Source organism: Nocardioides cavernae (assembly GCF_016907475.1).
Lineage (GTDB): Bacteria > Actinomycetota > Actinomycetes > Propionibacteriales > Nocardioidaceae > Nocardioides > Nocardioides cavernae.
This window is the reverse complement of the sequence record NZ_JAFBCA010000001.1, coordinates 4,429,281-4,541,432: the sequence shown is the minus strand read 5'-3', so window position 1 is coordinate 4,541,432 and position 112,152 is coordinate 4,429,281. Positions and strand designations below refer to the sequence as shown.

The 112,152-nt window shown below is 71.7% G+C and carries 115 protein-coding genes (2 of these 115 running past the window's edge); 75 read left to right on the top strand and 40 right to left on the bottom strand.

Translation table 11 applies throughout. From position 1 onward, the window contains the following. The 5 genes from JOD65_RS21420 to JOD65_RS21400 all read right to left on the bottom strand — a co-directional run. On the bottom strand, positions 1-374 hold the 5' portion of the coding sequence (locus JOD65_RS21420) for an ABC transporter permease (RefSeq protein WP_191194616.1). It extends 523 nt beyond the left edge of the window; only the first 374 of its 897 coding nucleotides appear in the window; its start codon is at positions 372-374; its stop codon lies beyond the left edge, outside the window. A 1-nt stretch (position 375) separates the two neighbouring features. Beyond that, on the bottom strand, positions 376-1,293 hold the full coding sequence (locus JOD65_RS21415; protein ID WP_191194617.1) for an ABC transporter permease: 918 nt from the start codon (positions 1,291-1,293) through the stop codon (positions 376-378). A gap of 67 nt (positions 1,294-1,360) precedes the next feature. Continuing rightward, entirely contained in the window at positions 1,361-2,464 is a 1,104-nt protein-coding gene (locus tag JOD65_RS21410) for an ABC transporter ATP-binding protein (RefSeq protein WP_191194618.1), read from the bottom strand. 1 nt (position 2,465) lies between these two features. Further along, complete coding sequence (locus JOD65_RS21405) at positions 2,466-3,719, bottom strand: ABC transporter substrate-binding protein (RefSeq protein ID WP_191194619.1); 1,254 nt, start codon at positions 3,717-3,719, stop codon at positions 2,466-2,468. A 70-nt stretch (positions 3,720-3,789) separates the two neighbouring features. Next, on the bottom strand, positions 3,790-5,235 hold the full coding sequence (locus JOD65_RS21400; protein WP_191194620.1) for a gamma-aminobutyraldehyde dehydrogenase: 1,446 nt from the start codon (positions 5,233-5,235) through the stop codon (positions 3,790-3,792). 193 nt (positions 5,236-5,428) lie between these two features. On the opposite strand from JOD65_RS21400, the gene JOD65_RS21395 reads away from it, so the two are divergent. The 3 genes from JOD65_RS21395 to trmB are packed head-to-tail and all read left to right on the top strand — an operon-like array spanning position 5,429 to position 8,058. After that, on the top strand, positions 5,429-5,887 hold the full coding sequence (locus tag JOD65_RS21395; protein WP_191194621.1) for an Lrp/AsnC family transcriptional regulator: 459 nt from the start codon (positions 5,429-5,431) through the stop codon (positions 5,885-5,887). Next, positions 5,884-7,275: an aspartate aminotransferase family protein gene (locus JOD65_RS21390; protein WP_191194622.1), complete on the top strand. Its 1,392-nt coding sequence runs from the start codon at positions 5,884-5,886 to the stop codon at positions 7,273-7,275. The genes JOD65_RS21395 and JOD65_RS21390 overlap by 4 nt, the downstream gene beginning before the upstream one ends. A gap of 51 nt (positions 7,276-7,326) precedes the next feature. Continuing rightward, on the top strand, positions 7,327-8,058 hold the full coding sequence (gene trmB / locus JOD65_RS21385; protein ID WP_307821318.1) for a tRNA (guanine(46)-N(7))-methyltransferase TrmB: 732 nt from the start codon (positions 7,327-7,329) through the stop codon (positions 8,056-8,058). Here the strand turns inward: trmB and JOD65_RS21380 are convergent. Then, complete coding sequence (locus JOD65_RS21380; protein ID WP_191194623.1) at positions 8,034-8,438, bottom strand: hypothetical protein; 405 nt, start codon at positions 8,436-8,438, stop codon at positions 8,034-8,036. The genes trmB and JOD65_RS21380 overlap by 25 nt on opposite strands. A gap of 501 nt (positions 8,439-8,939) precedes the next feature. Between JOD65_RS21380 and rpsJ the strand changes: the two genes are divergently transcribed. From rpsJ to JOD65_RS21255, 25 genes are all read left to right on the top strand, one after another. After that, on the top strand, positions 8,940-9,248 hold the full coding sequence (gene rpsJ, locus JOD65_RS21375) for a 30S ribosomal protein S10 (RefSeq protein ID WP_008360994.1): 309 nt from the start codon (positions 8,940-8,942) through the stop codon (positions 9,246-9,248). Positions 9,249-9,256: 8 nt separating this feature from the next. Continuing rightward, the gene (rplC, locus tag JOD65_RS21370; RefSeq protein WP_191194624.1) at positions 9,257-9,922 is read left to right on the top strand and encodes a 50S ribosomal protein L3; all 666 of its coding nucleotides are present in this window, start codon (positions 9,257-9,259) and stop codon (positions 9,920-9,922) included. A 2-nt stretch (positions 9,923-9,924) separates the two neighbouring features. Beyond that, a complete protein-coding gene (rplD, locus tag JOD65_RS21365) occupies positions 9,925-10,791 on the top strand; it encodes a 50S ribosomal protein L4, sunset domain variant (protein WP_191194625.1) in 867 nt (288 codons plus the stop codon). Then, positions 10,788-11,093, top strand: coding sequence for a 50S ribosomal protein L23 (gene rplW, locus JOD65_RS21360; RefSeq protein ID WP_091198294.1), 306 nt, complete (start codon positions 10,788-10,790; stop codon positions 11,091-11,093). The genes rplD and rplW overlap by 4 nt, the downstream gene beginning before the upstream one ends. Before the next feature lie 24 nt (positions 11,094-11,117). Continuing rightward, positions 11,118-11,954, top strand: a complete 837-nt coding sequence (gene rplB, locus JOD65_RS21355; protein ID WP_129453376.1) for a 50S ribosomal protein L2 — start codon at positions 11,118-11,120, stop codon at positions 11,952-11,954. Positions 11,955-11,959: 5 nt separating this feature from the next. Continuing rightward, a complete protein-coding gene (gene rpsS, locus JOD65_RS21350) occupies positions 11,960-12,241 on the top strand; it encodes a 30S ribosomal protein S19 (protein WP_056906592.1) in 282 nt (93 codons plus the stop codon). After that, positions 12,238-12,687 carry a 50S ribosomal protein L22 gene (rplV, locus tag JOD65_RS21345; protein WP_191194626.1) on the top strand — a complete coding sequence of 150 codons (450 nt, stop codon included), beginning with the start codon at positions 12,238-12,240 and terminating at the stop codon, positions 12,685-12,687. Before rpsS ends, rplV begins: the two co-directional genes overlap by 4 nt. After that, positions 12,687-13,505, top strand: coding sequence for a 30S ribosomal protein S3 (gene rpsC, locus JOD65_RS21340; protein ID WP_191194627.1), 819 nt, complete (start codon positions 12,687-12,689; stop codon positions 13,503-13,505). Before rplV ends, rpsC begins: the two co-directional genes overlap by 1 nt. A gap of 4 nt (positions 13,506-13,509) precedes the next feature. Continuing rightward, the gene (gene rplP, locus JOD65_RS21335; RefSeq protein WP_129426329.1) at positions 13,510-13,929 is read left to right on the top strand and encodes a 50S ribosomal protein L16; all 420 of its coding nucleotides are present in this window, start codon (positions 13,510-13,512) and stop codon (positions 13,927-13,929) included. Beyond that, complete coding sequence (gene rpmC, locus JOD65_RS21330; protein WP_204811325.1) at positions 13,929-14,171, top strand: 50S ribosomal protein L29; 243 nt, start codon at positions 13,929-13,931, stop codon at positions 14,169-14,171. Before rplP ends, rpmC begins: the two co-directional genes overlap by 1 nt. Then, positions 14,168-14,452, top strand: coding sequence for a 30S ribosomal protein S17 (gene rpsQ / locus JOD65_RS21325; RefSeq protein ID WP_191194628.1), 285 nt, complete (start codon positions 14,168-14,170; stop codon positions 14,450-14,452). The genes rpmC and rpsQ overlap by 4 nt, the downstream gene beginning before the upstream one ends. Positions 14,453-14,555: 103 nt before the next feature. Further along, complete coding sequence (gene rplN / locus JOD65_RS21320; protein WP_056887123.1) at positions 14,556-14,924, top strand: 50S ribosomal protein L14; 369 nt, start codon at positions 14,556-14,558, stop codon at positions 14,922-14,924. Between the two features lie 15 nt (positions 14,925-14,939). Beyond that, entirely contained in the window at positions 14,940-15,281 is a 342-nt protein-coding gene (rplX, locus tag JOD65_RS21315; protein WP_191194629.1) for a 50S ribosomal protein L24, read from the top strand. A 1-nt stretch (position 15,282) separates the two neighbouring features. Then, the gene (gene rplE / locus JOD65_RS21310) at positions 15,283-15,849 is read left to right on the top strand and encodes a 50S ribosomal protein L5 (protein ID WP_191194630.1); all 567 of its coding nucleotides are present in this window, start codon (positions 15,283-15,285) and stop codon (positions 15,847-15,849) included. Between the two features lies 1 nt (position 15,850). Then, positions 15,851-16,036 (top strand): type Z 30S ribosomal protein S14, encoded by a 186-nt coding sequence (locus JOD65_RS21305; RefSeq protein ID WP_011757321.1) that lies wholly within the window; start codon positions 15,851-15,853, stop codon positions 16,034-16,036. A 70-nt stretch (positions 16,037-16,106) separates the two neighbouring features. Continuing rightward, a complete protein-coding gene (rpsH, locus tag JOD65_RS21300) occupies positions 16,107-16,526 on the top strand; it encodes a 30S ribosomal protein S8 (RefSeq protein ID WP_191194631.1) in 420 nt (139 codons plus the stop codon). Positions 16,527-16,560: 34 nt separating this feature from the next. After that, entirely contained in the window at positions 16,561-17,103 is a 543-nt protein-coding gene (rplF, locus tag JOD65_RS21295; protein ID WP_191194632.1) for a 50S ribosomal protein L6, read from the top strand. Between the two features lies 1 nt (position 17,104). Next, positions 17,105-17,488 carry a 50S ribosomal protein L18 gene (gene rplR / locus JOD65_RS21290; protein WP_191194633.1) on the top strand — a complete coding sequence of 128 codons (384 nt, stop codon included), beginning with the start codon at positions 17,105-17,107 and terminating at the stop codon, positions 17,486-17,488. A 46-nt stretch (positions 17,489-17,534) separates the two neighbouring features. After that, positions 17,535-18,155 carry a 30S ribosomal protein S5 gene (gene rpsE / locus JOD65_RS21285; protein ID WP_191194634.1) on the top strand — a complete coding sequence of 207 codons (621 nt, stop codon included), beginning with the start codon at positions 17,535-17,537 and terminating at the stop codon, positions 18,153-18,155. Further along, complete coding sequence (gene rpmD, locus JOD65_RS21280) at positions 18,155-18,337, top strand: 50S ribosomal protein L30 (RefSeq protein ID WP_056599717.1); 183 nt, start codon at positions 18,155-18,157, stop codon at positions 18,335-18,337. The genes rpsE and rpmD overlap by 1 nt, the downstream gene beginning before the upstream one ends. Position 18,338: 1 nt before the next feature. Beyond that, the gene (rplO, locus tag JOD65_RS21275) at positions 18,339-18,779 is read left to right on the top strand and encodes a 50S ribosomal protein L15 (protein WP_204811323.1); all 441 of its coding nucleotides are present in this window, start codon (positions 18,339-18,341) and stop codon (positions 18,777-18,779) included. A 190-nt stretch (positions 18,780-18,969) separates the two neighbouring features. Beyond that, on the top strand, positions 18,970-20,265 hold the full coding sequence (secY, locus tag JOD65_RS21270; RefSeq protein WP_191194635.1) for a preprotein translocase subunit SecY: 1,296 nt from the start codon (positions 18,970-18,972) through the stop codon (positions 20,263-20,265). Further along, complete coding sequence (locus JOD65_RS21265) at positions 20,266-20,841, top strand: adenylate kinase (protein WP_191194636.1); 576 nt, start codon at positions 20,266-20,268, stop codon at positions 20,839-20,841. Between the two features lie 15 nt (positions 20,842-20,856). Further along, the gene (gene map, locus JOD65_RS21260; protein ID WP_191194637.1) at positions 20,857-21,681 is read left to right on the top strand and encodes a type I methionyl aminopeptidase; all 825 of its coding nucleotides are present in this window, start codon (positions 20,857-20,859) and stop codon (positions 21,679-21,681) included. Positions 21,682-21,885: 204 nt separating this feature from the next. After that, on the top strand, positions 21,886-22,917 hold the full coding sequence (locus tag JOD65_RS21255) for a TerC family protein (RefSeq protein ID WP_191194638.1): 1,032 nt from the start codon (positions 21,886-21,888) through the stop codon (positions 22,915-22,917). 27 nt (positions 22,918-22,944) lie between these two features. On the opposite strand, the gene JOD65_RS21250 is transcribed toward JOD65_RS21255, so the two are convergent. Continuing rightward, positions 22,945-24,408 (bottom strand): serine/threonine-protein kinase, encoded by a 1,464-nt coding sequence (locus JOD65_RS21250; RefSeq protein WP_191194639.1) that lies wholly within the window; start codon positions 24,406-24,408, stop codon positions 22,945-22,947. Further along, the gene (locus JOD65_RS24150; RefSeq protein ID WP_191194640.1) at positions 24,405-25,574 is read right to left on the bottom strand and encodes an FHA domain-containing protein; all 1,170 of its coding nucleotides are present in this window, start codon (positions 25,572-25,574) and stop codon (positions 24,405-24,407) included. Before JOD65_RS24150 ends, JOD65_RS21250 begins: the two co-directional genes overlap by 4 nt. Before the next feature lie 176 nt (positions 25,575-25,750). On the opposite strand from JOD65_RS24150, the gene JOD65_RS21240 reads away from it, so the two are divergent. The 11 genes from JOD65_RS21240 (at position 25,751) to rplQ (ending at position 40,754) form a co-directional block, all read left to right on the top strand. Beyond that, positions 25,751-32,026, top strand: coding sequence for an Ig-like domain-containing protein (locus tag JOD65_RS21240; RefSeq protein ID WP_191194641.1), 6,276 nt, complete (start codon positions 25,751-25,753; stop codon positions 32,024-32,026). Positions 32,027-32,078: 52 nt separating this feature from the next. Further along, complete coding sequence (locus tag JOD65_RS21235) at positions 32,079-33,050, top strand: AAA family ATPase (protein ID WP_191194642.1); 972 nt, start codon at positions 32,079-32,081, stop codon at positions 33,048-33,050. 5 nt (positions 33,051-33,055) lie between these two features. Then, a complete protein-coding gene (locus tag JOD65_RS21230; RefSeq protein ID WP_191194643.1) occupies positions 33,056-34,240 on the top strand; it encodes a DUF58 domain-containing protein in 1,185 nt (394 codons plus the stop codon). Next, on the top strand, positions 34,237-36,711 hold the full coding sequence (locus JOD65_RS21225; protein WP_191194644.1) for a transglutaminase-like domain-containing protein: 2,475 nt from the start codon (positions 34,237-34,239) through the stop codon (positions 36,709-36,711). The genes JOD65_RS21230 and JOD65_RS21225 overlap by 4 nt, the downstream gene beginning before the upstream one ends. Before the next feature lie 202 nt (positions 36,712-36,913). Next, positions 36,914-37,135 (top strand): translation initiation factor IF-1, encoded by a 222-nt coding sequence (gene infA / locus JOD65_RS21220; protein WP_056599768.1) that lies wholly within the window; start codon positions 36,914-36,916, stop codon positions 37,133-37,135. A 32-nt stretch (positions 37,136-37,167) separates the two neighbouring features. Further along, positions 37,168-37,281, top strand: coding sequence for a 50S ribosomal protein L36 (gene rpmJ, locus JOD65_RS21215; protein WP_004008316.1), 114 nt, complete (start codon positions 37,168-37,170; stop codon positions 37,279-37,281). A 145-nt stretch (positions 37,282-37,426) separates the two neighbouring features. Beyond that, a complete protein-coding gene (rpsM, locus tag JOD65_RS21210) occupies positions 37,427-37,801 on the top strand; it encodes a 30S ribosomal protein S13 (RefSeq protein WP_036490072.1) in 375 nt (124 codons plus the stop codon). Between the two features lie 64 nt (positions 37,802-37,865). After that, complete coding sequence (gene rpsK / locus JOD65_RS21205) at positions 37,866-38,261, top strand: 30S ribosomal protein S11 (RefSeq protein ID WP_010831742.1); 396 nt, start codon at positions 37,866-37,868, stop codon at positions 38,259-38,261. Positions 38,262-38,289: 28 nt separating this feature from the next. Continuing rightward, positions 38,290-38,898, top strand: a complete 609-nt coding sequence (gene rpsD / locus JOD65_RS21200) for a 30S ribosomal protein S4 (protein WP_191194645.1) — start codon at positions 38,290-38,292, stop codon at positions 38,896-38,898. 125 nt (positions 38,899-39,023) lie between these two features. Then, positions 39,024-40,040 carry a DNA-directed RNA polymerase subunit alpha gene (locus JOD65_RS21195; protein WP_129474471.1) on the top strand — a complete coding sequence of 339 codons (1,017 nt, stop codon included), beginning with the start codon at positions 39,024-39,026 and terminating at the stop codon, positions 40,038-40,040. A gap of 114 nt (positions 40,041-40,154) precedes the next feature. Then, a complete protein-coding gene (gene rplQ, locus JOD65_RS21190; RefSeq protein WP_191194646.1) occupies positions 40,155-40,754 on the top strand; it encodes a 50S ribosomal protein L17 in 600 nt (199 codons plus the stop codon). Positions 40,755-40,847: 93 nt separating this feature from the next. Here rplQ and JOD65_RS21185 read toward each other — a convergent pair whose 3' ends face one another. From JOD65_RS21185 to JOD65_RS21165, 5 genes are read right to left on the bottom strand one after another with little or no spacing between them, the layout of a single operon-like run. Beyond that, complete coding sequence (locus tag JOD65_RS21185) at positions 40,848-41,804, bottom strand: ketopantoate reductase family protein (protein WP_191194647.1); 957 nt, start codon at positions 41,802-41,804, stop codon at positions 40,848-40,850. Positions 41,805-41,835: 31 nt separating this feature from the next. Further along, positions 41,836-42,444 (bottom strand): dihydrofolate reductase family protein, encoded by a 609-nt coding sequence (locus JOD65_RS21180; protein WP_191194648.1) that lies wholly within the window; start codon positions 42,442-42,444, stop codon positions 41,836-41,838. Continuing rightward, positions 42,441-43,019 carry a TIGR03086 family metal-binding protein gene (locus JOD65_RS21175; protein ID WP_191194649.1) on the bottom strand — a complete coding sequence of 193 codons (579 nt, stop codon included), beginning with the start codon at positions 43,017-43,019 and terminating at the stop codon, positions 42,441-42,443. The genes JOD65_RS21180 and JOD65_RS21175 overlap by 4 nt, the downstream gene beginning before the upstream one ends. Beyond that, the gene (locus JOD65_RS21170) at positions 43,019-43,534 is read right to left on the bottom strand and encodes an SRPBCC family protein (protein WP_191194650.1); all 516 of its coding nucleotides are present in this window, start codon (positions 43,532-43,534) and stop codon (positions 43,019-43,021) included. Before JOD65_RS21170 ends, JOD65_RS21175 begins: the two co-directional genes overlap by 1 nt. Then, complete coding sequence (locus JOD65_RS21165; RefSeq protein ID WP_191194651.1) at positions 43,531-43,896, bottom strand: ArsR/SmtB family transcription factor; 366 nt, start codon at positions 43,894-43,896, stop codon at positions 43,531-43,533. The genes JOD65_RS21170 and JOD65_RS21165 overlap by 4 nt, the downstream gene beginning before the upstream one ends. Before the next feature lie 124 nt (positions 43,897-44,020). Here JOD65_RS21165 and truA point away from each other — a divergent pair, with 124 nt between their 5' ends. Both truA and JOD65_RS21155 read left to right on the top strand, forming a co-directional pair. Then, positions 44,021-44,857 (top strand): tRNA pseudouridine(38-40) synthase TruA, encoded by an 837-nt coding sequence (gene truA, locus JOD65_RS21160; RefSeq protein WP_191194652.1) that lies wholly within the window; start codon positions 44,021-44,023, stop codon positions 44,855-44,857. Beyond that, the gene (locus JOD65_RS21155; RefSeq protein ID WP_191194653.1) at positions 44,850-45,458 is read left to right on the top strand and encodes a class I SAM-dependent methyltransferase; all 609 of its coding nucleotides are present in this window, start codon (positions 44,850-44,852) and stop codon (positions 45,456-45,458) included. Before truA ends, JOD65_RS21155 begins: the two co-directional genes overlap by 8 nt. Here the strand turns inward: JOD65_RS21155 and JOD65_RS21150 are convergent. The 3 genes from JOD65_RS21150 to JOD65_RS21140 are packed head-to-tail and all read right to left on the bottom strand — an operon-like array spanning position 45,455 to position 48,508. Then, positions 45,455-46,396 carry a phosphotransferase gene (locus tag JOD65_RS21150; RefSeq protein WP_191194654.1) on the bottom strand — a complete coding sequence of 314 codons (942 nt, stop codon included), beginning with the start codon at positions 46,394-46,396 and terminating at the stop codon, positions 45,455-45,457. The genes JOD65_RS21155 and JOD65_RS21150 overlap by 4 nt on opposite strands. A 47-nt stretch (positions 46,397-46,443) precedes the next feature. Continuing rightward, entirely contained in the window at positions 46,444-47,205 is a 762-nt protein-coding gene (locus JOD65_RS24145) for a class E sortase (protein WP_191194655.1), read from the bottom strand. Positions 47,206-47,245: 40 nt separating this feature from the next. Beyond that, the gene (locus JOD65_RS21140) at positions 47,246-48,508 is read right to left on the bottom strand and encodes a cytochrome P450 (RefSeq protein ID WP_191194656.1); all 1,263 of its coding nucleotides are present in this window, start codon (positions 48,506-48,508) and stop codon (positions 47,246-47,248) included. Positions 48,509-48,606: 98 nt separating this feature from the next. On the opposite strand from JOD65_RS21140, the gene mgrA reads away from it, so the two are divergent. The 3 genes from mgrA to JOD65_RS21125 are packed head-to-tail and all read left to right on the top strand — an operon-like array spanning position 48,607 to position 51,788. Beyond that, positions 48,607-49,641 (top strand): L-glyceraldehyde 3-phosphate reductase, encoded by a 1,035-nt coding sequence (gene mgrA, locus JOD65_RS21135; protein WP_191194657.1) that lies wholly within the window; start codon positions 48,607-48,609, stop codon positions 49,639-49,641. Then, positions 49,638-51,011, top strand: a complete 1,374-nt coding sequence (locus JOD65_RS21130) for an FAD-dependent oxidoreductase (RefSeq protein WP_191194658.1) — start codon at positions 49,638-49,640, stop codon at positions 51,009-51,011. The genes mgrA and JOD65_RS21130 overlap by 4 nt, the downstream gene beginning before the upstream one ends. Positions 51,012-51,053: 42 nt before the next feature. Then, positions 51,054-51,788, top strand: coding sequence for an N-acetyltransferase (locus tag JOD65_RS21125; RefSeq protein WP_191194659.1), 735 nt, complete (start codon positions 51,054-51,056; stop codon positions 51,786-51,788). A gap of 6 nt (positions 51,789-51,794) precedes the next feature. Here JOD65_RS21125 and JOD65_RS21120 read toward each other — a convergent pair whose 3' ends face one another. From JOD65_RS21120 to JOD65_RS21105, 4 genes are all read right to left on the bottom strand, one after another. Beyond that, a complete protein-coding gene (locus tag JOD65_RS21120; RefSeq protein WP_191194660.1) occupies positions 51,795-53,060 on the bottom strand; it encodes an Nramp family divalent metal transporter in 1,266 nt (421 codons plus the stop codon). Positions 53,061-53,133: 73 nt separating this feature from the next. Next, positions 53,134-54,972, bottom strand: a complete 1,839-nt coding sequence (locus tag JOD65_RS21115) for a CheR family methyltransferase (protein WP_191194661.1) — start codon at positions 54,970-54,972, stop codon at positions 53,134-53,136. A 13-nt stretch (positions 54,973-54,985) separates the two neighbouring features. Beyond that, positions 54,986-56,041 (bottom strand): chemotaxis protein CheB, encoded by a 1,056-nt coding sequence (locus tag JOD65_RS21110; RefSeq protein WP_191194662.1) that lies wholly within the window; start codon positions 56,039-56,041, stop codon positions 54,986-54,988. Between the two features lie 28 nt (positions 56,042-56,069). Next, positions 56,070-56,528 (bottom strand): hypothetical protein, encoded by a 459-nt coding sequence (locus JOD65_RS21105; RefSeq protein WP_191194663.1) that lies wholly within the window; start codon positions 56,526-56,528, stop codon positions 56,070-56,072. Between the two features lie 87 nt (positions 56,529-56,615). Between JOD65_RS21105 and JOD65_RS21100 the strand changes: the two genes are divergently transcribed. The 7 genes from JOD65_RS21100 to JOD65_RS21070 all read left to right on the top strand — a co-directional run bounded on the left by JOD65_RS21100 (position 56,616) and on the right by JOD65_RS21070 (position 63,654). Further along, positions 56,616-56,978 carry a hypothetical protein gene (locus JOD65_RS21100; protein WP_191194664.1) on the top strand — a complete coding sequence of 121 codons (363 nt, stop codon included), beginning with the start codon at positions 56,616-56,618 and terminating at the stop codon, positions 56,976-56,978. Next, positions 56,978-57,718: a GAF and ANTAR domain-containing protein gene (locus JOD65_RS21095; protein WP_191194665.1), complete on the top strand. Its 741-nt coding sequence runs from the start codon at positions 56,978-56,980 to the stop codon at positions 57,716-57,718. Before JOD65_RS21100 ends, JOD65_RS21095 begins: the two co-directional genes overlap by 1 nt. Before the next feature lie 68 nt (positions 57,719-57,786). After that, positions 57,787-59,466, top strand: a complete 1,680-nt coding sequence (locus tag JOD65_RS21090; RefSeq protein ID WP_191194666.1) for an ABC-F family ATP-binding cassette domain-containing protein — start codon at positions 57,787-57,789, stop codon at positions 59,464-59,466. Further along, positions 59,463-60,491: a GNAT family N-acetyltransferase gene (locus JOD65_RS21085; protein ID WP_191194667.1), complete on the top strand. Its 1,029-nt coding sequence runs from the start codon at positions 59,463-59,465 to the stop codon at positions 60,489-60,491. Before JOD65_RS21090 ends, JOD65_RS21085 begins: the two co-directional genes overlap by 4 nt. 78 nt (positions 60,492-60,569) lie before the next feature. Continuing rightward, complete coding sequence (locus JOD65_RS21080; protein WP_191194668.1) at positions 60,570-61,604, top strand: glycosyltransferase family protein; 1,035 nt, start codon at positions 60,570-60,572, stop codon at positions 61,602-61,604. Further along, positions 61,601-62,869: a glycosyltransferase gene (locus JOD65_RS21075; protein ID WP_191194669.1), complete on the top strand. Its 1,269-nt coding sequence runs from the start codon at positions 61,601-61,603 to the stop codon at positions 62,867-62,869. The genes JOD65_RS21080 and JOD65_RS21075 overlap by 4 nt, the downstream gene beginning before the upstream one ends. Further along, the gene (locus JOD65_RS21070; protein ID WP_204811321.1) at positions 62,848-63,654 is read left to right on the top strand and encodes an LLM class flavin-dependent oxidoreductase; all 807 of its coding nucleotides are present in this window, start codon (positions 62,848-62,850) and stop codon (positions 63,652-63,654) included. The genes JOD65_RS21075 and JOD65_RS21070 overlap by 22 nt, the downstream gene beginning before the upstream one ends. 33 nt (positions 63,655-63,687) lie before the next feature. Here JOD65_RS21070 and JOD65_RS21065 read toward each other — a convergent pair whose 3' ends face one another. From JOD65_RS21065 to JOD65_RS21015, 11 genes are all read right to left on the bottom strand, one after another. After that, complete coding sequence (locus JOD65_RS21065; RefSeq protein WP_191194670.1) at positions 63,688-64,923, bottom strand: hypothetical protein; 1,236 nt, start codon at positions 64,921-64,923, stop codon at positions 63,688-63,690. Positions 64,924-64,948: 25 nt separating this feature from the next. Then, complete coding sequence (locus tag JOD65_RS21060; RefSeq protein WP_191194671.1) at positions 64,949-66,100, bottom strand: acyl-CoA dehydrogenase family protein; 1,152 nt, start codon at positions 66,098-66,100, stop codon at positions 64,949-64,951. Then, positions 66,100-67,236 carry an acyl-CoA dehydrogenase family protein gene (locus JOD65_RS21055; protein WP_191194672.1) on the bottom strand — a complete coding sequence of 379 codons (1,137 nt, stop codon included), beginning with the start codon at positions 67,234-67,236 and terminating at the stop codon, positions 66,100-66,102. The genes JOD65_RS21060 and JOD65_RS21055 overlap by 1 nt, the downstream gene beginning before the upstream one ends. A 13-nt stretch (positions 67,237-67,249) precedes the next feature. After that, entirely contained in the window at positions 67,250-68,401 is a 1,152-nt protein-coding gene (locus tag JOD65_RS21050; RefSeq protein WP_191194673.1) for an acyl-CoA dehydrogenase family protein, read from the bottom strand. 87 nt (positions 68,402-68,488) lie between these two features. Then, entirely contained in the window at positions 68,489-69,799 is a 1,311-nt protein-coding gene (locus JOD65_RS21045) for a S1C family serine protease (RefSeq protein WP_191194674.1), read from the bottom strand. A gap of 69 nt (positions 69,800-69,868) precedes the next feature. Further along, positions 69,869-70,396, bottom strand: coding sequence for a GNAT family N-acetyltransferase (locus tag JOD65_RS21040; RefSeq protein ID WP_191194675.1), 528 nt, complete (start codon positions 70,394-70,396; stop codon positions 69,869-69,871). 42 nt (positions 70,397-70,438) lie between these two features. Further along, entirely contained in the window at positions 70,439-70,957 is a 519-nt protein-coding gene (locus tag JOD65_RS21035; RefSeq protein WP_191194676.1) for a SigE family RNA polymerase sigma factor, read from the bottom strand. A gap of 1 nt (position 70,958) precedes the next feature. Next, entirely contained in the window at positions 70,959-71,660 is a 702-nt protein-coding gene (locus JOD65_RS21030; protein ID WP_204811319.1) for a hypothetical protein, read from the bottom strand. 120 nt (positions 71,661-71,780) lie between these two features. After that, positions 71,781-74,108: an ATP-binding protein gene (locus JOD65_RS21025; protein ID WP_191194677.1), complete on the bottom strand. Its 2,328-nt coding sequence runs from the start codon at positions 74,106-74,108 to the stop codon at positions 71,781-71,783. Between the two features lie 214 nt (positions 74,109-74,322). Continuing rightward, positions 74,323-75,627 carry a citrate synthase gene (locus JOD65_RS21020; RefSeq protein ID WP_191194678.1) on the bottom strand — a complete coding sequence of 435 codons (1,305 nt, stop codon included), beginning with the start codon at positions 75,625-75,627 and terminating at the stop codon, positions 74,323-74,325. 118 nt (positions 75,628-75,745) lie between these two features. After that, positions 75,746-77,080: an NAD(P)/FAD-dependent oxidoreductase gene (locus tag JOD65_RS21015; RefSeq protein ID WP_191194679.1), complete on the bottom strand. Its 1,335-nt coding sequence runs from the start codon at positions 77,078-77,080 to the stop codon at positions 75,746-75,748. A 228-nt stretch (positions 77,081-77,308) separates the two neighbouring features. Here JOD65_RS21015 and rplM point away from each other — a divergent pair, with 228 nt between their 5' ends. The 4 genes from rplM (at position 77,309) to JOD65_RS20995 (ending at position 80,263) form a co-directional block, all read left to right on the top strand. Beyond that, positions 77,309-77,752 (top strand): 50S ribosomal protein L13, encoded by a 444-nt coding sequence (gene rplM / locus JOD65_RS21010; protein WP_191194680.1) that lies wholly within the window; start codon positions 77,309-77,311, stop codon positions 77,750-77,752. Positions 77,753-77,766: 14 nt separating this feature from the next. Next, complete coding sequence (gene rpsI, locus JOD65_RS21005) at positions 77,767-78,279, top strand: 30S ribosomal protein S9 (protein WP_191194681.1); 513 nt, start codon at positions 77,767-77,769, stop codon at positions 78,277-78,279. Positions 78,280-78,386: 107 nt separating this feature from the next. Further along, positions 78,387-79,736: a phosphoglucosamine mutase gene (glmM, locus tag JOD65_RS21000; RefSeq protein ID WP_191194682.1), complete on the top strand. Its 1,350-nt coding sequence runs from the start codon at positions 78,387-78,389 to the stop codon at positions 79,734-79,736. Next, positions 79,733-80,263 carry a hypothetical protein gene (locus JOD65_RS20995; RefSeq protein ID WP_191194683.1) on the top strand — a complete coding sequence of 177 codons (531 nt, stop codon included), beginning with the start codon at positions 79,733-79,735 and terminating at the stop codon, positions 80,261-80,263. Before glmM ends, JOD65_RS20995 begins: the two co-directional genes overlap by 4 nt. On the opposite strand, the gene JOD65_RS20990 is transcribed toward JOD65_RS20995, so the two are convergent. Continuing rightward, entirely contained in the window at positions 80,260-80,610 is a 351-nt protein-coding gene (locus JOD65_RS20990; protein WP_191194684.1) for a GatB/YqeY domain-containing protein, read from the bottom strand. The two genes, JOD65_RS20995 and JOD65_RS20990, sit on opposite strands and share 4 nt — an antisense overlap. 84 nt (positions 80,611-80,694) lie before the next feature. Here JOD65_RS20990 and JOD65_RS20985 point away from each other — a divergent pair, with 84 nt between their 5' ends. Both JOD65_RS20985 and JOD65_RS20980 read left to right on the top strand, forming a co-directional pair. Then, positions 80,695-81,693, top strand: coding sequence for a GNAT family N-acetyltransferase (locus JOD65_RS20985; RefSeq protein WP_191194685.1), 999 nt, complete (start codon positions 80,695-80,697; stop codon positions 81,691-81,693). Between the two features lie 282 nt (positions 81,694-81,975). Next, positions 81,976-82,926: a hypothetical protein gene (locus JOD65_RS20980; protein WP_191194686.1), complete on the top strand. Its 951-nt coding sequence runs from the start codon at positions 81,976-81,978 to the stop codon at positions 82,924-82,926. An 84-nt stretch (positions 82,927-83,010) separates the two neighbouring features. Here JOD65_RS20980 and coaA read toward each other — a convergent pair whose 3' ends face one another. Further along, positions 83,011-83,979: a type I pantothenate kinase gene (coaA, locus tag JOD65_RS20975; RefSeq protein ID WP_191194687.1), complete on the bottom strand. Its 969-nt coding sequence runs from the start codon at positions 83,977-83,979 to the stop codon at positions 83,011-83,013. A 65-nt stretch (positions 83,980-84,044) separates the two neighbouring features. Between coaA and glmS the strand changes: the two genes are divergently transcribed. Genes glmS through tsaD form a run of 9 tightly spaced genes read left to right on the top strand, consistent with a single transcriptional unit; the run spans position 84,045 to position 92,963 of the window. Then, positions 84,045-85,889: a glutamine--fructose-6-phosphate transaminase (isomerizing) gene (glmS, locus tag JOD65_RS20970; protein WP_191194688.1), complete on the top strand. Its 1,845-nt coding sequence runs from the start codon at positions 84,045-84,047 to the stop codon at positions 85,887-85,889. 16 nt (positions 85,890-85,905) lie between these two features. Beyond that, positions 85,906-86,259: a holo-ACP synthase gene (locus JOD65_RS20965; protein WP_191194689.1), complete on the top strand. Its 354-nt coding sequence runs from the start codon at positions 85,906-85,908 to the stop codon at positions 86,257-86,259. Positions 86,260-86,263: 4 nt separating this feature from the next. Next, positions 86,264-87,679 (top strand): NAD(P)H-hydrate dehydratase, encoded by a 1,416-nt coding sequence (locus tag JOD65_RS20960; protein ID WP_191194690.1) that lies wholly within the window; start codon positions 86,264-86,266, stop codon positions 87,677-87,679. 8 nt (positions 87,680-87,687) lie between these two features. Beyond that, on the top strand, positions 87,688-88,875 hold the full coding sequence (gene alr, locus JOD65_RS20955) for an alanine racemase (RefSeq protein WP_191194691.1): 1,188 nt from the start codon (positions 87,688-87,690) through the stop codon (positions 88,873-88,875). Beyond that, the gene (locus tag JOD65_RS20950) at positions 88,872-89,936 is read left to right on the top strand and encodes an alpha/beta fold hydrolase (protein WP_191194692.1); all 1,065 of its coding nucleotides are present in this window, start codon (positions 88,872-88,874) and stop codon (positions 89,934-89,936) included. The genes alr and JOD65_RS20950 overlap by 4 nt, the downstream gene beginning before the upstream one ends. Further along, the gene (tsaE, locus tag JOD65_RS20945) at positions 89,933-90,823 is read left to right on the top strand and encodes a tRNA (adenosine(37)-N6)-threonylcarbamoyltransferase complex ATPase subunit type 1 TsaE (protein ID WP_191194693.1); all 891 of its coding nucleotides are present in this window, start codon (positions 89,933-89,935) and stop codon (positions 90,821-90,823) included. The genes JOD65_RS20950 and tsaE overlap by 4 nt, the downstream gene beginning before the upstream one ends. A gap of 10 nt (positions 90,824-90,833) precedes the next feature. Further along, positions 90,834-91,472: a tRNA (adenosine(37)-N6)-threonylcarbamoyltransferase complex dimerization subunit type 1 TsaB gene (tsaB, locus tag JOD65_RS20940; RefSeq protein WP_191194694.1), complete on the top strand. Its 639-nt coding sequence runs from the start codon at positions 90,834-90,836 to the stop codon at positions 91,470-91,472. Next, on the top strand, positions 91,469-91,924 hold the full coding sequence (locus JOD65_RS20935) for a GNAT family N-acetyltransferase (protein ID WP_191194695.1): 456 nt from the start codon (positions 91,469-91,471) through the stop codon (positions 91,922-91,924). The genes tsaB and JOD65_RS20935 overlap by 4 nt, the downstream gene beginning before the upstream one ends. Continuing rightward, positions 91,917-92,963 carry a tRNA (adenosine(37)-N6)-threonylcarbamoyltransferase complex transferase subunit TsaD gene (gene tsaD / locus JOD65_RS20930; protein ID WP_191194696.1) on the top strand — a complete coding sequence of 349 codons (1,047 nt, stop codon included), beginning with the start codon at positions 91,917-91,919 and terminating at the stop codon, positions 92,961-92,963. Before JOD65_RS20935 ends, tsaD begins: the two co-directional genes overlap by 8 nt. 115 nt (positions 92,964-93,078) lie before the next feature. On the opposite strand, the gene JOD65_RS20925 is transcribed toward tsaD, so the two are convergent. Next, on the bottom strand, positions 93,079-94,587 hold the full coding sequence (locus JOD65_RS20925) for a hypothetical protein (protein ID WP_191194697.1): 1,509 nt from the start codon (positions 94,585-94,587) through the stop codon (positions 93,079-93,081). Continuing rightward, positions 94,587-95,033 (bottom strand): hypothetical protein, encoded by a 447-nt coding sequence (locus JOD65_RS20920; RefSeq protein WP_191194698.1) that lies wholly within the window; start codon positions 95,031-95,033, stop codon positions 94,587-94,589. The genes JOD65_RS20925 and JOD65_RS20920 overlap by 1 nt, the downstream gene beginning before the upstream one ends. Before the next feature lie 118 nt (positions 95,034-95,151). On the opposite strand from JOD65_RS20920, the gene JOD65_RS20915 reads away from it, so the two are divergent. Continuing rightward, complete coding sequence (locus tag JOD65_RS20915; protein ID WP_191194699.1) at positions 95,152-95,820, top strand: hypothetical protein; 669 nt, start codon at positions 95,152-95,154, stop codon at positions 95,818-95,820. A gap of 6 nt (positions 95,821-95,826) precedes the next feature. Here the strand turns inward: JOD65_RS20915 and JOD65_RS20910 are convergent, their stop codons facing one another. Both JOD65_RS20910 and JOD65_RS20905 read right to left on the bottom strand, forming a co-directional pair. Then, entirely contained in the window at positions 95,827-97,065 is a 1,239-nt protein-coding gene (locus tag JOD65_RS20910; RefSeq protein WP_191194700.1) for a TolB-like translocation protein, read from the bottom strand. After that, entirely contained in the window at positions 97,062-97,619 is a 558-nt protein-coding gene (locus JOD65_RS20905) for a SigE family RNA polymerase sigma factor (RefSeq protein ID WP_224747164.1), read from the bottom strand. Before JOD65_RS20905 ends, JOD65_RS20910 begins: the two co-directional genes overlap by 4 nt. 134 nt (positions 97,620-97,753) lie before the next feature. On the opposite strand from JOD65_RS20905, the gene JOD65_RS20900 reads away from it, so the two are divergent. Genes JOD65_RS20900 through JOD65_RS20885 form a run of 4 tightly spaced genes read left to right on the top strand, consistent with a single transcriptional unit; the run spans position 97,754 to position 101,812 of the window. Then, on the top strand, positions 97,754-98,872 hold the full coding sequence (locus JOD65_RS20900) for an S-(hydroxymethyl)mycothiol dehydrogenase (protein ID WP_191194701.1): 1,119 nt from the start codon (positions 97,754-97,756) through the stop codon (positions 98,870-98,872). Continuing rightward, entirely contained in the window at positions 98,872-99,519 is a 648-nt protein-coding gene (locus JOD65_RS20895; RefSeq protein ID WP_191194702.1) for an MBL fold metallo-hydrolase, read from the top strand. Before JOD65_RS20900 ends, JOD65_RS20895 begins: the two co-directional genes overlap by 1 nt. A gap of 6 nt (positions 99,520-99,525) precedes the next feature. Continuing rightward, positions 99,526-99,978 carry a GNAT family N-acetyltransferase gene (locus tag JOD65_RS20890; protein WP_191194703.1) on the top strand — a complete coding sequence of 151 codons (453 nt, stop codon included), beginning with the start codon at positions 99,526-99,528 and terminating at the stop codon, positions 99,976-99,978. Between the two features lie 31 nt (positions 99,979-100,009). Beyond that, entirely contained in the window at positions 100,010-101,812 is a 1,803-nt protein-coding gene (locus JOD65_RS20885) for a glycoside hydrolase family 3 N-terminal domain-containing protein (protein ID WP_191194704.1), read from the top strand. A gap of 12 nt (positions 101,813-101,824) precedes the next feature. Here JOD65_RS20885 and JOD65_RS20880 read toward each other — a convergent pair whose 3' ends face one another. Beyond that, on the bottom strand, positions 101,825-103,015 hold the full coding sequence (locus JOD65_RS20880) for a class I SAM-dependent methyltransferase (protein WP_191194705.1): 1,191 nt from the start codon (positions 103,013-103,015) through the stop codon (positions 101,825-101,827). A 188-nt stretch (positions 103,016-103,203) separates the two neighbouring features. Between JOD65_RS20880 and groES the strand changes: the two genes are divergently transcribed. Together groES and groL are read left to right on the top strand one after the other, a co-directional pair. Further along, on the top strand, positions 103,204-103,497 hold the full coding sequence (gene groES / locus JOD65_RS20875) for a co-chaperone GroES (protein WP_129455534.1): 294 nt from the start codon (positions 103,204-103,206) through the stop codon (positions 103,495-103,497). Between the two features lie 107 nt (positions 103,498-103,604). Further along, the gene (groL, locus tag JOD65_RS20870) at positions 103,605-105,224 is read left to right on the top strand and encodes a chaperonin GroEL (protein WP_191194706.1); all 1,620 of its coding nucleotides are present in this window, start codon (positions 103,605-103,607) and stop codon (positions 105,222-105,224) included. 73 nt (positions 105,225-105,297) lie between these two features. On the opposite strand, the gene JOD65_RS20865 is transcribed toward groL, so the two are convergent. Beyond that, the gene (locus tag JOD65_RS20865; RefSeq protein ID WP_191194707.1) at positions 105,298-106,854 is read right to left on the bottom strand and encodes a hypothetical protein; all 1,557 of its coding nucleotides are present in this window, start codon (positions 106,852-106,854) and stop codon (positions 105,298-105,300) included. A gap of 46 nt (positions 106,855-106,900) precedes the next feature. Here JOD65_RS20865 and guaB point away from each other — a divergent pair, with 46 nt between their 5' ends. Together guaB and JOD65_RS20855 are read left to right on the top strand one after the other, a co-directional pair. Continuing rightward, positions 106,901-108,403, top strand: a complete 1,503-nt coding sequence (gene guaB, locus JOD65_RS20860; protein ID WP_191194708.1) for an IMP dehydrogenase — start codon at positions 106,901-106,903, stop codon at positions 108,401-108,403. 132 nt (positions 108,404-108,535) lie between these two features. Beyond that, positions 108,536-110,530, top strand: coding sequence for a pre-peptidase C-terminal domain-containing protein (locus tag JOD65_RS20855; protein ID WP_191194709.1), 1,995 nt, complete (start codon positions 108,536-108,538; stop codon positions 110,528-110,530). Between the two features lie 73 nt (positions 110,531-110,603). On the opposite strand, the gene JOD65_RS20850 is transcribed toward JOD65_RS20855, so the two are convergent. Beyond that, a protein-coding gene (locus JOD65_RS20850) for a CHAP domain-containing protein (RefSeq protein ID WP_191194710.1) crosses the window boundary here: on the bottom strand, positions 110,604-112,152 show its 3' portion. 119 nt of this gene lie beyond the right edge of the window; 1,549 of the gene's 1,668 nt are visible here — the last part of the coding sequence; the start codon falls outside the window, past its right edge; its stop codon occupies positions 110,604-110,606.

Here is a 112,152-nt window from a genome sequence, read left to right as displayed (position 1 = left end):
CGGAACCGGTAGCGGACCATCGCCAGCGCCATCAGCGTGCCGAGGACCGTGGCCACGACCGTGGAGATCACGCCGACCTCCAGCGAGGTGACCAGCGACTCGCACACGCCCTGCACGCCGCAGGGGTCCTGCCAGTGCTCCCACGTGAAGCCCTGCCACACGATGTTGGTCTTGCCGTGGTCGTTGAACGAGAAGGCGAACGTGTAGGCGACCGGGAGGAAGAGGTAGAGGAGCACCAGGATCGCGCTGATCATCGCGAAGTGGTTGGCCAGCCAGACCTGGGCGCGCTTGCCGGCGGACGGCCGGTAGGCCGTGGGCGAGCTCGTGGGCGCAGGCGGGGTCGCTGGTGGGGTCGGACGCGTCGTCGTGGTCATCTCACACCAGCTCCTCGGTGCCGAAGCGGCGGACGTAGAGGAAGACCAGGACGAGGATCGCGGCCATCAGGGTGAAGGACAGCGCCGCCGCCACCGGGTAGCCGCCCGGGACGGCGAGGAACTGGTCGTTGATGACGTTGCCGATCATCTTGCCGCGCTGGGGGCCGAGGAGCTCCATGTTGACGAAGTCGCCCGCTGCCGGGATGAAGGTGAGAAGCGTCCCGGCCAGGACCCCCGGCATCGAGATCGGGAGCGTGACGGTCCGGAAGGTCGTGAACCCGTTGGCGTAGAGGTCGCCGCCGGCCTCGATGACGCGCGGGTCGGCGCGTTCGAGCGAGGCGTAGATGGGCAGCACCATGAACGGCAGGAAGTTGTAGGTGAGGCCCGCGACCACCGCGATGGGGGTGTTGATGATGTGCCCGTTGGGGAGCACGTGCAGGAAGTTGAGGACGCTCGCCACCCACCCCTCGTCGGCGAGGATCTGCGACCACGCGAACGTGCGCAGGATGAAGGAGGTGAAGAACGGCGCGATGACGCAGATCATCATCAGGTTGCGCCACCTCCCGGCCTTGAACGCCATGGCGTACGCCAGCGGGTAGGCCACCGCGAACGCCAGCAAGGTGGCCAGGCCGGCGTAGAGGAACGACCGGGCGAAGTGCGGGGCGTAGTCGGTGAGGGCGCTGGCGTAGTTGGAGAAGTTGAGGTCGCGGTAGTAGTAGCCCGGGAAGCCGGGGTAGCGGCTCTGCAGGCTCACCGACGCGAGCTGCACCAGCGGCAGGAGGAAGAAGACGCCGAGCCACAGCACGCCCGGCAGCATCAGCAGGTAGGCCGTCCAGGACCGCTGCTTGGCCACGGGTGCCGCGGGTGCGGGCGCGGGATCCAGGTCCGGGTCGCCGGTCACCTGGGCGAGCGCGCTCATGCGGGGTCCCCGGGGCGTTGTGCGTCGGAGGAGCGCAGCGGGGGAGCCGCAGAACGGCTTGGGGTGTTCATGCGGGGGCCTCCGCGGGCACACCGAACGCGTGCCCGGGGTTCCAGGTCAGCCAGACCTCGTCACCGGGTCGCAGGTCGAGCGGCTCGACGTCGAGGTTCTGCTCGTAGCAGCTCCACGTGGTGCCGCTCGGCATGTCGACGAGGTAGCTGGTGGCGACGCCGAGGAAGGACACGTCGCGCACCACGCCCTTGACGTCGTTGCCGGCGCCCTCGGGCCGGGTGCGCGAGACCGTCACCTTCTCGGGACGTACGCCGAACAGCACCTCACCCTCGTGCACCTGCGAGCGGGTCTTGAGGATCTTCACCGGGGTGCCGAGCACGTCGCACACGAGGTGGTCGCCGTCGACGTCCTTGATGCTGCCGGCGCCGGTGTTGGCCTGGCCGAGGAAGTTGGCGACGAACCGCGTGCGCGGCAGGTCGTAGAGCTCCTCCGGTGCGCCGAGCTGCTCGATCTGTCCCTTGTGCATCACCGCGACGGTGTCGGCCATGGTCATGGCCTCCTCCTGGTCGTGGGTGACGTGGATGAACGTGAGCCCGACCTCGCTCTGGATGCGCTTGAGCTCGACCTGCATCTCGCGGCGCAACTTGAGGTCGAGCGCGCCGAGGGGCTCGTCGAGGAGCAGCACCTCGGGGTGGTTGACCAACGCCCGGGCCAGGGCGACGCGCTGCTGCTGGCCGCCCGAGAGCTGCGCCGGCTTGCGATCGGCGAACTGGCTCATCTGCACCAGCTCCATCGCGTCGTCGGCGCGCTCGGCGGCGTCGGCCGCCTTGCGCCGCTTGGGACCGAAGGCCACGTTGTCGCGGATCGTCAGGTGCGGGAACAGCGCGTAGGACTGGAACACCGTGTTGACCGGCCGCTCGTAGGGCCGCGAGCCGGTGAGGTCGGTGTCACCGATCGTCACCCGCCCCGCAGTGGGCTGCTCCAGCCCGGCGATCATCCGCAGGGTGGTGGTCTTGCCGCAGCCCGACGGGCCGAGCAGGGCGAAGAAGGAGCCCCGGGGGACGTGCAGGTCGATGTCGTCGACCGCGGTGAAGTCGCCGAAGGACTTGGTGACGCCCTCGAGCCGGAGGTCGCCGCGCGCCTCGCGGAATCCAGCCATGTCAGTTCCCCATCACCTTCGTGGACCAGAGGTCGGCGTACAGGATGTCCTCGTCCGCGTCGAGCACCCGGAAGGACTGGATGTTGTGCTCCTCGATGTAGTCCGCGGTCGGGAAGATGAACGGGCTCTCGGCCAGGTCGGGATCGACCTTCTCCATCTCCGCCTGGGCGCCGTCGACGGGACAGACGTAGTTGACCCACGCGGCGACCTGGGCCGCCACAGCCGGGTCGTAGTAGTAGTCCATCAGCTTCTGGGCGTTGCTGCGGTGGGTGGAGGTGATCGGGACCATCAGGTTGTCCGACCACAGGGTTCCGCCGGACTCGGGGATGGTGAAGGTCCAGTTGGGGTCCTCGGTGTCGGCGGCGAGGACGAAGATGTCGCCGCTCCACGTGATGCCGGCGACCGCGTTGCCGCTGGTGAGGTCCTCCATGTAGGAGTTGCCCTTCACCTTGCGGATGTAGCCCTCGTCGATCTTCTGCTCGATGAAGTCGAGGGCGGCCTCGAACTCCGCCTGGCCCCAGTCGCTGCTGATGTCGACGCCCTGCGACTGCATGACCAGCCCGGCGGTGTCGCGATACTCGGAGAGCACCACGATGCGGCCCTTGAGGTCGTCGGTCCACAGGTCGTCGAGCGACTTGAGCTCGCGACCGACCTTCTCCTTGTTGTAGCCGATGCCCGCGAAGCCGCTCTGCCAGGTGATCGAGTGGAGCCGGCCGGGATCGAAGGACACGTCCTTGAGGGGCTGGAGGAGGTTGTTGACCACGTTGGGCATCTGGATCAGCTCCAGCGGCTGACAGAGCTGGTCGCGGATCACGCGCGCCGCCATCCAGTCGGTGAAGGTGAAGATGTCACGGTCGATGCTCTGGCCGGCGCGCAGCTGGGGCCCGACCTTGGCGTAGTAGGAGTCGTTGTCGTCGATCTCCTCGAAGTAGTCGACCTCGATGCCGGTCTGCTCCATGAAGGCCTCGAGCGTCGGCGAGCTCGTCTCCTTGCCGTTCATGTCGAGGTACGCCGTCCAGTTGGCCCACTTGAGGATCTTCTCCTTGTCGGAGACGTCGGTGGGCAGGTCGAGGGCGGCGATGCCTCCGGCCGCCGGTGGCTCGGGCGGGGCGCACCCGGTGAGCGCCAGACCGGCGCCCGCCGCGACACCGGTGCCGAGCAGCGCTCGGCGACTGAGCCCGCCTGAGGCAGCCGCGGTCAGCGCCGCGGCCGGCGGGGACAGGGGGCGCCGTCCCCGGCGCGGGAAGGGTGTCATCGGTGCATCTCCTCCGGTTCGCCCCCGAGCCGTGCTGGTGTGGTGGTACTGGTCATCCTGCGCTAGCCGTTCAACCCTCGATGTTGGCCATGACGTGCTTGATGCGCGTGTAGTCCTCGAAGCCGTACATCGAGAGGTCCTTGCCGTAGCCGGACTTCTTGTAGCCGCCGTGCGGCATCTCCGCGACGAGCGGGATGTGCGTGTTGATCCACACGCAGCCGAAGTCGAGCGCCTTCGACATCCGCATCGCCCGGCCGAAGTCCTTGGTCCACACCGACGACGCGAGGCCGTAGTCGACGCCGTTGGCCCAGCGGAGCGCCTCCTCCTCCTCGGTGAAGCGCTGGACCGTGATGACGGGGCCGAAGATCTCGTTCTGGATCGCCTCGTCGTCCTGACGCAGGCCGGACAGGACGGTGGGCTCGAGGAAGTAGCCGTCGCCGAGGTCCGTACGACGGTTGCCGCCCGCTGACACGGTCGCGTGGGACGGCAGGTCCTCGATGAACCGGCTCACCCGGGCCAGCTGCGTGGCGTTGTTGACGGGGCCGAAGAGGGCGTCCTCGTCGTCGGGCAGGCCCACCGGCGCCGAGCCCCTCGCGTAGTCCGCGAGCGCGGCCACGAAGTCGTCGTGGATGCCGGGGGCGACCAGGACGCGGGTGGCGGCCGTGCAGTCCTGGCCGGCGTTGAAGTAGCCGGCGATCGCGATGCCCTCGACCGCGGCCTCGATGTCTGCGTCGTCGAAGACCACGACCGGCGCCTTGCCGCCCAGCTCGAGGTGCACCCGCTTGACCTGCGGGGCGGCACTGGCCGCGACCTCGGCGCCGGCGCGGACCGAGCCGGTGATCGCGACGAGCCCGGGCGTCGGGTGCTCGACGAGGAGGCGGCCGGTCTCGCGGTCGCCGGTGACGACGTTGAGGGTCCCGGCCGGGAGGAACTCCGAGGCGAGCTCGGCAAGCCGCAGCGTGCTCTCGGGGGTGGTGTCGCTGGGCTTGAGGACGACGGTGTTGCCGGCGGCGAGGGCCGGGCCGATCTTCCACACCGCCATCAGCAGCGGGTAGTTCCACGGCGTCACCTGGCCGACGACGCCGATCGGCTCGCGGCGGATCCACGACGTGTGGCCCGCCAGGTACTCGCCCGCCGCCTTGCCCTCCAGCACGCGAGCCGCCCCGGCGAAGAACCGGAGCTGGTCCACCATCGGCGGGATCTCCTCGCTCGCGGTGAGCGCCTTGATCTTGCCGGTGTTGGCCGACTCGAGGGAGATCAGCTCCTCGGCGTTGGCCTCGATCGCGTCGGCGATCTTCAGCAGCGCCTGCTGGCGCTCGCTGGGCGTCGTACGTCCCCACTCGCCGAAGGCCCGGTCGGCCGCCTCGTAGGCCGCGTCCACCTCCTCCGCCCCGCTGACGGGCGCCTGGGCGACCACCTGGCCGGTCGTCGGGTCGACGACGTCGCTCGTCGCGCCGGCGCTGCCGTCGACGTACGTGCCACCGATGAAGTTGCGCAGCGTGCGTGGGCTGGTCACGGAGGTCCTCCCGGTCGGGTGCGGTGAGGGGAGACTAGGACGGGTCGGCCCGCAATCGCCATACTTGTTGCCGAAGATTGTGCGGGAATCGCGGAATTAACAGTCCTGAAATGCGGATTCCACGCTCGGTGACTTGCGAACGGCCGGTGTCCCGTCCACGATGGCGCCATGAGCGAGCGCAGGGGGCACGAGCATGGGTGACGGTCAGGTCCGCCTGGACGCGACCGCCAAGCGCATCATCGAGCTGCTCCAGGAGGACGGCCGGATCTCCTACGCCGCGATCGCCAAGGCGGTCGGCCTCTCGGAGGCGGCCGCCCGGGCGAGGGTCCAGAAGCTGCTCGACTCCGAGGTGATGCAGGTCGTCGCGGTCACCGATCCCACCCAGGTCGGCTTCACCCGCCAGGCCATGATCGGCGTCCGCACCGAGGGCGACCCGATGAAGGTGGGCGACCGACTGGCCGAGGTGCCGGAGGTCGACTACGTGGTCACCACCGCCGGCAGCTTCGACCTCCTCGTCGAGGTGGTGTGCGAGGACGATCCGCACCTGCTCGACGTCATCCGTCAGGTCCGCGAGCTCGAGGGCGTGGTCTCCTCGGAGACCTTCGTCTACCTCAAGCTCAACAAGCAGCACTACAACTGGGGAACGAGATGAGCCTCCACCCGTCCTACGACGAGTCCTTCGACTACCAGGCCGCCGGGCGCGACCACCTCTGGTTGCACTTCACGCGGCACTCGACCTACGAGAACGGCGGCGAGATGCCGCTGATCGTCAAGGGCGAGGGCCACCGGATCTGGGACAGCCACGGCCGCGAGTACATCGACGGGCTGGCCGGCCTGTTCGTCGTCCAGGTCGGCCACGGTCGCGAGGAGCTGGCCGAGGCGGCCGCGAGGCAGGCCAAGGAGCTGGCCTTCTTCCCGCTCTGGTCCTTCGCGCACCCGCGCGCCGTCGAGCTCGCCGACCGCATCGCCGCGATGGCGCCGGGCGACCTGAACCGCGTCTTCTTCACCACCGGCGGCGGCGAGGCCGTCGAGTCCGCGTGGAAGCTGGCCAAGCAGTACTTCAAGCTCACCGGCAAGCCCAACAAGCACAAGGTCATCTCCCGCGCCGTGGCCTACCACGGCACCCCGCAGGGTGCGCTGTCCATCACCGGCATCCCGCCGCTGAAGGAGATGTTCGAGCCGCTCGTGCCGGGAGCCCACAAGGTCCCCAACACCAACTTCTACCGCCGTCCGGAGTTCATCGGCGACGACGAGAAGGCCTTCGGCCGGTGGGCCGCGGACCGCATCGCCGAGGCGATCGAGTTCGAGGGCCCCGACACCGTCGCCGCCGTCTTCCTCGAGCCGGTGCAGAACGCCGGCGGCTGCTTCCCGCCGCCGCCCGGCTACTTCGAGCGGGTCCGCGAGATCTGCGACGAGTACGACGTCCTGCTCGTCTCCGACGAGGTCATCTGTGCCTTCGGGCGCGTGGGGGAGATGTTCGGCGCGGCCGAGTTCGGCTACCAGCCCGACATCATCACCTGCGCCAAGGGCATGACCTCCGGCTACTCGCCGATCGGCGCGATGATCGCCAGCGACCGGCTGTTCGAGCCGTTCAGGTCGGGCACGACGGCCTACGCCCACGGCTACACCTTCGGCGGACACCCGGTCTCCTCGGCGGTGGCGCTGGCCAACCTCGACATCTTCGAGCGCGAGGGCCTCATCGACCACGTCCAGCAGAACGCCCCGGCGTTCCGGGCGACCCTTGAGAAGCTCCTCGACATCCCGATCGTCGGCGACGTTCGCGGCCACGGCTACTTCTACGGCATCGAGCTGGTCAAGGACCGCGAGACCAAGGAGACGTTCGACGACGCCGAGTCGGAGCGGCTCCTGCGCGGCTACCTCTCCGGCGCGCTCTGGGAGGCCGGTCTCTACTGCCGCGCCGACGACCGCGGCGACCCCGTCATCCAGCTCGCCCCGCCCCTCATCATCGGCCAGCCGGAGTTCGACGACATCGAGCAGCGGTTGCGCTCGGTGCTGACCGGGGCGCTCGAGCACCTCTGACCCGCACGCGCTGATGTGCGTCCGACCCGGGGGAGCGGGGAGGATGGGCCCGTGAACGACGTCGTACGCCCCGCCCGCCCGCACCACAAGCTGACCGCGGACGGACGCCGGATGCGAGAGGTGCTCACCTACTCGCGGCGGGGCAACCGGTTCACGCCGCGACAGGCGGAGTCGTGGGCCGCCCACCACGCCGACTGGGTGATCCCCGAGGAGGCCGTCGACCGGCCCGGCTTCGCCCTCGCGGAGTGGTTCGGCCGCGAGGCGCCGCTGATCGTCGAGATCGGCCCGGGCATCGGCGAGGCGACCGCGGTGCTGGCTGCCGCGCGCCCCGACCACAACGTGCTCGCCCTGGAGGTGTGGCTCCCCGGCATCGCCGACTCGCTGTGGCGCGTGGCCGAGGCGGGGGCCGACAACGTGCGGTTCTGCTCCGTCGACGCCGTCTGGACCCTGGAGAACCTGCTCGGCCCGGCCAGCGTCGCCGAGCTGTGGACCTTCTTCCCCGACCCGTGGCGCAAGACCAAGCACCGCAAGCGGCGGCTGGTCAACCCGGCCAACGCCGCGCTCGCCTCGTCGCGGCTGGTGCCGGGCGGCGCCTGGCGGCTGGCCACCGACTGGGCTGACTACGCCGACCAGATGCGCGAGGTCCTCGACGCCGAGCCGACCCTGGAGGGCGGCCCCGTGGAGCGGTGGGACGAGCGACCGGTGACCCGGTTCGAGCGCAAGGGCCGCGACGTCGACCGCGACATCGTCGACTTCTGCTACCGCCGGTCCGACCAGGGCTGATCGAGCACCAGGCCCGCCTCGCGCAGAAGGTGCTCGAGCCGCAGCCGCTCGGCCTCGCGGTCGGTGCCCTCGCGCAGGTCGGTGAGCAGGTCCGGAACCCCGAGCGCGCGTGCCGCCTGGCCGAGCAGGTCGTCGTACGCCGCCGCGGTCCCGCGTCGGCGCGCCATCGGCGTCCCGGGAGCCGGCGCCAGCACCTGCCGCCGCACGCGTCGCAGGGCGGCCGCGAGCTCCTCGATCGCCGGGGTCGACGGCTCGGGCGGGGGAGGGGAGAGGTGCGTCCGCACCCGGCGGAACGCCCGGCCGATCTCGGCCTGGAACACGGCGAGGGCCGCTGCGGCACCCAGCACCAGCGTGAGGACGAGCGCGACCGGGCCGGTCATCTTCCGACGGTAGGTCGGCTCGGGGGGCGAGGCAAGGGTCCCGCCCGAGCGACTCCGATGCTCCGTCCACGCGGCCCGGAGCGTAGGGTGGTGGCTCCCCCCGGGACATCGGGAGCGGGCCACCGGCACCACCGCCATTGCGATTTGGCGTGGGCGTGCGGAGTCTGTCAAGATGTTCCGGTTGCTCCGGCGGGTCGCCGGGGTGCGGCACACCTTGACTTCTGAATCGCGTCTCCTTTGATCGAGCCAGTCGTCTGCGTGCACCGCACCGGATCACATGGTGATCGGAGACTCGACCAGATCCGACAACCGTCGGGTGCCACCCAGAGCTACACCGACCCTCCCGGGGTCGTGTCACGAGGCCAACTTTTTTCCAGTTGGGAGCGCGACACGCCCGACCGCGGGGGTCGGAGGGTGGAGGAGAGACAGGCGGCGCTCGCCCACCAGGGGCCGGGAGCCGAAACCAGACCAGGCGTACGAGATCGAAGAGGACAGGGACCTATGGCGGGACAGAAGATCCGCATCAGGCTCAAGGCCTATGACCACGAGGTGATCGACACCTCGGCGCGGAAGATCGTGGACACCGTCACCCGTACGGGTGCGAAGGTCGCCGGCCCTGTGCCGCTGCCGACCGAGAAGAACGTGTACTGCGTCATCCGTTCGCCCCACAAGTACAAGGACTCCCGCGAGCACTTCGAGATGCGGACGCACAAGCGTCTGATCGACATCATCGACCCGACGCCGAAGACCGTCGACTCGCTGATGCGTCTCGACCTGCCTGCCGGTGTCGACATCGAGATCAAGCTCTGAGGCGCGACATGGCTAAGACTTTCGAACGCAACGTGAAGGGCCTGCTGGGCACCAAGCTCGGCATGACCCAGCTCTGGGACGAGAACAACAAGGTCGTCCCCGTGACCGTGATCGCCGCGAGCACCAACGTGGTCACCCAGATCCGCCAGCCCGAGGTGGACGGCTACAACGCCATCCAGGTCGGCTTCGGCGAGATCGAGGCCCGCAAGGTCAACTCGCCCGACGCCGGTCACTTCGCCAAGGCCGGGGTCACCCCCCGCCGCCACGTGGTGGAGATCCGCACCGCTGACGCTGCCGCCTACACCGTGGGCCAGGAGCTGACCGTCGAGACCTTCGCCGCAGGCGAGGAGATCGACGTCACCGGCACCAGCAAGGGCAAGGGCTTCGCCGGTGTCATGAAGCGTCACGGCTTCCACGGTGTCTCCGCCTCGCACGGCGCGCACCGCAACCACCGCAAGCCGGGCTCCATCGGCGCCTGCGCCACCCCGGGTCGCGTGTTCAAGGGCACCCGCATGGCGGGCCGCATGGGCAACGACACGGTGACCACCCAGAACCTGACGGTGCACGCCGTCGACGCCGACAAGGGCCTGATCCTGATCAAGGGCGCCATTCCCGGCCCCAAGAACGGTCTCGTCGTCCTTCGTTCGGCCGCCAAGAAGACGCAGGAGGCCTGAGCATGGCTGTCGAGACCGTCAAGGTCGACCTCCCCGCCGAGATCTTCGACGTCGAGGTCAACATTCCCCTGATCCACCAGGTCGTCGTGGCCCAGCAGGCCGCTGCGCGTCAGGGCACGCACTCCACCAAGCGTCGCGGCGAGGTCCGCGGTGGTGGACGCAAGCCCTACAAGCAGAAGGGCACCGGACGCGCCCGCCAGGGCTCGACCCGCGCGCCGCAGTTCGCCGGCGGTGGCATCGTCCACGGCCCGCAGCCGCGCAGCTACGACCAGCGCACCCCCAAGAAGATGAAGGCCGCCGCCCTGCGCGGTGCCCTCTCCGACCGGGCCCGCAACGACCGCGTCCACGTGGTCGACGCCCTGGTGTCGGGCGACAAGCCCTCCACCAAGGCCGCGCTGGCCGCGCTGGTCTCGCTGACCGACCGCGTGGGCTACCTCGTGGTGCTCGAGCGTTCCGACGCGATCACCTGGCTCTCGCTGCGCAACGCGCCCGAGGTCCACATCGTCGCCGTCGACCAGCTCAACACCTACGACGTGCTCAACGCTGACGACGTGGTCTTCACCAAGGGTGCCTACGACGTCTTCGTGGGTGGCGCCTCCGCTGCTCCGGCCGCGAAGACCGAGTCGGCTGCTGCGCCCGCCTCCGAGCAGGCCACCGACGAGCCGGCCCTGCCGGCCGGTGCGAAGGCCCCGCTCAAGAGCGGCAAGAACCCCAAGGGCTACGACGTCCAGGGCCTGGAGTCCGGCACCTACCTCGTCGAGGGCGACGCCGCCTACGACGTCTCCGGTGGCGACTTCTGGTTCAAGTCCACCGAGGACGCCGAGGCCGCTGGCCTGACCCGCGCCGACGAGAAGGAGAGCGACAAGTGAGCACCCTGCACAAGGACCACCGCGACGTCCTGATCGCCCCGGTCGTGTCGGAGAAGAGCTACGGCCTGCTCGACGCCAACAAGTACACCTTCATCGTCCACCCGGACGCGAACAAGACCGAGATCAAGATCGCCGTCGAGAAGGTCTTCGACGTCAAGGTCACCTCGGTCAACACGATCAACCGCCAGGGCAAGACGCGCCGCACCAAGTACGGCCTGGGCAAGCGTCCCAACACCAAGCGCGCGATCGTCAGCCTCGCCGAGGGTCACCGCATCGACATCTTCGGAGGTCCGGTCTCCTGACCGGGCTCCTGACTAGGAACTGATATGGCTATCCGCAAGTACAAGCCGACCACCCCGGGCCGTCGTGGCTCGTCGGTGGCCGACTTCGTCGAGATCACCCGGTCGACGCCCGAGAAGTCGCTGACGCGCCCGCTGCCGAAGAACGGTGGCCGCAACAACCAGGGCCGCATCACCACCCGGCACAAGGGTGGCGGTCACAAGCGCGCCTACCGCATCATCGACTTCCGTCGCTACGACAAGGACGGCGTCCCGGCGAAGGTCGCTCACATCGAGTACGACCCCAACCGCACCGCGCGCATCGCGCTGCTGCACTACGCCGACGGCGAGAAGCGCTACATCGTCGCCCCCAAGGGTCTGACCCAGGGCACCGCGGTGGAGTCCGGCCCCAACGCCGACATCAAGCCCGGCAACAACCTGCCGCTGCGCAACATCCCGGTCGGTACGACCATCCACTGCGTGGAGCTGCGTCCGGGCGGCGGCGCGAAGATCGCCCGCTCGGCCGGCAACTCGGCCCAGTTGGTCGCCCGCGAGGGCAGCCGCGCCACGCTGCGCATGCCCTCGGGCGAGATGCGCTTCGTGGACGTGCGCTGCCGCGCCACGATCGGCGAGGTCGGCAACGCCGAGCAGTCGAACATCAACTGGGGCAAGGCCGGCCGCATGCGGTGGAAGGGCGTCCGCCCGACCGTCCGCGGTGTCGTCATGAACCCGGTCGACCACCCGCACGGTGGTGGTGAGGGCAAGACGTCCGGTGGTCGCCACCCCGTCTCCCCCTGGGGCAAGCCCGAGGGCCGCACGCGCAAGCGCAAGGCCAGCGACTCCCAGATCATCCGTCGTCGCAAGTCCGGCAAGGGTAGGAAGTAACCGACATGCCTCGCAGCCTCAAGAAGGGCCCCTTCGTCGACGGCCACCTTCAGAAGAAGGTGGACGCCGAGAACGAGAAGGGCAGCCACAACGTCATCAAGACCTGGTCGCGCCGGTCGATGATCGTGCCCGACATGATCGGCCACACCATCGCCGTGCACGACGGTCGCAAGCACGTCCCGGTCTTCGTGACCGACTCCATGGTCGGCCACAAGCTCGGGGAGTTCGCCCCCACCCGCACCTACCGCGGGCACGTCAAGGAAGACCGGAAGGGACGCCGTCGATGAGCACCACCGAGCGCAGCCGCACCAGTGCGCGCCGCACCACGCTGCTCGGCGACCAGCCGGGCGCGTACGCGAGCGCACGCTACGTGCGGATCACCCCGATGAAGGCCCGCCGTGTCGTCGACATGGTCCGCGGCCTCCAGGTTGACGAGGCCCTGACCCTGCTGCAGTTCGCGCCGCAGGCCGCCTCCGAGACCGTCTACAAGGTGCTGGAGAGCGCCGTCGCCAACGCCGAGACGACCGAGGGCCTCAACCGGGCCGACCTGGTCCTCTCCGTCGCGATGGTCGACGAGGGCCCGACGATGAAGCGTTGGCGTCCGCGTGCCCAGGGTCGGGCGACCCGCATCAACAAGCGCACGAGCCACATCACCCTCGCGGTGCAGCCGGCTGACGTGCTCACCGCGCCGGGCAAGAAGGCCCGCGCCTCGAAGAACGGAAAGGGTGCCTGATGGGCCAGAAGATCAACCCGAACGGGTTCCGGCTGGGCATCTCCACCGACCACAAGAGCCGTTGGTACGCCGACAAGCTCTACAAGTCGTACGTCGGTGAGGACGTCGCCATCCGCAAGCTGCTCTCCAAGGGCATGGAGCGGGCCGGCATCTCCAAGGTCGAGATCGAGCGCACGCGTGACCGCGTCCGTGTGGACATCCACACCGCGCGTCCCGGCATCGTCATCGGCCGCCGCGGCGCCGAGGCGGACCGCATCCGCGGCGAGCTCGAGAAGCTCACCGGCAAGCAGGTCCAGCTCAACATCCTCGAGGTCAAGCAGCCCGAGATCGACGCACAGCTGGTCGCCCAGGGTGTCGCCGAGCAGCTCGCCGGCCGCGTGCAGTTCCGCCGTGCCATGCGCAAGGCCATGCAGACCTCGATGCGCTCCGGTGCCAAGGGCATCCGGATCCAGTGCTCGGGTCGCCTCAACGGTGCCGAGATGTCGCGCACGGAGTTCTACCGCGAGGGCCGCGTGCCCCTGCACACCCTCCGGGCCGACATCGACTACGGCTTCTACGAGGCCAAGACCACCTTCGGCCGCATCGGCGTGAAGGTCTGGATCTACAAGGGCGAGGTCGCCGGCACCCGTGCCGAGCGCCAGGCCCAGCAGGCCGCCCGCGCCGGTGCCCCCGGTCGCGGCGGTCGTCCCAACACCCGTGGCGGCGAGCGCCCGAGCCGTGGCTCGCGCGGCGACCGCGCTCCTCGCGCCGAGGGCACCGCTGAGACCTCTGCGGCCCCGGCTGCCGAGGCTGCACCGAGCACCGGACAGGAGGCCTGACCTCATGTTGATGCCCCGTCGCGTCAAGCACCGCAAGCAGCACCACCCCAAGCGTCGTGGCGCTGCCAAGGGTGGCACCACGCTGGCCTTCGGTGACTTCGGCATCCAGGCGATCGAGGGTCACTACGTGACCAACCGTCAGATCGAGTCGGCCCGTATCGCCATGACCCGCCACATCAAGCGTGGCGGCAAGGTCTGGATCAACATCTACCCGGACCGTCCGCTGACCAAGAAGCCGGCCGAGACCCGCATGGGTTCCGGCAAGGGCTCCCCCGAGTGGTGGGTTGCCAACGTCAAGCCCGGCCGCGTCATGTTCGAACTCTCCGGTGTGGACGAGGTGACTGCTCGCGAGGCCATGCGCCGCGCGATGCACAAGCTCCCCATGAAGTGCCGGTTCATCTCCCGTGAGGCCGGTGAATTCTGATGGCTACCAAGCTGAACGCCCACGAGCTCGACGAGCTCGACGCACCCGCCCTCGAGGCCAAGCTGCGCGAGGCCAAGGAGGAGCTGTTCAACCTCCGGTTCCAGGCCGCGACCGGCCAGCTGGAGAGCAACGGCCGCCTGCGCGTGGTCAAGAAGGACATCGCCCGCATCTACACCGTGGTCCGCGAGCGCGAGCTCGGTATCCGCACCACCCCGGGCACCAACGAAGAGGCGAAGGCATGAGCGAGAACACTGCGACCCAGTCGACCGACGAGCGCAACCAGCGCAAGGTCCGCGAGGGCCTCGTCGTCAGCGACAAGATGGACAAGACCATCGTCGTCGCCGTCGAGGACCGCGTGAAGCACGCCCTCTACGGCAAGGTCCTGCGCAAGACGTCGCGCCTGAAGGCGCACGACGAGACCAACCAGTGCGGCATCGGCGACCGGGTCCTCATCATGGAGACCCGCCCGTTGTCGGCAACCAAGCGCTGGCGCCTCGTCGAGGTGCTGGAGAAGGCCAAGTGACCTGAGGCCCACCGGCCTCGAGCACAAGTTTCCACATATCAGTTCGGCCAGGCTCGCTCCCCGCTGAGGGGGCGAGAACCAGCTCGACAACCAGGAGAAATCAATGATCCAGCAGGAGTCGCGACTCAAGGTCGCCGACAACACCGGTGCGAAGGAGATCCTCTGCATCCGTGTTCTCGGTGGCTCTGGGCGTCGCTACGCCGGCATCGGTGACGTCATCGTCGCCACCGTCAAGGACGCGATCCCCGGTGGCAACGTCAAGAAGGGCGACGTCGTCAAGGCCGTGATCGTACGCACCGTCAAGGAGCGTCGCCGCGCCGACGGTTCCTACATCCGCTTCGACGAGAACGCCGCCGTCATCCTCAAGAACGACGGTGAGCCCCGTGGCACGCGCATCTTCGGCCCCGTCGGCCGCGAGCTGCGCGAGAAGCGCTTCATGAAGATCATCTCGCTCGCCCCCGAGGTGCTGTGAGAGATGGGTAAGGACATGAACATCAAGAAGGGCGACACCGTCAAGGTGATCGCTGGCAAGGACAAGGGTGCCCAGGGCAAGGTCATCTCGGTGCTCCGCGAGGAGGACCGCGTGATCGTCGAGGGTGTCAACCTCGTCAAGCGCCACACCAAGTCCGTTCAGCAGACCAACACCACCGGCGGCATCATCACCCGCGAGGCGCCCATCCACGTCTCCAACGTGATGCTCGTCGAGGGTGACGGCGTCACGCGTGTCGGCTTCCGCCGCGACGAGGTCAGCAAGCGCCGTCCCGACGGCTCGACCTACTCCGCGACCCGGTCCGTCCGCGTGTCCCGCAAGTCCGGCAAGGAGATCTGAGATGGCCGAGACCCAGACCACTGAGATTCCCCGTCTCAAGGCGCGCTACCGCGAGGAGATCGTCCCCGCCCTGCGCACCGAGTTCGACATCGCCAACATCATGCAGGTGCCCGGCCTGACCAAGATCGTGGTCAACATGGGCGTCGGCGAGGCTGCGCGCGACTCGAAGCTGATCGAGGGCGCGATCCGCGACCTCACCGCGATCACCGGCCAGAAGCCGGCCGTGACCAAGGCCCGCAAGTCGATCGCGCAGTTCAAGCTGCGCGAGGGCATGCCGATCGGCGCGCACGTCACCCTGCGCGGCGACCGCATGTGGGAGTTCCTGGACCGCCTGCTGTCCCTGGCCCTTCCCCGCATCCGCGACTTCCGCGGCCTGTCGCCCAAGCAGTTCGACGGTCGTGGCAACTACACCTTCGGTCTCACCGAGCAGGTCATGTTCCACGAGATCAACCAGGACAGGATCGACCGGTCGCGCGGGATGGACATCACCATCGTGACCACCGCCACCAACGACGACGAGGGCCGGGCGCTGCTCAAGCAGCTCGGCTTCCCGTTCAAGGAGAACTGACATGGCGAAGACTGCTCTCAAGGTCAAGGCCGCCCGCAAGCCGAAGTTCGCTGTCCGCGGCTACACCCGCTGCCAGCGCTGCGGTCGCCCGAAGGCCGTCTACCGCAAGTTCGGCCTGTGCCGGATCTGCCTGCGGGAGATGGCCCACCGCGGCGAGCTCCCCGGCGTCACCAAGTCCTCCTGGTAATCACCTCACACCCGTTGAAGGTCCCTGGCTGCGATGCCTGAGGGAAACCACGACGAGAAAGAACCACATCATGACGATGACTGACCCGATCGCAGACATGCTCACGCGTCTGCGCAACGCCAACCAGGCGTACCACGACGCGGTGTCGATGCCCTACAGCAAGATGAAGGCCGGCCTCGCGGAGATCCTCAAGCAGGAGGGTTACATCACCTCCTACGACGTCGCCGACAACGTCACCGCCGAGGGCGAGCCCTCGGTCGGCAAGACGCTGACCGTGACGCTCAAGTACGGCCGCAACCGGGAGCGCTCGATCGCGGGCGTGCGCCGCATCAGCAAGCCGGGCCTGCGCGTCTACGCCAAGAGCACGAGCCTGCCCAAGGTCCTCGGTGGCCTCGGCGTCGCGATCATCTCGACGTCGCAGGGACTGCTGACCGACCGCCAGGCGAACCAGAAGGGCGTGGGCGGCGAAGTCCTCGCCTACGTCTGGTGACCCGGACCAACTGAGACCAGGAAGAGAGAGAAGCATGTCGCGCATTGGCAAGCTCCCCATCGCGGTCCCGTCCGGTGTCGACGTCGCGATCGACCAGTCGCTGGTGACCGTCAAGGGCCCCAAGGGCACCCTGTCGCACACCATCGCCGCACCGATCACGGTCGCCAAGGGCGAGGACGGCGTCCTCGAGGTTCAGCGTCCCGACGACGAGCGCAACAGCCGCTCGCTCCACGGCCTGACCCGCACGCTCATCAACAACATGGTGGTGGGCGTCACCGAGGGCTACGAGAAGAAGCTCGAGATCGTGGGCGTGGGCTACCGCGTCCTCCCCAAGGGTCCGACCCAGCTCGAGTTCCAGCTCGGCTACTCGCACCCGATCATCTTCGACGCCCCTGAGGGCATCACCTTCACCGTCGAGGGCCCGACCAAGCTCGGTGTCGTCGGCATCGACAAGCAGCTTGTCGGCGAGGTTGCGGCCAAGATCCGCAAGCTGCGCAAGCCCGAGCCCTACAAGGGCAAGGGCGTGCGTTACTCCGGCGAGCACATCCGCCGCAAGGTCGGAAAGGCCGGTAAGTGACATGGCTATCTCGCTGAGCAACAACAAGCACACCGCCACGCGCGTGCGTGCACGCCTGCGTCGTCAGGCGCGAGGCCGCAAGCGGATCAACGGCACCACCGAGCGTCCGCGCCTGGTCGTGACCCGATCGGCTCGCCACATCACCGTGCAGGTCGTCGACGACCTGGCTGGCACCACCCTGGCGTACGCCTCCTCCATGGAGTCCGACGTCCGCACCGCGGGTGGCGACAAGACCACGCAGGCCAAGAAGGTCGGCGAGCTGGTTGCTTCGCGTGCCAAGGCCGCGGGGATCGAGGGCGTCGTCTTCGACCGCGCCGGCAACAAGTACCACGGCCGCATCGCGGCCCTCGCCGATGCCGCCCGGGAGGGCGGATTGTCCTTCTGATCGCTCAACGCGACCAGAGAGAGAACTTAGATATGGAGCACATCTCATGAGCGGAGCCCAGCGCGGACAGCGCAGCGGTGGCTCGGGCGACCGACGTCAGCGTGACGACCGTCGCGGCGGCGGCGCCGAAAAGTCTGTCTACATCGAGCGAGTAGTGGCGATCAACCGTGTTGCCAAGGTCGTGAAGGGTGGTCGTCGCTTCAGCTTCACCGCCCTCGTGATCGTCGGTGACGGCGACGGCATGGTCGGCGTCGGCTACGGCAAGGCGAAGGAAGTTCCCGCGGCGATCGCCAAGGGTGTCGAGGAGGCCAAGAAGCACTTCTTCAAGGTCCCCCGCATCCAGGGCACCATCCCGCACCCGGTCCAGGGCGAGAAGGCCGCAGGCGTCGTCCTGCTGCGTCCCGCCGCTCCCGGTACCGGCGTCATCGCCGGTGGCCCGGTGCGTGCGGTCCTCGAGTGCGCCGGCATCCACGACGTGCTGAGCAAGTCGCTCGGCTCGTCCAACCAGATCAACATCGTCCACGCGACCGTCGAGGCGCTGCGGATGCTCGAGGAGCCCGAGGCCGTGGCCGCCCGCCGCGGCATGCGCGTCGAGGACGTCACCCCGGCCGCGCTGCTCAAGGCGCGCGCCGAGGGTCAGGCCGAGACCTCGGGGGTGCAGTCCTGATGGCACAGCTCAAGGTCCAGCAGAAGCGCGGGCTGGTCGGTCTCAAGGCCAACCAGCGCGAGACCCTGCGTTCGCTCGGTCTCAAGCGGATCGGCGACGTCGTCGTGAAGGAAGACCGCCCGGAGATCCGGGGCATGATCAACACTGTCCGTCACCTGGTGACGTTCGAGGAGGTGGAGTGACATGACGCTGAAGCTGCACCACTTGCGTCCCGCTCCGGGTGCCAAGACCGCCAAGACCCGTGTGGGTCGCGGTGAGGGCTCCAAGGGCAAGACCGCCGGCCGCGGTACCAAGGGCACCAAGGCGCGCTACCAGGTTCCGGTTGCCTTCGAAGGTGGCCAGATGCCGATCCACATGCGCCTGCCCAAGCTGAAGGGCTTCAAGAACCCCTTCCGCGTGGAGTTCCAGGTCGTCAACCTCGACCGGCTCGGCGAGCTGTTCCCCGACGGTGGCACCGTGACCGTCGACGACCTCGTGGCCAAGGGCGCCGTTCGCAAGAACCAGCCCGTCAAGGTCCTGGGTCAGGGTGACATCTCCGTCGCCGTCCAGATCAGCGCCAACGCGTTCTCGACCTCCGCCAAGGAGAAGATCGAGGCTGCCGGTGGCACCGCGACCGTGGCCTGAGGCCACGATCTCGCTCATCCGGTGAAGGCCTGGCCGCACAGTGGGAACTGTCGGCCGGGCCTTTGTCGTTGAGCGGGGAAGCGGGTCGAACCCCGACTGTTAGGCTTCCCCGGGCTCTCAGCCGTACGACGGCGAGGGTCTCTCGTCCGCCCGCCGATCCTGGTCGGGCGCCCATACGAAAGAGGAACCAGTGCTAGGCGCGTTCGCCAACGCTTTCCGGACTCCGGACCTGCGGCGCAAGCTGCTCTTCGTCCTGCTGATCGTCACGATCTTCCGACTCGGCTCGCAGGTGCCCACCCCAGGTGTGCACGTCGCCAACGTCCAGGCGTGCATCAATCAGCTCGAAGAGGGTGGCCTCTACAGCCTGATCAACCTCTTCTCGGGTGGTGCGCTGCTCCAGCTCACCATCTTCGCGCTGGGGATCATGCCGTACATCACGGCCTCCATCATCCTGCAGCTGCTCGTCGTGGTGATCCCACGGCTCGAGGCGCTGAAGAAGGAGGGGCAGGCCGGTCAGACGAAGATCACCCAGTACACGCGCTACCTGACCCTGGGCCTGGCCGTGCTGCAGGCGACCGGCATCGTCGCCCTCGCGCGCAGCGGCGCCCTGCTGCAGGGCTGCACGCGCGACCTGCTGCACGACGACGGCACCGCGACGTTCCTGGTCATGGTCATCACGATGACGGCGGGCACCGCGGTCATCATGTGGCTCGGTGAGCTCATCACCGACCGCGGCATCGGCAACGGCATGTCGATCCTCATCTTCACCCAGGTCGTCGCGACCTTCCCGGCGGCCCTGTGGAGCGTGCAGACCTCCCAGGGCTGGGTCACCTTCGGCATCGTGATGGTGATCGGCCTCCTCCTCGTGGCCGGCGTCATCTTCATCGAGCAGGCCCAGCGCCGCATCCCGGTGCAGTACGCCCGTCGCATGGTCGGCCGTAAGATGTTCGGGGGCAACTCGACCTACATCCCGCTCAAGGTCAACCAGGCCGGCATCATCCCGGTCATCTTCGCCTCGTCGCTGCTCTACCTCCCGGCGATGGCGGTGCAGTTCAACCCCGAGAGCCAGAACCCCGTGCTCGACTTCATCGGGACCTACCTCGTCGGCGGCGACCACCCGCTCTACATGGCGACGTACTTCCTGCTGATCATCTTCTTCACGTACTTCTACGTCTCGATCACCTTCAATCCTGTCGAGGTGGCGGACAACATGAAGAAGTACGGCGGCTTCATCCCCGGGATCCGGGCGGGCAAGCCGACCGAGGACTACCTGTCCTACGTCCTGTCCCGCATCACGTTCCCTGGAGCGCTCTACCTCGGTGCGATCTCGTTGGTCCCGCTCGTCGCCTTCGCGATGATCAATGCCAGCCAGAACTTCCCGTTCGGCGGCACCTCGATCCTCATCATGGTCGGCGTGGCACTCGACACGGTGAAGCAGATCGAGAGCCAGCTCCAGCAGCGCAACTACGAAGGATTCCTGAAGTAGATGAGACTGATCCTCATGGGCCCGCCGGGTGCGGGCAAGGGCACGCAGGCCCGCTTCGTGGCCGAGCACTTCGGCATCCCGGCGATCTCGACCGGTGACATCTTCCGCGCCAACGTCTCCCAGGGCACACCCCTGGGCGTCGAGGCGAAGCGCTTCATGGACGCCGGGGAGTACGTCCCCGACGAGGTCACCAACCTGATGGTGCGCAACCGCATCGACGAGCCGGACGCCGAGCCGGGCTTCCTGCTCGACGGCTACCCCCGCACCCTGGCCCAGGTCACCGAGCTCGACGGGATGATCGCCTTCACCGGCCACCGCCTCGACGCGGTCGTCGTGCTGACGGTCGACCCGGAGGAGCTCGTCCAGCGCCTGCTGCAGCGCGCCCAGACCGACGGCCGCGCCGACGACACCGAGGACGTCATCCGGCGCCGCCAGGAGGTCTACTCCGAGCAGACCGAGCCGCTGATCGGGGTCTACCGCGAGCGCGGGATCCTGGTCGAGGTCGACGGGATGGGCGAGGTCGACGAGGTCACGACCCGCATCTTCGACGCCCTCGACGTCGTCCCGCAGAGCTGACGGCCGGCACAGCCCATGGGGTTCCGGGACCGCGGGATCGAGATCAAGACCCCCGACCAGATCGACCTGATGCGTGTCGCGGGGCTGCTCGTGGGGGAGACCCTCGAGCTGCTTCGCGCCGCCGTCCGGCCGGGGGTGAGCACCCTGGAGCTCGACACCATCGCGGAGGCCAACATCCGCGACCACGGGGGCGTGCCGTCGTTCAAGGGCTACAGCCACCCGCCGTTCCCGGCGACGATCTGCGCCTCGGTCAACGACGAGGTGGTGCACGGCATCCCGGGCGAGCGCACGCTCCTCGAGGGTGACGTCATCTCGATCGACTGCGGTGCCATCGTCGAGGGCTGGCACGGCGACGCCGCGATCACCGTCCCCGTCGGCGAGGTGGCCGACGACGTCGTCGAGCTGCTGCGGGTGACCGAGGAGTCGCTGTGGCGCGGCATGGCAGCCGCCCGCCTCGGCGGTCGGGTGAGCGACATCAGCCACGCCGTGGAGACCCACGTCCGCTCACAGGGCCGCTACGGCATCCTGGAGGACTACACGGGGCACGGCATCGGCACCGAGATGCACATGCCGCCCAACGTGCCCAACGTCGGCCGGCGCGGCCGCGGACCCGCGATCGTCGAAGGGCTCGCGCTCGCCGTCGAGCCGATGGTCACGCTGGGCAGCAAGCACACCGACCTGCTCGAGGACGAGTGGACCGTCGCGACCGTCGACGGGTCCTACGCCGCGCACTTCGAGCACACCTTCACGGTGACCCCGCAGGGTGCCTGGGTGCTCACGGCCGTCGACGGCGGCCGGGCCCGCCTCGACGCCCTCGGCGTCCCATTCGGCGGACGCTGACCTCGATTTCACGCCCGCCCCGCGACGCGTGACAGACTGACGCGGTTGGAGGGGAGTATTCCCTGACAGTGGTGTCGTCAGTACGGCGTCCGCGAGAGCGGGGCCCGGTGCCACTGGTTCGCCGAATCAGCGCGAGCGGAAGAGACCTCTGGCGTCCGTGCGCTGCGCGGACACCGATCTCGCCTCATCACTAGGAGCATCAGCGTGGACGTACCCACCTGGGTCTGGATCGCGACCTTCGCCGTCACGATCGTGATCTTCACCTTCGACCTGGTCATCGTCGGCCGGCGGCCGCACGAGCCGAGCATGAAGGAGTGTGCGACCTACCTCTCGATCTACGTCGGGATGGCCATCCTCTTCGGCATCGGCGTGTGGGTCACCTGGGACCACCAGCACGGTCTGGAGTTCTTCTCCGGCTGGTTGGTGGAGTACTCGCTCTCCATCGACAACCTCTTCATCTTCATCATCATCATGGCGAAGTTCGCCGTGCCCAAGGAGCTGCAGCAGTACGCCCTGATGATCGGCATCGTGATGGCGCTGGTCATGCGCGCGATCTTCATCGGTGTCGGCGCCGCGGCGATCGAGCAGTTCAGCTGGGTCTTCTACCTGTTCGGCATCTTCCTGATCTACACCGCCTTCAAGCTCGCCAGGGAGGGCGCCGAGGACGAGGACGACGAGTTCGAGGAGAACAAGCTCGTCGCGTTCGTCGAGCGGCGCTTCCCGGCCACCTCGGAGTGGCACGGCAAGAAGCTGCTGATCAGTGGTGACAACGCCAAGAAGATGATCACGCCGATGTTCATCGTGATCCTCACGCTCGGCACGACCGACCTGCTGTTCGCCCTCGACTCGATCCCGGCGATCTTCGGCATCACCAAGGAGCCCTACCTGGTGCTCACGGCCAACATCTTCGCGCTGATGGGCCTGCGCCAGCTCTACTTCCTCATCGGTGGCCTGCTCCAGCGCCTGATCTACCTGTCCTACGGCCTCGCGTTCCTGCTGGCCTTCATCGGCGTCAAGCTGTTCTTCCACGCGCTGCACGAGAACGAGCTGCCGTTCATCAACGGTGGCGAGCCCCTCGACTACGCGTGGCTGGAGATCCCGATCTGGCTCTCGCTCGTGGTCATCGTCGCGACGCTGGCGATCACCGCGGCGCTGTCGCTGTGGGCCTCGAGCCGGATGTCCGCGGAGGAGCAGGACGCGTCCACCGGCCCGCGCCGCGACTGGGAAGACGGCTGACCGCCGCCTGACGTCGGGACCCGCGGGTCAGGACACGCACTGGCTCGCGCTGGGCGAGTTGTCCGATCCGCGGGTCATCCGCACGTCGAGGCACACCGGCTCGTCGGTGCGCACCAGCAGTCGCCTGCGGGACGTGCTGCCGTACTCGTCGGTGTCGTCGCGGTGCCAGCTGAACGAGTCGCCGGCCTCGACGGTCACGGGCGGGCGCCACTCGAACAGGACGCCCCGTGGCGTACGACTCCCGGTGAGCGTCACCGCCTCGACGAGGACGTCGGGGATCACGTCGGCCGGCGTCTGCGACTCGGTCGGCACGACGACGCCGGGATCCTCCTCGCGGTCGTTGCCGCCGAGGACGAGGAAGCCGATCACCAGCGTGAGCACCGCGACGCCGACGCCGGCCCACACCAGGCCCGGCACGCCGGCCCGCTCCTCCTCGCCGTCCTGCAGCGCAGGCGCGGGGTCCTGGGCCGCGATGCGCCGCGGACCGCTCGCCGAGATCACCGTGACGGGCTTCATCGCCGTCGCGTCCTCGGCCGGACCCACCGGGCCGGACGAGGCGGACGAGCCCGACGACCCAGGCGTCCCGGACGAGCCGGACGCCTCGGAGGCGCTGACCGACGCGTCGGGCCGGTCGCCCTCCACGGCCACCGACGTCCGTGCCCAGCCGGCTGCGGACTCGATGCGCTGGAGCGCGCGAGCGAGCTCGAGGGCGCTGGCGGGCCGGTGCTCCGGGCGCTTGGCCAGGCACTGCTGGAGGAGCCGGTCGAGCGCGGGCGGGACGTCGGGGCGCTGGGTGGCCGGGGGAGTGGCGTGCAGGATGCGCGCGCTGAGGGCCCGGGTGGAGTTGTCGCCCGACGGGATGGAGAACGGCGACCTGCCCACGAGCAGGTGCCAGATGGTCGCGCCGAGGGAGTAGACGTCGGAGGCGATCGAGCCGTTGGACCGTCCGTCGAGCAGCTCGGGCGGTGACCAGGGATAGGAGATGCGGACGTCGTTGTCGCCCTCGACGTCGGCCATGTGGCCGGCGATGCCGAAGTCGGTCAGCGCCGGCTCGTGGTAGGTCGTGACGAGGACGTTGCTCGGCTTGATGTCGCGGTGCAGGATGCCGGAGCGGTGCGCGGTCTCGATCGCGCTCGCCAGCTTGATGCCGGTCGAGACCGCGTCGACCGGAGCCATCGGGTTGGCGCGCACCCGCACGCCCAGGTCCGGCGGGGGGCAGTAGCGCATCACGAGGAACGGGCGGCCGCCCTCGGCCGTGACCCCGGCGGTGATGACCGAGACGATGTAGGGGTGGTCGGCCAGCCGCGCCATGGCGTTGGCCTCGGCGGTGAACAGGTACTTCTCACGGTCGGTCAGCGGCACGTCGGGGCGTACGACCTTGACCGCGACGCGCTGGCGTGGCCACTGCTGCTCGTAGAGGAAGACGTCGGCGAAGCCCCCGCTGCCGAGGTGCTCGATGAACGCGAACCCCGGGATGACTGGTGCGCTCACCGGGCGACCGCCCCCGACTCGTAGCGGACGCTGTAGACGTGGGCCATGTCGAGGACCGTGCCCGGCTCGAGCACGTAGGCGTCGCCGGGTCGCATGCGCTCCGGGTCACGGCCCGGGGGCGCGAACGTGGTGCCGCCGCGGCTGTCGAGGTCGCGGGCGACCACGTCCCACCCGTCGAGCTCGATCTGCAGGTGGCGCCGCGAGACGAACGAGTGGTCGGCGGGCAGGTGCACGAGGTGGGGCCAGTCGGTGCTGCCCTCGGCCGGGACCGGTTTGCGCCCCAGGATCACGCCCCGGTCGAGCGGCACGACCTCACCGGTGGGGAGGCGGAGACCGCCGAGGGGCGGCCGGTCCACGCGCCGCGGCTCCTGCGGGGCCACCCGCTGGTGGCACACGCGGCACTGCGGGGAGATCGGGGGAGTCAGGTGCCCGAGGGGGCAGCTCACGGCGAGCACCGTCGGCGCGGTGGCGTGGGCCAGGTGGGCGGGACGCAGGGACGTGGCGCCGTCGTGGTCGTCGGGCTCCGCCGCGCCGGCCGGCGTCGTCGGGGGCCGGATCGTGGTGCGGGCCCCCTCCTCGATGCGCTGCATCATCAGCGGGTCGGGCTCGGAGGTGTCGACGAGCGAGCCGGTGTCCTCGACCCGAGGGCGTACGCGGGTGCGCGGGGGAGGGCCGTCGGGACCCTTGGCCGCGAGGATGGCGTCGGGGATGCCGTCGATCAGCGCGGCCGTGGCGGGCGCCGGGCTCTCGTCGGCGCGGTGCACGGGGGCGGTGCGGGCAGACACGGGTGTCAGCTCGACGCGGCCGGCGGCGACCACCCCACCCACGAGGCGTCGGGTCGTGACGAGGCCGTCGGGATCCGCCCCGCCGTCGAGGCTCAGCACGCGCGCCGGCCCGGCGAGGCGCACGTGACCGGCGCCGCGGGACAGCGTCGTCGACGCACCTGAGGTGAAGTCGACGAGGGCCAGCCCGGGAGGGTCGCCCTCGAACGCCTTCTCGGCGATGGCCAGCACGCGCTCGGCGACGCCGGCCCCGGACGGCGCCGTCAGCGACAGCGCCTCCCAGATCTCCTGGACCACCCGCTCGTCATCGGGGTCGGTGAGCAGCACCCAGTGCGCGCCACTGCCGACGAGCACCCCAGCACCGCTGGCGTACCGCGCTTCCACGATCAACGTCGGCTCCCCTCGTACACGCCCACCCCGCCATCATCACCCATCACGCCTGTCCCGCGCACATGGTCACGATTTGTCGGAAACTTGTCCGAACCTCCGCGACGTACATACGCTCCTCTCTGGGTGTGTGCGGCGGGCGTACCTCATCCGTGGGGCCAAGGGGGACTGGCGTGGCACGTGTGACTGCTCTGCGTCGACACCGGGCGGGCATCGCCTCCGGCGTCGCGCTGGCGGTCGCGTCGACCGTCCTCGCCGTCTACGCCGTGTCCGCCGACGGCTACAAGAAGCACGAGGCCGAGCTCAACGACGGCGGCGTCTGGGTGGTCAACGGCAAGAAGGGCTGGTCGGGCCGGCTCAACAAGCCGATCAACCAGCTCGACGGCGTGGTGCCCGGCGACAACGGCAAGGCCCGCCTCGACGTGGTCCAGGACGGCGCTGCCGTGGTGACCCTCGACGCCGGCACCAGCCGGGGGCAGGTGATCGAGACGAGCCGTCTCGAGGCCCAGGACGGCGGCTCCGCCGCGATCCCGGTCACCGGCGACGTCGCCATGGCCGGCGGCTCGCTCGCCACCTCGGACGCCGAGACCGGCGAGGTGTGGGCCGTGCGTTACGACGACGAGCTCGGCAAGCCGGTCGTCAGCGCCGTCGACCGGCAGGCCAAGCCGCTCGCCGAGGCCGGCGAGGGCGCGGCGCTCACGGTCAGCCAGTCGGGCACGGTCGTGGTGACCTCCACCGAGGAGGGCACCGTCACGACCCTCGCACCGACCGACGCGGGCTTCCGCAAGCCGCGCACCCGCGACCTGTCCGGCGACGCTGGCCAGGTGTCCGACGTCACGACGGTCGGCGACCGCATCGTGACCCTCGACGCCGACGCCGGCGTGCTCAGCGTCGTCGACGGTGCGACCGCGTCCGTCACGCCGGGCAGCAGGCTCCAGCAGCCCGGACCCGGCTACGACGCGGTGCTCGTCGGCGCGCCCGACGGGCTCCTGAGCGTCGACCTCGAGTCCGGCGACGTCGCCACCGTGTCCGACCGCTCCGGCACCTCCGCCGTCGAGCCGGTCCGCCTCGGAGCGTGCGTCTACGGTGCCTGGTCCGGCGGCCTGGGCGCCGTCGCCGTGCAGTGCGGCTCGCAGGAGGTCATGGAGGACGACCTCGCCGGCAACGCCACCAGCCTCGCCTTCCGGGTCAACCGCGGCGAGATCGTCCTGAACGACGCGAACAGCGGCACCGTCTGGGACGTGCAGCAGGACGCGCCGGTCCGCATCGACAACTGGGAAGCCTTCACGTCGAAGAAGAAGAACAAGGACGACGACGAGGAGAACGAGAACCAGACCGAGGCCGACCGCCGACCGCCGCGTGCCAAGCCCGACTCCTACGGCGTCCGCGCCGGGCGCACGACCGTGCTCCACCCGCTCGACAACGACTCGGCCCCTGACGGCCGCCTGCTGAGCATCGTCGACGTGGACCAGCCGTCCGGCGGGGCGCGCGTCGAGATCAGCCCCGACGGCCAGACGCTCGTCCTGCAGATGCCCGAGGACGCCCGGCCCGCCCGGTTCGACTACTTCATCGACGACGGGCGCAACGGCCTGTCGGCCAACGCGGCCGTCGACGTCACGGTGCGTGGCGCCGAGCAGAACGAGGCACCCGCCCCGCGGGAGGGGTGGAAGAAGCCGACCTACAAGGTGCCGCACGGCGGTGAGCTCGCCGTCCCCGTGCTGGGGGACTGGCGCGACGACCGCGACGGCGACACCTTGCTCCTCGAGTCCGCGAAGGCCGTGGGCGGGGAGGAGACCGGAGCCGCCGCCCGCACCACGGCCGACGGCCGGGTCCGCTTCACCGCCCCGTCCGGTCCCGCCGACGGCGCCCAGGTGGTGCGCGTGGAGTTCGCCGTCACCGACGGCCGCTCCGCCCCGGTCACGAAGTCGATGAGCTTCCAGGTGCAGGCGCCCAAGGACCAGAAGGCCTACGCGCCACAGGCCGAGCCCGACGTCGTACGCGGTGAGGTCGGCAAGCCGATCAAGATCCGACCGCTGCTCAACGACCTGCCCGGGTCCGACCCCAACGCCACCGACGCCGAGCTGTCGCTGGGCGGCAAGGTGCCCGAGCAGCCCAACGCCAAGGTGGTCACCGACCTCGACGCCGGGCAGCTGACCTTCACCGGCGAGCGGGCCGGGACCTACTTCCTCAGCTACGACGCCGCCTTCGGCAACGCCCCGCTCGACCAGGGCACGATCCGCGTCGACGTCAAGGCGAGCCCCAAGCGCGCCGCGGAACCGATCGCCATGCCCGACACCCTCACCGTCTACGGGCAGGCGCCCGGCATCGTCGACGTGCTGGCCAACGACCTCGACCCGGCGGGCGGCCTCCTCGTCGTCCAGCGTGCTGAGGGCGATCGGGCCGACCAGCTCGACGTGGCGATCGTGGACGGCCGCTGGCTGCGGATCTCCGCTGCGCGGCCCGACCTGGCACCCCGGACCCAGACGGTCTCCTACACGATCAGCAACGGCGCAAGCTCCGGTGTGCGCGGGGAGGTGGTGGTCACCCAGCGCCCGGCGCCGGCCGACAACACCCCCATCACGGCTGGAGACAAGGTCGTGGTGCGGGCCGGGGGATCCGTCGCCGCGCCCGTGCTCGACAACGACGTGTCCCCGGCCGGTGACCGACTGACCCTGCTCAACGACCTGTCGAGCAGCGACACCCCCGGCCAGCTCGCCGTGGTGGCGCCGATCGACGTCAAGGGCGACGTCGGCAAGGCCTTCGTGTCCGGGCGCGTGGTGCGCTACGTCGCCCCCGAGGCGGTCGAGGAACGCGACACCTACACCGTCACCTACGTCGCCCAGAACCTCGAGGGCAAGCGCGCGGACGGCACGCTCAAGGTCACCGTGGTGCCCGCCGAGGACCCCAACGACGCGCCCGAGCCGCCGACCCTCGAGGGCCGGGTGGTCTCCGGGGACACCGTCAAGGTCCGGGTGCCCGGTGTGGGGGTGGACCGCAACGGCGACCCGGTCACGGTCACGGGCATCACGTCCGCGCCCAGGCTGGGCCGGATCTCGTCCGTCGGCGGCAACTTCCTGGAGTACGAGGCATACCCACGCACCGCCGGCACGGACGAGTTCACCTACTCCGTCGTCGACTCGCAGGGCGCCTTCGCGACCGGCACCGTCCGGATCGCCGTCGTCGAGCTCGGGCAGCCGCAGCCGCCGCTCGCGGTCGAGGACAGGCTCACGGTCGAGCCGGGACGCACCGCGACCTTCGACCCGCTCGCCAACGACTTCATCGCCCCCGGCGACTCGGTGGAGGTCGAGATCCTCGACGGCCCCGACGGTGCCCGCCTCGACCCTGACACCAACCTGGTCACCGTGCCCGCGCCCGACTCCGCGAAGGCGCCGCCGACGGTGCTGGTCTACCGGGTCACCAACGGCATCGACGAGTCCCGGGCGACGATGACGCTCACCACTGCGGACGGCTACGAGAACCCGCCGATCGTCTACGACGCCTTCGGTCGGGCCGACGACAGCGGGAGCGTCGTCGTCGACGTCCTCGACGGCGCCTACGACCCCGACGGCACCGCCGAGGACCTCGAGGTCGTCGACGTCTCCGGTGACCCGTCGGCCCGGGTGATCGATGGAGTCCAGGTGCGCGCGGACCGCGGCCCGGCCCCGAAGGTGCTGCCCTTCGAGGTGCGCGACGCCGCCGGGGCGACCGCCGTCGCCTCGGTCTACATCCCGCCCACGGGCGACGGCCTCCCCTACGTCCTGCCCGGGTCGCTCATCGAGCTCGACTCCGGCGACAGCATGACGGGCAAGGTCTCCGACTACATCGCAGCGCCCGACGGCGGCCAGGTGCGGCTCGCCTCCGGCCGTCGGTCCTACGCCGCCTCTCCTGAGGCGCTCACCGTCGGGCCGGATGGCGACAACCGCTTCAGCCTGTCCGCCCCGGCCGGCTTCCGGGGGCCGGGCTCAGTCCTCGTCGAGGTCACGACCGCGACCGACGCCAGCGGCAACGAGGACGCCACGACCACCGACGACGGCGTCACCGCGATCCTCTCCATCCCGGTGGTCGTCGGGGACGACACCCCCTCGCTCGAGTGCCCCACCAGCGTCATCCCGATGTCGGCCGGCCAGCGCTACGACCTCGACATCGCCTCCTACTGCACGGTCTTCACCGTCGACCCCCGCGACGCCGACGGACTCGACTTCGCCGCGGAGTGGAGCCAGGCGGTCGACGGCGTGGACGTCAGCAGCCCCCAGGGCGCGGTCGTCGCGGTCACGGCGTCCGACACCGCGACCGAGGGCGGTGAGGCCGTCCTCGTCGTGCGCGCGGGTGAGAGCAACACGCAGGAGATCCGCTTCCGGTTGGCCGAGGCCCCGCCGCCGCGGCTCTCGCCGATCAGTGTCGAGACCATGGAGGCCGGGCAGAGCCGGACCTACGACATGCGCGCCTACCTCGAGGCGGGCGTCGCCAACCCCGAGCCCACCATCGTGACCGTGCAGAACACCGGGTCGCCCGGGGTGAAGGCGAGCGTCGACGGCAGCCGTCTCACGCTGACGGCGGACCGCGACACGCGCGGTGCGGAGGCAGTGTTCCGGCTGGTCGTCAGCGACGTCTCCGACAGCAACCCGCCGTCCTCGCGCACCGCCGACGGACGGATCGCGTTCAAGGTCATCGGCACGCCCTCCCCGCCCGGCGAGCCGCGGCCCTACCCGCTGTCCGACGAGGTCGGCACCATCAAGATGGGGTGGGCGCCGCCCGACGACGACGGAGGGGCCCCGGTCACCTCCTACATGGTGCGCGAGGAGAAGACCGGCGCCAAGCAGCGGTGCGACACCAACGAGTGTGTCTTCCGCAAGCTGAAGAGCGGCGGCAACTACAGCTTCCGCGTGCAGGCGTTCAACCGCGTGGGCGGCAGCGACTGGAGCAACCTGTCGCGTTCGGCGCGCGCCGACACGCAGCCCGGCCGGGTGCAGGACATCCGGATGATCGGTCGTGACGACGGGCAGATCACCATCGCGTGGGACAAGCCGCCGACCAACACGTCGCGGATCCTCGACTACACCATCACGTGGCCGGGAGGCGGCCCAGTGGTCGTCGCCGGCAGCTCGACGTCGTTCCCCGTCACCGGGCTGGACAACAACCTGCGGTACACGTTCACCATCAAGGCGCAGAACCAGGTGGGCTACTCGCTGCCTCGCACGTCAGGGGAGATGCAGCCCCTCGGCACGCCGCCGGCGCCCGCCGCGCCGGCCGTGACCGACCTCGAGTCCGGCGCGCAGCAGACCAGCATCCGGGTGGCCTGGCAGGCGGTGCCGCCCGAGGGCCCCGGCCCGACCGTCTACACGGTCAGCTACAACAACGGAGTGACCTCGGGGACCGTGCCAGGCTGCCAGCGGCTCGCGTCGCTGACCTGCACCCACGCCGGCGTGCCCTACGAGGGCCTCACCTACACCTACACGGTGGTCGCGGCGAACCAGCCAGGTGACGAGCCGGGCAAGCGTTCCCAGCCGAGTCCCGGCACTCCGATCGAGGCGGTCGGTCGTCCCGCGCCGTGGGGTTCGTTCGAGCTGATCGGGACGGGCGCCAGCCAGGAGGCGCAGGTGCGCTACACGGTCCCGGACTCGCGCGGCACCACGAGCAAGGTGGAGATCCTGGTCGCCGGGTCGGTGGTCAAGACCTTCGGCCGGCAGACCGGCACCAACGTCACTCGCTTCCAGTCGCCGGGCAACGAGCAGCCCTATCAGGTGCAGCTGCGCGTGTGCAACGAAGACGCACCCGCCGGGTGCACCTTGAGTGGGGTGCAGAACGTCCAGACCTACGGCCGACTGGACGGGATGCTCAACGACCTCGGGGCCCCCGCGGTCAGTGGGAAGACGGTCACCTGGACGGTCACGGGCTCCAGCAACGGCGACCCTGCCCAGCTCGTCTACCGGATCAACGGCGGGGGTGACCAGGTCCGCGACCTGGCGGGCGTCGGGAGCTTCAGCGAGGCGATCTCGATCACCACCGACGACTTCGCCCAGGACGTCAACCTGCAGGTCTGGCTGCGCGACCCGTCGCCCGGCGGACGCGGTGAGGCGTACAAGAGCCAGTCGGCACGCAGTGGTGTGCCCGAGCCCGGGGTGAGCGCCGGAAAGGGCTTGGTATGCAACGACGGTGACGCGGACCCGGGCAACAACTGCGCCAAGGGCAACGACCCGCCGTGCGACGTCGCCACCTGCGGCTTCGTGGAGGTCACCGTGTCGGGCTTCTACGAGTCGGTCAGGTGCGGGGTGAACAACGACCAGTTCCCGAACAGGTTCGGCAGCGAGATCGACTTCGGCCCCACCTTCAGCGGATCCGCCACGCAGCTGTCCCCGTGGTACTACCCCTCGGGCAACGTGACCGTGCGGTGCGTCGGACGGGGTCCCTTCGGCAAGGTCTCCACCACCACGTTCTCCTGGCCGCCGTGACGGTCGCGCGCCCGGCACCCATCGACCCCTCCCACACCACCAGGAGCACCTCTTGACGATCAGCCACGAACAGGCCGAGTGGTTCAGGTCGACCTTCGACCAGCTCACCGACAACATGGAGAAGGCAGTCCTCGGCAAGCGTCACGTCGTCCGGCTCGCACTGACCTGCCTGCTGTCGGAGGGGCACATCCTCCTCGAGGACTTCCCCGGCACCGGCAAGACGATGCTCGCCCGGGCGCTGGCCAACACCGTGCAGGGCAGCCACGCCCGCATCCAGTTCACCCCCGACCTGCTGCCCTCCGACGTCACCGGCGTCACCGTCTACGACCAGCACAAGGGCACCTTCGAGTTCCACCCCGGCCCGATCTTCCACACGATCGTGCTGGCCGACGAGATCAACCGCGCCTCGCCCAAGACGCAGTCGGCGCTGCTCGAGGTGATGGAGGAGAGCCAGGTCACCGTCGACGGCGTGGCCCACCCGGTCGGCAAGCCGTTCCTGGTGATCGCCACCCAGAACCCCATCGAGCAGGCCGGCACCTATCGGCTGCCGGAAGCCCAGCTCGACCGCTTCCTGATGAAGACCTCGGTCGGCTACCCGGACCGCCAGGCGACCGTCGAGCTGCTCAACAACGCGGCGGTCCGTGACCGGGCAGCCCTGGTCACCCCGGTGATCACCGCCGCCACGATCGCGCAGATGAGTGGCCTCGCGGACGAGGTCTACGTCGACCCGGCCGTCGTCGGCTACGTCGCCGAGCTCGCCGAGGAGTCGCGCCGGCAGCCGCACGTCAAGCTCGGACTCTCGCCCCGCGGCTGCCTGGCGTTCGTCCGGGTGGCGAAGACGTGGGCCGCCGCCGACGGTCGCGACCACGTGGTGCCCGACGACATCAAGGACCTCGCCGAGCCGGTGCTCTCGCACCGGCTGCTGCTCGACGCCGAGGCGCAGTTCAGCGGCGTCGACGTGCAGACGGTGATCTCGCGCCTGCTCGACGGCGTCGCGCCGCCGACCGACCGCGTGGGGGCCTGACCGCCTTGATCCGGCAGCGGTTGAACGGCGCGCTCGAGGTCATCAAGCCGATCGGCTGGCTGGTCCTCGGTCTCGGCCTGGGTGCGCTCCTGGTCGCGGTCTTCGCGCAGTGGCGCGAGCTGGCGGTGCTGGGCACGGGCTGCCTGGTGCTGATGGTGCTCGCGCTGCCGTTCCTCCTCGGCCGCACGTCCGTGTCGGTCGACCTGCGGCTCCAGCCCGAGCGGGTGGCGGCGGGGGAGTCGGTGGCTGCGGGCGTCCTGGTGGTCAACCGCGCGTCCTCGCGCCTGGTCCCGACGACGCTCGAGGTCCCCGTCGGGTCGGCCGTGCACCGCTATGGCATCAGCTCGCTCGCGCCCGGGGCCACCCACGAGGAGTCGTTCACCATCCGCACCGAGCGGCGCGGCGTCATCGCCGTCGGTCCGGCGATGACCCGTCGCGGCGACCCGGTGGGCATCTTCTCCCGTGACGTGGTCTGGACGCCGGTGCGCGAGGTGCTCGTGCGTCCGCACCTGGTGCCCCTGGAGTCGCTCGGCGCCGGACTGCTCCGCGACCTCGAAGGGGTCTCGACCGACGCCGTCAGCCAGAGCGACCTGGCGTTCCATGCCCTGCGGGAGTACGTCCCCGGTGACGACCTGCGCCACATCCACTGGCGGTCGTCGGCGAAGGTGATGGCCGCGAGCGGCGAGTCGGCCCTGCTCGTGCGCCAGTACCTCGACACCCGCCGCAGCCACGCCACGATCGTCGTCGACGACCGGCTCGACTCGTGGTCCGACCCGGAGGACTTCGAGACGGCGATGGCCGTCGCGGCGTCGATCGCGGTGCGGGCGGTGCTCGACGAGTTCGACGTGTCCTTCGTGTGCGGCACCCACGCCTCGTCGGGCTCCGACGGCCACCTCGCGCTCGACGCCGTCTGCCGCGCCGACTTCGGCGACCGCGGCCTCGTCGAGTCCGGGCGGCAGGCCAGCATGCTGGCTCCCGACACGAGCCTCGCGTTCTTCGTCGCCGGCAGCGAGTCGCCGTTCACCGACCTGCTCCGCTCCTCGGCAGCCTTCCCGCCCGAGGTGCGCCGCTTCGGCATCGTCGTCGACCCCGAGGGCAACAGCCGCGTCACCGAGACCGGTGGCCTGCCCGTCCTCCACCTCGCGGCCAAGGAGGACCTCGGCGGTCTCCTGCGCTGGAGCGTTCGATGAGTGCGCGCGGCTCCTCCACGACGGGCACCCGCACCCGCGTACGACCGCACGCGCTGCTGCCCGACCGCCACTCGTGGGTCGACCTGGGCTTCACCCTCGCGCTGGCAGCGGTGGCGCTGACGGCGTTCGGCTCGTCGTTCACCGGGTCGGCCTACCTCGTGGTCGGACTGCTCGGCACGGTGATCGCGATCCTGGTGACCCACCTGACCCGCGCCGCCGGCTGGCCAGTGATCTCCGCGGTCGTCATCTGCCTCGTCCTCTTCTTCCTGCTCGGCGGACCGCTCTGCCTGCGCTCCCTGGGCGACACCTACACGCTGCCCGGTGCCGGCACCCTCGCCCGGGTCGCGGACCAGGCGATCTTCGGCTGGAAGGACCTGCTGACCACGCTGCCGCCCGTCGACGGTGACGGGCCGCTGCTGGTGCTGCCGTGGCTGGCAGGGATGGTCGCCGGACTCGTCGGCAGCACGCTGGCCCACCTCCCGGTCCGCCGCGCCTGGCTGGCCGCCCTGCTGCCCGTCGCCGGGATGACCGTGGTCCTCTCCGGAGCGATCCTGCTGGGGGTCCGCCACCCCGAGTCGCTGGTCGTGCAGGGCGCCGTCTTCACCGCGCTCGCCCTGGCCTGGCTGGCGATCCGGGCCCGCCGGGCGAGTGCCGCGGTGCACGGTGGCAGCACGTCGTACGTCCGCGTGGTGGGGGCCGTCGTCATGCTCGGCCTCGCGGCGCTCCTCGCCCATCCGGCGAGCGCCCTCCTCGTCGGCGACGACTCGGAGCGCGCGGTGGCCCGCAACTGGGTCGAGCCGCCCTTCGACATCGGCCGCTACCCCTCGCCGCTCGCCGGCTTCCGCAAGTACGTCGACCTCAAGGGCGAGCCCAACCCGGCCAACGTCTACGACAAGACGCTGCTCGACATCGACGGGGTGCCCGCCGGGGCGCGGGTGCGGTTCGCGGCCATGGACCGCTACGACGGGATGGTGTGGGGCGCCACCGACGACGCGCTGCCCGGCCAGGCCGACGACTCCTTCCAGCGCGTGTCGTCCACCATCGACAACCCGGTCGAGGGGGAGGAGGTCGACGCGACCGTCACCCTCGGCGAGGGGTGGAGCGGGGTGTGGCTGCCCACCGTCGGCGCCCTCCGGTCCTTGGACTTCCAGACCGGTGACGCACGCGCCAAGGCCGAGGTGTTCCGCTACAACCTCGCCACCTCCACCGCTGTCGTGCCCACCGGGATGCAGCGCGGCGACAGCTACTCCTTCACGGCGGTCCAGCCCGACGACGAGCTCAGCGAGGAGACCGTCGGGTCCGCCGACCTGACGCCCCTGCCGGCAGGTGCGGCGTTCATCCAGGGCCCGACCGAGAAGTGGACCGAGGACGCCGGCACCGACCCGATGGACCGTGTGCTGGCCGCCGCCGAGCACCTGCGCTCGGAGGGCAAGTACTCCGACGGCATCGGCCGCACCGAGCGCATCTACGTCGCCGGCCACAGCGCGTGGCGGCTGTCGGACGAGTTCGTCAACGCGCCGCAGATCGTGGGCAACGACGAGCAGTACGCCGCGACCATGGCGCTGATCGCCAACGACATCGGTGTGCCCGCCCGCGTCGTGCTCGGCGCGGTCGTCCCCGAGGGCGGGCGGGTCGCCGGCAAGGACGTGTCGGCCTGGGTGGAGCTCCGCGCCGCCGACGGGTCGTGGAAGACGCTGCCGACCGAGGCCTTCATGTCGGACACGCCTCCGGCCGACCAGGTGCCCGAGACCAACACCCCGATGTCGGGGACGGTCATCCCGCCGCCCAACCCGATCCCGCCGCCGTCCGACGCGGGGGAGCAGAGCGACGCCGACCTGAAGGAACGCAAGGCCACTCGCAAGAAGAAGGCCGACGAGGACGAGGACGGCATCATCCCGGGCCTCCCGTCGTGGGTCGGGACGGTGGTGACCTACGTCGGTCTCCCGCTGCTGGCCGCCGCCCTGCTGCTGGCCGCCGTGGTCGGCCTCAAGGCGTGGCGTCGGCACCGACGTCGCAGCGCCGCCTCGGCCTCGGCTCGTTTCGTCGGCGCCTGGCGCGAGCTCGTCGACCACGCCCGCGACCTGGGCCAGCCCGTGCCGCTGGGACCGACGGTCACCCGGCGCGAGCAGTCGGCGGGCATCGTGTCCGGCGAGGCCGGCACGCTGGCCCGCCGCGCCGACGGCTTCGTCTTCGGCCCGAGCACGCCCGAGGTGGCCGCGGCCACGACCTACTGGGAGTCGGTCGACGCCGAGCGGCGGGCGATGTCGCAGGAGGTCGGCCGCTGGCAGCGCTTCCGGGCCGCGACCAGCCTCCGCTCGCTGCGGCGTACGACGTCCAGGTCGGCGCGCGACGCGGATCGGCGGCCGACCACCGACGTCGCGGAGCCGACCCCCGCGCCCGGGCGTGTCCCGGCGGCGGCCCGACGGCTGCGCGGGCTCGCTGATTGGCGTTCTCGACGTACGCCTGACTAAACTGGTGCGTCGGCCCAACGTGGGCTGTGTTTCGTGGCGCCTCGCGGCTGCCCGGAATCTCGTGTGATCGTCCCAGACGCTTGCGCGCGTGCCCGGGAAGAGGTTCCCCGGATCGCCTCACGAGGTCCACCGGCCACTTGCTTGCAGGTGCCGGGCGGTTCCCGGGCCACGGTAGACAACGAGACAACAGATTGTGGAGGACATGCCGAAGAAAGAAGGCGTGATCGAGATCGAGGGCACCGTCGTGGAGGCCCTTCCCAACGCCATGTTCCGCGTGGAGCTGGCCAACGGGCACAAGGTGCTCGCGCACATCAGCGGCAAGATGCGACAGCACTACATCCGGATCCTCCCCGAGGACCGGGTCGTGGTGGAGCTCTCGCCGTACGACCTCACGCGGGGTCGGATCGTCTATCGCTACAAGTGACACTGCCAGCCGAGTAGCAAGGAATCGTTGACATGAAGGTCAACCCGAGCGTCAAGCCCATCTGTGACAAGTGCAAGGTCATCCGCCGTCACGGCCGGGTCATGGTCATCTGCGAGAACCCGCGCCACAAGCAGCGGCAAGGCTGAGACCAGCACCACCCCACAACGTGATCGCTAGGCCAGGCACCGCCTGACCGAAAGTCACCTCCGGAGCAATGGCCGGGGCCCACCCGAGGCGGGATGGGACGCGACACGACCAGAAACCACTGCGAGACAGACAAGGAACCGCCACATGGCACGCCTCGTTGGTGTTGACCTCCCGCGCGACAAGCGCATCGAGATCGCACTCACCTACATCTACGGCATCGGCCGTACCCGCTCCCAGCAGCTGCTCGCTGCCACCGGTGTCGACCCGAACGCCCGGGTCCACACGCTCGGTGACGAGGAGCTGGTCAAGCTTCGCGACGAGATCGAAGCCAACTTCAAGATCGAGGGTGACCTCCGACGTGAGGTCCAGGCGGACATCCGCCGCAAGATCGAGATCGGCAGCTACCAGGGTCGCCGCCACCGCATGGGCCTCCCGGTCCGCGGCCAGCGCACCAAGACCAACGCGCGCACCCGCAAGGGCCCCAAGCGCACCGTCGCCGGCAAGAAGAAGGCGAAGTGATCGGCGCCCTGCGCTGATCCTCGTCACCGAAGCTTCCAGACCAGACCTCATCAGGAGTTAGTGAATGCCTCCCAAGAGCCGCGCGACCAAGGTCCGCCGCAAGGAGAAGAAGAACATTGCTCAGGGCGAAGCCCACATCAAGAGCACGTTCAACAACACCATCGTCACCATCACCGACCCGACCGGCGCGGTGATCTCGTGGGCCTCTGCCGGCACCGTCGGCTTCAAGGGCTCGCGCAAGTCCACCCCCTTCGCCGCCCAGATGGCTGCCGAGGCCGCCGGCCGTCGCGCCATGGACCACGGCATGAAGAAGATCGACGTCTTCGTCAAGGGCCCGGGCTCGGGTCGTGAGACCGCCATCCGGTCGCTGGGTGCCATCGGCCTCGAGGTCGGCACCATCCAGGACGTCACGCCCACCCCGCACAACGGATGCCGGCCGCCCAAGCGCCGCCGCGTCTGACCCGAGACTGAGAAAGAGAGACTGAAACATGGCCCGCTACACCGGTCCCATGACCCGCAAGTCGCGCCGTCTCGGTGTCGACCTCGTCGGCGGCGACGCTGCCTTCGAGAAGCGTCCCTACGCCCCCGGCCAGCACGGTCGCGGTCGCATCAAGGAGTCCGAGTACCTCCTGCAGCTCCGTGAGAAGCAGAAGGCTCGCTTCACCTACGGCGTGATGGAGAAGCAGTTCGTCCGCTACTACAAGGAGGCCAGCCGTCGCCAGGGCAAGACCGGCGACAACCTCCTGCAGCTCCTCGAGTGCCGCCTCGACAACGTGGTCTACCGCGCCGGCTTCGCCCGGACGCGCCGCCAGGCCCGCCAGCTCGTCACGCACGGCCACTTCCTGGTCAACGGCAAGAAGGTCGACATCCCGTCCTTCCAGGTCACCGACCACGACATCATCGACGTGCGCGAGAAGTCGCTCGAGCTCACGCCGCTGATCGTGGCCCGTGAGACCCACGGCGAGCGCGTCACCCCTGCGTGGATGGAGGTCATCCCGTCGCGGATGCGCGTCCTCGTCCACCAGGTCCCGGTCCGGGCGCAGATCGACGTCCCGGTCCAGGAGCAGCTGATCGTGGAGTACTACTCCAAGAAGTGATCCACCGCCGGTGGTCGCCCTCACGGGCGACCGCCGGCTCAGCTCGTCCCCATTCCTTCTTCTCCGCCAACCTCATCAGGTTCGGATCCGTCAAATAGTGGGTGGATCCGGAAAGGAAAAACTCCGTGCTTATCGCTCAGCGCCCGACCCTCACGGAAGAGACCGTCGACGAGTTCCGCTCGCGGTTCGTCATCGAGCCCCTCGAGCCCGGCTTCGGCTACACGCTCGGCAACTCGCTTCGTCGTACGCTCCTCAGCTCCATCCCGGGTGCCTCGGTCACCAGCATCAAGGTCGACTCCGTCCTCCACGAGTTCTCGACGATCGAGGGCGTCACCGAGGACATGACCGAGATCATCCTCAACCTCAAGGGCATCGTCGTCTCCTCCGAGCACGACGAGCCCGTCGTGATGTACCTGCGGAAGTCGGGTGCCGGTGACGTCACCGCCGCCGACATCACCCCGCCCGCGGGTGTCGAGGTCCACAACCCCGAGCTCAAGATCGCCACGCTGTCCGACAAGGGCAAGCTGGAGATGGAGCTCGTCGTCGAGCGCGGCCGCGGCTACGTCTCGTCCGTGCAGAACAAGGGCGCCGACAACGAGATCGGCCGCATGCCGGTCGACTCGATCTACAGCCCGGTCATGAAGGTGACCTACAAGGTCGAGGCCACCCGTGTCGAGCAGCGCACCGACTTCGACAAGCTCGTCATCGACGTCGAGACCAAGCAGTCGATCCGTCCCCGCGACGCCATCGCCTCGGCCGGCAAGACCCTCGTCGAGCTCTTCGGCCTGGCCCGCGAGCTCAACGTCGAGGCCGAGGGCATCGACATCGGCCCGTCGCCGGTCGACGAGCAGCTGGCCGCCGACCTGGCCCTGCCGGTCGAGGACCTGCAGCTCACGGTCCGCAGCTACAACTGCCTCAAGCGCGAGGGCATCCACACCGTGGGCGAGCTCATCTCGCGCTCGGAGCAGGACCTGCTCGACATCCGCAACTTCGGCGCCAAGTCCATCGACGAGGTGAAGGCCAAGCTCGTCGAGATGGGCCTCTCGCTCAAGGACAGCGCTCCCGGCTTCGACCCGCACGCCGCCCTCGCCGCCTACGGCGACGACGACGACGACGCGTTCATCGAGGACGAGCAGCTCTGACCTCCCGGCCCTCACCACGAGGGTCGTACCACCAAACCGACCGGGCTCAGTCGAATGTCTGAGCCGGTCGTCTACCCGGGTACCTGACACGGCCCGAGAGAAGGAAGGCACCACATGCCCAAGCCCAAGAAGGGTCCCCGCCTCGGCGGTAGCCCCGCCCACCAGCGCCTGATGCTCTCGAACCTGGCCACCGCCCTGTTCGAGCACGGCCGGATCACCACCACCGAGACCCGTGCGCGCCTGCTGCGCCCGGTCGCGGAGAAGCTGATCACCAAGGCCAAGCGCGGCGACCTGCACAACCGTCGTGAGGTCCTCAAGACCGTCCGCGACAAGTCGGTCGTGCACACGCTGTTCACCGAGATCGCGCCGACCTTCGCCGAGCGTCCCGGTGGCTACACCCGCATCACCAAGATCGGCCCCCGCAAGGGCGACAACGCCCCCATGGCGGTCATCGAGCTGGTGACCGAGGCCTACAGCCCGAAGGCTCCCTCGACCAAGAAGACCCAGGCCGCTGCCGCTCCGGCGCCCGCGTCCGACGAGCCGGTCGAGGACACCACGGCTGAGACCGCTGCCGAGGAGCACGAGGCTGCTGCCGCCGAGCACGAGGCCGCTGCCGAGGAGCACGAGGCCGCCGCCGAGGCGCACGAGGCTGCTGCCGAGGAGCACCAGGCCGCCGCCGAGGCTGCCGAGGAGTCAGACGACTCCAAGGCCTGAGCCCAGGTCCGCAACGCAGGCCCGTCACCCCGCTGGGGTGGCGGGCCTTCGTGCGTCCGGAGGCACCGCTGGACGGCACCCACCGCCCGAGGCTCAGAGGCGGGCGAGGACCTCGGCGGCGTCGAGGCTGCGGGCAGCACCGCCGGTGGCGGCGAGGTGGCGGGTGGCGGCGACCACGGCGCCGTTGACGGGCGTGGGGACGCCGTGCAGGCGACCCTGGAGCACCACCTCGCCGGCGAGGTAGTCGATCTCGGAGTCGCCGGTGCCGCGGGTGAGGCTCTGCCAGGTGGAGCCGCCGCGACGCTCGAGGTCGGGGCGGCGCTGCAGGATCGAGCCACGCCGCTCGCGGTCCTCCTCGGCGGGGACGACGGTGAGGCCGGCCGCGGCCAGGACCCGCTCGCCCTCGGCCTGGGCCCGCTCGGCGAGATCGTCGGCGGCGTCGCCCTGGGCGAACGACGCGTCGACGCCGTTGCCGAGGTTCATCACGAGCTTGCGGCGCTTTATCGCCATGATGTCGGCGCGCTCCTCCGACTCGATCCCCGCGGCACGGAGGTCGGCGGACACGGCCGCGGTGGTGGCGTCCGTGCCACCGGGGAAGCGGCCGATGTCGAGGATCGCCGGCGTCGGGTGGCACCCCGCCACGACAACGCCGGGCTCGAGGTGGGTCGCCGGGAGCATGACGCAGACGGCGTACGTCCTCGCGAACAGCCGCAGCGCGGCGGCCTCGGTCGCGATGCCGTTGGTGGCACAGACGACGGGCACGTCTGCGGGGGCGTGGGCACGGAGGTCGGCGAGGGCGACCGCTGCCTGGTGGGACTTCACCGCCAGCAGCACGACGGTGTCGTCCGTCCAGTCGAACTCCGCTGCGGTGTCGGTGACCGGGGCGTCGATGGGGTGCCGTCCGTCACCGGCGTCGAGCACCAACCCTTCGGACCGGATCGCCTCCAGGTGAGCACCTCGCGCGACGAGGGTGACCGGTAGCCCGGCGAGGTGGAGGTGGCCGCCGATGACTCCGCCGACGGCCCCGGCGCCATACACGACGTACTTCATGTCCTCGACCCTACGAGGAAGGCGGTCCCTGTCAGGTGCGAGGGCCGCGCACCTTGAAGCGCAGGTGGAGCACGCGGTCGCCCTGGATGACGACCTCCGGGTCGTCGAGCAGGTGCTGGGTCTCGACGGAGCCGAAGTAGCGCTTGCCGGTGCCGAAGACCACCGGCACGACGTCCATGGCCACCTCGTCGACGAGACCGAGGGCGAGCGCCTGCCCGCCCACGTCGCCCGCCGCGACGGACACCGTCCGTTCGCCGGCCAGCTCCCGTGCGGTGGCGATCGCGGCGGTCACGTCGTCCACGAAGTGGTACGACGCCTCCGGGTGCCAGCCCTCGGGCCTGGGTCGGTGCGACACCACGACCACGTGGTCGCCCGCCGGAGGACGCCCCTCCCACCCGTTGGTGATGTCGAACAGGTGACGGCCGATCACCATGCTGCCGATGGAGTCCCACACGGGTCGGACGTAGTCGTACGACGTCTGTGACACCCGCAGGCCCCCGGGCGCCGGGTCGTCCATGTCCTGTGCGGCCAGGGTTCGGTCCCCGTTGAAGTACCACTCGAACAGGGGGCCCGGATCGTCGTGCAGGTCGGCGATGAACCCGTCCAGCGAGACCACGTTGTTCATCACCACAGTGCTCATGGGGTGCCTCCGTCGTCGGGGCGCCAAGCGGGATCGCGACCGATGAAGCCCATCAGCCGGTCGACGACGGGCGCGTCGTCGGGCACCTGGACTGCGGGCCCGTACTGACCGGAGTCGCGGAGCATCTGCTCGATGGGCTCCATGCCGGCCAGCATGGTGGCGGCCTCGTCCTCGTCGAGCCGCGCCTCCTGACCCGTCGCGCGGGCGAGGTCCCAGGAGTGCATGAAGACGTCGGCGGTGTAGAAGCGGTCGACCGTGGTGTCCAGCTGCCCGGGGCCGATGTAGGGGTGCGTGAATGACTCCGCGCCACGCTCCTCGACCAGCGCCTGCACGGCGTCGGCGTGGTGCCGCCACGCGCCGACGGGGTCGTCGGCGGTGGACGGGCCGGACGGCAGGTCGACGCCGCCCGCGGACAGGAACCCGGGGAACCAGGTCACCAGGTGGTCGACCACGTCGCGTGCCGTCCAGCCCTCGACCGGGGCGGGAGCCGACCAGTCGGTGGTGCCGGCCACCAGCCGGGAGAACTCCCCGGCCACCAGGTCGTGGCGGCTGGCCGGGGCGTCGGGAAGTGCCATCAGAGAGCGCCTTCGGCGAGGAGGCGGTCGATGGCTGCGTAGCCGTCGTTGACGCCGACCTCCATGCCGCTGCGCAGCCAGGCGTCGCGGTCCTCGAACGAGTCGCAGAGGCTCACCGCGTGGAGCCGGGTGCGTCCGTCGCCGAGGTCCTCGAAGGTCATCGTCTCCAGCGCGACGCTGTCGGGCATGCCGTCCCAGGTGAAGGTCTGCACGATGCGGTCCTCGCGCACGGTGTGGAAGCAGCCGTGGAAGGACGTCTCGAACTCGTCGCGCCCGTCGATCCCGCGGGCGGTGTAGCGCCAGCACCCGCCTTCACGTGCGTCCCACTCGGTGATCTCGGCACCGACACTGCTGGGCCCGCTCCATCGCGCGAAGAGCTGGGGGTCGGTGTGGGCCCGGAAGAGCTGGGAGGGGCTCGCGTCGAAGTCGCGCCAGATGTGGATGGCGGGGACCTTCGCGTCCGCCTCGATCGCGGCCTCGGTGTAGCGGGTGTCGCGGTTCTGCGTGGTGGTCATGATGCGGTTCCTTCCGTACGGATTCCGGTGGTGGGGTTGTCCTGCTCGTCCATCGCTGCCAGTACGGCGTCGAGGCGCGAGAAGCGCTCCTCGGCCTGCTGGCGGTAGCGCTCGATCCACTTCGTCATGAGGTCGAACACCTCGGCTTCCAGGTGCACGGGGCGTCGCTGCGCCTCCCGGGTCCGCGTCACCAGGCCGGCGTCCTCGAGCACCTTGAGGTGCTTGGAGACGGCCTGCAGGCTCACGTCGTAGGGCGCGGCCAGGTCGTTGACCGTGTGGTCGCCCTCGGTGAGGCGGGCCACCATGTCCCGACGGGTCGGGTCGGCCAGTGCGGCGAAGACACGGGAGAGCTGGTCGGTCACGGAACACCTTCTTCAACTGATTGGTTGAATAGAAGGTAGGCCGACGGCTCGGGCTTGTCAACCATCTGGTTGAACAAAGTCGGGCGGCGGCGCGACGCGAGCGACGGCGTCCTAGGATCGCTGCGTGCGCCTGCGGATCGACTGTGCCTACGACGGCGCCGAGTTCTCCGGCTGGGCGACCCAGCCCGGGCGTCGTACGGTCCAGGGGACGCTCGAGGCCGCGCTGGCCACCGCGCTGCGGGTGCCCGAGGTGCGGGTGACCGTGGCCGGCCGGACCGATGCCGGCGTCCACGCGCGCGGCCAGGTGGCGCACGTCGACGTCGACCCCGAGGTGGTCGCCGCGTCCGCGGGGCGCTCGACCGAGCCGCCCCCGCAGGCCCTCGCCCGGCGCGTGGACGGGATCCTGCCGCCCGACCTGCGCGTACGACGGGTGGTCGAGGCGCCTGTGGGGTTCGACGCCCGCTTCTCCGCGGTCTGGCGGCGCTACGCCTACCGCGTCGCCGACGCCCAGGAGCTCGCCGACCCGCTCGTGCGCGGCCACGTGCTGACCTGGGGTCGCCCGCTCGACCTCGACGCGATGAACGAGGCGTCCGCGCCGCTGGTGGGCCTGCGCGACTTCGCCTCCTTCTGCAAGCAGCGGGAGGGGGCGACCACCGTCCGCACGCTGCTCGACCTCGACTGGCGGCGCGACGACGCCGGTCTCGTCGTCGGCTCGGTGCGTGCCGACGCCTTCTGCCACAACATGGTGCGCGCCCTGGTCGGCTGCCTCCTCGCGGTCGGCGAGGGCCGGCAGCCCGCCGCGTGGCCGGCCGAGGTGATGGCCGGTCGCCGACGCGACCAGGGCGTGCGCGTGGTGCACGCCCACGGCCTCACGCTGGAGGAGGTCGGCTACCCCGACGACGACGAGCTCGCTGCCCAGGCCGAGCGCGCCCGAGCCCGACGAGAGGCGATCGATGACTGAGCACTACTTCTCCGCCGACCCCGGTGTGCCCTTCGAGCGGGAGAGCTTCACCGCCGAGCTGTGGGGCAGCACGCTGACCATCGACACCGGTTCGGGCGTGTTCAGCCGCGGCCACCTCGACCACGCGACGGCGGTGCTGTTCAAGGAGCTCGAGCCGCCCGTGCAGGGCCAGTTCCTCGATCTCGGCTGCGGCTACGGGGTCATCGGGCTGGCGATCGCGAAGGCCGTGCCGCTGGCCAACGTCACCGGCGTCGACGTCAACGAGCGCGCACTGCTGCTCGCCAACGACAACGCCCGCGCCGCCGGCCTCGACTCACGCTTCGTCGCCTGCCTGCCCGAGCAGGTGCCCGGCAACCAGGTCTTCGACGAGATCTGGTCCAACCCGCCGATCCGCATCGGCAAGGACGCGCTGCACGACCTGCTGCTGACGTGGCTGCCGCGCCTCGCGCCGGGCGGGCGGATGGTCATGGTCGTGGGCAAGAACCTCGGTGGCGACTCGCTGCAGCGGTGGCTCACCGAGCAGGGTTGGCCCACGGAGCGCCTGGCGAGCAGCAAGGGCTTCCGCGTGCTCGAGACGAAGCGGGCCGAGGCGCCCGCCTAGGTCTCGACGGCCAGGAACATCCCCAGCCGGGTGTGCGTCCCGCCCGGGTCCTGGGGCAGCGCGCCGTTGACCGCACGGCACACCCAGCCCAGGCGCATCGCGAGGCGCGCGGCCTCGCGCAGCTCGGCGTCGGTCAACGGGTAGCGCTCGGCGTAGGGACGCAGGTACGCCGCCAGGTGCGGCTCGAGGTCCTCGGACCCCGCCACGTCGTCGACGCCCCACGCGATGACGCCCTCGAGCGTCACCGCGAGGGTGAAGAAGGGGTGGGAGACGCAGGCGTCGCCCCAGTCGAGCACCTGGTGCACGCCCGTGCCGAGGAACACCTGCCCGTCGTGGAGGTCGTCGTGCTGGACGGTCTCCCGGATGCCGAAGGCGGCGAGCCGGTCGCAGAGGTCGGCGATCGCGTCGGCGCCCGGCAGCCGCGGGTCGGCACCGTCGAGCCGGGCGAGGAGAGCGTCGTACGCCCCGGGCAGCGTCGTCAGTCGGCAGTCGGGCAGCCCGGCGGCGAGCAGCGCGTCGACCTCGTCCTCGCACGCGAGCTGGACCCGGGCGTACGCCTCCAGCACGTCGAGCCAACGCTCCAGGCTGCGCTCCTCGGCGATCACGTCACGCAGGCGAGGCCCGGCGTCCGCGAGCAGCAGCCACCCGGTGTGCGGGTCGCTGGCGAGCGGCATCGGCACCCGGCCGTCGGAGAGCGGCGCGACCAGTGCGGTGACGGCCGCCTCGTGGCGCATCGCGTCGTCGTTGGCCTTGAACCAGACCGGTCCGCCGTCCGTCGGCACCCGCAGGACGGTCGACCAGTCGGTCACGTGCGGCTGCTCGACCGTGCCCACGACGGAGCGGCCCTGCTCCGCGAGCCGGTCCGCGATCCACGCCTGCGCGGCCTCGAGGAAGGCGGGGTCGCGCCACCTGGTGGTGAGCTCGGACGTGTCGGGCATGACGCGCATCCAACCCCGGGAAGGGCGCTGCGGGCAACGGGGTTTCGTCAGGCGGGGCGGGTCGCGACCAGGACGCCGATCTTGTCGATGCGGTGCTCGGGGTTGTCGAACTCGTCGGACCAGTAGTTGCCGTTGGCGTGGTCCTCGAGCGTCGCGCAGGTGGAGAGGGTGATCATCGGCTGCGTGGCCGTCTCGTCCGGTCGCCCCGGCACCTCGGCCCGCTGTGCGCGGAGCGAGGCCGGCTGCCGGAACGACGTCCAGCGGGTGCGGCGCACCTCGTAGACGAACACGGTGTCGCCCGTGCGCACCTGGATCCGGTCCCCGTTCGACAGCGACGGCGAGTAGCGCAGGGGAGCGGTCCCGGTCAGCCGGTGCCCGGTCACGATGTAGTTGCCGACCTCGCCGGGCCGGGTGCCGCCGCGCGGTCCACGCGGCGAGGCCATCTCGCCGGCGTTCTGCAGGGCGGTCCCGGGGGCGTCGTCGGGTGTCCCGCGGTAGCGCACGACCGGGAAGTCCCGCAGGCCGATCGCCGGGATGGTGACGAACGAGCGACGCGGCTCGGGGACCGCCTCCGGCTGCTCGGTCGGCTCCTCGGTCGGCTCCTCGGTGGCCGAGGCGGACGCAGTCGGACTGGCCGGGCTGGGCGTGCTGGTGGACTCGGCGGGGGTCTGCGTGGGCACGCTCGTCGTACGACGCTCGCGCGGCGCCTGTGTCGAGCCCTCGCCGGATCGCTGGGAGGCCTCGCCCGAGCAGCCGGAGACCACCGCGACCACGGCCGCGGCGAGGAGGGCGACCGCTCGTCCTGGCACCGTTCCACCGTACGCAGCGCGTGGTGGGCCTCAGCTGGCCTCAGCCGAGCCGGACGGGCAGCGCCTGCACGCCGTGGACGATGGCGAGCTCGGTGAACTGCAGGTCGGCGGGGTCGCAGGCGAGCGCGAGGTCCGGGAAGCGGCGGGCGAGCGCGACGAGCGCGGTGCGCAGCTCCATGCGGGCGAGCTCCGCGCCGAGGCACCGGTGCAGCCCGTGGCCGAAGGCGAGGGTGCCAGCGGCAGCGGAGGTCGGGTCGAACTGCTCGGGGTGGATGCGGTGGGCCGGGTCGCGCTCGGCGCCGGTCAGCGAGACGAGGACGATGTCGCCCTGCTGGACGACCTGGTCGCCGACCGTGACCTGGTGGCGCGCGATCCGGGGGAACGCCATCTGCACGGGGCACACGAAGCGCAGCAGCTCCTCGACCACGCGGTCGACGTCTGCCGTCTCGCCGCGACGCAGCGCGTCCCACGACGCCGGGTGCTGGAGCAGCACCCACGTGCCGAGCGAGAGCATGCTGGCGCTGGTCTCGTAGCCGCCGAGGAAGACCCCGTCGGCCAGGCCGCCCAGCTCGATGTCGTCGAAGTCGGCGCCGTGGTCGGCGACCATCCGGGCGATCAGGCCGTCCGGCAGGTGCGGGGACCGGCGCTCGGACGCGACCAGGTCGATGAGGAACTGCCGGGTGCCGGCGGCGGTGTCGAAGATGCCGACACCCGCGTCGCGCAGGTCGAAGCGGGCAGCGCCGTGCTGCCGGAACTCCGCGCGGTCGACCTCGGGCATGCCGAGCAGGTCGCAGATCACCCCGAAGGGGACCTGGAAGCCGAACCGCTCGACGAGGTCGACCACCGGCCCGTGGGCGGCCATGTCGTCGAGCGCGGCGTCGACGACGCGGTCGATGTCGTCCTGGAGATCGGCCAACCGACGGCGGGTGAACCAGGGCGTGAGCACGCCGCGCAGGCGTCCGTGGTCGGGCTGGTCGGTCATGCCGAGCCCGCCGATCCGCTCGGCCGGGGCCCGGTCCTGACGGCCGATGATGTCGCGCACGTCGTTGGCGAACGACGCGGAGTCGGCCAGCACGGCCCGCGCGGCGTCGTACCCCGTGACCAGCCAGACCCGGGTGCCCAGCAGGCTCGCGAAGCGCACCACCTCGCCGCGTTCGCGCGTCGCCGCCAGCCGGGCGATCGGGTCGACACCGTCGCGCTGGAGCGGGAACCTGATGCTCGCCGGGACCCGACGCACGTAGGGCACGCGACGCGCGGTCGACAGCGCGAGCTTGAAGGCGGCGCCGCGCAGCGAGGAAGTCATGTGACCAGTACACCCGTGCTCGCCGCTCCCGGCCATCCGGTATCACCCCGGTCCAGCCCGGGGGCGGCCCTGAAACCCGACCGGGCAGGATGTGCGGCATGGCCTACGACGCAGCCCCCGACAGGTACGACGACACCACCGGGATGCACTACCGGAGGACGGGCCGCGGCGGGTTGAAGCTGCCGGCGCTCTCCCTCGGCCTGTGGCAGAACTTCGGCACCGACCGGCCCGAGGAGACCCAGCGCGCGATCCTGCGCCGGGCCTTCGACCGCGGAGTCACCCACTTCGACCTCGCCAACAACTACGGACCGCCCTACGGTCGCGCGGAGGAGAACGTCGGCCGCTACCTCGCCGACGACTTCTCGCCCTACCGCGACGAGCTGGTGATCTCCACCAAGGCGGGCTACGACATGTGGCCGGGTCCCTACGGGCAGGGCGGCGGCTCCCGGAAGTACGTGCTGGCCTCGCTCGACCAGTCGCTCGCGCGGATGGGGCTCGACTACGTCGACATCTTCTACAGCCACCGCTTCGACCCCGAGACGCCCGTCGAGGAGACCATGACGGCACTCGACACGGCGGTGCGCTCGGGGCGCGCGCTCTACGCCGGCATCTCCTCCTACTCCCCGGAGCGGACGCGCGAGGCGGCCACGATCGCGCGTGAGCTCGGCACGCCGCTGCTGATCCACCAGCCGTCCTACTCGATGCTCAACCGCTGGATCGAGGGCGGGCTGCTCGACGAGCTCGAGGAGCAGGGGATGGGCTGCATCGTCTTCACCGCGCTGGCCCAGGGACTCCTCACCGACCGCTACCTCGACGGCGTCCCGGCCGACTCGCGCGCGGCCCGCGACGGCTCGACGATCGCGGGCTTCGACGACGAGACGCTCGGGCGCGTGCGATCCCTCAACGCCATCGCCGAGGGGCGCGGCCAGAAGCTCGCCCAGCTGGCGCTGCAGTGGGTGCTCCGCGACGACCGGGTGACCAGCGCGGTGATCGGTGCCTCCAGCGTCGAGCAGCTCGACACCAACCTCGACGCGCTCGAGGCGCCGCCGCTGACCGAGGCCGAGCTCGCCGAGATCGACCGCTTCGCCGTGGACTCGGGCGTGAACCTCTGGGCGAAGCAGACCGAGGAATGACAGGCCCGCGCCGCGTCCTCGTCGTCGGCGCAGACGCCGCCGGCATGGGGGCGGCCCACCAGGCCCTCCGCACGGCCGCGCGGAGGGGCGAGGAGCTGGCCGTCACGGCCCTCGATGCAGGCAGCCACACGTCCTACAGCGCCTGCGGGATCCCCTACTGGATGGCCGGCGACGTGGGCAGCGGTGACGACCTCGTGGCCCGCACGGCCGAGGAGCACCGGAAGGCCGGGATCGACCTGCGGCTCCACACCGAGGTCGTCGCGGCCGACCTCGCGGCCCGCACGGTGACGACGGCCGCGGGTGACGTGCTGGAGTACGACGACCTGGTGGTCGCGACCGGCGCTCCCGCTGTGGTGCCCGACTGGGCGCTACGCCCCGACGGGACGTCGTACGACGGTGTGGGCGTGGTCAAGACGCTCGACGACGGGGCCGCGTGGGTGCGCAGCTTCGCCCGCGTCGGACCGGGCGCGCACGTGGTGGTCGTGGGCGCCGGCTACGTGGGCGTCGAGGTCGCCGAGGCGGCGCTCGACCAAGGCTTCGCCGTCACCGTCCTGACCCGCACGCGCGGCATGGGGATGCTCGAGGACGAGATGTCAGAGCGGGTCAACTCCGGCCTCGTCGACGCCGGTGTCGAGCTGGTGCTCGGGGCCGAGGTCACGGGGCTCGAGCTCGACGGCGACCGGGTGACCGGCGTGCGCTGGGCGGGCGGCTCGCGGGAGGCTGACTTGGTCGTGGTGGCGATCGGCGTCCGGCCCGCCACCGACTTCCTCGCGGGCAGCGGCCTGGAGATGACCGACGAAGGAGCGCTGCGGCCCGACCCGCACGGACGGGTGGCCGACCACGTGTGGGCCGCGGGGGACTGCTGCGAGGTGCGCCGCCGGATCGACGACCAGTGGGTCTTCCGGCCCCTCGGCACCCACGCCGCCAAGCACGCCCGGGCGCTCGGCGACAGCCTGGCCGGGGGCGACCTCTCGTTCGGCGGGATGGTCGACACGTCGATCACCCGCTTCTCCGCGGGTGGGGTCCACCTCGAGATCGCGCGCACGGGCCTGTCCCGCTCCGACGCGGAGACCGCCGGGCTCGACCCGGTGGCGCTGGTCACCGACGGCACGACCGCCGCCGGCTACATGCCCGAGGCCGAGCCGATCGCCATCTGGGTGATGGCCGACCGTGCGACGCGGCGGCTCCTCGGCGTGCAGGTCGTCGGCGGGCACGGCGCCGGCAAGCGGATCGACACCGCGGCCGCCGTGCTGTGGGCGGGCGGCTCGGTCGACGACCTCGCCTGGATGGACCTGTCCTACGCCCCGCCGTTCGCGACCACCTGGGAGGTCCTGCAGATCGCGGCGCGCCGGGTCGCCGAGCGGCTCTGAAAACCGCGGGCGCCCGCCGTCCGGCTCGGTCAGGATGAGGTCATGCACCTCGAGCTCTTCACCCTCGCCGAGCGTCCCGACCTCATGGACACCTTCTGGGACATGGAGACGTCGTGGCCGGAGTTCATGAAGCACGACCCCATCGGCAACGGCTACTACGCCTCACTCGACCACTTCCGGGAGTTCGTGCTCGTCTGCGTCGACGAGTCGGGCCGGATGGTCGCCAAGGCGCACTCGGTGCCGTTCCAGCTCCCCGAGGGCGAGCTGCCCGACGCCGGCTGGGACTTCGCCATCCGCAGCGGCCTGCTGACCGAGCTGTGGGGCGAGGAGCCCGATGCCGTCACCGCGGTCGAGATCGCGATCGAGCCGGGCCTGCAGGGGTCAGGCCTGTCCGGGCGGATCGTCGCCGCGCTGCGCGACAACGCCGGTCGGCTCGGCTTCTCCGAGCTGCTGGCGCCGGTGCGGCCCAACGGCAAGACCGATGTGCACGAGCCGATGGCGGACTACGCCGCCCGCACCCGGGACGACGGCCTGCCGGTCGACCCGTGGTTGCGCGTCCACGTCCGAGCCGGCGGGCGCATCGACCGGGTGGCGCCGCGCTCGATGGTCATCCCCGGCACGGTCGAGGAGTGGCGCGGGTGGACCGGGCTGCCGTTCGACACGACCGGCCCCGTCGTCGTACCCGGTGCCCTGGCGCCGGTCATGTGCGACGCCGAGCACGGCACGGCGACGTACGTCGAGCCCAACGTCTGGGTCAGGCACCCCACCGGCGGGTGAGGCCGCTCAGGCGCCCACCACGGCCTTGCGCACCTCGTTGACGCACAGCGCGAGGAAGGCGAGCGCGCACAGCACCATCAGCACGTTGGAGTGCAGCTTGTTGCGCCACTCCCGCGGCACCCGGTCGGTGTTCAGCAGCCACAGCAGCGTGATCGCGAGGAACGGCATGAAGAAGGCGCCCAGCACGCCGTAGGCGAGGATCAGCCAGACCGGCTTGCCGAGGAACAGCATCACCATCGGCGGGAACGTCAGCCACAGGATGTAGGCCTTGTACCACTTGCCTCCGGCGCGAGCGTCCGGGTCCTCGCTGGTCCCGCCGCGCAGGTTGGTCATGAAGTCGGCGAACATCAGCGAGACGCCGTTCCAGACGCCGACGAGGGACGACATCGCGGCCGCCCAGAAGCCGAGGAGGAAGAGCTTGCCGGCCCACTCGCCGTAGCGGTCCTGCAGCACGACGCCGAGGTCGACCAGGCCCTGGTCGCCGCTCTCGATCGCGACGCTGGTGGAGTAGAGCAGCTCGGCGCCGACGACGAGGGTGGCGAGTACGAAGAGGCCGGTGACGACGTAGGCGACGGAGTTGTCGATGCGCATGACGCGCATGTAGCTCGGGGTGTCCCAGCCCTTCTCGCGCAGCCAGTAGCCGTACGCCGCGAGGGTGATGGTGCCGCCGACGCCGCCGGCGAGGGCGAGGGTGTTGACCAGGCCGCCGTCGGGGATGCGGGGGGCCAGGCCGGTCAGCAGCTCGCCGAGGTTGGGCAGCGTCAGCAGGGCGGCGCCGACCATCGTCACGAACATGATGCCGACGAACGCGGCGAGCACCTTCTCGAAGACGCCGTAGCGACCGCTCCACACCAGCACGAGGCCGAGGAGGCCGGACAGGATGCCCCACCAGGTCACGGACAGGCCCCCTAGCAGGCCGGCGAGCGCGAGCCCGGTCCCGGCCATGGCGGCGGCGCCGTACACGAAGCCCCAGATGACGATGTAGGGCCCGAAGTACCACGTGGTCCAGGCCCCCAGCGATCGCCAGCCCTCGAAGATCGTGCGGCCGGTGGCCAGCGAGTAGCGGCCGGCACCCTCGACGAGCACGATCTTCATGACGCAGCCGACGACCACGCACCAGAGCAGCGTGTAGCCGAACTTCTGCCCCGCGATGAGGGTCGCGACCAGGTCGGCTGCGCCGACGCCCGTCGCCGCGACCACCAGGCCGGGGCCGACGATCCTCCAGCGGGGGACGGTGGACTGCTCGGTCGAGCCGGTGGTCGTGTCAGCCATGACCAGCACCCTAACGGTGGTCTGGACCAGTGGACCGCGAGGGCTCCTCGGCCGTCCGGGCTCTGGTCCGACGTCAGCCGGGGCCGTCGACGACGTCCATCACCAGCATGGCTGCCGGCGCGGAGGCACCGTGGTCGACGATGTGCGTCAGCGTGACGTGCACCTGCAGCGACTTGCCGCGGCGGTTGACCGCGTCGAGGACGATGACCGACGGCTCCACCGCGGCATCCGCGAACTGCGTCTTGATGGGCTGGCGCAGCTGCTCCAGCGGGAGCCCGATGTCGAGGTTCATCAGGTGCTCACCCAGCGCCTCGTCGGTCCGCACGCCCCACAGGTCCTCGGCCCGGCTGTTCCACGCCAGGATCTGCATGTCGGCGTCGACCACGGCCACCCCGGAGTTCATGCTGCCCAGGACCGCGGCCATGAAGCGGTTCAGCCGCTCCACCTCGTCCTGGCGGTCGCGCAGGGACTCGTTGCTGAACTGGAGCTCGTCGTTCATCGACTGGAGCTCCTCGTTCATCGTCTCGAGCTCCTCGTTGGTGCTCTGGAGCTCCTCGTTGGTGGTCTCGAGCTCCTCGACCGTGCTCTGGAGCTCCTCGTTGGTGGTCTCGAGCTCCTCGTTGGTGCTCTGGAGCTCTTCGTAGGCGATCTCGAGCTGTCGGTTGGTGTAGGTCAGCTCGTTCTGCAGCTGTCGGTACTGGGTGACGTCGTTGAAGATCACCGTGATGCCGAGCTCCACGCCGGTCTCGTCGGACAGCGGCACGACCTGGATGTCGAGCGACAGGGTCTCCCCGCTGCGGACCTGCTCCACGTCGCGGACCCAGATCCCCCGCCGCTGCTGGCGCGCCTCCTCGATGTGGGCGCGCAGCTCGACGGGGCGGTAGGACACCTCGAGGTCCTGGAACGGTCGCCCGATGTCGCGCGCGGTGAGCCCGAACTGGTGCATGGCGCGGTTGTTGCACAGGATCAGCTGGTCGTCGGTGTCGAGCACGATCTGCGCGGCGGCAGAGGACATCAACGCGGCTTGACGGAGCCTGGACGCCTCGAGCTGGTCGTCGGACACGGGAGCCTTGGTGGCCGACACCACCTGGACGCGGCGGTCCCGGGCCTCGGTGGGCACCTTCGTGAAGAAGCGGCGCTTGAGCTCGACCGGGCGGAAGTACGCCGAGTGGCCGAGCAGCATCTCGGCCTTGCCGAGGAAGAGCACGCCGTCGGGCCGCAGGGCGAAGTGCATCCGGTTCAGGATGTGGGACTGGGTCTCGGCGTTGAAGTACATCAAGGTGTTGCGGCACGAGAGCAGGTCCACGTGGGAGATGGGCGCGTCCTGCACGAGGTCGTTGCGGCCGAAGATCACCGCGCGCCGCAGCTCCTTGCGGAACACGAACCGGTGCCCGGCCGGCTCGAAGTACTTCTCCCGCAGCTCGACGGGGACGCCCTCGAGCTCGCCCTCCGAGTAGGTGGCCTGGCGCGCCTGCGCCAGCGCCTCCTCGTCGACGTCGGTGGCGTAGATCTTCACGCGCTCCCGGAACTCGTCGACCCCGAGCAGTTCGGCGAGTGCCATCGCCAGGCTGTACGCCTCCTGACCGGACGCGCAGCCGGCGCACCACACGCGGATCGGCTGACCCTCGCGACGCTGCAGCAGCTCGGGGAGGAGCTCGGTCCGGAGGTAGTCCCACGCGTCGGTGTCGCGGAAGAAGGCGGTGACGTTGATCAGGATGGTGTTGAAGAGCTGCGTGAACTCGTCGGGATTGACCATCAACCGGTCGAGGTACTCGTCGTGGTCGGTGACGCCCACCGCCTCCATCCGACGCTCCACCCGCCGGGCGAGGCTGGCCCGCTTGTAACCGGTGAAGTCGAAGGCGCGCTGCTCCTTGATGTGGCGCAGGAGTGCCTCGAAGTCCGCGTCGGTCATCTGCGCCCTCTCCTCATCCACCCACGGTCTGGCCGCTCTCGTCCGCGGGTTCGGCGGAGCCGCCGATCGTCGTGATCAGCCGGCGGACCAATTCTGCCGCACCGATCGCCTCCTGCACGTTCTCCTCGAATCGCGCCGCCGTGTGGTCGTGTCCCTGGCCACTGGCGCGCTCGCCGAGCTCGGCATTGAGGGCGGCCTTCTCCTCCAGGCTGCGCAGCGCGATCCACAGCGCGCCCTCGAGGTCGACCGTCTGCCGGGCCAGGAGGCTGTCCGCGGACCAGGCGTGGCCGACGCGGCACCGGTAGCGGACCAGGTTGCCCTCCTCGAGCTGGTACAGCGCGCCGGCACAGTCGGGACAGCCGAAGCCCGACGGCGTGCCGGGTCGGACCAGGTCGTGCATCGCGTCGGGATCCATGCTGGCCATTCCGACCTCCTTCGTGATCTCGATGTGCTCTGCCCCGTCGGGCGGGGGGCCCTGGTCCAGGCCGGCCGCCCACGTCGTGGCCAGCGCTGCCAGCCCCTCGAGGGCGAGCTGGTCGGCCCGCCCGACGGCCTGCGCCGCGGAGCGCGGCATGCTGTCGTACAGCGCCTCCTCGAAGTCCTGCACGGCGACCCGTCCGCCTCGGGAGGCGATGGTCACCGAACCCGCGGCTCCGTCGTCGAGGGCGCCGGACAGCACGATGCCCAACGTCCTGCTCCCGCGTGCCCGGGCGGCAGATCGGAAGAGCACGTCGACAGCGGGACGGTGACCGTTCTCCCGCGGCCCGCGCGTCAGCAGGACGTGTCCGTCCGCGACGACGAGGTGGTGGTCCGGGCGCGCCACGAGGACCTCCCCGGCCCGGAGCCGTCCGCCGTTCTCGGCCTGGCTGACCGGCAGGTCGCACACCCGCTGCAGGATCGACGGGAGCGCGCTGGGGCTGTTGCCGGGGACGTGCAGGACGACGAGGACGCAGGCCCGGAGGGACGACGGCAGGAGCGACATCAGCTCGCGCAACGCCTCGACCCCACCGGCCGAGGCCCCCACCGCGACGATGGGTGGACCGGCAGCGGTCGCGCGTCCCGCGCTCATGTCCCGACCATCTCCCATGCGCTCGGACTCAGCCCGGGTAGAACAGGGCCGAGTCCAGGATGTCGAGGGCGTCCGCCGCGAGCACCTGCTCGCTGGCCGGCGGGTAGCCCGCCATGAGGAGGGCGAGGCGCACCGCGCGGACCGCGCCCAGCGCCCCGAAGTGGTGCCGTCCGACGAGCACCGCGACGAGCTCGTCGACGCGTACGTCGTCCAGGCTCGGCAGGACCGGCTCGTCGGGGTCCGTACCGAGTCGGGGTCGATGACTGATGTCGCCGTGGGCACCGCGGAGGCCCGCGGCCCCGGCCATCAGCCGTTGGGCACGGACGCGTTCGGAGGACGAGGAGATGCGCGCAGCCCTGCTCCACGTGCGGAGCCCGGCGGCCCAGGTGCGCAGCGCCTGGTTGGACGCCAGGACGCCCCGCCCGCCGGTCGGGCTGCTCTCCATCGCCACCACCCCAGTCCCCGATCGCTGCTCATCGGTGTTCATCCGTACCCGCTGACCGCGGGTCGTATGAGGGTCCTCTCGACCAGTTGCTGCGGTCGACCGAGCGCGGGGACGCGCCTACACTTGAGCATGCCTGACCCGAGCACTCCTGACGAGAGGGCACGGGCGCGAATTCGCGAGGCGGAGGCGCGCGCCGACGAGCTCGTCGTACGTCTTGCCCGCCTCCGGGCAGGACAGCCGGTCGGGGCTGATGACATCGATCGCGCGCTGCGGGCCGTGGTCGAGTCGCAGCGGCACAGCGCGGATGCCCATGCCCGCGCCGGGGCCGCTCACCGTCGTGCCGCCGAGGCGCACCGATCGGCCGCCCTGATGGCGGACGGCTCCGGTCATCCGCACCGCGCCGACCAGCACCGATCGGCGGCCAGGGCTGACGACGAGGCCGCCGAGCTGGACGAGATCGCTGCCCGGCCCCGCGCGGACGGAGCCGGGTGATGGCTCACGGCTCGACGTCCGACAGCGACCGCGCCGTCCTGCTCGCCGCACTGGCCGACGAGCTGTCGCAGCCGCGGTCGGAGGAGTCCACGGCGCGGGCAGTGACGCACCGAGCGCTGGACCACGTCAGCGACGCGGACTGCGTCAGCATCACGCTCCGCGCCGGGCAGGACCGCTTCTTCACGGTCGGCGCCACCGACGACCTCTCCGAGAGGCTCGACCACCTCCAGTACGAGCTGGGGGAGGGCCCTTGCGTGGAGGCGGCCGATGGCCACGACTGGTACCGCAGCGGTGAGGTGGGGGTGGACCCACGATGGCCGCGCTGGGGGCCGCGGGCACACCAGCTGGGCGCCGGTTCCTTGCTGAGCGTCCGGCTCGTCTCGGGAGGCTCGTCGATCGGCGCGCTGAACTTCTACTCCCTGGCCGAGGGCAGGTTCGACGATCGCGAGGAGCTGGACTTCGCCGTGGTCTACTCCACCCACGTCGCGATCGCGCTGGCGAACATCAGGGAGCTGTCGGGCCTCGAGACCGCGATCCACAACCGCCACCTGATCGGCGTCGCGCAGGGCATCCTCATCGAGCGCTTCGGCCTGGACCTGCCCGGGGCCTTCGACGTCCTCCGTCGCTACTCGAGCTCCACGAACACCAAGCTCGCCCAGGTCGCCGAGGAAGTCGTGCGCACGGGGCGACTGCCCGACCTCGTGAGGGCACACGGCACCAACGGTGACGACCGCACCTGACCGGTTGCCCGTTCGCCAGACGGGATAACCAGGCGACGCGGGACGGTTCGGCTTGCGAGAATCCTCGCGTGGGTCACGTGGATGTCGCCGGAGTGCGCTACGAGCTGCCGGACGGGCGGGTGCTGCTCGACGACGTCAGCTTCCGCGTCGGCGACGGGCAGAAGGTCGCGCTGGTCGGCGCCAACGGTGCCGGCAAGACCACGCTGCTGCGGATCGTCACCGGCGACCTCAAGCCGCACGCGGGCGTCGTGACCCGCTCGGGAGGCCTGGGCGTGATGCGGCAGTTCGTCGGCCACGGAGGAGCCGACGAGACGGTCGCCGACCTGCTGCTGTCGGTGGCGCCGGCCGACGTGCGCCGGTGGTCCGAGGAGGTGGCGGCCCAGGAGCTGCGGCTGATGGACGACGACAGCGAGCCGGTGCAGATGGCCTACGCCGAGGCGCTGGGCCACTACGGCGACGTCGGGGGCTACGACCTCGAGGTGGTCTGGGACAAGGTCACCACCGCCGCGATGGGGATGCCCTACGACCGTGCCCGCTACCGCGCGCTCACCACGTTGTCCGGCGGCGAGCAGAAGCGGCTCGTGCTGGAGTACCTGCTGCAGGGCCCCGACCAGGTGCTGCTGCTCGACGAGCCGGACAACTACCTCGACGTGCCCGGCAAGATCTGGCTCGAGGAGCGGATCCGCGAGTCGCCCAAGACGATCCTCTTCATCAGCCACGACCGCGAGCTGCTCAACAACACCGCCACCCGGATCGTGACGGTCGAGCTGGGCAGCGCGGGCAACCTCGTGTGGACCCACCCCGGTGGCTTCGCTAGCTACCACGAGGCGCGCGCCGAGCGGTTCGAGCGCTTCGAGGAGCTGCGCCGCCGCTGGGACGAGGAGTACGCCAAGCTGCGCGCGCAGATGCTGATGTACAAGCAGAAGGCGGCCTACAACTCCGACATGGCCAGCCGCTACCAGGCCGCCCAGACCCGACTGAAGAAGTTCGAGGAGGCCGGGCCGCCCACCGAGCAGCCGCGCGAGCAGCAGGTGAAGATGCGGCTCAAGGGTGGGCGCACGGGCAAGCGCGCGGTCGTGTGCACCGACCTCGAGCTGACCAACCTCATGAAGCCGTTCGACCTCGAGGTCTGGTACGGCGAACGGGTGGCGGTGCTCGGCTCCAACGGCTCCGGCAAGTCCCACTTCCTGCGGCTCCTCGCCGCCGGCGGCAGCGACCCCGACATCGAGCACCAGCCCGTCGGCGTACCTCCCGCACCGGTCTCGCACACCGGCACCGCCAAGCTGGGCGCGCGGGTCCGGCCGGGCTGGTTCGTGCAGACGCACGAGCACCCCGAGCTGGTCGGCCGCACCCTGCTGGAGATCCTGCACCGCGGCGACGACCACCGCGACGGGATGGGCCGGGAGGCGGCCAGCCGGGTGCTGGACCGCTACGAGCTGGCGCACGCCGGCGAGCAGAAGTTCGAGTCCCTCAGCGGTGGGCAGCAGGCGCGGTTCCAGATCCTGCTCCTCGAGCTGTCCGGGGCGACGCTGCTGCTCCTCGACGAGCCCACCGACAACCTCGACGTGCAGTCCGCCGAGGCGCTGGAGGCCGGGCTCGAGGCCTTCGACGGCACGGTGCTCGCGGTGACCCACGACCGGTGGTTCGCCCGCGGCTTCGACCGCTTCCTGGTCTACGGCGCCGACGGCGAGGTCTACGAGCCCGACGGCCCGGTGTGGGACGAGGGCCGGGTGTCACGCGCCCGATGAGCCCGCGCATCGCTCCGGTCGACCCGACCGACGACACTGCCTTCGCGGCCTGGCACCACGTCTACGAGACCTCGGCGAAGCACGAGCTGGGCGAGGTGGCGACGCCGTGGCAGCTCGAGGAGCTGCGGGCGACGATGCAGGGCGCCGGGACCCACAGCTGGTCGGGCGCCTGGTCGGTCGTCGCGGATGGGCTGACGGTCGGAGCGGGCTGGATGCGGACGCCGCTGCTGGACAACCTCGAGCTCGCCGAGCTCGACGTCCACGTCCTCCCCGCGCACCGCCGTGCCGGCACCGGCTCGGCGCTGCTGGCCCTGCTGGAGGATGAGGCCCGCTCGCGCGGGCGTCGGGTGCTGACCGGTCTCTCGTCGTGGCCGTACGGCGCCGGGCCGGGCGGTGAGGGTGCCCCGGGGCCCGAGTTCGCCCGGGCGCGCGGCTACGACCTGGCGCTGTCGGAGGTGCAGCGCGTGCTCCGGCTGCCGGTCGACGACGACCTGCTGGGCGGGCTCGCCGGCGACGCGGCCCGCGCGCACCCGGCGTACACGCTGCGCTCGTGGAGCGGGCCCGTGCCCGACGACCTGCTGCAGGGGTGGGCCGAGATCACTTCGATCCTTGCGACCGAGGCGCCCACCGGCGACCTCGAGCTCGAGCCGGAGGCGGCCAGCACTGACGCAGTCCGCGAGCGCGAGGCCACCGTCAGCAGGCAGGGGCGGACGAAGTACAACGCCGTCGCGCTGTCGTCCACGGGGGAGGTGGTGGCCTACTCCGACCTCGCCACGACGGTCCACGAGCCCGGGCGCGCCTACCAGTGGGGCACCCTCGTGCGCCGCGAGCACCGCGGCCACCGGCTCGGCGTCGCGGTCAAGGTCGCCAACCTGCGGTTGCTGCAGCGCGAGCGCCCCGACATCACCCGCCTGACGACCTACAACGCCGAGGTCAACAGCCACATGATCGGCGTCAACGAGGCGCTCGGCTTCCGGCCGGTCGCTCGGCTGGGGGACTTCCAGAAGAAGCTCGACCGGCCCTGATCGCCGAACGCGCGCGGCTCGGCGATCCCCACGCTTTGGGGGGAGGCCGGGTCTGTCCGACCTCGGCAGGATGAGCGGGTGCTCAGGCCGGCCTCCCACCTCCACGACGCCGCTCCCGCCGCGCCCCACCACCTGCTCCTCGGACCCGACACGCACGGCGTCACGAGGTACGCCGGCGAGGTGGCGGATGCTGCGCGTGCACCGGTCGTCCGCGACGTCGCCCAGCTGGTGCCGGGCGCCGCGGTCCACCTGCACCTGACCGACCGGCTGCTGGGCCGCGACCCCCTCGACGCGGCTGCCGTGGTCGAGCAGCTCGCGCGGCGCGTACGCCTGACGGTCACGCTGCACGACGTCCCGCAGCCGACCGACGGGCCCGGCTTCGCGGCCCGCGCCGCAGCGTACGGCCGGATCGTGCGCGCGAGCCACGCGTGGGCGACCAACTCGTGGCACGAGCACGACCTCGTCGACCGGTGGAGCGCGTCCGGCGCCCGCGGGATCGTCATCCCGCTGCCGGTGCCCGTCCCGGCGGGTCTGGACGGCCGGGCCGGTCGGCCCGGCCGCGCGGTGGTGGGAGCCGTCGCGACGGAGCCGGTGGTCGGCGTGTTCGGTTTCGTCTATCCCGGCAAGGGCCATCGGCAGGTGGTGCGCGCGGTCGCTGCCCTGCGCCGCGCCGGGACGATGGCGTCCGTGCGCGTCCTCGGTGATGCCGCGCCCGGCCACGCCGACGAGGTCGAGGCGCTGGTGCGGACGGGCCGGGACCGCGGCGTGCCGGTGGAGGTCACCGGCCGGGTGCCGGAGGACGACCTGGTCAGCGCCCTGCGCGGCGTCGCGGTCGGCGTGACGGCGCACCGCAACGTCTCCGCGTCCGGCAGCCTCAACTCGTGGATCGCCGCGGGCCGGCGGCCCCTCGCGCGCGACGGTGCCTACGCGCGGGAGATGGCGGCCCTCCGCCCCGGCACCCTCAACCTCTTCGACGACGCCACCCTGGTGGCCTGCCTCGACGCCGCGCTGCGCCGACCGACCTCGACCTGGACCTCACCTGCCGCCGACCTCGGGCCGCGGCTCGAGGACACGGCAGCCGCCTACCGGGCGTGGTGGGCGACGGTCCGATGACAGCCCCGCCCTACGGCACCTCGGTGCCGGGCAACCGGTGGGACCTCGCGCCCGATACCGCCCGTCGCCGGCGGGTGTCGGTGGTGGTCACCCACTTCGAGCAGCAGGACCAGCTCGACCGCACGCTCGCGGCACTTCGCCGCCAGACGCGCCCGGCGGACGAGGTCGTCGTCGCCGACGACGGGTCGCGGCGAGCGCCCGCGGTCCCGGCCGGCGTGCGGCTGGTGCGGCAGCACGACGACGGCTTCCGGGCGGCCGCCGCGCGCAACCTCGGCGTGGCGGCCAGCACCGGCGAGCTGCTGGTGCTGCTCGACGCGGACACTGCTCCCGAACCGGCCTTCGTGGAGCGCATGGTCGCCCTCCCCGAGGCGCTCCCGGAGGCGCTGGTGGTGGGGCGCCGCCGGCACGCCGACCTCGCGGGCTCCTCACTGGAGCAGCCGATCGAGCAGGTCGCGCCGCCGCTCGAGCTGCCCGAGCCCGCCTGGCTGCGTGACGCCCACGCCGCCAGCCGCGACCTGCTGGACGCCGACGCCAGCAGCCACCGCTTCGTCATCAGCGCGGTCCTGGCCTGCAGCCGCTGGTGGTACGACGAGTCCGGCGGCTTCGACGAGACGTTCCGCGCCTACGGCGGGGAGGACTGGGACTTCGCCCACCGGTCGTGGGCCGCGGGCGGTCTGCTGGCGCACCGGCCCGACGCGGTCGCCTGGCACGACGGCCCCGATGCGGGCTCGCGGGAGCGCGACGCTGCCTCGCTCCTGGCCGAGACCGTGGCCGTCGCGGACCGCACGTCCGCGCCGGGCACGACGTGGCGGGGCCTCGCACGCGGCCCGGCCGACCTCGTCGTCACCTGCGCCCCGGCCCTCGCCGACGCCGAGCTGCTCATCACGGTCGACTCGCTGCTGGCGGCGCTGCCGCGAGCCGTCGTACGCCTCTCCGAGCGGCACCGTGACCTGGTGGGCGCCGACCCGCGGGTCGTGGCCGCCGACGCGGACCTGCCGGCTTCGGCGCGGCATCACCTCGAGGTGCGCCGCGGCCTCTTCGGTGACGGCGACGCCTGGGTCGCGCTCCTGGACGGCCTCGACGGGTGCGCGGGGTCCCGCGAGATCGGCGACGGCCGCGCCGAGCTGCAGGACGTGCGCCTCCTGCGCCGCGCCGCGCGCTGGGGTCGCCCCGACCTGGCGCCAGCGGGACCGTCGCTCGCCACGTCGCTCCATCCCTGGACCGAGGACGTCACCCTCGCGTCGTGGCTCGGCGGGTGGGCATGACCACCCGCCGCGGCCTCTTCGTCGCCCCCTTCGACGCCCTGGCCGACCCGAGGATCGTCGGCGACCTCGCCGCCGAGGCGGAGGCGGCCGGCTGGGACGGCTTCTTCGTCTGGGACCACCTGCTGTACGGCGACCGGGTGGCCGCGATCGCCGACCCCTGGACGTGCTGCGCCGCGGTCGCCCTGCGCACCGAGCGGCTGCTGTTCGGGCCGATGGTGACCCCGCTGCCGCGCCGCCGGCCGCAGGTGCTGGCCCGCCAGGCCGCGAGCCTGGCCGTCCTGTCCGGTGGCCGCCTCGTGCTGGGCCTCGGGCTCGGCGACGACTGGGTGGGCGAGTTCAGCGCGTTCGGCGACGAGGCGGACCCCCAGGTGCGCGGCCGGATGCTCGACGATGGCCTCGCGGTCCTGACCGGTCTGCTGAGCGGTGAGACCGTCGACCACGAGGGTGAGCACCACGCCGCGCGCGACGTCCGCTTCCGCCCGGCGCCGCGGGTGCCCCTCTGGCTGGCCGGCCGGTACGGCAACAGGGCTCCGCTGCGGCGTGCGGCGTCGTACGACGGCTTCTTCGTCATCGGACTGGACGGTCCCGCCGACCTCGACACCGTCACCGCGGACCTCGCCGCCCATGAGCCGGGGCCGGGTTTCGACGTGGTCGTCGACCTGCAGCCCGACCAGGACCCCGCCGAGTGGTTGGACCGCGGGGCCTCGTGGGTGCTCACCCGCGTCGGACCCTACGACCTCGACCTCGACGACGTACGTCGGATCGTCCGTGCGGGACCGGCCTGACGGCTGGTCGAGTGCGCACCCACGCGGGGACCACTACCGCGTGCGCACTCGACCTCGACGGGCGCGGCGTACGACGACGACGCGGGCGATGAACCACGCCAGCAGACCTGCCGCGACCGTGAGCACGCCGCGGAGCGCCCACGGCCACGGCCCGCGGTCCACGTCGTCGGGATCGACGACCTCGAGGGAGCCGGCTACCGACGACGCGAGCTGGAAGCGACCGACGCCGTAGGACCCGAGGTCGGACATCCGCATGAGCGGGCGCGGCTCGGCGCCGTCGAGCGGCACGACCGACAGCGTCTGGTCGTCGGCCCCGTCCGCGAGCACCGTCAGCACTTCCTCGTCACCCGCCCAGCCGAGCACGCGCCCCGGACCGGCGAGGTCGAGCGACAGCGGATCGGGCACGGCCGCGTCCCGACCGTCGGCGTCGACGAACGAAAGCCCGCTCGGGACACCGGGAGCGTCGACGCCGGGCGGAGCGTCGACCGGCTCGACGGTCGTGACGGCGAGCAGCCGGCCGTCGGGGGACCACGCGGCAGGTCCGGCGAGCACGCCATCGACCCCGAGGCCGCGCCGGCTGCCGTCCTGCAGGTCCACCACAGTGATCCCGCCGGACTGCTCGACGGCGAGCTCCGAGCCGTCGGGGGAGAAGGCGGCCGCGGTGGCGGAGCCGTCGAGGTCGATGACCTCGGCGGAGTCGTCGGGCAGGTCGAGCAGGGCGATCGCGCCGGTGATCCGCCCGCCCGAATAGGGATTGGTCGCCTCGTCGGACACCAGGCTCGCGAGCGCCTCGCCGTCGCTCGACCACGCCACGGGCACGACGCTGCGTCCCGCAGGCAGGGCGTGCCTCGTGGTCTCGCCGGTGGTCAGGTCGACGATCACCACGTCCGGTCGCTCGATGTCGTGGTCGCCGACCGCCACCCGGGTGCCGTCGGGGGAGAGGAGCATCGGCGCCGGGTCGCCCTGGGTCTCGGAGCCGGCCCGCTCCTCGGCGACGTCGACGCGGCGGTAGCTGTCGCCAGCGGCGCCGAGCACGACCGCCTGCGGGAAGTCGAGGAACTCGACGCCGTAGCCGTGCTGCCACAGCGCGACGACCGGTCCCGGTGGCGACGACGACACCGACCCGGTGAGGTAGGAGTAGCCCGCCATCGCCTCCGGCACGGCAGGCGTCGCGGCCGCTGTCGAACCGCCGCCCAGTCCCGTGAGGACGAGGACGGTCCCGGCGACCACCGCGCCGACGAGAGAAGGCACTGCGGCTGCCGTGGGCACGCCCGGAGTCTAGGGGCGCACGACGTCAGCCGAAGGCGCTGATGCCGGTCTCGGCGCGGCCGATGATGAGCTTCTGGATCTGCGACGTGCCCTCGTAGAGCGTCATCACCCGCGCGTCCCTGAGGTACTTCGCGACCGGGAAGTCGTCGACGTAGCCCGCCCCGCCGTGCACCTGGATCGCGTTGTTGGCGGCGCGCACCGCGGCCTCCGACGCGAACAGCTTGGCCTTGGAGGCCGCGACCCCGAAGGGCTCGCCGCGGTCGATGAGATCGGCGCACCGCCACGCCAGCAGACGGGCGGCGTCGGCGTCGAGCGAGATGCCGGCGATCAGGTCCTGCACGAGCTGGAACGACGCGATCGGCTTGCCGAACTGCGTGCGCTCACGGGCGTACGCCACCGACGCCTCGAGGCAGCCCTGCACGATCCCGACGCACCCCGACGCGACCGCGAGCCGACCCTTGTCGAGCGTGCCCATCGCGATCTTGAACCCCCGACCCACCTCGCCGAGGCGAGCAGAGTCCGGGACGCGTACGCCGGACAGGAACAGCTCGGCGGTCGCCTGGCCGCGCAGCCCGAGCTTGTTGGTGACCTCGCGGGCCTCGAAGCCGGGGGAGTCGGTCGGGACGAGGAACGCCGTCACGCCGCGCGGGCCGTCGTCGCTCGTGCGGGCGAAGACCAGCGCCACGTCGGCCCACGTGCCGTTGGTGATGAAGAGCTTCTGCCCGTCGAGCACCCAGTCCGACCCGTCGCGCACCGCCCGGGAGGTGAGGTTGCCCGCGTCGGAACCGGTGCCGGGCTCGGTCAGCCCGAAGCAGCCGAGCGCGGTGGCGGAGGCGAGACGGGGCAGCCAGTCCTGCTTCTGCTCCTCGGTCCCGTGGTCGAGGATCGACTTGCCGACCAGCCCGCTGCTCACCGACACGATGCCGCGCAGAGCGGAGTCGGCCCGGCCGAGCTCCTCCATGGCGAGGGAGTAGGTGACGTAGTCGCCCCCGACGCCGCCGTACTCCTCGGGGATGGTCAGACCGAAGAACCCCAGCTCGGCCATCTTCGGCACGATCGCGAGGTCGACCGACTCGTCGTGGTCCCACCGCATCCGGTGGGGCACGGCCTCGCGCTCGAGGAAGTCGCGGGCGAGGTGGCGGAAGGCTTCCTGCTCCTCGGTCAGCGAGAGGTCCATCAGATCGCGTCCACCATCTCGTGGTCGGTGACGCGGGCGGCGAGTCGCGTGAGGTGGTGCCCGGCGTTGCCGAGCCACTGCTCGAGCACGGTGAGGTGGGCGGTGCCGACCCCGACGGAGTACTCCGCGGTCATGCCGATGCCGCCGTGGAGCTGGATGGCCTCCTGCCCGATGTGGCGCGCTGCCCGCGACACCTGGAGCCCGACGCGGTCGGCGGCGTCGGCCACGACCTCGCGGTCGCCGCCGGCGATCGTCATCGTGGCCCAGTCGACGGTGCTGTGGGCGAGCTCGAGCGAGACGTACATGTCGGCGGCGCGGAAGGTGAGCGCCTGGAACGTGTTGAGCGTGACGCCGAACTGCTTGCGGCTCTTGAGGTAGTCGGTCGTCGCGCGGACCTGGCTCTGCATCACGCCGAGCGCCTGGTTGGCGCCCATGATGCGGGTCAGGTCGCTGATCGTTGCGATGCTCGGCGACAGGTCGCGGCCGGGCTCGCCGAGCGGCGTGGCGGCGCTCGCCTCGAACCGGACGCTCGCCGCGCGGGTGAGGTCGGCCGCGACGTAGCCGGTGACCGCCGCCGCGGAGGCGTCCACCACGAACACGCCGGTGCCGCCGTCGGGCAGGGCGGCGGTGACGACGAGGTGGTCGGCGGACGCACCGCCCATGACGGGATCGGCCACGCCGTCGAGCGTCCAGCTGCCGGCGGACACCGAGGCGCGTACGCCGTCCGCGCGCGAGGCCCAGCGACCGCCGGGCGAGGTGTCGGCCGCGGCCAGCACGATCTCGCCGGCGCTGAGCCGGCCCAGCAGGTCGGCCTTCTGCTCGGCGGTCCCGACGGCGGCGACGAGGCCGCCGGCGTGCACCACCGCCGAGAGGTAGGGCTCGGGGGCGAGCACCCGGCCGAGCTCCTGGCACACGATCCCGATCTCGACGGGCCCGGCACCGACGCCGCCGTCGGCCTCGCTGAACGGCAGCCCGAGGACGCCCATCTCGGCCAGCCGGCCCCACAGCGCGCGGTCGAAGCCCGGGTCGTCGGCCACCGTGCGGCGTCGCGCCTCGTGATCGGCGTACGTCGTCGCGAGCAGGCCTCGGACCGCCTCGCGCAGGGCCTGCTGCTCGTCGTCGTAGGTGAAGTCCATGTCGTAAGTCCCCTCAGAGTCCCAGGATCGTGCGGCTGATGATCTGGCGCTGGATCTCGTTGGACCCGCCGTAGATCGAGGCCTTGCGCAGGTTGAGGTAGGTCGGCGCGGACCGCCGCGCCCAGCCCTCCTGCGGCGAGTCGTCACCGGCGCGGGCGGCGAGCGAGGCCGGCCCGGCGAGGTCGAGCGCGAGCTCGCTCACGGCCTGCTGCAGCTCGGTGCCGCGCAGCTTGAGGACCGACGAGGCCGGGTGCGGAGCGCCGTCCGAGGAGTGCGCCACCACGCGCAGGGCGGTGAGCTCGAGGGCGAGCAGCTCGTTCTCGAGCTCGGCGACGCGTGCGCGGACCAGGGGGTCGTCCATCAGGGGACCGGCGTTGGCCTTCACGGCGGCCAGCGCCCGCTTGGTCGCACCGACGGGCGCCACGCCGACACGCTCGTTGCCGAGCAGGAACTTGGCGATGGTCCAGCCGCCGTTGAGCTCCCCGACCAGCAGGTCGCCCGGCACCCGCACGTCGGTGAACCACACCTCGTTGACCTCGTGGCCACCGTCGATCAGCTCGATCGGCCGGACCTCGACGCCCGGGGTGGTCATGTCGATGAGGAGCATCGAGATGCCGGCCTGCTTCTTCACCTCGGGGTCGGTGCGGACGAGCGTGAAGATCCAGTCGCCGTGCTGGCCGAGCGTGGTCCACGTCTTCTGGCCGTTGACCACCCAGTCGTCCCCGTCGCGCACCGCGGTCGTGCGCAGGGATGCGAGGTCGGAACCGGCATCGGGCTCGGAGAAGCCCTGCGACCACCAGATGTCGAGGTTGGCCGTGGCGGGCAGGAAGCGCTCCTTCTGCTCCTGCGTGCCGAAGTGGGCGATCACGGGCCCGATCATGGACGCGTTGAAGGCCAACGGGATGGGCACGCCGGCGCGCTGCATCTCCTCGTGCCACAGGTGCCGCTGGAGCTCCGTCCAGTCCTGGCCGCCCCACTCGACGGGCCAGTGCGGCACGGCGAGTCCCTCGGCGTTGAGGGTCCGCTGCGCCTCGACGATCTGGTCGCGGGTGAGGTGGCGGCCCTCGAGGACCGTGTCGCGGATCTCCGGCGACACCTTGGTCGTGAAGACGTCCCGCATCCTTCCCCGGAACTCCGCGTCCGCGGGGCTGAGCTCGAGCTGCATGTGACTCCTCGGGTCGTGGTCCGGGCGCGCACGGCAGAGGGCCGGCCGCACCATCATGGCGCGGCCGGCCCAACCCGGTGGCGGGACTCAGCCCTGTGTCGCGTCGGAGTCCAGCACGAGGTCCGCGCTCTGCTCCTTGCCGCCGCTCGTCCAGGTGACGCTCACCGAGTCACCGGGGCGGTAGGAGCGGATGGTCGCGACGAGGGAGTCGGCACCGGTGATCCGCTGGTCGTCGACCTTGGTGATGACGCTGCCCGAGCCCAGGCCCGCCTTGTCGGCGGTCGAGCCCGGGGTCACCTCGCGCACGACGGCGCCTGCGGCGTCACCGGTCTGCGCGTCACCGACCTGGATGCCGAGCCGTGCGTGCGTCGGGGTCTCGCCCGAGGCCATCTGGTCCACGATCGGCATCACCTCATCGATGGGGATCGCGAACCCGAGGCCGATCGAGCCCGACTCCGACTGGCCGCCGCCGTAGGGCGACTGCGACGCCGCGGTGCGGATCGAGGAGTTGATGCCGATCACCGCGCCGGTCAGGTCGACCAGCGGGCCGCCGGAGTTGCCGGGGTTGATGGCCGCGTCGGTCTGGATCGCGGGGTACGTCGTGGAGTTGCCCTGGTCGTCGGAGCCGACGTTGACCGGACGGTCGAGGGCACTGACGATGCCGCTGGTGACGGTGGCGTCGAGACCGAACGGCGACCCGATGGCGACGACGCTCTCGCCGACACCGAGGTTGGCGGACTTGCCGATCGTGGCCGGGGTGAGGTCGGAGACCCCCTCGGCCTTGATCACGGCGGTGTCGGTGAGCGGGTCGGTGCCGAGGACCTCGGCCTTGGCGCTGGTGCCGTCGTCGAACGACACGGTGAGGCTGCCGGCCTCGGCGCCCTCCACCACGTGGTTGTTGGTCAGGATCGTGCCGTCGGCGGTGAGGATGATGCCGGACCCCGACGCGCCCCCCTCGGCCGTGGTGACGTCGATCTTGACGACGCTGGGCAGCACCTTCTGGGCCACCGACTCCACGGAGCCGTCGGCCGCGGGGGCCTGCGACTGCGACGACACCGTCGACGTCGACACGGGGCTCGCCTGCGACGAGCCGCCCGACCCGTCCTGGGTGGCGTCCCACCAGGCGGCACCGCCGATGCCGGCCCCTCCGCCGACCAGGAGGGACGTGGCGACGACAGCGGCGGCCAGACCGGTCCGGCCCCGCCCCTTGCGCTCACGGGACGGCGCGTGGGTGGCCAGCTGGAGCGGAAGCCCGGGGTACGTGGGCTGCGGCTGCGTGGGGTGCGGGTCCGTGCCGGTCCACCCGGAGGAGGCGCGCTGGTACGGGTTGTCGTCGGCGGGCCGCGGGTGCTGCGGGTGCTGCGGGCCGCCGTACTGGGGGGTCTGTCCGTCGCTCATGTCTTCGACAGTGCGCCGTGACCCTGTGGATGCCCTGAGAACGGGCTGTAAAGGTGCAGAGACCTTGGATCAGCGCGGCAGGTCAGGCAGCGCCAGCCACTCGGCCCACGTGAGGTCACGGCCCACGTAGCGCGGGCGCTCGAGCGGCCAGTCCGCGGCGATCCAGCGCGGGACGAGCTCGTCGAGCGCAGCCTCGAGCTCGGTGCCCACGCACTCGTCCACCACCCACCACGAGATCTCCGCGTCGGCGCCCGGCTTCTCCGGCGGGTCGATGTAGACGCAGCCCAGCAGCGCCGTCTCGTCGGTGTCGAGGAGCGCGTAGTTGAACGACTCGTGCGTCTCCATCTCCGCAGCGTGGCGGGCCAGGTCGGCACGGTCGGCCTCGTGCGTCATGTCGGCCGGTGGCCACCCCCACGCCTCGCCGTAGATGCTCCACAACCGCTCGCGCGAGCCCATGACGGCGACCATGTCGAGGTCGGTGTCCTCGGCGCGGATCGGACGCAGGTGGTGCCCGAACGGGACCTCGACCCGGGTCGGGTGGCGGAAGTCGGTGGGTAGCCAGGGCGACGCGGGGGTGCTGGTGGGCGGTGCCGACATGGGGTGTCCTCTCGGTGCTCATCGGGTGGGTCATCGGGTGGGTCATCGGGCCGCTGCCTGGTGGGCGGCGAGCCGGCGGAGCGCCGCGATGCCGCGGCTGGTGTTGGACTTGACGGTGCCGGTCGAGCAGCCGAGGACGGCGGCGGTCTCGGCGACGCTGAGCTGCTCGTAGTAGCGCAGGGCGACGGCGGCGCGCTGCTGGGGCGGGAGTGCCACGACGAGGTCCCAGAGGCGGCCCGGCGGGTCCGTGACCGGGCCGGGACCGACGTCCGGAGCCTTCTCCGGGAGGTCGGCCGACGCGACCTCGTCGCGCCGCCACGGCTGGCGCTGCCAGCTGACGTACTGCCGGGTGATGGTGCGCCGGACGTAGGCGTCGGCGGCCGCACGCTCGCGCAGTCCCTCCCAGCGGGGGAGGACCCGGACCAGGGAGTCCTGGAGCAGGTCCTCCGCGCTGTGCGGGTCGCCGGCGACGGCGCGGGCCCAGCGGAGCAGCGCGGGTCGTCGCGCGGCGACGTACGACCCGAAGTCGACGACCGCGGTCGACCGTGCGGCCGGGGACACGTCAGTCCTCGCCGGCGGTGCGCAGCAGGCCGAGGGAGACCACGACCAGCCACACGGGTCCGGTCATGCCGGCCATGTACTGCAGCGGGCTGACCATGAACAGGGCGGTGAGCCCGCCCAGCACGAGGCTGGTCCACCCGAGCCACGACGCGTACGCGCCCGTGCGCGCGGCGCGGAACAGGGCCAGGCCGGTGAGGCCGGCGCCGCCCCACAGCCACGGGATCGTGCCGATCCAGTGGTTGAAGAAGGTGGCGCTCTCCGGCACCACGAGGCCGGCGTCCTCGGTGAGGGCGAAGGCGAACTCCGTGGTGAGTCCGGCGCCGATCAGCTGCGCGACCGCCACCAGGCCCAGCCCGGCCACTGCCACACCGGGCACGAGGCTGTCGGGACGGGTGCGGGCCAGCAGCTGGCGGTGCAGGCCCGCCGCGAAGATCACCAGCAGCACGCACGAGAACATCGTGGCGGTGTGGAAGGCGAGGATCTCGGGCACCTGGGTGGCGAGCTTCGCGGTGATCGCCTCGGCGTCGCCCGCGGCCGCGGGGTCGTAGACGGCGTCGACCATCCCGCTGGTGATCGCTCCGACGATCCCCAGGACGCCGGCGCCGGTGCCCGCGAGGACCCAGCCGCGACCGGACGGCTCGTACGTCGGCGCTGTGCCCGGGGTGCCCGGGGTGGTGGTGGTCTGGTCGAGCGTGCTGCTCATGGCGTCTCCTGGATCGAGGTGGAGGCACGGGTGCGTGCCGTGCCACCACCCTCGGGCCGTACGACGACACGGGCCACGGACAGCCGCAGGTGTACGAGGGGTGTACGAGGTCCGGCCGGGTCAGCCCGCGGTTTCGCCGGGCTCGCGCAGCAGGGCCGCGGCGTGGACCGCGGAGAACCCGCGCCCGGTGTCGAGGGCGTCGTCGTAGCGGTCGGGACCGAGGTGCGACCGGGCGTCGTCGGCGGCCGCGGTGATGGCGGCGGGATCAGGCCGGTAGTAGCCGTAGCCCTGGGCTCCCTGTGCCTCGCGGATCGCCTGGGCGGCGCCGAGCAGCAAGGGCACCCGCGCGTGCTGGTCGGAGGCCGCGGCGAGCACCGCCCCCGCGTCGAGGAGGTAGGCGAGGTTGGCCTGGTCGCCCGTCTCCAGCGACAGCCGGGTGCTCTCCTCGAGGTGGCGGCGGGCGGCGACGTGGTCGCCGCGCCCGAGCTCGACCTGGAAGAGGTTGTAGAGCGCGATGTAGGACGACAACCGGTCCTCCCGACTCCTGGCCGAGTCGAGGCCGGCCTCGATCAGCCGGACCGCCTCGTCGGCGTCACCTTCGAGGAGCGCCACGGTGCCCAGCCAGACGTGCGCCAACCCCCAGGTCCACTGGACCTCGGGGCCACCGACCGCGGCATGGTGCATGGCCGCCTCGAAACGGTCCCGGGCCAGCGCGAGGTCGCCGTCGACGAGCGCCACGAGGCCCTCGCCCGCCACGGCGTTGGAGAGGATCGCCGGGTCGTCGCCCGCGCGCTCGTGGGAGCGTGCCCACCACCCGCTCGCCGCGGTGACGTCGTCCATGGCGAAGGCCATCGTGGCGGCCGCGAGCGCGGCGCGGGCGTGCACGTCGTCGGGCAGGTCAGCGGCGTGGTGGAGGGCGGTCTCCGCGAACCGCCGACCGTGGTCGTGGCCGCCGCGCAGCCACCAGTAGAGCCACAGCTCCCATGCCATCCGGGCCGGGGTCTCGACGTCACCGGCCGCCAGGGAGCGCTCGGCGGCCGCGGTGAGGTTGGCGTGCTCGAGGTCGATGCGGTTGAGCGCCGCGACCTGGCCGCCGTCGCGGTAGCTCGAGTGGTTGGTCTCAGCGACCGTGAGGTAGTGAGCCGCATGGGCCCGCGCCGCAGAGTCCCACTCGCCCGCCTCGCGCAGCAGGTCGCGGGCGTACTGGGCCACCGGCTCCAGCATCCGCAGCCGGCCCGACCCCTCGGCGAGGACCAGGGAGTGCTCGACCAGCTCCTCCAGGCTGGTGACGACCTCGTCATGGGCGATCCCGACCCGGGCGGCGATCGCCTCGAGGTCGACCAGGGTGGTGCCGCCGACGAAGACACCCATCAGCCGCAGCAGCCGGCGCGCCGGTGCATCGAGCAGTCCCTGGCTCCAGTCCAGGGTGGCGCGCATCGTGCGCTGGCGGGGTGGGAGGTCGCGCGGGCCGGCCTGCAGCGCCGTGTCGAGCCGCTGCAGCAGCGAGCCCGGGTCGAGCAAGCGCGCCCGGGCGGCAGCGAGCTCGAGGGCGAGGGGCAGCCCGGCGAGGCGCTCGCACGTGGCGCCGACGGCCGCGGCGTCGGCCGGGTCGGCGCCCCACCCGGGCTTGACCCGCTGCGCCCGATCGAGCAGCAGCCGCGCCGCGGGGGAGGGCGTCCCGTCGGGGTGGTCGTCCACCTCGAGCGGCTCCACGGCGTACTCCGTCTCGCCGCGCACCCGCAGCGGCGCCCGGCTGGTCGCCAGGACGGACAGGTCGGGCACGGCCGCCACGATCGCGGCGACGTCCGACGCGGCGGCGAGGAGGTGCTCGACGTTGTCCAGCACGAGGAGCAGGTGCTGGCCGCGCAGCCGGTCGACGATGTCGTCGGCGACGGACCGGGTGGGGTCGCGGACGGCGTCCACGGCGTCGGCGACCGCCGGGAGCAGCTGGCCCGGCTCCAGGAGCGGCGCGAGCTCGACCAGGCGTACGCCGTCGGCGAAGCGGTCGCGGACCGATGCCGCTGCGGCCAGGGACAGGCGGGTCTTGCCCACGCCGCCGGGGCCGCTGAGGGTGACCAGCCGGTTCGTGCGCAGGAGGTCGGCGACGCGGCCGACGTCGTCGTCGCGACCGATGAGCGGCGTGGTCGGGACCGGCAGCTCGCGCCTGCCGGAGGTCCCGTCCACCGCAGACGTCGGCGCGGCCGCACGCGGTGACCGTGACGGGACCGCGGCCAGCAGCGCGGCGCGTTGGTCCTCGTCCAGGTCGAGCGCGGTCGCGAGCGACCGGAGCGTGTGCGGGTAGGGCCGGGTCCGGGTGCCGCGCTCCAGCGCGCTGATCGCGTGCGGGCTCAGCCCTGCGCGTGCGGCGAGCTCCTCCTGCGACAGGCCGGCGTCCTCCCGCATCGCGCGCAGCACCGAGCCGAGGGTGCCGTCCCCACGTGTCTCCACGTCACCTCCGTGACCGCCCGTCGTCCCACACCCCGAGTAGCTCGGGAGTGTAGTGACATCCGCGGCTCCGGATGAAGCATCGAGCTGGGTGGTGACGCACGTATGAACGCCCTGAACGCCGCGAGGGCCATGCGGCGAAGCCGCATGGCCCTCGGCGGGGTGAGCGCCGCAGCGCGGCGCAGCCGGGCAAGGTGACACCCGTTGGTGCTGAGGCTCAGGCCCAGCGCTCGGACGCCGCGGTGAAGGTCAGCTCGCGGTCGCCGGTGTAGATCTGCTTGGGACGGGCGATCTTCTGGTCCTTGTCCTGCACCAGCTCCGACCACTGCGCCAGCCAGCCCGGGGTGCGGCCGATGGCGAACAGCACGGTGAACATCTCCGGCGGGAACTGGAAGGCCTCGTAGATGAGGCCCGAGTAGAAGTCCACGTTGGGGTAGAGCTTGCGCTTGACGAAGTACTCGTCCTCGAGCGCGATCTTCTCCAGCTCCTTGGCGATCTCGAGGAGCGGGTTGACCCCGGTGACCTCGAAGACGTCGTCACAGGCCTTCTTGATGATCGTGGCGCGCGGGTCGAAGTTCTTGTAGACCCGGTGGCCGAAGCCCATCAGGCGCTCGTTGCCGTTCTTCACGCCCTCGATGAAGGCGGGGATGTTCTCCTTGCTGCCGATGCGCTTGAGCATCCGCAGCACCGCCTCGTTGGCGCCACCGTGCAGCGGGCCGTAGAGGGCGCCGACGCCGGCGGAGACGGCCGAGTAGGGGTCGACCTGCGAGGAGCCGACGGAGCGGACCGCGTTGGTCGAGCAGTTCTGCTCGTGGTCGGCGTGCAGGATGAACAGCACGTCGAGGGCCTTGACCAGGCGCGGGTCGGCCTCGAACTTCGACTCGCTCATCTTGAAGAGCATCGAGAGGAAGTTGGCGGTGTAGCCCAGGTCGTTGTCGGGATAGACGTAGGGCTTGCCCTGCGCGTGGCGGAACGACCACGCGCCGAGGGTCGGCATCTTCGCGATCATGCGGACGATCTGCATGTGGCGGTTGTCCGCGTCGCTGATGTTGCGGGCGTCTGGGTAGAACGTCGACAGCGCTCCGACCGAGGCCATCAGCATGCCCATCGGGTGGGCGTCGTAGCGGAAGCCCTGCATGAAGGTCTTCACGTTCTCGTGGACGAACGTGTGGTAGGTGATCTCGTGCACCCACGTGTCGTACTGCTCCTTGGTGGGCAGCTCGCCGTGGATGAGGAGGTAGGCCACCTCGAGGAAGTTGGACTTCTCCGCGAGCTGCTCGATCGGGTAGCCCCGGTACTCGAGGATGCCCTTGTCACCGTCGATGAAGGTGACGGCCGAGCGGCACGACGCGGTGTTGACGAAACCCGGGTCGTAGGTCGCGAGACCGGGCTGCTCCTCGTCGAGTCGGATCTGTCCCAGATCCTTGGCCGCGATCGTGTTGTCGTTGATCGCGATGTCGTACGTCTGACCGGTCCGGTTGTCGGTGACAGTCAGGGAATCCTTGGCCGCAACGTCGGTCACGTCGGCTCCTGTTCATACGTCTTTGTACGTCTGTGGGGTCCCCTCAACCTAGTCCGCCGTCCGTGAGGACCGCGAATCAGGTGTCCAGCAGTGGGACGGGCGCCGGTGCGCCCCGAGGTCACCGTCCGGCGACCCGGTGCGCGACCCGGGCGATGCGGCTGGTGCGTCGCAGGCCGTCGTCCTCGCGACGGTCCGCGGCGCGGTAGAGGCCGTACAGCGCGTGCACGCCGGCCCACCGGAACGGCTCCGGCTCCCACCTCCGGACCCGGTGCCCCGTCCACGGCAGGCGGGTCAGGTCAGTGCCGTTGCCGAGCACCAGGTCGCGCAAGGTGCGGCCGGCCAGGTTGGTCGCGGTGAGCCCCGAGCCGACGTAGCCGCCGGCGTGCCCGAGGCCCGTCGACGGGTCGTACGCGACGCTGGCGCTCCAGTCGCGCGGCACGCCCAGCACGCCGCACCAGGCGTGGTCGAGGCGGACGCCGGCGAGCGACGGGAACAGGCTCGACAGCGTCGAGCGCAGCGACTCGACGGTCCGGTCCTGGGTGCGGCCGTCGACATCGGTGCGCGAGCCGAAGCGGTAGGGGATGCCCCGTCCGCCCATCGCGATGCGGCCGTCGGCGGTGCGCTGGGCGTAGCAGTAGGCGTGCGCCTCGTCGCCGAGCAGCTCCTCGCCGTCCCACCCGATCCCGCCCCACTGCGCGTCGGTGAGCGGCGCGGTCACGACGATCGCGGAGTTCATCGGCAGCCAGTCGCGGCGGTGCCCCGCGAGACCGGCGGTGAAACCCTCCAGGCAGCGCAGCACCACCGGCGCCCGCAGCGTGCCGCGATCGGTCACCACCGAGCCGGGGGAGACAGACGTGACCCGGGTGCCCTCGTGGATGCGTACGCCGCGCTCCCGCACGACACGGGCGACGCCGGACACCAGCCGGGCGGGCTGCACGCGGGCGCAGTCGGGGTCGAAGTGGCCGGACACGGCTCCGGCCACCTGGACCCGGTCGGCGACCTGCCCGGCGGTGAGCTCTCCGTCGAGCCGCTGCCGCTGCGCCTCCGAGCGGGCGACGGTGAGGACGCCGCTGCGCACGATGTCGGCCTCGATACCCTCCCGGGCGGCCACCCCGACGACCTCGTCGACCGTGGCGCGCAGGGCGTCCCGGAGGCGCTGGACTCCGTCCTCTCCCGCCACGGCGGCGTACGTCCGCGCGCTCCCGGCGAGCTCGCTCGACAGCCAGCCGCCGTTGCGTCCCGAGGCGCCGAAGCCGGCGAACTCCGCCTCGACGACCCGGACGTCGAGGGTCGGGTCGGCCTCCGCGAGGTAGTACGCCGTCCAGAGCCCGGTGAGCCCACCGCCCACGATCGCGACGTCGCAGGACGTGTCACCCTGGAGCCGGTCGGTGGGGGAGGGCAGCCCGACCTGCTGCCACCAGAAGGACACGCCGCCGTTGCGCACGCCAGCCATTGTCACGCTCCGCCGTTTTGACCCCCACGCTCGGCGCGCCGTAATCTTGCTGGTCGCGACTCCTGCCGCGTCCGTCCTCTCCGGGGACGGGTGCAGATCCGGACGTCATCCCTCGTCTCCGTGCGCGGAGCTCGGGAGCGATCCGGGCCGTGTTCGTCAGAAGCCGCAGCAGCACCAGTCGGCCCTCGTCCGAGGGCCGGGACCAACGAACCAGAACGGGATACCGCCGTGCGCACGTACAGCCCCAAGCCCGCTGACATCCAGCGTGAGTGGCACGTCATCGACGCCACCGACGTGGTCCTGGGCCGCCTCGCCGTCCAGACCGCCAACCTCCTCCGCGGCAAGCACAAGCCGACCTTCGCCCCCCACATGGACATGGGCGACTTCGTGATCATCGTGAACGCCTCGAAGGTGTCGCTCTCGGGGACGAAGAAGACCACCAAGATGGCCTACCGCCACTCCGGCTTCCCGGGCGGCCTCTCGGCCACCCCCTTCGGTGAGCTCCTCGAGAAGGACGCCCGCAAGGCCATCGAAGGCGCCGTGTGGGGCATGCTCCCGAAGAACAAGCTCGGTCGACAGGTGCTGAAGAAGCTCAAGGTCTACTCCGGCCCCGACCACCCGCACCTGGCCCAGCAGGCCACTCCCTTCGAGATCTCGCAGATCTCCCAGTGACTGAGGACGCACAGATGACTGAGAACACCACCCTGGACTCGGGCGAGGTCGAGGAGACCTTCGAGACCGGCGCCGACGGCGTGAGCTACACGTCCGAGAGCGACGCCTCGGCCGACACCCCGGCCCGTCCGGCCACCATCGCCCCCGGCGCGGCCACCGGCCGCCGCAAGGAGGCCGTCGCCCGCGTGCGCATCGTGCCCGGCACCGGCGAGTGGACCATCAACGGCCGCTCGATGGACAGCTACTTCCCGAACAAGCTGCACCAGCAGATCGCCAACGAGCCGTTCGTCGAGCTGCAGCTCGAGGGCCGCTTCGACGTGATCGCCCGCATCCACGGCGGCGGCATCGCCGGCCAGGCCGGCGCCCTGCGCCTCGGCGTGGCGCGCTCGCTCAACGGGATCGACACCGACGCCAACCGCCCGGCCCTCAAGAAGGCCGGTCTGCTGACCCGCGACGCCCGCGTCGTGGAGCGCAAGAAGGCCGGGCTCAAGAAGGCCCGCAAGGCCTCGCAGTTCAGCAAGCGCTGACCCAGCCTGCACCTCGAGGCCCGCACCGTCGTCCGACGGTGCGGGCCTCGTCGCATGTCCGGCCTCGTTTCAGCACCGGACGCGGGCGACCCGTAGGCTCCCGGGCCATGACGCGACTCTTCGGCACCGACGGCGTCCGAGGCCTGGCCAACGCCGACCTGACGGCGGAGCTCGCCCTCGACCTCTCGGTCTGCGCGGCCCACGTCCTGGCCGACCGCGGCGAGTTCGCGGGGCACCGACCCCTCGCCGTCGTGGGCCGCGACACCCGCATCTCCGGCCAGTTCCTCGAGGCCGCGGTGGTCGCGGGCCTCGCGTCGGCCGGTGTCGACGTGCTCCTGCTCGGCGTGCTGCCGACGCCCGGTGTGGCCTACATGACCGACAGGCTCGGCGCCGACCTCGGTGTGATGCTGTCGGCGTCCCACAACCCCATGCCCGACAACGGCATCAAGTTCCTCGCCCGAGGCGGGCACAAGCTCGACGACGCGATCGAGATCGCGATCGAGCGGCGGATGGGCGAGCCGTGGGAGCGGCCCACCGGTGGCAGCGTCGGTCGGGTGCGGACCTACGAGACCGCGGTCGAGGAGTACGCCGCCCACCTCGAGAGCACGATCAGCCACCCGCTGGTGGGGCTCAAGGTCGTCCTCGACTGTGCCGAGGGTGCCGCGCACGCCGCCGGTCCCCGTGCGCTCGAGGACGCCGGCGCGACCGTCATCGCGATCCACGCCGACCCCGACGGCCTCAACATCAACGACGACTGCGGGTCCACGCACCTCGGTGACCTGCAGAAGGCCGTCGTCGAGCACGGCGCCCACGCCGGCTTCGCGCTCGACGGCGACGCCGACCGCTGCCTGGCGGTCGACGCCGAGGGCAACGTCGTCGACGGCGACCAGCTCCTCGCGATCCTGTCGCTGTCGCTGCTCGAGCAGGGTCGGCTGGCGAAGGACACCGTCGTCGCCACCGTGATGAGCAACCTCGGCTTCGTGCAGGCCATGCGCGCCGGCGGTGTCGGGGTGCGCCAGACCAAGGTCGGCGACCGCTACGTCCTCGAGGCGATGAAGATCTCCGGCTACAACCTCGGCGGCGAGCAGTCCGGCCACGTCATCCTCAGCGACCACGCCACCACCGGCGACGGCATCCTGACCACGCTCCACGTCATGGAGCGGATGGCCACCACCGGTCGGTCGCTGGCCGACCTCGCCTCGGTGATGTCCCGGCTCCCGCAGGTCCTGCTCAACGTCTCGGGGGTCGACAAGTCGCGCGCCGACGAGGACGCCGTGCTGGCTGCGGCCGTCGCGGAGGAGGAGGCCGTGCTCGGTGAGCGTGGTCGCATCCTGCTGCGCCCGTCGGGCACCGAGCCGATCGTGCGCGTGATGGTCGAGGCGCCCACCGAGGACGAGGCCGAGGGCGTCGCCTCGCGGCTCGCCCACGTCGTACGCACCCAGCTCTCACTTCCGTGACCACCGATCCACGGCCGGGCCCTGAGGAGCACGAGCCGGCGCACCGCGGGTGGCTCTCGCTCGGCGACGTGGCCTTCGGGATCGGGATCGGGCTGGCGCTCGCCGTCGTGCTGGCCGTCCTGACGCCCGGCACGCGCGCCCACCTGTTGGGCGGCACCGACCAGCGGGAGACGACGGTCGTCTCCGTGAGCGAGGGTCCGCGACCCCGGGAGGACGACCGGACCCTGACCTCCTACGAGCTGCGCTGGTCAGAGGGCGACGACGTGCGGACCGCGACGTTCCGTCGGTCGGGCCCGCAGGAGCGCGAGGTCGGTGACACCTGGACGCTGTGGGTCTCGCCGGACGGTTCGTCGGTGGAGGCGAGCTCGCCGCTCTCCACCTGGCTCTGGCTGGGGGTCGGCATGCCCGCCTTCGTCCTCCTGATCGGCGCCCTCGTGCGCTGGCGGGGGCGCGTGATGGCGAGAGCGTCCATCCGCGAGGCCGACCGGATCGAAGCAGCCCGCCGACGGCGGGCCGCGCGCCCCTAGGCCTCCCTCAGGTCGGCGAGCACCCCCGCGGCGCGCCGCACCGCCGTCGCCCGCTCGGGCGCCGTGGACGCGAACACCCGTCCCGCCTCGTGCAGCGAGGCGATCTCCTCGTCGAGGAGCGCGAGCTCGTCGGCGTCGCTGAGCTCCCGGCGCTCCGCCTCGGCGGCGCCGGCCCCGACCGGGGCCTGCTCGATCGCACCGGCCCGGGCAGCGGTCGGCACCGCCTCGGCGTTCTCGAGCGCGGACAGTGCGGTCCGCAGGGTCGACACGGTCTCGGTGTCCCTGGCCTTGCGGGCCTCGAGCAGGGCCGCGCGCAGCCGGGTGCGGAGCGGTGAGTCGGTGGTCATGCCCGACCCTCCCGCAGCGGCGACGTCGTACGCACCCTGTTATCCGGGGTGCAGGTCGACCTGCCGGGCCACTACCGTCACGGCGTGGGCGTCGACATCGAGCAGTTCAACCCGCACAACCAGGCGGCCCTGCGCGCGTGGTGGGAGGTCGGGCACGCTGCCACCGCCGACCGGCCCGGCAAGCCGTGGCCGCTGTGGGAGCAGAGCCGGGTCGCGCTCCCCACCCCGAACCCCGAGCGCGGCGTCACCCTGGTGGCCGCGATCGACGGCCGCGAGATGGTCGGCGCGGGGCTGGTCATCCGCACGCTGAAGGAGAACCTGCACACCGCCATGGCCTTCGCCTACGTCCGGCCCGACCGCACCCGCGAGGGCATCGGCCGCCGGCTGGTGGAGGAGCTCGAGGTGATCGCAGCAGGCGACGGTCGTACGACGATCCAGAGCGAGGCCTACCTCCCGCCGGGCGGGTCCGGCACGGGGCCCGAGCTCTTCGCGCGGGCCCTGGGCTACGAGGTGGCGAGCCGGGAGTCGATCAAGGAGCTGACGCTCGCCGACTTCGTCGCGCGCCGCGACGCGCTGGCCGCATCGGCTCCGGTCCCGGAGGGCTATCGCGTCATCACCTTCGACACCGTGTGCCCGGAGGACCACCTGGCGTCGTTCGGGCGCCTGCTGGGCATGCTGATGTCGGAGGTGCCGCTCGGCGAGCTCGACCTCCAGGCGTCGGAGTGGACCCCGGAGCGCATCCGCGAGGCGGAGCAGCGGCAGGTGTCGGTGGGGCGGCACCTGCTGACCGCGATGGCCATCGCCCCGGACGGCTCCGTGGCCGGCGTGTCCGACCTGCGCGTCGACGACAGCGACCCGGCGTACGGCCAGATCGGCATCACGATCGTCGACCCCGCGCACCGAGGCAGGAGGCTCGGGCTGGTGCTCAAGACGGCGACCCACGACCTGGCGGTCGCGACCTGGCCCGGGCTGGTCTCGGTCGACACCTCCAACGCGGAGGTCAACACCTGGATGAACGCCGTCAACGAGGCGCTGGGCTACCGCACCATCGAGACGCTGTTGGAGCTGCAGAAGAAGCTCTGACCAGCGGGCGTCGGACTCGGCGTCATGCGCCGAAACCCCGGCGCGGGACGTCATGGCGAGCGGCTGCCCCAGCGACCGCCTGCCATGACGTCGTACGACAGCGTCATGGCGAGTGGTTGCGATGGGGACCTCGGTCCATGACGTCCTGGCCCTGCGTCGGTGGGGCCACCTCGCGACCAGCCCGGCCACAAGGTCTCCACAGGTCTCGCCGCACAGGCGTCCTCCACAGGTGCGGCGCCGAACCGTCGCGCTCGGTGTGGTGAGCGTCGAGGCTCGCGTCGCATGGGCACACAGACCAGGCACGGCCGCGAGCAGCGGGACCGCATCATCGACGAGCTCGCGGCGATCGCGGACTGCCAGGGCGGCGTCGTGTCTCGCGGACAGGCGTACGCCGCAGGCATGACGCGCGGCGAGGTCCGGGCGCAGCTGCGGGCGCGGCGTTGGCAGCGGGTGTGGTCCCGCTCGATCTGCCTGCACACCGGCCCTGTCCCGATCCTCGGCCGGCACTGGGCAGCGGTCTTCGAGGGAGGGGATCGCGCGATGCTCGACGGAGCGGCGTCGCTCGTGGCGTCGGGGTTGACCGGTTTCGAGGCGCGCGTCCATCGGGTGTCGGTGCCTCGCGGGGTCACGCCGTTGCGGGGCGTTGGCCTCGACATCCGTCGGACGCGACGCTGGTCCAGCGTCGATCGCGTCGCGACCGGAGTGCCCCGGACCCGCGTCCCGGTAGCAGCGGTACGCGCGGCCATGTGGGCGGAGAGCGACAAGCAGGCGGCGCTCCTCCTGACGATGCCGGTGCAGCAGGGGCTGACGACCGCCGCCCACCTGGGCCAGGCCCTGCTGGCCGTGAAGCGTGACCGCCGACGCGAGCTCATGCACGCGGTGGTCAACGACCTTCTCGGTGGCGTTCGCTCGCTCGGCGAGCTGGACGTCGCACGGGAGTGCCGGCGCCGGGGTCTACCCGAACCCGACCGGCAGGTGGTCCGCCGCGGCAAGGACGGCCGCTACTACCTCGACGTCTGCTGGGACACCTTCGGCCTCGTGGTCGAGATCGACGGGATCCACCACACGTGGGCGACCTCGGTCGTGCCGGACGCCCTTCGCCAGAACGAGGTCGTCCTCGGCGAGGCCCGGGTGCTGCGCCTGCCGCTGCTGGGGCTTCGCGTCGCCGCGGACGACTTCTTCGACCAGGTCGAACGAGGACTGCGTGCAGGCGGCTGGCGCCAGGCCGCGTGAGCCGCAACCCGGGTCGCGCACGTCGTACGTCATGGATGCGGGTCGTCAGGACGACCAGCCGCCATGACGTTGCGGAGCCAGTCGTCAGAGCTTGCGCAGCCGCACGTAGCGGACCGAGTGGTCGGCGTCCTTGCGGAGGACGAGGTTGGCGCGGGAGCGGGTGGGGGCGACGTTCTGGACGAGGTTGGGCTCGTTGATCGAGTCCCAGATGCGGGTGGCCTGGTCGACGGCCTCGTCGTGGGAGAGCGCGGCGTACTTGCGGAAGTAGGACGCTGGGTCGCGGAAGGCGGTCTCGCGCAGCCGGAGGAAGCGGTCGACGTACCAGCGCTTGATGTCGGTCAGCGCGGCGTCGACGTAGACGGAGAAGTCGAAGAAGTCGCTCACGGCCAGCCCGGTGCGGCCGTCGTCGCGCACCCGTGCGGGCTGCAGGACGTTGAGGCCCTCGATGATGACGATGTCGGGGCGCTTGACCACGACTTTCTCGTCGGGGAGGACGTCGTAGACGAGGTGGGAGTAGATGGGCGCCTCCACCTCGTCGCGGCCGGACTTGATGTCGATGACGAACTTGAGGAGCGCCCGGCGGTCGTAGGACTCCGGGAAGCCCTTGCGGTGGAGGATGCCGCGGCGCTCGAGCTCGGCGTTGGGCAGAAGGAAGCCGTCGGTGGTCACCAGCGCGACGTTGGGGTGCTCGGGCCAGTGGGCCAGCATCTGCTGCAGGACGCGCGCGGTGGTCGACTTGCCGACCGCCACGGATCCCGCGAGCCCGATCACGAACGGCGTACGCGGTGGGGTGACGCGGTGCAGGAACTCCTCCTGCTCACGGTGGAGCCGGGAGTTGGCGGCGACGTAGAGGCTCAGCAGGCGCGACAGCGGGAGGTAGACCTGCCCGATCTCGCGCAGGTCGAGCTGGTCGCCGAGGCCGCGCAGCCGGGCGACCTCCTCGCGCGTCAGCGTCGTCTCGGCCGTTCCGGCCAGCTGCGCCCACGCCGCGCGCTCGAGCTCGATGTAGGGGGAGGTCTCGCTGCCGTTGGAGGGCGGTGCGACCTCGGACATGGGTGCGATTGTGGCACCGCACGGGGTCGCAGCCGCGCAGCGGCCTGTCGATAGACTCCCCGGCCATGTGCGGAATCGTCGGGTACGTAGGTGCCAAGCCGGCTGAAGGCGTCGTGATCGAGGGCCTCCGGCGGCTGGAGTACCGAGGCTACGACTCGGCGGGCATCGCCCTCGTCGACGGTGGCACGATCGTGTCCGACAAGCGCGCCGGCAAGCTGGCCAACCTCGAGAAGGCCATCGCCGACGCGCCGCTTCCGCAGGTGACCACCGGCATCGGCCACACCCGCTGGGCGACCCACGGCCCGCCGACCGACCGCAACGCCCACCCGCACCTCGGGCGTGAGCGCCGCGTCGCGCTCGTGCACAACGGGATCATCGAGAACTTCGCCGGGCTGCGGCAGCGCCTCGAGTCCGAGGGTGTCGAGATGGCCTCCGACACCGACACCGAGGTGGCAGCCCACCTGCTGGAGGAGCAGCTCGAGACGGGTGTCGACCTGACGGTCGCCATGCAGAACGTCTGCCGCGACCTCGCGGGCGCCTTCACGCTCGTCGCCGTCGACTCCCAGGACCCCGACCGCGTCGTCGCGGCCCGCCGCAACAGCCCGCTCGTGGTCGGCATCGGGGAGGGCGAGAACTTCCTCGGCTCCGACGTCGCGGCCTTCATCGAGCACACCCGCGAGGCGATGGAGCTCGGCCAGGACCAGGTCGTCACCATCACCCGCGAGGGCGTCAGCGTCTCCGGGTTCGACGGCACGCCGGCCGAGGGCCGCCGCTACCACGTCGACTGGGACCTCTCGGCCGCCGAGAAGGACGGCCACGACTGGTTCATGCGCAAGGAGATCTTCGAGCAGCCGCGCGCGGTCGCCGACTCGCTCCTCGGTCGTCGCGGCACCGACGGCCTGCTGCAGCTCGACGAGATGCGCCTGTCCGACCAGGACCTGCGCGACGTCGACAAGATCATCATCATCGCCGCCGGTACGTCGTTCTACGCCGGCATGGTGGCCAAGTACGCCATCGAGCACTGGTGCCGCATCCCGGTGGAGGTCGAGCTCGCCAGCGAGTTCCGCTACCGCGACCCGATCCTCACCACCTCCACCCTCGTCGTCGCGATCAGCCAGTCCGGCGAGACCGCCGACACCCTGCAGGCCATCCGGCACGCCCGGGTGCAGCGCTCGAAGGTGCTCGCCATCTGCAACACCAACGGCTCGACCATCCCGCGCGAGTCCGACGGCGTGATCTACACCCACGCCGGCCCGGAGATCGGCGTCGCGTCCACCAAGGGCTTCCTCACCCAGCTCGTCGCGTGCTACCTCCTCGCGCTCTACCTCGCGCAGGTCAAGGGCACCCGCTTCGGCGACGAGATCTCCCAGGTCATGGACCAGCTCGAGGAGATGCCCGGCCACATCGAGACGGTGCTGGCCAAGGCCGAGGAGGTCTACGCCCTCGCCCGCGACCACGTGGACAGCCGCTCGGTGCTGTTCCTCGGCCGCCACGCCGGCTACCCGGTGGCCCTCGAGGGGGCGCTGAAGCTCAAGGAGATCGCCTACCTCCACGCCGAGGGCTTCGCCGCCGGCGAGCTCAAGCACGGCCCGATCGCCCTCGTCGAGGAGGGCCTGCCGATCCTGTGCGTGGTGCCACCCCGCGGCCGCGACCAGCTGCACGACAAGATGATCAGCGGCATCCAGGAGGTGCGTGCGCGCGGCGCCCGCACGCTCTGCCTGGCCGAGGAGGGCGACACCACCATCACGCCCTACGCCGACGTGCTGATCACGCTGCCCCAGGTGCCGGTGCTGCTCCAGCCGCTCGTCGCCGTGGTGCCGCTGCAGCTGTTCGCGTGCGAGCTGGCCACCCAGCTCGGCCACGACGTCGACCAGCCCCGCAATCTCGCCAAGTCCGTCACGGTCGAGTAAGGGCCGGGGCGACTCCGTGCCGGTCATCGGCGTCGGCATCGACGTGGTCGACATCGACCGCTTCATGCAATCCCTCGAGCGCACCCCGTCGCTGCGGGCGCGGCTGTTCACCGACGCCGAGGCGTCGCGGCCGCCCGCCTCGCTGGCCGCGCGGTTCGCCGCCAAGGAGGCGATCGCCAAGGCGCTCGGCGCGCCCGTCGGGATGGCGTGGCACGACGCCGAGATCGTCTCGGAGGAGACCGGGCGGCCGCGCTTCGAGATCCGTGGCACCGTCGCCGCCCGCGCCGAGGCGATGGGCGTCGCCCACGTCCACGTCTCGCTGTCCCACGACGCCGGCATCGCCTCCGCCGTCGTGGTGCTGGAGGGCTGAGGCCATGCTCCGCGCCCACCTCGTCCCGGACGTACGCCGCGCGGAGGCGGCCGCGATGGCCCGCCTCCCCGACGGCGCGCTGATGCAGCGCGCCGCCGCGGGCCTGGCCGCTGCGGTCCTCGACCTGCTCGACGGTGGCTACGGCCGGCGCGTGCTCCTGCTGGTCGGCCCCGGGGACAACGGTGGCGACGCACTGTGGGCCGGCGCCCGGCTCGCGGCACGGGGCGCGGCGGTCGAGGCGCTCCTCCTCGCCGACCGGGTGCACGACGCCGGGCTCACGGCCCTGCGAGCCGCCGGCGGCCGGGCGACCCGGGACCTCGACACCCTCCACCCGGCGCCCGACGTGCTGGTGGACGGCATCGTCGGCATCGGCGGTCGCCCGGGGCTCCGCCCCGATGCGGTGGCCGCGCTCGAGCGCTTCGTCGCGGTGCCCGTCGTCGCGGTCGACGTACCGTCCGGTGTCGATGTCGAGCGCGGCACCCTCGACGGCCCGCACGTCCGCGCCGACCTGACGGTCACCTTCGGCACCCACAAGGTCGCCCACCTCGTCGACCCCGCCTGCCTCGCGAGCGGCGCCGTCCACCTGGTCGACCTCGGCCTCGACGACTCGGACCTCGGCCCGCCGGCGGTCGAGGCGCTGCAGCCCGACGACGTACGCGCCCTGCTGCCGCGGCCCGACGACGTCGCGCACAAGTACACCCGCGGCGTGGTCGGCGTGCGCGCCGGATCGGGGACCTACCCGGGTGCCGCGCTGCTGGCCGTGTCGGGCGCCAACTCGGGGCTGGTCGGGATGGTCCGCTACGTCGGGCCGGAGGCGATCGCCGACACCGTGCGCAGCGTGCACCCCGAGGTCGTCGGCGACGGCCGCGTCCAGGCCTGGGTCGTGGGCCCCGGCGGCGGCGACGACGCGGGCACGATGCTCGCCGAGGCCCGCGCCGACGACGTACCGGTGGTCGTCGACGCCGACGCCCTGCGCCACGTGGACGGGACGGTGCCCGGCTGCGTGCTGACGCCGCACGCCGGCGAGCTGGCGGCGATGGTCGGGGTCGAGCGCGACGAGGTCGAGGACTCGCCGCTCGAGCACGCGCGCGCGGCAGCGACCCGCTTCGGCTGCGTGGTGCTGCTCAAGGGGCACCACACGCTCGTCGCGGACCCCGACGGGCGGGTCCGGGTGACCACCACCGGCGTGCCGTGGCTCGCCACGGCCGGCGCCGGCGACGTGCTCGCCGGGCTGGTCGGGGCGCTGCTCGCGGCGGGACTGGAGCCGTACGACGCCGCGTCCGTCGGGTCGTGGCTGCACGGAGCCGCCGCGACCCAGGCGGCAGCCGGCGGACCGCTGACCGCGAGCCGGGTCGCGGTCCAGATCCCGCGGCTGGTGCGCGACGTCCTCGATGCCCCGAGATCGAGGTCTCTGGGATGATCGAGGGCATGACCGATCCCGTGCCGCCGCGCGCCGAGATCGTGGTGGACCTCGCTGCCGTCCGGCACAACGTGCGCATCCTCAAGGACCTGGTGACCGTCGACGGCCCCGTGCAGCTGATGGCGGTCGTCAAGGCCGACGGCTACGGCCACGGCATGGTCGAGGTGGCCGCCGCCGCCCGCGACGCCGGCGCCGACTGGCTCGGCGTGGCGACCATCGAGGAGGCGCTCGCGCTGCGGGCCGCCGGCGACCACGGCCCGCTGCTGTGCTGGCTCAGCGCCCCCGGCGACGACTTCGCCGCCGCGGTCGCGGCCGGGGTCGAGGTGACCGCCTACTCGGTCACCGAGCTCGAGGAGATCGCGGCGGTGGGCCCCGCCCGGGTGCAGCTCAAGGTCGACACCGGCCTGTCGCGCGGCGGATCGCCCCGCTCGGAGTGGCAGCACCTCTTCGCGGTCGCGAGCGACCTCGAGCGGCAGGGGCGGATCACCGTCACCGGGATCTGGTCACACTTCGCCGCCAGCGACGAGCCTGCCCATCCGGCCAACGACGCCCAGGAGGCAGCCTTCCGCGAGGCGCTCGCCCTGGCCGAGACGGCCGGGCTCGACCCGGACGTCACCCACCTCGCCAACTCCGCCGCGGCGATCCTGCGGCCCTCCTCCCACTTCGACCTCGTCCGCTGCGGCATCGCGACCTACGGTCTCGACCCGGCGCCCGGCGTCAGCCCGCGACTGGGCCTCCGGCCGGCCATGACCGTGCGTGCCCGCCTGGTGATGAGCAAGGTCGTCCGGGCCGGTGAGGGCGTCTCCTACGGGCACACCTGGCACGCCGCCGAGGACACCACCGTCGGCGTCGTGCCGGCCGGCTACGGCGAGGGGGTGCCGCGAGCAGCCGGCAACACCGCCCACGTCTGGGTCGGCGACTCCCAGCGGCCGATCCGCGGCCGCGTGTGCATGGACCAGCTCGTCGTCGACCTCCACGGCGAGCTGCCGCCGGCCGGGACCGAGGTCGTCCTCTTCGGCGCCGGCGACCTCGGCGAGCCCACCGCCCAGGACTGGGCGGACGCCGTCGACACGATCAGCTACGAGATCGTCACCCGCGTCGGCGGCCGGCTGGTCCGCAGGCACGTCGACACCGAGACGGACACCGAGACGGACACCGACGCCGACACCGAGGACTCCGGAAGGACCACCCGTTGAGCATCAAGGGCCGCATCTTCGGCACCGTCGTGGGCGCAGCCGGCCTGGCCGCTGCCGCCGGCGCCGTGGGCATCGCCCGCCAGAACCGCGTCATCGGCAACCGTGCCGCCGGTGAGGAGGTGGCGTTCGGTGCGCTCCACAGCCCCCCGCGCGTGACCGTCACCGACGACGCGGTCGACCTCTACGTCGAGATCGACGAGCCGGAGGACTTCGGGGGCGTGCCCGCCACCGACGACGACCTGACCGTCGTCTTCGTGCACGGCTACTCGCTCAACCTCGACTGCTGGCACTTCCAGCGTGCCGCCTACCGCGGCCAGGTGCGCACGGTCTTCTACGACCAGCGCAGCCACGGCCGGTCGGCGCGATCCGACGAGGAGCACTGCACGATCGAGCAGCTCGGCCACGACCTGCGCCGCGTCATCGAGGACACGGTCCCCGGACGTTGCGTCGTCGTCGGCCACTCGATGGGTGGGATGAGCGTCATCTCACTGGCCGAGCACTACCCCGAGCTGTTCGGCGACACGGTCGTCGGTGCCGCTCTCATGTCGACCACGGCAGGCGGCCTCGACCCCGGCCGGATCCTGTTCCCGATGCTGCCGCTCGGCCTCGGCGGTCGCTTCGTCGGGCGCGCCGTGCGCACCCTCGACCGCGGTCACAAGGTCGTCGACGTCGCGCGGGCGTGGGGCCACGCCGTCGCCGACGTGTTCACCGACCGCTATGCGTTCGGCGACGACGTACCCGCATCGATGGTGGAGTTCGTCTACTCGATGCTCAACGCGACGCCGTTCGCCGTCGTCGCGGACTTCTACCCGGCCTTCGCGACCCTCGACCACTTCGAGCACCTCGAGCCCCTCAGCCGGGTGCCGACGTCGATCATCTGCGGCACCGAGGACAGGATCACCTCCGTCGGGCACAGCCGGAAGCTGCACAGCCGCATCACCGGCTCGAGCCTGCTGGAGTGCGAGGGCGCCGGCCACATGGTGCTGCTCGAGCGCCACAAGCAGGTCACCGCCGAGCTCGATGACCTCATCTCCCTCGCCCAGGGCGAGGGCCTGCTGTGAGTGTTGTCGTACGCCGGGTGGGTCCCGAGGCGGCCGCCGACGTCCTCGCGGTCGTGCGGGAGGCCTTCGGCGCCCGGCCCGCCCTGGACCCACCGGCCGACGCGCTCGGCGAGGACATCGACTCCGTCAAGCGCCTCCTCGCGCGGCGCGGTGGCCTGCTCGCTGTCCTCGACGGCCGTTCCGTGGGCTGCGTCGTGCTCGACCCCGACCCCGACGGGCTCGTGCTCCGCCGCTTCGGCGTGACGCCCGCCGCCCAGGGCAGGGGAGTGGCCTCGGCCCTGGTGGAAGCGGCCGTGGAAGCAGCGACGGGTCGCTCGGCGGTGCGGGTCGTCGCACGCGAGGAGCTGCCCGGCACCGTCGCATTCTGGGAGGCGCACGACTTCGTCGTCACCGGCGGGACGAGCCCCTACGTCGAGCTCGCGAGGTGGCTCGGCACGACCTTCGACGCCCCCGACGCGGCGACGATGCGCGAGCTCGGTGGGCGCGTCGGGTCCGGCCTGGTCGCCGGCGACCTGGTGGTGCTCACCGGTGAGCTGGGGGCCGGGAAGACGACCTTCACGCAGGGACTCGGCGAGGGGCTCGACGTGCGCGGCGGCGTCACCTCGCCGACGTTCGTGATCGCCCGTGTGCATCCTGCCCTGGGCGACGGGCCCGACCTCGTCCACGTCGACGCCTACCGGCTCGGCGGGCTCGACGAGCTCGACGACCTCGACCTCGACACCTCGCTCGACTCCGCTGTGACCGTCGTGGAGTGGGGTGCGGGCCTGGCCGAGGGCCTGGCCGACTCGCGCCTCGAGGTCGTGATCGAGCGGACCGTCGGTGACGCGCCGGTCGGCGACGAGCTCGACCCCCGCCGGGTTTCGCTGCGGTGGATCGTCGGGCAGTAGCCTCGACGCCGTGCTGCTGGCCTTCGACACCGCGACCGCGCTGGTCTCCGTCGCGCTCCACGACGGCGAGCGCGTGGTCGTCGAGCACTCCTCCGAGCAGCCGATGAAGCACGGGGAGCACCTCGCGCCGCTCATCGCGCGGTGCATGGAGGAGGCGGGCGTCGTCCGCCAGGACCTCACAGCCGTCGCCGTCGGTGTCGGTCCCGGTCCGTTCACCGGCCTCCGCGTCGGGGTCGTGACCGCACGCACCCTCGGCTTCGTCCTGGACATCCCCGTCTACGGCGTCTGCTCCCTCGACGCCGTCGCGCTCGAGGTCGTCAGCCGCGGGACCGCCCATGACAGCTTCCTCGTCGCCACCGACGCCCGGCGCAAGGAGGTCTACCTGGCCTCGTACGACGCCGAGGGCCGCCGCCTCGAGGGACCGGTCGTCACCCGTCCGGCCGAGGTCGCCACCGACGCCCCGGTCGCCGGCGCCGGGCCCGAGCTCTACCCCGACGCCTTCCCGCACCTGATCGCCCCCACCCGGCCGAGCGCCGGCTGGCTGGCAGCAGGCGTCGTGTCCGAGCTCGTAGAATTGCTGGACCCCGAACCCCTCTACCTGCGCCGCCCCGACGCGGTCGCCGGCGCACCCAGAAAGCCCGTCTCGTGATCCGTCCCGCCACCCTCGCCGACCTGCCGGCGCTCCGTGCCCTCGAGCAGGAGCTGTTCGGACCCGACGCGTGGAGCGAGGAGCTCATCCGCCAGGAGATCGACGGCCTCGGGCGCCGCTTCGTCGTCGCCGACGACCTCTCCGGCTACGCCGTGACGATGACCGCGGGCGACATCGTCGACCTGCTGCGGATCGGCGTACGCCCTGACGCGCGTCGCACAGGCCTCGCCTCGCGCCTGCTCGACGAGCTCCTCGTCGACACCGAGGGCGCCTCGCGGATGCTGCTGGAGGTGAGCGTGACCAACGCCCCCGCCCTGGGCTTCTACGTGGCCCGGCAGTTCAGCGTCATCGACGTGCGCCCCCACTACTACCGCGACGGGTCCGAGGCGCTGGTCATGTGTCGCTGGCTCCCGGGCGCCGCCCGCGAGCACACGGCGACGGCCCATGACTGACGAGCCGCTGGTCCTCGGGATCGAGACCTCCTGCGACGAGACCGGGGTCGGCATCGTCCGGGGGCACACCCTCCTGGCCGACACGGTCGCCAGCAGCGTCGAGGAGCACGCCCGCTTCGGCGGAGTGGTGCCCGAGGTCGCGAGCCGCGCCCACCTCGAGGCGATGGTGCCCACGATCGAGCGCGCCGCCGAGACGGCCGGGATCGCGCTGAGCGACATCGACGCCGTGGCCGTCACCAGCGGCCCCGGCCTGGCCGGAGCGCTGCTGGTCGGTGTGGCCAGCGCCAAGGCCCTTGCCCTCGGCCTGGGCAAGCCCATCTACGGCGTCAACCACCTTGCCGCCCACGTGGCGGTCGACCAGCTCGAGCACGGACCGCTCCCCGAGCCGTGCCTGGCCATGCTCGTCTCGGGTGGCCACTCCAGCCTGCTCGAGGTCACCGACGTCACCGTCGGCGTCGAGCCGATGGGCTCGACCATCGACGACGCGGCGGGGGAGGCCTTCGACAAGGTCGCCCGGCTCCTGGGCCTGCCGTTCCCCGGCGGGCCCCACATCGACAAGCAGGCGCGCAGCGGCAGCAGCGTCGCCATCGACTTCCCGCGCGGGCTCACCAGCCGGCGCGACCTCGAGCGGCACCGGTTCGACTTCTCCTTCTCGGGCCTCAAGACCGCCGTCGCCCGCTGGGTGGAGACCCAGCAGCGTGCGGGCGTCACCATCGACGTCGCCGACGTGGCCGCCTCCTTCCAGGAGGCGGTGTGCGACGTACTGACGCGCAAGGCGATCGACGCGGCCACCAGCCGCGGGATCGAGGACATCCTCATCGGCGGCGGGGTGGCCGCCAACAGCCGGCTGCGCGCGATGGCCGAGGAGCGGGCGGCGGCGCAGGGCATCCGCGTGCGGGTGCCCCGCCCGGGCCTGTGCACCGACAACGGCGCCATGGTCGCTGCCCTCGGGGCCGAGCTCGTTGCCCGCGGTCGTACGCCGTCCCGGCTCGACCTGCCGGCCGACTCCTCGCAACCGATCACGACCGTCGTCGCCTGACGTCGCCTGACGTCGCCTGACGTCGCCTGACGTCGCCTGACGCCGCCCTGGACATGACGAAGGTCCCCGCCCGAGAGCGGGGACCTGCATCACGGACACTCGAACGAGGCGGACCTCAGTCGAGGACTCCGGGTGCGACGTCGTCGTCACCGAGCCAGTCCTGCTCGTAGACCAGACCGTCGCGCTCGGCGGCCTGGTCGTCGTCTCCCTTGCGGCTGCCGCGACCGTTGGCGCCACCGGCGGCGCCGCGGGCACCGGTCGATCCGCGTCCACCGGACCGTGACCCGGTGCCGGACCCTGCGCCGCGACCACCGGCCGAGCCGGCTCCACGACCGCCGGCCGAGCCGGCACCGCGCGCACCTGCCGAGCCCGCACCACGGGCGCCGGCCGAGCCGGCACCTCGGGCACCTGCCGAGCCCGCGCCGCGGGCGGCGGGGCTGCCGGCCGTGCCGGCGCGTGCTGCTGCCGAGCCTGCGGCGCCGGCAGGGCGCGACAGCGCGCCCGCGCTGCCACTGCGGCCGGTCGCGCCGATCGGACGGGCGGGTGAGCTTCCGGCCGGAGCCGGAGCTGCGCCGGCCCGGATGCCGCCCGCCATGCCGCTGGCACCTCCGGCGGCACCTGCGGCGCCCATCGCGGCGGCGTTCATGCCGCCGCCCGATCCTCCCGTGCTCGGGCCGGCCGGAGCCTGGCCCGCCGAGGGGTTGTAGGTGACGCCGCTCTGCGACGAGCCCGTGACCGTGCTCGTCTCTCCCGGCACGTGGTGGGTCGGAGGGGTCGGGTGGGTGATCGGGTGGCGCGGCTCCGGGTCGACCGGGTCGGGCTTCGTGGGGTCGACCGGGTCCGGCTTCTCCGGGTCGACCGGGTCGGGCTTGTCGGGGTCTCTGTCGCGGTCCTTGTCCGGGTCGCGGTCCTTGTCCGGGTCCTTCGGGTCCCTGGGGTCCCTGGGGTCCGTCGGGTCGGGGACGCCGGGGGTGCCGGGGCTGCGCGGCCCGGTCGGCGGCAGCGACGGGCTGGACGGGCTGCTCGGCACCGACGGCGGCGGCTCGGTCGGGTCGGGCTGCCCGTGGATCGCCTGCATCGGCGGGATCGAGCCGAGGAAGACGGCGTCGAGCTTCTGCGTCCACTGCGCGGCGGCGGCCTCCTGCTGGGCGCGGGCCGTGTTGTAGGACGCCATCTCCTGGTTGGCGGCGTGCCGCTTGGTGGCCTCGGCCTGGATCTCCTTCGGCGTGGGCGGGAGGCCCGGCAGCGGGGTCGGCGCCGTGTAGGCCGGCGGCTGCTGCAGGTCGGCCATGCCGGCCTCGGCGGCCTTGGCGTTGCCCATCACACGGGCCGCGTCCATGAGGGCGTCGCCGCCGCCGACGAGGCGGGTTCCCTTCTCCTCCATGCTGCTCGAGGAGTCCTCGAAGGCCGCCAGCAGGGCGTCGGCCATCATCCCGGACAGCCCACCGTCCTGCCCGTCGCCCTCGCCGTCGCGGATCTTGGCGGCTCCCTTGCGCAGCGCCTCGGCGGTCTCGGCGAGGATCTTGCCGCAGTTCCTCCAGTTCTCGCCGGCGAGGTCACTCGTCTCGGCCTGGGCGCCAGTGAGGTAGGTGCGCAGGCGGGCGCGCTCGACTCCGTCGGTCATCAGGCGCCGTCCTCTGCAGCCGGGGGCTCGGTGTACTGGCCGTCGCCCATGGTGCTGCCAGAGGACTGGTCGCGCGCCTGGTCGATGGTGTCGTTGACCTGGGCGAGCGCAGCCGCACGCGTCGTCATCTCGGCATTGGTGCTGCCGTCCACGTCACGGACGTCGTCGGCCCAGAGCTTGATGGCGTCGCTGTAGGCGCGCAGGGAGTCGGCGAGCTTCTGGAACTCCTGCTCGGCCTCCTGGTGCGCCATCTGGGCGTTGACACCGAGGCGGTGGCCGTTGGTCGACCCGCCGAAGTGGCTGGTTCCCACGGGGATGAGCTTCGTGCCGCCCAGGCCGTCGGAGTTGGTGGTGAGCAGGGTGCGGATGCTCTGGATGAGGCTCTCGGGCGCGTTGATGCCCTTCATCACGTTGGTCACGAGGCCTACGTCGGCAGCGGTCAGCATGGGTCCCCCATTCCCGCCGTGCCCGGCGGTGAAACGTCGTTGTCGAAGGCATTTTCACACCACGCCCCCGCGTCCGACGAAAAGCTGGGAAACAGGGGCCGTCCGCTACCGTCTGGGCGTGCAACGACTCGGGGGTACGACGATGGGTGGACGCGGAATCGCGGCGTTGGCGGTCTGGCTCGCGGCCGTACTGGCGCTGGGCGCGTGCGGGAGCGACGGCGAGGGCATCGACCCGTCGGGGACCGACACCTCGCCGGCGTCCCCGACCGACAGCCCCACGGACAGCCCTTCCGAGAGCCTCACCGCGAGCCCGACCGAGCCGCTGCTCGTGCCCGAGGCCGAGGCCGTCGAGCCGGCATCGGGACCGCGGCTCGATGTCAGCGACATCCGGGTCAACATCCCCAAGGGCTGGAAGCAGACCTTCGACTCCTTCGTCGTCGACAGCGCCCTCGGGCGCGTGGACGGGAAGAGCGGTGGCGTGCTGCTCAGCGTGGTTCCGACGGGTGGCGACGTGCTGACGCCCAAGCAGGCCGAGAGGTACTTCTGGCCGCACGGACGGAAGCCGCAGAACTACGAGAAGCAGGACGGCATCCTCATGGGCGGGCTGACCGCTGGCTACTACACGGCGAGGGACAGGTTCGACGACATGCACGCGGCCACTCTGTGGGAGGACAACCACGTCACGAAGGTCCAGGTGAGCTTCGACCGCGAGGTGCCGGACGAGGTGCAGCAGGAGCTGTTCCAGTCGGTCGTCGCCAGCTACTCCAGCGAGCGGATGCGCCTGTGACCTTCCTCAGCCCGGCGGGTCGACCGGGGCGGCGAGCTTGAGCGCGACCTGACCCGGCTGCAGGTCGACCGCCTCGCCGCCGACCCGCTCGACCGTGCCGTCGAGCGCGAGGCGTACGACGTACTGCCGGTTGCCGGCCACGAGCGTGGCCGCGACGGTGTCGTCGTCCTCCCAGGCCACCTCCGGGTTGATGCCGACCACACTGGTGCGGGCGCCGACCAGCTCGAAGTCGACCACCCGCTCGCCGGTCGCCGCGTCGAGGACCGCCATGGTCGGCGACCCGTCGGGTGTGAGGTAGTCGGTGAAGCCGAGCAGGTGCCGACCGTCGGGGCTGAAGCCGAGCAGCGAGTAGTCGCACGTCTGCCAGGCCTCGGCACCGCCTGCGCCGGCGTCGCGCACCTGCCAGCAGGAGCCGTCGCCGGTGAAGCTGGTCTGGACGGAGTAGAGGCCGGTGGCCTCCGACACCGAGCCCACCCGCAGCGAGCCGGGCAGCGGTGTGGTGCTCCCGTCCGGGCCGACGACGGACGCCGACTCGCGGTTGGTGGCGGGATCGGTCGTGCCGAGCAGGAGCGCGTCGCCGGGGAGGAAGCCGACCGGACGGACGCGGGCGTCCTGAGGACCCGGAGGCAGCGCCGTCCATCGCTCCTCCCTCGCTCCGTCGCGGTCCCGGTCCACGACGGTCCAGCGCGAGCCGTCGTACCAGGCCCAGGCGATGCGTGAGCCGTCCGGCGACACGGCCAGGGGGCTGGCCGGCGCCACCTCGTCGAGGACGCGGAAGTCGGGGTCGAGGACCTGCACGGCGCGGCCGCCGACGTCGTCGGTGAAGGCGATGCCGATCCACCCCTCGACGTACGGCGTCAGCTGGTCGTAGAGCCGGGGGAGGTCGACGGTCTCGCCGTCGACGGTCAGGCTCTCGTCGTCGACGTTGATGAGGGGCATGGCGAGCTCGGCGCCGACGGGCGCGGTGAGCGGGTCGATGCGGACGGTCCCGGTGATCCGGGGTGCGGGCGGCTCGGTCGCGGGCGGGACGTCGCTCCGCGGGGACGGCCCGACCACGCCGGCGCCGACAGGGATGGCGATCGCCAGGACGGCGGCGACCGCGGCACCGGCCACCACGGCGCGGCGCCGCTGGATCCGACGGGCGCGCGTGCGGACGTCGGTGACGGTGAACGGGGCGCGCTGCAGGGGGTCGGCGGTGCGGTGCAGCGCGTCGTGCACCTGGTCCTCGAGGGGAGTGGGGCTCATCGTGCATCGTCTCCGGACTCGTGGGGGTTGAGGGAGTGCGGGGCACGGGCGCGCAGCGCGGCCAGCGCGCGGCTGGCCTGCGACTTGACGGTCCCGACGGAGATCCCGAGCACGTCGGCGATCTCGGCCTCGCTCAGCTGCTCGTAGTAGCGCAGGACGACGACCGAGCGCTGCTTGGGCGGCAGGGTCTGGACGAACGACCAGAGCGCCCCGCCCATGCCGTCGTCGTACACGTCGACCGCGCCGGTCTCGGGCATCGTGTCGGTCGCGTGCTCGCGGCGCTTCCAGGCCCGCCGCCACAGCGAGTTGTTCTCGTTGACCATGATCCGTCGGACGTAGCCGTCGAGGGCCTCGCGGTCGCGGATGCGGTCCCAGGAGAGGTAGAGCTTGGCGAACGCCGTCTGGAGCAGGTCCTCGGCGCCGGCGTGGTCGCCGGCGAGGAGGTACGCCGTCCGGTAGAGCGCCGTCTGGCGCCCCGACATGTACGCCGAGAAGTCGGCGTCCTTGTCGGCCTGCCGGTCGTGCTTGCCCATGTCGACGAGTGTCGCGCTCATCGTCCACCTCCTGTCCGTCCGCGAGTTCTTCCGCGTGGTGTGTCGGGTGAGGACGCGACTCGTCGGCAGGTGGTTGCATCTGTTTGGCTTGCGTTGCAAGGCTCTCGTCGACCCGATCCACAGGAGGCACATCCATGCAGCAGGTCCAGGCCGTCGTCGCGCTCGCGAAGGGCGAGCCGGTGCAGCTCACCACGATCAACGTCCCCGATCCCGGCCCGGGCGAGGCGGTGGTGAAGGTCCAGGCCTGCGGGGTGTGCCACACCGACCTCCACTACCGCGAGGGCGGGATCAACGACGACTTCCCCTTCCTCCTCGGCCACGAGGCGGCGGGTGTCGTCGAGTCGGTCGGTCCGGACGTGACCGGGCTCGAGCCGGGTGACTTCGTCGTCCTCAACTGGCGCGCCGTGTGCGGCGACTGCCGCGCGTGCAACCGCGGCGAGCCGTGGTACTGCTTCGCCACCCACAACGCCACCCAGAAGATGACGCTCGCCGAGGGCGACCTCGCCGGCACCGAGCTGTCGCCCGCGCTGGGCATCGGCGCGTTCGCGGAGAAGACGCTGGTCGCCGCCGGCCAGTGCACGAAGGTCGACCCGTCGGCCCGTGCGGCTGCCGTGGGCCTCCTCGGCTGCGGCGTGATGGCCGGCCTCGGTGCCGCCATCAACACCGGCAACGTCGGCCGCGGCTCCACCGTGGCCGTCATCGGCTGCGGCGGCGTCGGCGCGGCCGCGATCGCCGGCGCGGCCCTGGCGGGGGCGGCGCGGATCATCGCCGTCGACCTCGACGACCGCAAGCTCGAGCTGGCGCGCTCGATGGGCGCCACCCACACGGTGAACTCCTCGGAGGTCGACCCGGTCGAGGCGATCCGGTCGCTGACGCCGCCGCCGGACGGCACCGGCCACGAGGGCGGCGCCGACGTGGTGATCGACGCCGTCGGACGCCCGGAGACGTGGAAGCAGGCGTTCTACGCGCGCGACCTCGCCGGGACCGTCGTGCTGGTGGGCGTGCCGACGCCGGACATGAAGGTGCCGGACATCCCGCTCATCGACGTCTTCGGCCGCGGCGGGTCGCTGAAGTCCTCCTGGTACGGCGACTGCCTGCCCTCGCGTGACTTCCCGATGCTCGTCGACCTCTACCAGCAGGGCCGGCTCGACCTCGACGCGTTCGTGACCGAGGAGATCGGCATCGACGACGTCGAGGCCGCCTTCGACAAGATGCACCACGGCGACGTGCTGCGCTCGGTGGTGGTGTTCTGATGGGCGCCTCACCCTCTTCCCGGTCGGTGCGGGTCGACCATGCCGTCGTCTCGGGGACGTTCTCCCTGGACGGCGAGACGCACGACGTCGACAACAACCTGTGGGTGATCGGTGACGACGAGCAGTGCCTGGTCGTCGACGCCCCCCACGACGTCGACGCGATCATGGCGGTCGTCGCCGGCCGGGCCGTCAAGGCGATCGTGTGCACCCACGCCCACGACGACCACGTGCGCGTGGCGCCGGAGCTCCGCCGCCGCACTGGGGCGCCGATCCTGCTGCACCCCGACGACCGCCCGCTGTGGGAGCTGACCCACGGGGGCGACGAGGAGGGCGCCGAGCTCTGGGACGTCGACCTGGCCGACGACCAGACGCTCACGATCGGGGGTGCCGCGATCAAGGTGATCCACACCCCGGGCCACGCGCCGGGCGCGGTGTGCCTCTACGTCCACGACCTCGGCTGCGTGTTCACCGGCGACACCCTGTTCGAGGGCGGTCCGGGCGCGACGGGCCGCTCCTACAGCGACGCCGACGAGATCAAGGACTCGATCCGTCGCCGGCTGCTCGAGCTGCCGGACGAGACGGTCGTGCACACCGGCCACGGTCCCGACACCACGATCGGCGCGGAGCGCGCCGGCCTTGCCGGCTGAGGCGTCATGGACGACTTCGTGCCCGCGGACTTCGAGCCACCGACGTCGCTGGTGACGGACGACTTCGTGCTCGAGCCGCTCGGGCCGCAGCACAACGAGTCCGACCACGCGGCGTGGTCGTCGAGCATCGCGCACGTCCGCGAGACGCCGGGCTACGCGGACGGGTCGTGGCCGCCGGTCGACGGCATGTCGCTCGAGGACAACCTCGCCGACCTCGCGCGGCATGCGGCGGACTTCGAGGCGCGGCGTGGATTCACGTTCACCGTGCTCGAGCCGGGCAGCCGCGAGGTGATCGGGTGCGTCTACCTCTACCCGAGCGCGTCGGACCAGCACGACGTCAAGGTGCAGTCGTGGGTACGCGCCGACCGGGCCGGGCTCGACCAGCCACTGGCAGGTGCCGTGGCCGCCTGGCTCGAGAGCGCCTGGCCGTGGGAGCGCCCGGACCGTCGCGGACGGTGAGTGATCCGTGGTGCCGTGCCACCATGGCGTGATGCGCTCCCGCCCCGCCAAGCCCCTGGTGAGCCTCGGAGCCTCCCTCGTGCTCGTCGCGTCGCTGGCCGCGTGCGACGGACAGGACCCGGACGGGGACGAGGAGCGGACGGCCGAGAGCACGGCCGCCACGAGCACGCCGACCGTCCCGCCGACGCCGTCGGAGGAGCTCGGGCTGGCCGAGGGGTGGGGTCCCACCGGGGCCGAGCTGGACCGGGCGGCGCGGATCGTCGGCCGGATGAAGCTGCCCGACCTCGCCGGGCAGGTCATCGTCGCCGACTGGCAGGGGACCGACGCCCCCGTGCGGATGGTCCGCGACCTGCACCTCGGAGGCGTGATCGCCTTCAGTGCCAACGTGGCCTCGGCCGAGCAGGTCAGGGCCGTCAACCGGGCACTGACCCGCCAGGTCCCCCGCAAGTGGCCGCTCTTCCTCGGCGTCGACCAGGAGGGCGGGGTGGTCGAGCGACTGCGCGGTGCGGCGACCCGGTTCCCGACCTTCATGAGCACGGGTGCCGCTGGTGACGCGCGACTGACGCAGGAGTCGTACGCCGCAGGGGCCGCGGAGCTGCGCGGGCTCGGCTTCACCGTCGACTTCGCCCCGGACGCCGACGTCACCTCGGGCCCCGGTGACCCGACGATCGGGTCGCGGTCCGCCTCGTCGCGACCCGGAGTCGTCGCCGAGCACGTCGTCGCGGCGGCCACCGGCTTCAGCACGGCGGGCGTCCTGCCGGTCATCAAGCACTTCCCGGGCCACGGCTCCGTGCCGGCCGACAGCCACCTGACCCTGCCGGTGCAGGGCAGGACGAAGGCCCAGCTCGAGGCGTCCGACCTCGTGCCCTTCGCCCGCGGCATCGAGGCCGGGCTCCCTGCGGTGATGGTCGGCCACCTCGACGTGCGCGCCGTGGACCCGCGGGTGCCGTCGTCGCTGTCGCGCAAGGTGGTCACCGGGCTGCTGCGAGACGAGCTCGGCTTCGCGGGCCTCGTCGTGACGGACTCGCTGGAGATGGCCGCCGTCACCCGCGGCCGCGACCCCGGGCGTACGGCGGTGCAGGCCCTCCGCGCCGGCTCCGACGTCCTGCTGATGCCGCCCTCGCCCGCCGTGGCCCGGTCAGCGCTGGTGCGCGCCGTGCGGGGCGGCACCCTGCCCCGCCGGCGGCTGGAGCAGGCGGCCGCGCGGCAGATCGCCCTGCTCACCCACCTCGCCCCGTCCGGGCAGCAGCCGAGCTCGGCGCCCGGTTCGGCGGCCGCAGCGTCCCGGCGACTCTCCGCCGCTGCGGTGACGGTCACCGACGGCGCCTGCTCGGGCCGGCTCGTCGGAGACGTCGTGCACGCCTACGGCGACCCGAGCGCGGTCGGGGCGTTCACCCCCGCAGCCCAGGCTGCCGGGATCACGGTCCTGGCCCGCCGCTCGCCGCCGGCCGACCTCACCAGCGCGAAGCCGAGGCCCGATCGCAGGAAGAAGGAGCGCAAGCGCGCCTACCAGCGGCGCGTGCGCGCCTGGGCGAAGGCCGAGGCCCGCCGGGAGCGGCGCCTCGACGCGTGGCACGCCGGTGAGGACGCGCGACTCGCGGCCGGCACGCAGATCGGGTTCACCGGCTACCGCGACGCCCCCGTCGACGGCCAGGTCGCCGTGGCCACCGACAGCCCGTGGGTGCTGGGTCGCGTGGCGGCCCCGACACGGATCGCCACCTACGGCGACACGCCTGCTGCGATGCAGGTGCTGGTCGAGGTGCTGACCGGTCAGGCTCCGGCACCGGGCCGGCTGCCGGTCGACGTCCCGGGCGTGGCACGACCCGGCTGCTGAGGGAACCGTCGCTCAGAAGGGCTCGACGAGCAGGGCAGTCCCCTGACCGGAGACCCGGGTGAGCACCAGGGTGGCCTCGTGGTCCCCGCGCAGGGACAGCCGCTTGCGGAGCTCGTCGGGGACGACCTGCACCCCACGCTTCTTGATCGTGAGCCGGCCGATCCCGCGCTCGTGCAGGGCCGCGCGCAGCTGCTTCTCGCGGTAGGGAAGGTGCTCGACGACGCGGTAGCCGCGGGCGAACGGCGTACGGAACGAGGCGTCGCTGGTGACGTAGGCGATGTGCGGGTCGACCAGCCCGCCCCCGACGCCGGCGGCGACCGCGGTGACCAGTCCGGCACGGATCACGGCACCGTCGGGCTCGTAGAGGTAGGCGCCGACCGGGCGGACCTCGGTGCCGGGCTCCCCGTCGGCGGGGGAGTCCTCGTCGGTGAGCGTGGCCAGCCCGTGCTCGCCGATCACGGTCGCGCGGCGGTCGGTCGTGGCGAGTGCCGGCGACCAGAGCACGGCCTCCTTGACCTCACCGCCGTCGCTGACCCACTCCGCCTCGACGCCCGACGGCACCAGGTCGTGGTCGATGCCGGGGGCGACCTTCACCAGCGAGCGGTGGGTGAGGAGGTCCAGCACCCATGGCCACGGGGGCGTCCACCCCTCGACGTCGAACACCCGACCCCGGCCGCCGCGGCGAGCCGGGTCGGCGAAGGCCACGTCGAAGGCGGCCGCGCCGATCGTCGTGGCGTCGCCCACCTGCACGGCACCGGCGAGGCCCAGGGCCTCGAGGTTGGCGCGGGCCATCGCCACCCGCACGGGGTCGAGGTCGACCCCGCCCGTGACGAGCCCGGCCCGCGCGAAGGCGAGGAGGTCGCCGCCGATTCCGCAGCCGAGGTCGATCACGCTGCCGCCGGGGATCGCGGCGGCCACCCGGGCCGCCCGGTGGTCGGCGACGCGTGCTCGCGTCGACTGCTCGAGGGCGTCGGGGGTGAAGAACATCTGGTGCGCCGCCTCGCCGAACTTCGCGACGGCCTTCGCGCGCAGCTGTGCCTGCGTGGTGGCCGCGGCGGCCTTCTCGGCGTCCGGCTCGAGACGTCGTACGACGGCTGCGACCCGCACCGGGTCACCTGCGTGCTCGGCCCAGGCCCGGGTGGCGTCGTCCAGCAGACGGGCTCCCTCGGCTGTCCGCAGCCAGTCCAGCGTCTCGATCTGCATCCCGTCATCCTGTCAGCGGCGACTCCGGCTAGCACTCGATTGGGCAGAGTGCTAGCGTCTGCTCTGGCACTCTCACCCCGAGAATGCCAACGCTCGCGAGCCTGGCACGACCCCCGCGACGGCGTGCCGCCGGACCGCGAGCCCACGTCCTGAAGATCTCTTGTTGAGAAAGTGGAGGTTGATCCGAAGTGTCGGTCAACATCAAGCCCCTCGAGGACCGCATCGTCGTCCAGACGCTCGAAGCCGAGCAGACCACCGCCTCCGGCCTGGTCATCCCGGACACCGCCAAGGAGAAGCCCCAGGAGGGCGAGGTCGTGGCGATCGGTCCCGGTCGCATCGACGACAACGGCAACCGCGTCCCGCTCGACGTCGCCGTGGGTGACAAGGTCATCTACAGCAAGTACGGCGGCACCGAGGTCAAGTACTCCGGCCAGGAGTACCTGATCCTCTCGGCGCGCGACATCCTCGCCGTCGTCTCCTGATTTTCCTCTTCGCCCGGAACGTCATGGCCGCCGGTCGCTGCTGCGACCTCCGGCCATGACGTCCGGGCGAAACCCTTTCACCCCGAACCTTTCCTAGGAGCACCTCGATGCCCAAGATCCTGGAGTTCGACGAGAACGCCCGCCGCGCCCTCGAGCGCGGCGTTGACGCCCTCGCCAACGCCGTCAAGGTGACGCTCGGCCCCAAGGGCCGCTACGTCGTCCTCGACAAGAAGTGGGGCGCCCCCACGATCACCAACGACGGGGTGACCGTCGCTCGCGAGATCGAGCTCGACGACCCGTTCGAGAACCTCGGTGCCCAGCTCACCAAGGAGGTGGCCACCAAGACCAACGACGTCGCCGGTGACGGCACCACCACCGCCACCGTCCTGGCCCAGGCCATGGTCCACGAGGGCCTGCGCGCCGTCGCAGCCGGCGCCAACCCGATGGGTCTCAAGCGCGGCATGGACGCAGCGGCCGAGGCCGTCGGCGACGCGCTGCGTGAGGCGGCCCGCGAGGTCGAGACCCGCGAGGACATGGCCTCCGTCGCCACGATCTCCAGCCGCGACAGCCACATCGGCGACCTGCTCGCCGAGGCCTTCGACAAGGTCGGCAAGGACGGCGTGATCACGGTCGAGGAGTCCAACACCATGGGCACCGAGCTCGAGTTCACCGAGGGCATGCAGTTCGACAAGGGCTACATCTCGGCCTACTTCGTCACCGACCCGGAGTCGATGGAGGCCGTCCTCGACGACGCCTACATCCTTCTCCACCAGGGCAAGATCTCCTCGATCCAGGAGCTGCTCCCGGTCCTCGAGAAGGTCATCGGGACCGGCAAGCCGCTGTTCATCCTCGCCGAGGACGTCGACGGCGAGGCGCTCTCGACCCTGGTCGTCAACAAGATCCGCGGCACCTTCAACGTCGCCGCGGTGAAGGCTCCGGCCTTCGGCGACCGCCGCAAGGCGATGATGCAGGACATCGCGACCCTGACCGGTGGTCAGGTCGTCGCCCCCGAGGTCGGCCTCAAGCTCGACCAGGTGGGCCTCGAGGTCCTGGGCCAGGCGCGTCGTGTGGTCATCACCAAGGACCACACCACGATCGTCGAGGGTGCGGGCGACAGCTCCGCCGTCGAGGGCCGCGTCAACCAGATCAAGGCCGAGATCGAGAACACCGACTCCGACTGGGACCGCGAGAAGCTCCAGGAGCGCCTCGCCAAGCTCGCCGGCGGTGTCTGCGTGATCAAGGTCGGCGCCGCCACCGAGGTGGAGCTCAAGGAGAAGAAGCACCGCATCGAGGACGCCGTCTCCGCGACGCGCGCCGCGATCGAGGAGGGCATCGTCGCCGGCGGTGGCTCCGCGCTCATCCACGCCGTGTCGGTGCTCGACGACAACCTCGGCCTCACCGGTGACGAGGCTGCCGGCGTCCGCGTGGTCCGCAAGGCGGCCGACGAGCCGCTGCGCTGGATCGCCGAGAACGGTGGCGTCAACGGCTACGTCGTGACCTCCAAGGTCCGCGAGCTCGGCGTCGGCAACGGCTACAACGCCGCGACCGGCGAGTACGGCGACCTGGTCGCCCAGGGCGTCCTCGACCCGGTCAAGGTCACCCGCTCGGCGCTGGTCAACGCGACCTCGATCGCCGCGATGCTGCTCACGACCGAGACCCTCATCGTGGACAAGCCCGAGGAGGAGGAGCCGGCCGCCGCCGGCCACGGTCACGGCCACGGCCACTGATCCCTCCGCTCCCAGCAGCACCCGCCGGCCCGGCAGACGACGTCTGCCGGGCCGGCGGCATTTCCCGCCGCCCTCAGCGTCCCCAGATCGTCCGGAAGGGCGTCGAGCAGTCGACGTCGACCTCGACGGGGTCGACGGTGTTGAGGTGGTAGATCTTGTAGCGGCCGCACGCGGTCTGCACGAACTCGTACTTGCGGATCAGCGAGCTCTGGATCGCGGTGGTGCCGAGCTCGCTCCACGTGCTGATGAAGGTCGCCTCGACGAACCACGTCGGCGGGTTGCTCCCGGTCAGCACCTCCTCGAGGTCGTCCAGGCCCGGGTCGAGGGTGCGCATCGGCAGCGACCAGAGATACGGGTACGGCGACTGGGCCCCGGTCGCCCACTGGATGTCGGCGCGCCCGCCGTAGACCAGCACCCGGTCGCCGGGCCAGGCCGCGGCCGCGATCGCCTCCCCGGTGCGGACCTCCACGGGGACCCGGCCCGCCACCCACGCACCCGTCCAGCCGAGGAGCGCGACGATGCTCGAGACCACCACGAGACCCACCGCGATCGGGGTGACCCGGTGGCGGACGCGGTCGAGGTGGTCGTGTGCCACGAGCGCGGCGAGGGCGAGCGCGAGGCCGGGGAGCGGCACGAAGAGGTACGGCGACCAGAAGCTCCCGCTGAGCGCGACGCCGAGCAGGTCGAGGCCGAGCATGACGGCGATCGCGACCACCGGCACGGGGTCGTGCCTCAGGAGGCTGCGGAGCCGGACCGCGAAGAGGGCGACGACGAGGAGCATGCCGGTGCCGGCGAAGATCAGAAGGAGCACCGAGATCCGGCTCGTCGCGCCCTCCGACTCCTGCGTGGCGATGACGTGGCTCGCGTCGGAGCGGAAGGTGACGACGGCGTACCACAGCGTCTGCAGGCGTACGCCGGCCCCGACCGCCCAGGCGACGACGACCACCACCGGCACGGCAGCCCCGGCGGCGGCGGCGCCGGCGCAGCGCAGCGCGTCGCGCCGGCCCACCTGCCGCGCGACCAGCGACCCGCCGAGCAGGACGGCACCGAAGACGAAGCCGCCGACGATGCTCTGCTTCATCCCCACCGCGAGCATCGCCAGCAGGCCGGCGAGGAACGCGTCGGGCGGTGATACGCGGCGCACGGCCCGCAGCGCCAGCCAGCACGAGGCCATCACTAGCGGGATGCCGAAGAGCTCGCCCTTGGCGGCGACCGGGTCGATCTCGGCGTTGCTGACCAGCGCCGCCGTCGCCACGGCCACCCAGCCGGCCAGCCGGCGCACCGCGGCCGGGTCCAGCACGCCGGCGCGGACCGCCACCTCCCGGGCGGCTGCCGCCGCGGCCAGCACCAGCAACGAGCACGCGAGCGCGCCGAGCAATCGGTGGGCGTACGGCCCTCCGACCCTGTCGGTCGCCTGGACCAGCCAGATGATCGGCGGGGGCCGGTCGACCCAGTAGCGCCCGTAGAGCGAGTCGGGCTCGGGCTGCCAGGCGCGGGCGACCATGAGGAACCCCGCCTCGTCCGGCCGCAGCGGCCACAGCAGGGACGGGAAGCGCGCGAGGAAGGCCACGACCGCCGCCGCCCAGACCATGCGGCCCGGACCCGGCCGGTCGCCCCCCACCGTCCCCACCCTGACACTGTCCCAGAGCGCTCCGAACCGCCCGTAGAATGGCGGCGTGGAGATCCCGGAGAAGTTCGCTGCGCTCGGCCTCACCTACGACGACGTGCTGCTGCTGCCGGGGGAGTCCGACCTCGCGCCCAGCGACATCGACACCACCACCCGCCTCACCCGTGAGATCTCGATCCGGGTGCCGCTGATCAGTGCGGCGATGGACACCGTCACCGAGGCGCGGATGGCGATCGCGATGGCCCGCGAGGGCGGCATCGGCGTCCTGCACCGCAACCTGTCCATCGAGGACCAGGCCCGCCAGGTCGACCTGGTCAAGCGGACCCAGACCGGCATCATCTCCAACCCCGTCACGATCGGCCCCGACGCGACGCTCGAGGAGCTCGACCGGCTGTGCGGCGAGTACCGCGTCTCCGGCCTCCCGGTCGTCGACCTCGACGACCACCTGCTCGGCATCATCACCAACCGCGACCTGCGCTTCACCCCCGTGGCGGAGTGGGCGACCACCAAGGTCGACGAGGTGATGACCCGCGAGGGCCTCATCACCGGCCACGTCGGGATCTCGCGCGACGAGGCGACCACCCTCCTGCGCGCCCACAAGCGCGAGCGGCTGCCGCTCGTCGACGGCGAAGGCCGGCTGAGCGGCCTGATCACCGTCAAGGACTTCGTCAAGGGCGAGCAGTTCCCCCACGCGTCCTACGACGACGACGGCCGGCTGCTGGTCGGTGCCGCCATCGGCTACTTCGGCGACGCCTGGGAACGGGCCACGACGCTGGTCGAGGCCGGCGTCGACGTGCTCGTCGCCGACACCGCCCACGGCCACGTCCACCTCCTCCTCGACATGGTGCGCCGCCTGAAGTCCGACCCGGCCACGAAGCACGTCCAGGTCATCGGCGGCAACGTCGCCACCCGCGAGGGCGCCCAGGCGTTCGTCGACGCCGGCGCCGACGCGGTCAAGGTCGGCGTCGGACCGGGCTCGATCTGCACCACCCGCGTCGTCACCGGTGTGGGAGTGCCGCAGGTCACCGCCGTCTACGAGGCGTCCCTGGCCACCAAGCCGGCCGGCGTCCCGCTGATCGCCGACGGCGGCATGAAGCACTCCGGCGAGATCGCCAAGGCCCTCGTCGCGGGCGCCGACGCGGTGATGGTGGGCTCGATGCTCGCCGGCTGCGAGGAGTCGCCGGGCGACGTCGTCTTCGTCAACGGCAAGCAGTTCAAGTCCTACCGCGGCATGGGCTCGCTGGGCGCGATGAGCAGCCGTGGCAAGAAGTCCTACTCCAAGGACCGCTACTTCCAGGCCGAGGTCGCCAGTGACGACAAGATCGTTCCTGAGGGCATCGAGGGCCAGGTCGCCTACCGCGGGCCGCTCTCCGCGGTCGCCCACCAGCTCGTCGGCGGTCTCAACCAGTCGATGTTCTACGTCGGCGCGCGCACGATCCCGGAGCTGCAGGACAAGGGCCGGTTCGTCCGCATCACGTCGGCCTCGCTCAAGGAGAGCCACCCCCACGGCGTGCAGATGACGGTCGAGGCGCCCAACTACAGCGGTTCGTGATCACGACCTAAGTAGCATTTCAGCGCGGCCCGGCAGGGCCTACGTTGGCTGGAGTCAGGGGATCGGGCCCCGCGACGACCTTGCACCGGCACGCTGTGCTCGATCCCGTTTTCTCTCGGGAGGAGCGCTTCAGTGCGCAGAAAGTATCTGGTCGCCGCCGGCTCTGCCGGCCTGCTGGCCATCGTCACCCCAGCCCTGTCCGTCGCCGCACCGTCCGGTGACGACGCCGTCACGCCGGCCCAGCAGGAGGCCCTCGACCTGGGCATCCAGGTGGCCCCCAAGGAGTCCGACGTCGCCGCCCTGACGGCTCGGACCAACCCCAATCCCTACCTCGCCAACCTGCCGGACATCCACGACGCCAACTACTTCGCGTGGAACAAGCAGATGCACGAGCAGGCGGGGCGCCGCGCCGACTCCGCCAGGCTCGCGTCCAACCGTCGCGCGGCCTTCGGCACCAACGGACGGGGTGTCGACGCCCGCGGGGTGCTCACGCCGTTCGTCCACGACGAGGAGGAGCCCGCGGGAACACGGGGGTCCAACGACTCGCACGTGGACGCCGAGCCGATCCCCGGTTTCGGCACGGCCACGACCCGCACGCCCGCCGTCCGCATCCTGGGTGAGCTCGCCGCGCCGGTCGGGGCGCCGCGCACGGTGACCACCACCGAGGACCAGGGCTCGATCCCGCTGGCCACGCCGACCGGCATCGCCGGCGGTGCGACGGTGACCAGCTCGGTGCTGGGCGACGGGCCGCACGGCCCGGTCGCGTCCGGCGGCGACGGCACCAACGACTTCGACTTCTACTCCGTGGACGTCGCGGCCGGCGAGACGCTGACGGCCGACACGGAGGGCAGCGCGACGACCACCGACACGATCCTCGTCGTCTGGGACGCCGCGGGCGAGCCCGTGGCCGCCGACGACGACAGCGGGACGGGCGTGCTGAGCTCGCTCTCCTACACGCCCGAGGTGCCCGGCACCTACTACGTGATGGTCGGCGGCTACGCCCTCGACCCGCTGCCGGCCGACCCGTTCGACTCCGGCAGCGGTGCCGGCGGGGCCGACACCGGCGCCTACCGCGTCGCCATCGCGAGCCGGACCCTGGACACCGACTACTACTCCGTGCGGCTGCGCCCCGGTGACGTCGTCGGGGCCGGCGCGGAGGGCTCGGCGACCGGACTCACGGTGCGGACCCCGTCGGGCGAGCAGCGCGTGGGTGGCATCGGCACCGACGCCTCCGCCCTCTACCCGCCCACCTCGCCGCTCATCGGTGGCGGCAACACCGCCATCGCCTACGTCGCCGAGGAGGCCGGCTGGTACACCGTGGAGGTCACCGGCGGCAGCGGCGCGTACGACGTGACGGTCGAGGGCTACCGGCCCGGCACGCAGGGCGACCGCGGGCGCCGGCAGACGGTGCTGCTCGACTTCGCCCCCGGCCGGGTCAACACCGGCACCTGGGGCGGTCCCGGCCAGCGCAACGTGTCGCCGTTCGCCGCGTTCGTGCCGCAGTGGGGCATCGCCCGCACCGAGGCCCGACGGATGGAGAACCGCATCCTCAACCAGGTGCGGCGCAACCTGCAGGCCGAGATCGCCGGCACCAACCCGGCGGTCACCGTCGACGTCCTCAACGCCCGCGACAACCAGGACCTGATCGGGCAGGAGAACGTCTCGCGCATCTACATCGCCGGCACGATCGCCGAAACCGGCATCAGCACCATCGGCATCGCCCAGTACATCGACCCGGGCAACTTCGGTCACCAGGACGAGGCGATCGTGCTGCTCGACGTGCTCAGTGCACCGGCGGGGCCGGCGTCGTCGCTCAACACCTACATCAACGCGAACAGCGACAAGATCGCATTCGTCACCGCGGCGGTGGCCAACGTGACGGCCCACGAGGTCGGCCACACGATCGGCAGCTACCACACCGACAACGCCGACGAGATCCACAACATGATGGACTCCGGCGGGGCCAACTTCGGGCTGAACCTCTACGGGGTCGGCCCCGACAACGTGGGCGGCACGGCTGACGACGAGAACATCGAGTTCCAGACCGACACCTACGCGCCGGTCGAGGGCTTCACCGGCCTCGAGGACACCGAGAACGTGACCTCCTGGGCCTACGCGGGGCGCTGACCCGCAGCAGTCCCACCCGCGACGCGGTCGTCCCTCCGGGGGCGGCCGCGTCGTACGTCGACCAGCGGGGCGGTCAGGGCCGGAAGCCGGGTCGAGCGGGACGGAGGTCCTCGACCCGCGCCGCAGCCGGTCGGGCGAGCAGGCGCGAGCCGGCGCGCGCGACGACGAGCTCGGCACCGCGGCGGGTCACCAGCCCGGGGGCGCGGGTGAGGTCGCGCCCTGCTCGGATGCGTCGGGACGGTCGCCCGGGCACGGTGCTGGTGACGACGACGGCGCCCGTGCGGTCGGTGGCTGCCACGTGCAGGCCACCGGAGACCTCCCCGACCGCGGGTGAGGCGTACGGCGACCACTCGCCGGCCAGTGCCGTCGGACGACTCCACCGACGACCGTCGAGCGTGCGTACGCCGAGCCGTCCGGCCGCGCTGACCTGGTGCAGCCGGGTCGTACCGTCGTCGGCGGTGGTGAGGGCTGGCGTCGACGTGAGCGACGCGGCCGGTCCGCGGAGTCGCAGGAGGCGCCCGCGCTCGAGGGACTGCGCGTAGGTCGCTCCGCGCGACCCGACGCCCACGAGCCAGGTGCGACCGGTGGCGTCGTTGCCGAGCACGGGTGCGCTGTGGGTCGACCAGGACGCCGGCCGGCCGACACGGTCCGGGTGGGTCCACCGTCCCTCGCGGGTGAGGCGCCGGATGACCAGCGTGCCCTCCGCGGTGACCGTCGCGAGCACCGGTCGCCGGGTGCGTGACTGGGCGAGCGCCGGGCTCGCGGTCAGAGCCGAGGTGCCGGCGGCGCGCAGGACCAGGCGCCCGCGGTGCGTCGTACCGACCACGACCCGGCCGTCCCGCGAGGTGGCGGCCACCCAGGGCCGGCCGCGGTGGTCGAGGCTCAACGCGGGTGCCACCACCGGGGAGAAGGCGCCCGATCGACCGACCTCCCGCGTCGGTCGGCCGGGGGCGGCCAGCAGGAGGGTCCCGCCGTCGTCGACGCGCGCGGTCCAGGACCCGCCGAGTCCGTCGGGCACCGACACGACGGGCCGGTCGGAGCCGACGAGCGGGGAGGGGGCGACGTCGGCGAGGTGCAGGTAGCGGAAGTCGCCGACCGGGACCGTGCGGGTGCCGTAGCCGCCGGCGGAGCCGTAGTTGTACTCCTCGATCGTCACGGTTCCGGGACCGATGTCGCTCACCCACGCGACGTGGCCGACGCGACCGGCATCGGTCTGGGCGACGGCGCCGATGGCGGGCACCGAGTCGACCCGGTAGCCCAGCCTCCGTGCCACGTCGTCCCAGTTGGCGGCGTTGCCCCAGTGCTCACCGCGGAAGTGGTTGTCGAAGCCCGCCATGCCGTTGCGCTCGTGCAGGCGCCAGGAGACGAAGCTCGTGCAGTTGCGGAGCACGAAGCCCCAGGAGTCACCGATGGAGCCGTCGATGGACCACACGTTGCGGGCGCACGTCGGCCGCGGGCCGCGCGGGTCGTAGAGGTGCCCGGAGACCGGGTCGAGGACCGGCGGCGGGGGCGGCGGGGGCTCGACGACCGGTGCCGGCGGCTGCCCGGGCTCCGGTGCCGGCACGGGAGCGGGCTCCGGCTCCTCGATCGGCGCCTGCGGCACGATCGGGCACTGGCCCTGC

Excerpts from the sequence above, each read along its gene's own strand:
- JOD65_RS21415 (WP_191194617.1), bottom strand. The coding sequence starts at position 1,293 with ATGAGCGCGCTCGCCCAGGTGACCGGCGACCCGGACCTGGATCCCGCG.
- JOD65_RS21410 (WP_191194618.1), bottom strand. The coding sequence starts at position 2,464 with ATGGCTGGATTCCGCGAGGCGCGCGGCGACCTCCGGCTCGAGGGCGTC.
- JOD65_RS21405 (WP_191194619.1), bottom strand. The coding sequence starts at position 3,719 with ATGACACCCTTCCCGCGCCGGGGACGGCGCCCCCTGTCCCCGCCGGCC.
- JOD65_RS21395 (WP_191194621.1), top strand. The coding sequence starts at position 5,429 with ATGGGTGACGGTCAGGTCCGCCTGGACGCGACCGCCAAGCGCATCATC.
- JOD65_RS21390 (WP_191194622.1), top strand. The coding sequence starts at position 5,884 with ATGAGCCTCCACCCGTCCTACGACGAGTCCTTCGACTACCAGGCCGCC.
- JOD65_RS21380 (WP_191194623.1), bottom strand. The coding sequence starts at position 8,438 with ATGACCGGCCCGGTCGCGCTCGTCCTCACGCTGGTGCTGGGTGCCGCA.
- rpsJ (WP_008360994.1), top strand. The coding sequence starts at position 8,940 with ATGGCGGGACAGAAGATCCGCATCAGGCTCAAGGCCTATGACCACGAG.
- rplC (WP_191194624.1), top strand. The coding sequence starts at position 9,257 with ATGGCTAAGACTTTCGAACGCAACGTGAAGGGCCTGCTGGGCACCAAG.
- rplD (WP_191194625.1), top strand. The coding sequence starts at position 9,925 with ATGGCTGTCGAGACCGTCAAGGTCGACCTCCCCGCCGAGATCTTCGAC.
- rplB (WP_129453376.1), top strand. The coding sequence starts at position 11,118 with ATGGCTATCCGCAAGTACAAGCCGACCACCCCGGGCCGTCGTGGCTCG.
- rpsS (WP_056906592.1), top strand. The coding sequence starts at position 11,960 with ATGCCTCGCAGCCTCAAGAAGGGCCCCTTCGTCGACGGCCACCTTCAG.
- rplV (WP_191194626.1), top strand. The coding sequence starts at position 12,238 with ATGAGCACCACCGAGCGCAGCCGCACCAGTGCGCGCCGCACCACGCTG.
- rpsC (WP_191194627.1), top strand. The coding sequence starts at position 12,687 with ATGGGCCAGAAGATCAACCCGAACGGGTTCCGGCTGGGCATCTCCACC.
- rplP (WP_129426329.1), top strand. The coding sequence starts at position 13,510 with ATGTTGATGCCCCGTCGCGTCAAGCACCGCAAGCAGCACCACCCCAAG.
- rpmC (WP_204811325.1), top strand. The coding sequence starts at position 13,929 with ATGGCTACCAAGCTGAACGCCCACGAGCTCGACGAGCTCGACGCACCC.
- rpsQ (WP_191194628.1), top strand. The coding sequence starts at position 14,168 with ATGAGCGAGAACACTGCGACCCAGTCGACCGACGAGCGCAACCAGCGC.
- rplN (WP_056887123.1), top strand. The coding sequence starts at position 14,556 with ATGATCCAGCAGGAGTCGCGACTCAAGGTCGCCGACAACACCGGTGCG.
- rplX (WP_191194629.1), top strand. The coding sequence starts at position 14,940 with ATGAACATCAAGAAGGGCGACACCGTCAAGGTGATCGCTGGCAAGGAC.
- rplE (WP_191194630.1), top strand. The coding sequence starts at position 15,283 with ATGGCCGAGACCCAGACCACTGAGATTCCCCGTCTCAAGGCGCGCTAC.
- JOD65_RS21305 (WP_011757321.1), top strand. The coding sequence starts at position 15,851 with ATGGCGAAGACTGCTCTCAAGGTCAAGGCCGCCCGCAAGCCGAAGTTC.
- rpsH (WP_191194631.1), top strand. The coding sequence starts at position 16,107 with ATGACGATGACTGACCCGATCGCAGACATGCTCACGCGTCTGCGCAAC.
- rplF (WP_191194632.1), top strand. The coding sequence starts at position 16,561 with ATGTCGCGCATTGGCAAGCTCCCCATCGCGGTCCCGTCCGGTGTCGAC.
- rplR (WP_191194633.1), top strand. The coding sequence starts at position 17,105 with ATGGCTATCTCGCTGAGCAACAACAAGCACACCGCCACGCGCGTGCGT.
- rpsE (WP_191194634.1), top strand. The coding sequence starts at position 17,535 with ATGAGCGGAGCCCAGCGCGGACAGCGCAGCGGTGGCTCGGGCGACCGA.
- rpmD (WP_056599717.1), top strand. The coding sequence starts at position 18,155 with ATGGCACAGCTCAAGGTCCAGCAGAAGCGCGGGCTGGTCGGTCTCAAG.
- rplO (WP_204811323.1), top strand. The coding sequence starts at position 18,339 with ATGACGCTGAAGCTGCACCACTTGCGTCCCGCTCCGGGTGCCAAGACC.
- JOD65_RS21265 (WP_191194636.1), top strand. The coding sequence starts at position 20,266 with ATGAGACTGATCCTCATGGGCCCGCCGGGTGCGGGCAAGGGCACGCAG.
- map (WP_191194637.1), top strand. The coding sequence starts at position 20,857 with ATGGGGTTCCGGGACCGCGGGATCGAGATCAAGACCCCCGACCAGATC.
- JOD65_RS21225 (WP_191194644.1), top strand. The coding sequence starts at position 34,237 with ATGAGTGCGCGCGGCTCCTCCACGACGGGCACCCGCACCCGCGTACGA.
- infA (WP_056599768.1), top strand. The coding sequence starts at position 36,914 with ATGCCGAAGAAAGAAGGCGTGATCGAGATCGAGGGCACCGTCGTGGAG.
- rpmJ (WP_004008316.1), top strand. The coding sequence starts at position 37,168 with ATGAAGGTCAACCCGAGCGTCAAGCCCATCTGTGACAAGTGCAAGGTC.
- rpsM (WP_036490072.1), top strand. The coding sequence starts at position 37,427 with ATGGCACGCCTCGTTGGTGTTGACCTCCCGCGCGACAAGCGCATCGAG.
- rpsK (WP_010831742.1), top strand. The coding sequence starts at position 37,866 with ATGCCTCCCAAGAGCCGCGCGACCAAGGTCCGCCGCAAGGAGAAGAAG.
- rpsD (WP_191194645.1), top strand. The coding sequence starts at position 38,290 with ATGGCCCGCTACACCGGTCCCATGACCCGCAAGTCGCGCCGTCTCGGT.
- rplQ (WP_191194646.1), top strand. The coding sequence starts at position 40,155 with ATGCCCAAGCCCAAGAAGGGTCCCCGCCTCGGCGGTAGCCCCGCCCAC.
- JOD65_RS21185 (WP_191194647.1), bottom strand. The coding sequence starts at position 41,804 with ATGAAGTACGTCGTGTATGGCGCCGGGGCCGTCGGCGGAGTCATCGGC.
- JOD65_RS21180 (WP_191194648.1), bottom strand. The coding sequence starts at position 42,444 with ATGAGCACTGTGGTGATGAACAACGTGGTCTCGCTGGACGGGTTCATC.
- JOD65_RS21175 (WP_191194649.1), bottom strand. The coding sequence starts at position 43,019 with ATGGCACTTCCCGACGCCCCGGCCAGCCGCCACGACCTGGTGGCCGGG.
- JOD65_RS21170 (WP_191194650.1), bottom strand. The coding sequence starts at position 43,534 with ATGACCACCACGCAGAACCGCGACACCCGCTACACCGAGGCCGCGATC.
- JOD65_RS21155 (WP_191194653.1), top strand. The coding sequence starts at position 44,850 with ATGACTGAGCACTACTTCTCCGCCGACCCCGGTGTGCCCTTCGAGCGG.
- JOD65_RS21150 (WP_191194654.1), bottom strand. The coding sequence starts at position 46,396 with ATGCCCGACACGTCCGAGCTCACCACCAGGTGGCGCGACCCCGCCTTC.
- JOD65_RS21140 (WP_191194656.1), bottom strand. The coding sequence starts at position 48,508 with ATGACTTCCTCGCTGCGCGGCGCCGCCTTCAAGCTCGCGCTGTCGACC.
- mgrA (WP_191194657.1), top strand. The coding sequence starts at position 48,607 with ATGGCCTACGACGCAGCCCCCGACAGGTACGACGACACCACCGGGATG.
- JOD65_RS21130 (WP_191194658.1), top strand. The coding sequence starts at position 49,638 with ATGACAGGCCCGCGCCGCGTCCTCGTCGTCGGCGCAGACGCCGCCGGC.
- JOD65_RS21125 (WP_191194659.1), top strand. The coding sequence starts at position 51,054 with ATGCACCTCGAGCTCTTCACCCTCGCCGAGCGTCCCGACCTCATGGAC.
- JOD65_RS21120 (WP_191194660.1), bottom strand. The coding sequence starts at position 53,060 with ATGGCTGACACGACCACCGGCTCGACCGAGCAGTCCACCGTCCCCCGC.
- JOD65_RS21115 (WP_191194661.1), bottom strand. The coding sequence starts at position 54,972 with ATGACCGACGCGGACTTCGAGGCACTCCTGCGCCACATCAAGGAGCAG.
- JOD65_RS21110 (WP_191194662.1), bottom strand. The coding sequence starts at position 56,041 with ATGAGCGCGGGACGCGCGACCGCTGCCGGTCCACCCATCGTCGCGGTG.
- JOD65_RS21105 (WP_191194663.1), bottom strand. The coding sequence starts at position 56,528 with ATGAACACCGATGAGCAGCGATCGGGGACTGGGGTGGTGGCGATGGAG.
- JOD65_RS21100 (WP_191194664.1), top strand. The coding sequence starts at position 56,616 with ATGCCTGACCCGAGCACTCCTGACGAGAGGGCACGGGCGCGAATTCGC.
- JOD65_RS21095 (WP_191194665.1), top strand. The coding sequence starts at position 56,978 with ATGGCTCACGGCTCGACGTCCGACAGCGACCGCGCCGTCCTGCTCGCC.
- JOD65_RS21085 (WP_191194667.1), top strand. The coding sequence starts at position 59,463 with ATGAGCCCGCGCATCGCTCCGGTCGACCCGACCGACGACACTGCCTTC.
- JOD65_RS21075 (WP_191194669.1), top strand. The coding sequence starts at position 61,601 with ATGACAGCCCCGCCCTACGGCACCTCGGTGCCGGGCAACCGGTGGGAC.
- JOD65_RS21060 (WP_191194671.1), bottom strand. The coding sequence starts at position 66,100 with ATGGACCTCTCGCTGACCGAGGAGCAGGAAGCCTTCCGCCACCTCGCC.
- JOD65_RS21055 (WP_191194672.1), bottom strand. The coding sequence starts at position 67,236 with ATGGACTTCACCTACGACGACGAGCAGCAGGCCCTGCGCGAGGCGGTC.
- JOD65_RS21050 (WP_191194673.1), bottom strand. The coding sequence starts at position 68,401 with ATGCAGCTCGAGCTCAGCCCCGCGGACGCGGAGTTCCGGGGAAGGATG.
- JOD65_RS21045 (WP_191194674.1), bottom strand. The coding sequence starts at position 69,799 with ATGAGCGACGGACAGACCCCCCAGTACGGCGGCCCGCAGCACCCGCAG.
- JOD65_RS21040 (WP_191194675.1), bottom strand. The coding sequence starts at position 70,396 with ATGTCGGCACCGCCCACCAGCACCCCCGCGTCGCCCTGGCTACCCACC.
- JOD65_RS21030 (WP_204811319.1), bottom strand. The coding sequence starts at position 71,660 with ATGAGCAGCACGCTCGACCAGACCACCACCACCCCGGGCACCCCGGGC.
- JOD65_RS21015 (WP_191194679.1), bottom strand. The coding sequence starts at position 77,080 with ATGGCTGGCGTGCGCAACGGCGGCGTGTCCTTCTGGTGGCAGCAGGTC.
- rpsI (WP_191194681.1), top strand. The coding sequence starts at position 77,767 with ATGACTGAGAACACCACCCTGGACTCGGGCGAGGTCGAGGAGACCTTC.
- glmM (WP_191194682.1), top strand. The coding sequence starts at position 78,387 with ATGACGCGACTCTTCGGCACCGACGGCGTCCGAGGCCTGGCCAACGCC.
- JOD65_RS20990 (WP_191194684.1), bottom strand. The coding sequence starts at position 80,610 with ATGACCACCGACTCACCGCTCCGCACCCGGCTGCGCGCGGCCCTGCTC.
- JOD65_RS20980 (WP_191194686.1), top strand. The coding sequence starts at position 81,976 with ATGGGCACACAGACCAGGCACGGCCGCGAGCAGCGGGACCGCATCATC.
- coaA (WP_191194687.1), bottom strand. The coding sequence starts at position 83,979 with ATGTCCGAGGTCGCACCGCCCTCCAACGGCAGCGAGACCTCCCCCTAC.
- glmS (WP_191194688.1), top strand. The coding sequence starts at position 84,045 with ATGTGCGGAATCGTCGGGTACGTAGGTGCCAAGCCGGCTGAAGGCGTC.
- JOD65_RS20960 (WP_191194690.1), top strand. The coding sequence starts at position 86,264 with ATGCTCCGCGCCCACCTCGTCCCGGACGTACGCCGCGCGGAGGCGGCC.
- alr (WP_191194691.1), top strand. The coding sequence starts at position 87,688 with ATGACCGATCCCGTGCCGCCGCGCGCCGAGATCGTGGTGGACCTCGCT.
- tsaD (WP_191194696.1), top strand. The coding sequence starts at position 91,917 with ATGACTGACGAGCCGCTGGTCCTCGGGATCGAGACCTCCTGCGACGAG.
- JOD65_RS20925 (WP_191194697.1), bottom strand. The coding sequence starts at position 94,587 with ATGACCGACGGAGTCGAGCGCGCCCGCCTGCGCACCTACCTCACTGGC.
- JOD65_RS20920 (WP_191194698.1), bottom strand. The coding sequence starts at position 95,033 with ATGCTGACCGCTGCCGACGTAGGCCTCGTGACCAACGTGATGAAGGGC.
- JOD65_RS20910 (WP_191194700.1), bottom strand. The coding sequence starts at position 97,065 with ATGAGCCCCACTCCCCTCGAGGACCAGGTGCACGACGCGCTGCACCGC.
- JOD65_RS20905 (WP_224747164.1), bottom strand. The coding sequence starts at position 97,619 with ATGAGCGCGACACTCGTCGACATGGGCAAGCACGACCGGCAGGCCGAC.
- JOD65_RS20900 (WP_191194701.1), top strand. The coding sequence starts at position 97,754 with ATGCAGCAGGTCCAGGCCGTCGTCGCGCTCGCGAAGGGCGAGCCGGTG.
- JOD65_RS20895 (WP_191194702.1), top strand. The coding sequence starts at position 98,872 with ATGGGCGCCTCACCCTCTTCCCGGTCGGTGCGGGTCGACCATGCCGTC.
- JOD65_RS20890 (WP_191194703.1), top strand. The coding sequence starts at position 99,526 with ATGGACGACTTCGTGCCCGCGGACTTCGAGCCACCGACGTCGCTGGTG.
- JOD65_RS20885 (WP_191194704.1), top strand. The coding sequence starts at position 100,010 with ATGCGCTCCCGCCCCGCCAAGCCCCTGGTGAGCCTCGGAGCCTCCCTC.
- JOD65_RS20880 (WP_191194705.1), bottom strand. The coding sequence starts at position 103,015 with ATGCAGATCGAGACGCTGGACTGGCTGCGGACAGCCGAGGGAGCCCGT.
- groL (WP_191194706.1), top strand. The coding sequence starts at position 103,605 with ATGCCCAAGATCCTGGAGTTCGACGAGAACGCCCGCCGCGCCCTCGAG.